Below are 115,343 nucleotides of genomic sequence, written 5' to 3'. Positions count from 1 at the left end.
TTATTGAATCACTATTGATTGGAATACCAATACCAGAAGTTTTTCTGGTTATTTCTGGTGAAAATGATGCTCAAATTAGACATGTAATGGACGGACAACACCGTTTAAATGCGATTTTTAGATATATAAACAATAAATTTCCATTGAAAAATCTGGAGATAATAGGGGAAAATCCAGCATATGATAATAAAAAATTTTCTGAGTTAGATAAAAAAGATAAAATTAAAATCTTAGGGAGTCATTTATCAATTCTAGAATTTGAAAGCTTTGAAGATCCAGAAGTAGAGATAGAATTATTTAAAAGATATAATAGAAACACAAAACCTTTAGAAATACAAGAAATTGAAATGGCAACTTACTTTTCAGAAACGAGTAAATTTATAAGTAACTTTATTAATTCTTTGATTGAGGATAGTGAGGATAATCTATTTCATTTCGATAATTTAAGAGAGATGAAATTACTGAAACTTTATAATATTACGAAAGGTAGGAACGATAAGCAAAAAAATCACCAAGAAATATGTATAATATTTAGTGTTTTAGAAAAGGGGTTACAAGAAAATATAAGGGATGGAATTACTGCTTCGAAAGTCTTTTTAGAGAGAAAATCCAAATTGTTCAAAAGAAATGAAGATGAAAACTTAATAGAAATGAGAGAAATATTTGATGATTTTAATGAACTAATTATAAAGATATCAAATGAAGTAGAATTTCCATTTTCAATGAGTATGGTTTCAGATAAAAAAGAAAGACAGAGTAAATTTATAGTAGGAGTATCTATTATACTAGCAGCAATATATTATTATTTTGAAATTAATCTTAATGATAAAAAGCTTGTAGACGATATAAAAACAATAATTTCTTGTTCCCCTATAGCTGACATAGAATATAAAGCCTCATCAACTAATATGAAGAATATAATGAAATATTTATTTATAGATAATAAGATACAAAAAAGAGAGTTTTCTTCATTAATTTTAAAACAAAGCAAAAAAACAGAAATTGAGAATTTTATTAGAAGTAATATTGAAAAGAATATTAAATAGAAAAATGTAAGTCTTATTAATTCTAATGGCAATTGTTGCGCTTAAAAGTCTACTTATAAAATTTATAAGTAGACTTTTTTGTAATCATCCATAATAATTATACGCTTGAATAAAAAATTAGGATTGCATGTAAAAGCGTATCAAAATAGCGAAATCTACAAGACAAAAGCGATATTGAAAAGCAAACTTCTGAATATCTCAACTTAAAAAAAGAACAACAAGAAGCCCTCGCCAACCGTCCTTGGTATGAAAAAGCACTCGATTATGGCGGAAACATCGTGAATGAACTGACCGGCGTGAACGATGCAAAACGTGCCGCAACAGGCGTTGATCCAATCACGGGCGAGGAACTCACCGCAGGCCAGCGAGTGATAAGCAATTTCTAATTTAAATGTATTTCTAGAGATTTTCCACCAAGGTTTTTTAATAACCTCATTTAAAGGCATCACGGTGAGCCTTATCATAAGTTAGTGAGGGGTGAGAAGGCTAAATTTAGCTGTACAAGCAGCAAAAAAGTGCTCTAATCCTTTTCCATCAAACATCTCCATTGCACCAGGATAGAAGATATAACCACCCCGCAAAAAAACGCGATTAAGCCTAAAGCTGCGGGAATGACCTAGTAAAATAGAAATTTTTAAGGAATCTCAAACAACACATGTTGACATATCGTTATTTATCGATATAATGGTTTGTATGGAGCCAATAGAAGTTTTCAAAGCCTTATCCAATGAATCAAGACTGCAAATTTTACAATGGTTAAAGGAACCTGATCGTCATTTTACACCCCATGAAGGGATTGATATGAATACTACAGGGGTATGTGTTAGTCAAATAACAGATAAATTGAAAATGACGCAATCAACAGCATCTCAATACCTTTCAATTTTACTTCGAGCTGGATTAATTACGACAGAGCGTATAGGTAAATACACGTATTATAAAAGAGATGAAAATGCCATAAAACAAATTGCTGAGATTCTAGAAAAAAATATTTAATAAATGAACTGAATTCATACATCAGAATTCAGTTTCATTTATTAAATACAAATCGACTTATCGTAATATGTTTTTTTGTCCATACATATTAACAATTCTAGATATGTAAATGCATTATATTTAAGGAGTGATCTACATTGTCAAACACTGTAAATATTTACATTTTAGCTATTGTAAGTTTTTTAGTTGGTACATCAGAGTATATCATCTCTGGTATTTTGGATAATATTTCTGAATCATTAGGAATTACAATAGCTGCAGCTGGCCAGTTAATTACGATTTTTTCTCTTGTGTATGCCATCTTCACCCCAGTATTAATGGCTTTAACATCGGGAATGAATAAACGCAAGTTAATGTTATTTTCACTTAGCGTTTTTATTCTAGGTAATATTCTTGCATTCGTCCTCCCTGGGTATCAATTATTTATTGTGTCAAGAATTATTATGGCTCTTGGAGCGGGGATGGTCGTAGTTACTGCATTAACAATTGCTGAAAAAATTGCACCAAAAGGTAAGCAAGGTACCGCTATTGCTACTGTAGTAATGGGATTTACAGCATCATTGATCATTGGAGTCCCACTGGGCAGAATGACTAGTGATTTCTTCGGTTGGAAAGCTGTATTTGGAGGAATAGCCTTACTCGGATTATTAGCCATGGTGATCATTTCTCTTACGATTCCAAAAATCCAAGGGGATAAACCTGTACCTTTAATTCAACAACTTGCTCTTTTTAAAAAACCAAAAGTAGTGTTAGGATTAGCCATCACCTTTTTCTGGCTCGGTGGTTATTCAATTGCCTATACCTATCTATCCCCTTACCTTTTAAATATATCGGGTGTAAGCAGCAAATTGCTGAGTGGAGTTCTCCTCGTATTCGGGATTGCTAGTCTAGTTGGGTCAAAGTTTGGTGGATTTAGTACCGATCGATGGGGTGTGAATTTTACTCTGATTAGTGGAATGACATTACATGTCATCATGCTCATATTGCTCTCACTAGTTACTCATTCTTATGTTGGAGTATTACTCATTTTAATATTATGGTCATTTGCTGCATGGTCTTCTGGTCCGACTCAACAATATCACTTAGCTACAATGGAGCCAGAGTCATCAGGTATACTATTAGGTCTCAATCAGTCAATGATGCAATTGGCTATGGCTGCAGGTGCAGCTATTGGAGGTATCTTTGTAGAGAGGGTTTCTCTATCTTCCGTTACTTGGGCAGGTGCTTTAGGCGTTGCAATCGCGATCATTGTAACAATATTGGCTTCGCGTGCTACTTCGAGTAATGAAATTCGATATACTTAAACAGTAGAACGATGGGAAAAAACGTGATTCAATTTAAAAAATAATGACAGAAAGTAGGAAGCACCTTTGCACTCAATTAAAAAAATAGGTCAGAGTTTTTGGTACATCACACCAGTATCACTTACCGACCGCCCCATCCTAGGCATGGTCGCAGGCAATAACAAAACATTAATGATCGATGCCGGCAACTCAGAAGATCATGCGAATTATTTCATCCAAAAAACTTTAAAGCATGAGAACGTTTCGCCCGATCTCGTTGTCCTCACGCATTGGCACTGGGATCATATTTTTGGTCTGCCAGCGCTGCCTGATACGGTTTCAATTGCTTCTGCACAGACAAGAAAGGAAATAGAGGAGCTTGTTCCGTTTTCGTGGTCAGATGAGGCAATTGATGAGCGGGTGAGGGAAGGAACGGAGATTGAGTTTTGCGCGAAGGCGATAAAAGAAGAATATCAGGAACATCGAGATATTCAGGTGGTTTTACCGGATGTGACCTTTGACCGTCGGATAGAGATTGATCTTGGCGGAGTCACTTGCATCGTGCAGCATGTTGGAGGCGATCATGCGGCAGATTCAGTGATCGTGTATGTGAAAGAAGAGAAAATCCTTTTTCTTGGTGATTGCATTTATCCGAAAATGTATGCCGAAAAAGTCCATTATACGGTGAAAGAAATATTACGTCTTTTAGATGAGTTAAATGCTTTTGATGTCGATACGTATATTCCTTCACACCAAAGACCGTGGACAAAAGAGGAGTTTCGTCAGGAAACAGACAAACTTAGGATAATTGCGAAATTCACTGATCGATGTGGTGGAGATCGGCAGAGAATCATGAGTGAATATCAAGCACATGTGAACAGAGAACTGAAAGAAGATGAGTTAGAAACCATTGCTTACTTTGTAAATGGGTATTAAATCATAACTAAAAAAAGTCTCATTTGAGTGATTTCCCTCAAACGAGACTTTTTTTGCATCACGTATTGTGACAGACTTATTTTGAGCATTGATAATAAAAACAATCCCCAAGTAGGCTTGAGTTTTCCTTATTAGGAGGTAAAAAACAGATGGACAAAATAACTGACCCATACGACACTTTCAAAACCAAAATATCCAAATATCCAATTGAACAAAATCATTGGCAAGCCTTCAAAGATGGAACAACGATTAAACAATTAAAAGCGGGTACATGCATGGTCAAGGCTGGCGATCCTGTGAAGCACGCTTATTTCTGCATAACGGGGCTCTTCCGTCTCTTCTATTTGTTACCGGATGGAAGGGAGTACAACGTGGCTTTTACGTTGGAAGATGATTTTGCTACTTCTTATGCAAGTATGATCAACGGGCAGCCTTCTCCTTATTCGATTGAAGCGATGGAGGATTCTATTGTGATTGAAATTCCGTATGATCTGCTTCAAATGTTGATGGATAGAAGTCATATGTGGGAGCGGTTTGTTCGGGTTAGTGTAGAGAGGCTGTATACGAGAAAGGAAGAGCGTGAGAGGGAACTGCTATATTTGCCGGCAATTGAGCGATATCAGGCGTTTTTATTGAAATATCCCGGGTTACATCAACGTATCGCTCAATATCATATTGCCTCATATATTGGTATTTCTCCGGTTTCGCTGAGCAGGCTTCTTCATCCTGCTGAACATTAACCTATGTTAATGCACAATCTCTAGATCTGACGTACAATCATCACATCATAGAAGAATCGGGGGTATGATGATGAAATATATGATGGTTGTTTTATTAGAGTTCTACCCATCTTGGCTTGCTTTACCACGAGAGGAGCGCAGAACCCATGCGGCTTCGCTGCAAGAGTTGATGCAGAAATATGAGGAACATGTGACGGTGCGCTTTTTTGATGCTGAAGCTCTTCCAGGTAAAGATTACACAGATTTTGTGATGTGTGAAACGGAAGACCTGAAGTTCTATCATTTTATGTGGGAAGAGATTAGGGATTCTATTCCTTACACAAGTGGTTATGTCAAAATTAAAGAAGTCATCATGGGAATGGAAAATGCTTTTCAAACATATGAAAAAGAGTCTCTGAAAATGGATCAGTAATCGAAAACCACCTGCTATCAGGTGGTTTTTTGTACATTCTATTTTTTGGTATAATCAGAGGTAATGTAAGAACGGATAAATTTTTGAACTGAATCGGAGGTACATATGAAACAGCTTTACATGAAGCAGAAAGTATTTAGCCTGAGCGGCAGATTTACGGTAAAGGATCAGCAGGAGGACGATGTGTATGTGGTCGAAGGCAGCTTTATGAAGATGCCAAAGACGTTTACCATTTTGAATACAGAACGAGATGAAATCGCTGTGATTACGAAGAAAATGTTTACCTTTTTACCGAAGTTTTTAGTAGAAGTTGATGGTCAAGAGGTATTGACGATTAAAAAAGAGTTTACGTTTTTTAAAGCAAAATATTCAATTGATGCTGCTGGGATTGAAGTACAAGGTAACTGGTGGGATATGAATTTCCAGGTGCTCCAGAACGGCGAAGTGATCGGTCAGGTGAAGAAGGAATGGTTTACTTGGGGTGACAGCTATAAGGTTGATATTTTGAAAGAAGAAATGGAGCCTGTGATGATTGCGCTCGTTGTTGCGATTGATTGTGTGAAAGCTGATGAAGCAGCGTCTAGGTCTTCGTCGTCGGCCACGACGAATTAATAAGTGAGGTGAGCACACTGATCACATTCCAATACAAAGTATTTCTAACAGTCGTCGAATGCGGCAGTTTTACAAAAGCCGGGGAGAAGCTTGGGCTGACGCAGTCTGGGGTGAGTCATAATATTGCAAAGCTTGAGTCGGAACTCGGGATTGTGCTGCTTCGGTGGAATCGAAACGGGCTGTCATTGACAGACGCAGGTGAGCGGGTGATGCCTCATATCCGGCAAATCTTGCATCATGCGGCATTGCTTGAGCAGGAGGCGGCGCTAATTCAAGGGATGGAAGTGGGGAGCATCAAGATTGGGACATTTCCTAGTTTTTCTTCAAATGTTCTACCACGCCTTATTCACCGTTTTACGCAATGCTATCCGCATATCAAGCTGGAGTTATATGAAGGTGGTTATGAGGAGATTGAGGAATGGATTGCTTCAGGGACGGTTGATGTTGGTTTTTTAACGCAGTCATCGAGGGAATTTGAGACCGTACCACTTTTTCAGGATGAATTGGTGGTGCTCATACAAGAGAATCATCGCTTTCATACGAAGAAAGTGATCGAAGTTGACTCGTTACATGATGAAGCCTTTATCATGCCGAAAGCGGGCTGTAACATACTCGTTAAGAAGCTGTTAAAAGAAAGAGGCAGCGTGAAGCCTCATGTTTTGTTTGAAATTGAAGACAACAATACGCTCATTTCTATGGTTCAAGAAGGATTAGGGGTCACAATCATTCCAAAATTAATTTTGCCGCCGCACATACCTCATACGAAAGTCATTCCATTGGAGACGAACGTCTATCGTGAGGTCAACCTGGCGTTCAAATCGTTCAAGGCAGCTTCCCCATCGGCGAAAAGATGGATTGAAACGGTCAAAAGTCATTTTAAATAGAATCAGCTTGAACAGGAGGTCTCCCATTCAAGCTGGTGTTTTATAAAGTCAACACGCCTCGGATCGTGATGACAGCTGCGCCTGCCACTTTGATCACCGGCTTTGATTCATTTGGAATGACTGTGATACGAAGCAAGCCAGGCCTGCCGATGGCATCCCCTTGGGCAATATTCAGGTGAGTGATTTCTTGCTGAGAAATGATGCCCTCCAAATAAAGATATCCAGCCAATGCCCCGTTTGCTGCCCCCGTCACAGGATCTTCGGGTATACCAATCCCAGGTGCAAAATCTCTCGTATAAAGATCGCATTCTTTTGAGGTGTGGAACGTATAAAGGTGGGTTGTCGAGATGCCATGCTCTTTATTCATTCTAGCTAAAGCCGCTAAGTTTGGTGCTGCTTGATCAATGTCCTGTTGGTCCTTCATCGGAACAAGAAGATGCCAGTTACCGGTGTTTGCTAATTTGATAGGAAAGGATGGATCAATGCGGTCAATGCTCACACCAAGCATGTCACTAAGCTCTTCTAAATCAATGACAAAATCTCGCGTCTTCGGTGTCACCTGAGTCATTTCCACATCAACGACCTTGCCATTTTCTTCGTGCCATACGACAGGAACCTTGCCGATCTTTGTTTCTAACACGACCCCTGATCTCTCTTTAGCCAGCCCTAGCTCCGTCGCCAGAAGCCAAGTCAAACCAACAGTTGCATGCCCGCAGAAATTGACCTCTTCTGTCGGCGTGAAGTATTTGACCCGATAATCGGCTTCCTTATCATGGGCAGGCAGCAAGAAGACGGATTCCGGTAAATTCAACTCCTTGGCGATGCTCTGCATGTCATCTTCTGTTAAAAACTCACCATCCAACACCACCCCAGCGGCATTTCCTCCAAATTTCTCAGTTGTAAACGCATCAACATGATACACTCTAATGTCTCTCATCTGACGAACCCTCCTATACATTTTTGTTACGTTTATCATAAGTTTGTTTGATGCATTCGTAAAATGAATCTTTTTGATGTTTTAAATCGGAGATGTTCATGTAAGAGAGGAGGTTCACTGTACCTATTAAATTGGTAGTTTGATAAGTCTTTAGTCATGTTATTAACTCTTGTATCTATACTAGATGAAATGTATAATATTTGTATATAAAAACATTAATAGGAAAAGTGAGGATATATTTATGAAAATGGTCCTGAAATTAGTAGCTTCTATTCTATGTGTGATGATGTTGAGTTTTCATATACAAAAAAGTGTGAGTGCCACAGAGGGTGGAACGAAAACAACGGTTGATCGTTATCAATATGGTGATAATTATCTGACAGGTAAAACAGCGCCAAACGCAATCGTTGCATTCGTAGATTGGGGTGTTCCGAGTAACTGGAAATCTAAATATATGCACTACGCAAAAGCAGATAGTAATGGAAACTTTAAGTTGTTTTCTTGGAACATTAGTTCAGGTCAAACGGCGGAGTTAGATACGTATGACCAAAATGGGACAATGCTTTCTTCAAACAAAGTGTATGTTTTCAAGGAATCTTTTAGCTCATTAGATCCGATATATGATACTTCTCAGGAGTTAACTGGGAAAACTGTGAAGAACACAAAAGTAGAGGTCGTGAAAGATGGCAAAGTAATTGCCTCAGGCACATTCAATGATGCCATTCATTTGAAGCTGCCTGCCCTAAGTGCAGGGACATTCCTAACAGTGAAAATGACGACTGGCAGCAATATCGACGTTTACAAAAAAATTGTGAATCCTAAGAAAATCTCACTTATTCCTACGACAAAATGGTCTAAATCAGTGAAAGGCCAAACGGGAATTCCTTATGCAAAGATCGTCTTTAAAAATCAAAAATCAAGTGACATCATTCAATCGATGACTGCAGATGGTGATGGCAACTTTGAGTTGAATTTAGACAAAAACACAATAAAGTCATTAAATCAAAGTAAATTTCAAGTGTTGGAACCTTCTTATGATAATGCTTTGTATGAGACCACTTTCCAACTGAGATCAACCGCTCCGACTATTGATCCTTTTACTCAGCTTTCAACTTCAGTGGGCGGAACTGCAACTCCTGAAAGTATGATCAATATTTTAGATGGAGAGGGAAGAGTCATTGGGGAAGGTCAGACAGACTCTAATGGCGTCTATGATGTTCCTGTTTCAAAGTTAATCGGTGGTGACTTCATTACAGTCAAGTCGTTCATGGCTGATAATCCGAGTGAAACGGATCAATCTCAGGAAGATGTACAGAAAGTTTTTGTGGAAGAAATCGATGATTCAAGTGAGACCATTAATGGCATGAGTACGTTTGGCGATCAAGCTATTGTAGAGGTGCAATCTGATTCAACGAATAACACAATAAAAGCAATGTCGAAACTCAGCGCTAGCACAACGAAAAAGAAATTTGGACCATTCAACATTACGCCGGGCAAAGATTTTAAATTGAAAACGGGAAAATTACAACAAGGATCTAAAGTAACAATCACGTTGCAGAGTGGAAAGAGAAAGGTCGCCTTGCCAGCCTTCACCGTCAAAAAAGTCGTCACATCTCCACTTGCATCATCCCAAGTGAAGGTGACGAACAATAAAGGGAAAAATGATACGGTGACGATAAAAGGAATCAAAAAGCAATCAGTCATCAAAGTTTTTAAACAATCTTCTGGTGGAAAAGCGATTGCCCAACAGGCTGCATCTAGCTCGAACCTGACAATTTCCTTGAAGCAATTGGGTCAAACAAGTGGAACGCTTTATATCAGTATAAAAGAGCCTGGTTTAAAAGAGGGAAATCGAGTACCAATTCGTTATCAGGGTGAAAAGTCAGATGCTTTAAAAGCCAGCCAAGTCAAAATCAATAATCTTAAAAATAAAAATGACATCATTACAGTGAGTAAATTGAAGAAAAAAGATGTAATTAAAGTCTACTCAACAAGCGGGAAATTACTAGCTGCATCAAAACCAGCTACCAGCTCGTCCATCAAATTGTACGTTAAACAAGTTGGGACTAAGAGCGGTAAAGTGTATATCACGCGTATCAGCGATAAGATGCTGGAAAGCGGAAAGCAAACCATTTCTTTTAAAGGTGAGCCGTCTGCTTCGTTAAAAAGCAACCAAATCAACATCGTGAACAACAAAAAGAAAAAAGACGTGGTTACGGTCAGTAAACTCACCAATCAAGATGTTGTCAAAATCTATCATTCTTCGGGAAAGCTTATTGGGAAGTCAACAGCTACTAAAGGCAAAGTTGTAAAAGTCACTTTCAAACAACTAGGCGCTAAGGGAGGAAAACTCTACTTCACCGTCACTGGGAAAGGCATGTCGGAAAGTAGTAAAACGGTAAAGGCGTTTAAAGCTGAAAAGTAGAGTTTAATGATCATTTAAAAAAAATCGTCATTCATTTCTATGGTGACGATTTTATTTTTAAAAGCCAAACGATATAAATTCCAATGATAGGAGAGTGTTTATATTGAAAAAATTGCAGTATTTTATCCTAATGGCTGTCATCTTTTGCTGCAGTATGTGGTCCGTGACTGTTCAGGCACAATCCGGATATTTCAACACATATACAACGTATTCTGCAATGTCCGGTTCTGGGTTCTACACTTCTATGCAAGGGATGGCTGTAGATCGTAATAATAATATGATTTATGCTGCAAAAATAAATACGTCAAATCACTTGACGCAATTGTACGCTATTAAAATGAACAGCTCTTCAAGCAATAGAATTGTTAAGCTCCTTAAAAACTCTGACACCAACAGTACTAGTAATGACTTAGGACATGCTAATGACTTAGCTGTGAAAGCTCAAAAAGGTGATGAGCAAGTTAGCTTATATGTAGCGCCTATGGCCGATGGTGCAAAGTATGTAAAAAAGATAGTGAAGTTAAGTGTGAACACGAAGAAAAATACGTACAAAGTGGCTAAATCCTATGTCCTTCAGTACCAAGGGGCGAATTTATCAATTAGCGGCATCACATATTCTGTTGGAGCGGACAAGTTTATTGTCAGGTCTGGCAATCGCTTTTTTATTGGGAATTTTAATGACCAAAAAGGACAATTTGAATATGAGGCAACATTTACATTAAATTATACGAAAGCGATTGTAAATCAATCAGTGGTGGATGTTTCTAAGTACATTCTTCAAGGCATTTCTTTCTATCAAGGAACATTATATGTACCATTATCTAAGCCAGACTCCAATGGAGGGGCTTCTAATGTGAGTGTCATTCTCACATATCCATTAAATATCAATCAAATCCTGAAAGAGCAAAAGGAAACACCTGCAAAAGATTTTTCAAAAGAGTTGTTTACTAGAAAAGACCTTTCATTTCGAATTACGAGCAGTGCATTTACTCTTTTTGAAATAGAAGCTGTTGATTTTGATGACGGAACGTTATATTTTAATACAAATCGCGGGAAGAAAGGCACACAAGAAGATATGATCGCGACGTTCAATGATTATAACTATTACAAGTGATAGGTTATTTGCAAAAAGCCCCTCAGTTTATGAGGGGCTTTTTCCGTCCATCACCCATAATAATTATTGGCTTGAATAAAAAATTGGGATTGTGTGTAGTTATATGTGATTTTCGAAAAGTCGAAGGGCTGGCCGTTTGTGAGGTGAAAGACCGTCTCGACGCGGAGGGCGGGATCGTCTTGTTTGAGGCCGAGGTGCGTCGCTTCGGTTTCATTCAATTTGCCTACTTGTAAGTACATATCGGAGAAACCGACTTTGAGCCCCAAACCTTCACTGACGAATTTAAAAACAGAATCGGCGGCAATTTCTGTGTTGAGATAAGGAATAATCGTTTTTCGGTAATAGGATTCTTCTAAACATAAGGTTTGTCCGTTGATGTAACGAATGCGTTTAAGGTAAAAAACATCTTCATCTTGTTCAATGTTCAAATTAAGTGCAGCTTCTTCGGACGGTTTGATGGTGTCTAGCATTAAAACCTCTGATGTCAGTTGAAATTCCTCTAAGTCTTTTTTAAACCCTTGGTTGGATAAAAGGCTGATGTATCCCTTGCGCCGGTGTCTTCGAACAAAGATGCCGCTGCCCCTCACTTGATAGATAATTCCTTTTTTTTCGAGTAATTCTAACGATTTGATAATGGTACTTTTGCTCACAGCAAATTGACTCATGAGTGTTTCGAGTACAGGGAGCTTATCTCCTTGTTGCATCTCATGGGTGACAATATATTTTTCAATATCGCTCGCAATTTGTTGATACTTTAACATGGCTATTCCTCTTTGTTTTCACGATTTATTGTCTTTGTATTATAGCACATACCTAATTTCCTTTGATATGCTATCTAAAATTATATATGTATTGATAAATTGTACCGGTATAATTATAATGTACATATACTAGTAGTGATAAAGGGGGGTTTTATATGTCAAAAGTGAGGGACTATCAAAAGCTTGCAGAAGACATCTTAGAGGCAGTTGGCGGAGAAGAAAATGTGGTGAGTGCTGCAAGATGCGCCACGCGGCTGCGTTTGGTCTTGAAACGTTCGAATCCAAAGGCAAAGGAAGCAGTCAATGCGATGCCTGGCGTCATTACCGTGGTGGAAAATGGCGGTCAATTTCAGGTCGTTATCGGTCAGCATGTTGGTGAGGTATATGAGCATTTTTCAAGCCTTGTTCAGCTGCAGCCGTCTGATGATGATCAGCCAAATGAAAACAAGGGAACGGTGCTGAACCGTGTCATCGCGACCATGTCTGCTGTGTTTGCGCCATTTGTGTATATTTTGGCAGCAGCAGGTATTTTACAAGGTGCACTTATCCTCATTAATTTATTATTTCCAAGCTTCTCGAAAACGGGAACGTATGAAGTCTTTAGCTTTATTTCATGGGCGCCGTTTACGTTTTTGCCTATCTTTATCGCCATCACAGCAGCCAAGCATTTTAAAACGAATATGTATATCGCCGTAGCGTGTACAGCAGCGCTTGTCAGTCCAGCTTGGACGGAGATTGCTGGACGCGTGGCATCAGGGGAAGGCGTTACTTTTTTAGGCATAGCGTTATCTGAAACGGTTTATACGTCATCTGTTTTGCCGCCGCTATTCTTGGTATGGATCCTTTCATATGTAGAGAGATTTTTAAACAAACGCATTCACGAGGTGGTCAAACCGTTATTTGTCCCATTTATCTGCATGGTTGTCATGGTTCCGTTAACGATTCTATTAATTGGTCCTCTTTCGACAGCCGGTGCAAATGGGATTGCAAACGGATACAATGTTTTAGCGGAAAATGTCCCAGCTTTAGCAGGTGCTATTATCGGAGGATTCTGGCAAGTGCTTGTCATTTTCGGTGTTCATTGGGGCATCACACCAATGGTGCTCGCCAACTTTGAACAATATGGACGTGACTCCTTCCAGGCATATCAAACCATCGCTGTTATCGCTCAGGTCGGCGCAGTGTTAGGGGTTATTTTAAAAGCAAGAAACCGCGAAACACGAAAAGTCGGGGTTTCAGCGGGAATCACGGGTCTCTTTGGAATTACTGAGCCTGCGATTTATGGGGTTACCCTGCGTTTCAAAAAACCATTTATTTTCGGATGTATATCTGGAGCGGTCGGTGCCATTGCTGCCAGCTTCTTTACGCCTTATTACTTTGCGTATGCAGGGTTGCCTGGTCCACTGACGATTGTAAACGGAATTAGTTCAGATTATCCAACATCGATCATCGGCATATTGATTGGTGTCGCAATTGCGCTGATCTTACCAGTTGTGCTTATTCAAATGTTTGGTTATGGGGAAGATACAGTGGAACAGACAGCCGGTGCAACGTCTGATAAAGAGCAAGTTGGAGAAAAAATGAATGGTTCGATGAATAATGAAGAGACCATTCCTGCACCGCTTGCAGGGAAAGTGATCCCGTTATCTGAAGTGCCAGATGCCGTATTTAGCTCGGGGGCGATGGGCAAAGGGTTTGCGATTGAACCGACAGACAACAAGCTGTATGCACCGTTTGACGGCAGTGTCGTCATGCTTGCGCCAACAAAGCATGCGATTGGACTGCGTTCAGAATTCGGGGTGGAGTTACTAGTTCATGTAGGAATTGATACGGTTTCCCTAGATGGCTCAGCATTTACTCTGCATATCAAAGAAGGCAGCAAGGTGAAGAAGGGTGACTTGTTGATGACATTTGATCAAGAAGCCATTGAAAGCAAAGGATTAAAAACAATCACACCAGTCATCATCACCAATACACAAGCGTACGAAGATGTGATTGTAGAGAAACGTGAGACATGTCAGCCAACAGACGTCATGATCACAATTGTGAAATAGGAGGAATGAATAATGACATTACCAAAAGATTTTCTATGGGGCGGAGCATTAGCTGCACATCAATTTGAAGGTGGATGGAATGAAGCAGGAAAAGGCCCAAGTGTTGTAGATGTGATGACAGCAGGTGCTCATGGAGTACCGAGACAAATAACTGAAACGATAGAAGAAGATAAATTTTATCCGAACCATGAAGCGATCGATTTCTACCATCGTTATAAGGAAGATATCGCAATGTTTGCCGAAATGGGTTTAAAATGTTTACGTACATCGATTGGCTGGAGCCGGATTTTCCCTAAGGGAGACGAAGCAGAACCGAATGAAGCAGGTTTACAATTCTATGATGATGTATTTGATGAACTGCTCAAGCATGGCATCGAGCCTGTGATTACGTTGTCTCACTTTGAGATGCCGCTCCATTTAGCAAGAGAGTACGGCGGGTTCCGCAGCCGAAAAGTCGCTGAGTATTTCGCGAAATTCGCAGAAGTATGCTTTAATCGATACAAAGACAAGGTCACATACTGGATGACATTTAATGAAATCAATAACAAAATGGATGTCAACAACCCACTATTCCTTTGGACAAATTCAGGGGTATCAGTCAAAGAAGGCGAAAATGCCAAAGAAGTCATGTATCAAGCAGGACACCATGAATTACTTGCAAGTGCATGGGCAGTAGCCAAAGGAAAAGAAATCAATCCTGCTTTCCAAATTGGAGCGATGGTGTCTCACGTGCCAATCTATCCATATTCCTCAAACCCTGAGGATGTCATGCTGGCAGAGGAATATATGAGACAGCGCTATTTCTTCCCAGATGTACAGGTGCGCGGCTACTATCCGAGCTATGCATTAAAAGAATTCGAACGCGAAGGCTATCACATTCCATTTGAAGAAGGCGATGAAGAAAGCTTAAGAAAAGGAAAAGTGGATTATCTAGGCTTTAGCTACTACATGTCGACAACGGTTAAAAGTGATACGGTGTCTGATCACAACGGAGACATTGTCAACGGAGCCCTGCCGCATGGTGTAGATAACCCTTATATCAAATCAAGTGACTGGGGCTGGTCCATTGACCCGACAGGCTTAAGATATACATTGAATCGTTTTTACGATCGCTATCAAATCCCGTTATTCATCGTAGAGAATGGATTTGGTGCAATAGATCAAGTGGAAGAAGACGGTTCTATTCACGATCCAGAAAGAATTCAATATCTCGCTTCTCATATCGAAGCACTGAAAAAAGCCATTGAATACGACGGTGTCGACCTTATTGGCTACACACCTTGGGGCATCATTGATATCGTGTCATTCACAACAGGCGAAATGAAAAAACGCTACGGCATGATCTACGTTGACCGCGACAACGAAGGAAACGGCTCAATGAAGCGCCTCAAAAAAGATTCGTTTACTTGGTATCAAAACGTCATCGCAACGAATGGTGAAGAAGTGTAATAAAGGAAAATAGAAGCCCGGACGAGCGTGGTATATGCTTGTTCGGGTTTTTCATTGTTTATGTTTTATTAATGCCTGAATACAAAGAAAAAAGAGAGTAATAGCGACAAAATAGTTCATTGGATTGTGAAAGATCTTAATGTTCAAGGAAATTTGAAGAAGAATTCAAAAACCGAATATCACCATAACAGCAGGAATGATTTTTTTATACACATTGATTCTCCTTTCGAGAGTAGTTTGTTTTTAATTGGCATTGTCTCATATCATGGCAGAGATTGAAATGAGATAAAGATATTAATAGGCTCTACTAAACCATTTGGTATAATTGATCTATAAAAGCGATAAATGGTAGATATAGAATAGGAGTTGTTGAAATGAATCAAACTCTGCAAATGGGTGCCAATACCGTACTAAACTCTCCAAAGGGACAAGTATCCATCAGTTATGAAGTATCATCTGCAATTGATATTTCTTTAACAGCGTTTCTCTTAACAGATTCAGATCTAGTTCAAGGAGATCATGGCATTATTTTTTACAATCAGCCGGAGAGTGCCACGGGTGTCGCGACACTTTTACCAGCAGAGATATCAGGTCAGTTGAAAAGACATCAATTGAATTTTGATATGAGCAAAGTGCCTACTGGAATCACAAAGGTGGCGATTACACTAACAGAGGATCAAGGAATTGGTTTTTCTCAAGTGAAGAATCTGCAAGCAGAAATTCAAACAGGCGATGAGGTACTATACCTTACACCAGTAAGCTTTACAAATGAAAAGGGTATTGTCGTAGTAGAGCTATATATCAGAAATGGTGAAACGAAAGCACGATCCATCTGGCGTGGCTTCGATTCTGGATTAGAAGGGTTATGTCAGCTTTTTGGGGTAGAGGTTGAACCTGATGAACAGGGTGTTTCTATACCTCCTCAAATGACTTCTGAAAAATTAATTGATGAGCCTGCTCCTCCAATGAAGCCAGCTGCTAAAGAGAAAGTCGCTGCACCAATTAGCTTAGAGAAAGTTCAAGGTAAAATTAGTCTAGACAAAGGTCATAAACCGATCATCATTGAAAAAACGCCTGAGATTACAGCTACAGTATCCTGGGAGTCTGGAACCGATTATGATATTTATGCATTGGTCTATACGAAGTCAGGAAAACAAATAGATGTGGCCATGTTTGGCGCAAAAGGTGTTCTTGCTCTTAAAAGTTACGGAAACGGAGCTGTAGAGCATATGGGAGATGTCGGTAGAGACCGTGAATCGATGAAAACAGAAGTCATTAAATTACGGTTAAATGACGATATCCTTGCTATCGTTCCGGTTGTTTATTCTGCACAATCAAACGGAACAGGTTCCTTTTATAGATATAGGGTATCTATGAGTATCGATAATCACCAAGGAACGTCTGTGACAATTCATGCCAAACATGCGAATGATAATGATCGAATTTATTCTTGTGTGCCGGGTATGCTTCAAAATACAAATGATGGTGTGATCATCCGTCCGCTAGAGCTTTACAGCAAACCAAATTCCGAGCACAGACCTAAATTAAAAATGAAGTCTTCTAATGAAATTGATGTTTTGATGGATAAAGGACCAATCAATGATTATAAATAAAACGAATGTATGGCTAGACAGAGCAAAGTGCATTGTCTAGCTTATTTTATTTGACCTTTAAATTGAAAACGTCATTTAGCCTATTTTTCCGTTTTGAAAGCCACCATAAAATAGACTTTATGATCAATAATGGAGGTGTTTCTGGGACACTGGATGATACAAACTTTGGCGGCGATACCTTTGTAGAAGAACACTTTTTAGATAACGCAGTACATATGGGCATCAAAAATGCCAAAAGCATTGTAAAGGATCAAAAAAAGGCACTCAAAACGATTTTTCAAGACATTGATGATCTCATTTCTCTAGAAGTATTTGATAGTCAAACCTTTGATGAGAAAATAGAAGATGCGGAAGATGAACGAAAAAAGACGGTCAAAGACCTAAGAGAGCTTGATCAAAATTTAAAAGATGAATATGCTCTGTCAGAAAGTGATACGGTGTCTGATCACAACGGAGACATTGTCAACGGAGCCCTGCCGCATGGTGTAGATAACCCTTATATCAAATCAAGTGACTGGGGCTGGTCCATTGACCCGACAGGCTTAAGGTATACATTGAATCGTTTTTACGATCGCTATCAAATCCCGCTATTCATCGTCGAGAATGGATTTGGTGCCATTGATCAAGTGGAAGAAGACGGTTCTATTCACGATCCAGAACGAATTCAATATCTCGCTTCTCATATCGAGGCGCTGAAAAAGGCAATAGAATACGACGGTGTTGACCTCATCGGCTACACACCTTGGGGGATCATTGATATCGTGTCATTCACAACAGGCGAAATGAAAAAACGCTACGGCATGATCTACGTTGACCGTTATAACGAAGGGAACGGCTCAATGAAGCGTCTCAAAAAAGATTCGTTTACTTGGTATCAAAACGTCATCGCAACGAATGGTGAAGAAGTGTAAAGATAGGTAATAGAGAGCCGAATGAGCATGGTATCGCTTGTTCGGTTTTTTTTGTATGGAGTCACCCAGACTCCTCTATACTGAATAGTCGGTGTAGTTGCTCTGTTCCTCAAAAAACTTCAAAAACTCTTTTGTCGAAGCTGATAAGTAGCTATTTGATCTCCAAACTAATGAAGGATCTGAAATCCATGGATGATCTTGAATGGAGATCTTTTTAAATTCTTTCGTAAGTGGATGGTTGACCATGGATAAAGGTAAGATTGTCGCCCCAAATCCTTTTCTTACTAAACTGAATAACATAGCAGAGTCGTGACATTCACATAAAATATTAGGCGTTAATTCCAACTGTTGAAATGTATCTACAATTTGATCAAATAATCCTACTCCTTCTGTTGGACGGAGTAATACAAGCGGAATGTCAGATAGTGTTTGTATGCTGATTTCTTTTTCATCTATCTTATATTCTTTAGGGACAACTAATACACAAGGATCTGTATACAAACTTTTCACTTTCATATCTTTTTTAGGAAAAGGTCCTCCTGTAATCGCAACATCAATTTGCCGATTATTCAATAATGTCATTAAGTGAGCAGAGTTTCCTTCCCAAATATTAAATTTAACATGCGAATGCTTTTTCCTAAATTCGGTAAGAGCTGAAAGTAAAATCGGTGCACAATAAATAGTAGAACCAATTGAAAGAGTCCCGCTTATTTCCTCACTAAATTCTTTAATTTGATGAATAGCATCCTCCATGCTATAAACTATTTCTCTAGCCTTTTTTAAAAATAGTTCTCCCTGAGCGGTTAGAGTGACTTTCTTCTTTTTATTCCTTTCAAATAAAACAACACCTAATTCATCTTCCATCATTTTTAATTGCCTGCTAAGTGGCGGCTGAGCCATATGCAGGGATTCTGCAGCTTTAGAGATTGTACCTTGTTCTGCAATGGCTATAAAATATCGCAGTTGTCGAATATCCATATGTCTTCTCCTGTCTTTTTATACTTTGTAAGTATTATATATAAACAATATGAATATTATCAATATATTAAACTGGAGAGTATACTTTATTTAGAGATATGAATCATTAATATTAAAGAAGGTGAAGCGTATATGAAGATTATTGTTGGAATGTCTGGTGCTACAGGAGCCATTTTTGGTATTCGTCTTCTAGAAATTCTCAAACACACAGATATTGAAACTCATTTGGTCATGTCTTCATGGGCAGCCGCAACCATAAATGTTGAGACATCTTACACAGTAAAGGATGTTGAAGAATTAGCTGATTTCACATATTCATATAAGGATTTAGGTGCGAAAATTTCAAGCGGATCTTTTAGAGTAGATGGAATGATTGTGGCACCTTGTAGTATGAAAACTCTTGCATCAATTCGAATGGGGCTGGCAGACAATCTTGTTACGCGAGCTGCTGATGTCATTTTAAAAGAGAGAAAAAAATTGTTATTGATGACCCGTGAAACACCTCTTAATGATATTCATCTTGAAAATATGTTGGCTTTATCAAGAATGGGATCTATCATTTTCCCTCCAATGCCTGCTTTTTATAATCATCCTCAACAGATTGATGATATTGTTAACCACATTGTTTACAGAGCCTTAGATCAGTTTGGTATTCAATTATCAGATGCTAAGAGATGGGAAGGTATACAAAAAGCGAAGTAAGCTGATCAAAAGATGATTTGAGAGGCTTTTTCAATCAGGTTCGTCCTTTTAGGACGAACCTTTTGTATTTGATTTTCATGTTGAACTTCATTTTAGTTAAAAAGCATACTTTTAAGGTATAATTTAAATATTTAATAGATATTTTTAATATCCTAAAATGGGGCGTACAATGGTGATGTAAGGGAAAACACATCACATAAAAATTGCTGAATAGGAGGATTTCCCATGTCCTATAGAGATTTAAGAGAGTTTCTAGATTTACTAGAATCAGAAAATCAACTAGTACGTATTAAGGATGAAGTCATGCCTGAACCAGATTTAAGCGCAATTGGCCGTTCTGCCCCGGATATGGAGAATGCACCAGCTGTTCTTGTAGAAAAAGTGAAAGGATATAAAACACCTGTTGTCCTAAATGTACACGGTTCATGGCAAAACCATGCCTTGATGCTTAACATGGACAAGAACACACCGGTTAAAGAACAGTTTTTCGAACTAGAAAGAATTTGGGATAGATATCCGATTAAACCTGTTTGGGTAGATAAAAAAGATGCACCAGTGAAAGAAGTTGTAATTGAGGAAGATATCAATTTATTTGATGTGCTGCCACTGTTTCGTATTAATGAATTCGATGCGGGCTTTTATCTTTCTAAAGCTCTTGTGGTTAGTAAGGATCCAAATAAGCCTGAAAGCTATGAGGAACAAAATGCCGGAACTTACCGTATTCAAGTAAAGGGTAAAGATAAAGTAGGAATTCAGCCACTTCCATTTCACGATATAGCGGTTCATTTAAAACATGCAGAAGAAAAAAATGAACCTTTACCAATTGCCATTTGCTTAGGTAACGATCCTGTCTTGAGCTTTATGGCGAGTACACCGATAGAATATGCTCAATCCGAATATGATTTTGCCGGAGCCTTAAAAGGAGAAGCAATTGAATTAACGAAAAGTGAGCAAGGTCAATTAGATATTCCAGCGAGAAGTGAGGTTGTTCTAGAGGGATACATTATGCCTCGTGAAAGAGAGATAGAAGGCCCATTTGGCGAATTTCCTGGAAGTTATTCAGGAGCACGTTTGCAGCCGATTGTAAAAATTACTAAAATCACTCACCGTCAAAATCCAATTTTTGAAAACTTATACTTAGGTATGCCATGGACGGAAATTGATTATTTAATGGCTTTAAATACAAGTTTACCATTGTATAAACAGTTAAAGCGTGACTTCCCAGAAGTTGAGGCAGTAAACGCAATGTATACACACGGTATAGGAACGATTGTATCGACAAAATCTCGGTTAGGTGGATACGGTAAGGCGGTTGCGATGAGGCTATTATCCACTCCTCATGGAATGCCTTATACGAAAATAGCGATTATCGTAGATGAATTCGTTGATCCGTTTAATTTAGAACAAGTGATGTGGGCATTAACAACTCGGGTACGTCCAGACAAAGATGTGTTCAAAATTCCATATGCGCCTGGAATGCCATTAGATCCATCTTCTGACCCTGCTGGTATGCACACAAAGCTAGTCATTGATGCGACAACTCCGATTGCACCTGATATTGCACGAGATACTGAACTTTTGGCTACGCCAGAAAAAGCAGAAGAATGGTCTGCCATTCTCCGTGATTTAATAAAAAAGGGAGGAAATAAATAATGAAGTGTCCGAGATGTGAATCTGAAAAAGTAAGCTTATTAACAAAATCTCCTGTTAAGGATGCTTGGGAAGTATATATTTGCGATACTTGTACCCTATCTTGGAGAAATACAGAAGGTCCTAATATCACAGACCCCGAAAAATATGATAAACGTTTCAAGTTGGATGCAACTAAATTTAAAGAGTTAGATCAAATTCCTCCAATCCCAAAGTTAATAGATTAATGTAAAAATAAGAAGATCTCTATATACCGCTTAGAGATCTTCTTATTTAGTAAAAAAAGTAACGATAGATTGTCTAATGAATCTTGGCTCAGTATCGTCTAATAGGTGAAGGTAAGGTGGTGTTAGCATGTGTAAAACGGAATTGTCTCCTGAGGTATTTGAATTCTTGAATGGAAAAAAGCTGTCAGATAAACAGCATGAAGCGATGATGTTAATGACTGTAGGAGAGGATGGCTGGCCACATAATGCGATGATTAGTGTGGGGGAAATTGTTGCATTAAACTGCCAAGAATTAAGAATTGGTTTATGGCCAAATACAACGACTACATCCAATATCATTCGTACACAGAAAGCGACTTTGGTAATGGTATGTCAAGGAAAGGTTCACTATATTAGACTGTTTTTGAAAAGGCTAGATAAGACGCCTGACAGCCATTATGTAAGAGAAAGATTCTCTGCTCAGGTTGTTTTAGCTAGGGAAGATGTAGCAAAATATGCACAAATAATCTCCGGCATCAACATCGACTTATTCAATGAGAAAGAAGTCATTGAACGCTGGGAACAAACAGTGAAAGAAATGAAAGAATAAGTAAAAGGGATGGCTTAGTTAAGCCCATCCCTTTTTTCTCTTAGAAAGGATATTTTCTTGGTTGATTTTGTACAGAAACCCATTGGATTCGGGTGAATTCTTCTAGAGCCCATTGGCCTCCAAAGCGACCAATTCCAGAAGCCTTTTCCCCGCCAAATGGCGCCAGGCTATCATCATTTACGCTTTGATCGTTCACATGAGCCATTCCGCTTTCAATGCGTCTTGCTAATGTAATCCCTTTTTCAATATTCTCTGTAAAGATACCTGCACTTAAACCATATTCACTGTCGTTTGCGAAATGGATGGCTTCTTCCTCATTGTCAAAAGGAATGATAGAAACAACTGGACCAAATATCTCACTGCGTGCAATCTTCATGTCGTTATTGACATCTGCAAATACAAACGGTGTGATCAGATTTCCTTCTCTTTTTCCTTCTAACACTAATTTAGCACCTTCATTTTTTCCTTCTTCAATGATCGACATGACATGATCAGCTTGTTTCTCATTAATGAGAGGCCCAATCACTACAGAAGGGTCTACTGGGTTCCCACATTTTAATGAAGCTGCTCTTGCAGTGTACTTTTCAATAAAGGTATCATAAAGATTACGATGAACGAGAATGCGGTTAATAATCATACAAATTTGCCCTTGGTGTAAAAATTTACCGAAAATTGCAGCGTTTATCGCTTGGTCAATGTCTGCATCTTCCAATACAATAAACGGATTGTTTCCACCAAGCTCTAAGGCTGTTCGTTTCAGGTTTTTCCCCGCAATTGAACCAATATGACGCCCAACGCCAGTTGAACCTGTAAAAGAGATGATTTTTGGAATGGGATGTTCGATAAATGAGTCTCCAATTTCTTTTGTATTGGTCAGGATTAAGTTGAAAACCCCTTTTGGCAAACCAGCATCTTCAAACGCTTTTGCAATGACGACACCACCTGATAATGCTGTTTGCATGTCTGGTTTGTGTACAACTGAATTTCCTGTAGCAATTGCAACAGCAATAGAGCGCATAGATAAGTGAAGAGGAAAATTAAATGAACTGATAATACCAGCTACCCCTATAGGTGCTCGATAGACATAATTTGTTTTGTTTTCTATTAAAGCAGGAAGCTCTGATCTCTCTTCTAGTTGGTGTGGATAATCCATTGATTGTTTCAAAACATTCATGGTAGCTTCGAGTTCGATATTGGCTTTCACGAAGGAACTCCCTGCTTCTTTACAGAGCGTTTCTAGTATGTCATCCTTATGTTTTTCAAAGAACTGATATGCTTTTTCAAGCACGCTCACCTTTTTAGAAGCTGATACTTTTCCCCAATGTTCTTGAGCTTCTTTTGCAGCTTGATAGGCTGCGTGAATATCCTCTTCTGAAGCTATATTTACTTCAGCAATGACCTCTGAAGTATAAGGGTTATAAACTTTCTGAATTTTATTTGATGAACCTTTTCTCCATTGTCCATCAATATATTGATTTATTTTTTTTGCGAATACATCCACAATGATTCCCCCTTGTGTCTATCAATTTCAGCCATTATTTAATTATAATGATGATATATTAAGAGGGGAAATATCCATTTTGTATAAAGAAAATACCTATTAAGTATCTTATTCCTCGAACTTTAATAGGCTAGGATGAACAAAAGAACCTTCCAGAGTGGAAGGTTCTTGATTGTCATGTTCAGCTAATTTTCACAATCGGTTTTAAAACGGCACCAGATTTCGAATCAGCAAAGGCTTGGTTGATATCTTCGAATTCATAAAATTTCACTAGCTTATCAAATGGGAACAACCCTTTTTTATAGAAATCAATAAGTTTCGGAATGAATAACTTAGGAACTGCATCGCCTTCAATCACACCCATTAATGTCTTACCTTCAGCCATGATATCGTTATGGACATCAAACTCCATTTTTGGTGTGACTCCAACAACTGCGGACACACCTAGCGGCTTTAGAGCATGTAATGATTGACGAACAACAGGTGGTACACCCGTTGTTTCAACAGCATAATTAGTTCCACCGTTTGTTATTTTTTTAATTTCTTGTACAGCATCTACTTTTGCTCCATTAAAGACATCTGTAGCACCTAATTCCTTGGCAAGTGCTAATCGGTTTTCATGTACATCTATCGCAATGATTTGTTTACAGCCTGCAATTTTCGCAGCCATAATGGCACTTAATCCGACTGCTCCACAGCCATATACAGCAATTGTCGAACCAAATTCAGGTTTTAATTTATTTAAAACGGTTCCACTTCCTGTTTGGATTCCACAACCTAATGGTCCAAGAAGAGCCAAATCAACATCTTTCTCTACTTGAACGACATTTCGTTCGTTAACAACTGCATATGTGGCAAATGAAGATTGTCCAAAGAAAGTAGAAACTGCATGATTGTGTTTGTGTATTCTGTTTGTATGATCTTCCATCTTGCCATCAAAATTTAGTTCATTGAACCGCATACAGCTAGTAGGATGTGCAGCTAAACAGTTTTCACATTCTCCACAAGAAGCAAATGATAAGACAACATGATCTCCTTTTTTAACGGACTTGACACCATCTCCGACAGCTTCTACAATTCCAGCTCCTTCGTGGCCTAAAACCACAGGGAAGGGTGATAATCCCATATCGCGAGCGACAGCATCTGTATGACAAACTCCAGTTGCTACCACTTTAATTAATACTTCATTACTTTTTGGGTTTTCTAGCTTTAGTTGTTCAAATACAAAATCTTCACCTTGTTTTTCAATGACAGCCGCCTTAATTTCCATCATAAAGCCCCCTTTTATGAACTCTTCTTAATGTGAATTAAGAAATCAGAGAAATTATATGCTGTAACTGTTTAGATTACAAGTGATTGATTTCCGGTTAATTGACAAGAAGAGGGTTACGATGAAAGCGTGGTAAGGGTTGTACCCGTTTGAGAAAAAAGTCCTAATTTGAACAAATGGATTGTTTTATTAGATAATTCTTGTGATGATAGTATAAAAAAACAAGGATTGTTAAGTTGATTTTTATGAATAACAACAGAAAAACAAAAATCGAAACCTTAAAAAGAAAAAGCAGAAGAAAGCACTTAATGAACGAATTGAGCTACATGACACTTCCAGAACACCCCTTTTTAGATATCGAAGAAAATCAATTGTTTTGTCAGAAGGTGTTTGCTTTCCTTTATGCAAGAGAAAATAAGATTCAAATACATGGGGATAACTATCGAGAACATATAAAAAAATCTACACAAATGTTAAAGGAATTGGTCAAGAATGCAGAACGTTATCCCAAAGAAGCTAGAATCATGTTTTTTCGAGAGCATGAAATTGAAGCTCTTTTAGTAAACGTGAACGAAGTGTTTAGCCATTTAAACCAGCTTCTTGAGCAAACGAAATTTTCAATTGGATATGGAGATTTTATGTTAGTCACAGAGGATCTTCATTTTGGATTATGCATTGAACGGACGGAATATTTTTATGAGTTAAGTACTTGGGGACTTTAAGTTTAGACGGTCTTTATTAGAAAGAGCATGACAATACCATTCATTTTCAATAGGTACGATTAGATGATATAACAGTGCTCTTTGATCTATATTTAATCAATTTATTATTGTTTTTCGAGAAAAAACATTGCTTTTGTGAAGATAATTAATTACTATAAAGATATTAACATGTTAAAAGCGGTTTCATGAAACGATAAAAATTTAAAAATAGAATAATGCGTACATTCAATAAGGCGTGTTACTGTTCGGCAGGCAAGACCTAGATTGGATGGGATATCTGTATTTGTATATTCCCACCCAATCCAGGTCTTTTTTTGTTCCCTGAGCGCCTATAATCAAAAATGAAAGCGGTGACTTTAATGAATCATAAAGACTTAGCTCAAGACATTCTAAAACATATTGGCGGAAGCGAAAATGTTCAAAATGCCATCCACTGTATGACGAGATTAAGGCTGACTTTAAAAGATTCTTCACGCGCAAACTCTGAAGAAATTAGCCGTCTTGATGGCGTCATTCAAGTAGCAGATACAGCAGGTCAGTATCAAATTATTATTGGAAATGATGTGGGTTATGTTTATAAAGAGTTTGCAAAACTGATTGATCAAAATCCGGAAGCAAGCGGACAGATTGTACAGAATAAAGATCATAGCTTGAAAGGATATTTCAATCGTTTTGCCAATTTGATCACTGGCATTTTTGCACCGATCATCCCTGCGATCGCTGGTGCAGGAATGTTGAAGGCTCTATTAATTTTATTGCCGATGCTGAACTTGATGAAAGAAGACAGCCAAACCTATTTGGTATTGAAAATCATCTCAGATGCAGCGTTTTTCTTCTTGCCAATTTTGTTAGCCTATACAAGCTCACAAAAATTTGGCACAAACCCTATGGTATCAATGGCTTTGGCTGGAGTTTTGTTACATCCGAACTTAACAGCCCTGTTTAGCAGTGGTGATCCAGTTGTCTTTGCGGGCATCCCACTAAAAGCTGTTTCTTATGGTGCATCGGTTATTCCGATCATACTCATTGTTTGGCTGATGTCATATGTAGAAAAGCTGGCAGATAAATTATCACCGGGACCTGTCAAAATCTTTATGGTTCCTTTAATTACGATGATTATTGTCGCTCCGATTGGTTTACTGTTTTTAGGGCCGCTCGGTATGTATCTTGGTGCAGGCTTAGCCGCAGGGGTCTTATGGATCCAGCAAACTGCGGGATGGGCAGCTGTTGCGATTTTAGCCGTTTTCTTACCTTTTATCGTCATGTTTGGGATGCAGAAGGTGTTCTATCCAGTTGTTATCGCGTCCCTTGCTTCACCAGGATACGATGCTCTCATTGGGGTCGCTATGCTAGCAGCGAACTTTGCGCAAGGTGGAGGTGCTTTGGCTGTTTCATTTAAAACCAAAGATCCTAAGTTAAAACAAATTGCGATGTCCGGAGGAATTTCTGCTTTATTTGGTATAACAGAACCTGCATTATACGGCGTTCATTTAAAACTTAAGAAAACATTACTCGCATGTATGATTGGAGCAGGGGTTTCAGGTATTTTTGTTGGATTGATTAAGCTAAAGGCGTTTGTCATGGTTTCACCTGGTATCGCAACAATGCCGATTTTCATTGAAAAAGGGACTTCAAACTTTACGTTTGCCATTATTGGTGCAGTCGTTTCAGCGGTCGTTGCGTTTATTGCTGTTTACATCATCGGCTTTAAAGATGCAGAAACTGAAAACATCGAGAAGAAAAATGAGCCTGTTTCCACATCAGAAAGCACAAGAAATCGTGAAGTCATTTATGCACCAATTAAAGGAGACATCATTCCTTTAGCAAAAGTGAATGATAAAGTATTCTCTGAAGAAGTGATGGGGAAAGGGGCAGCGATTCAACCTACTGAAGGGAAAGTATTTGCTCCTTTTGATGGACAAGTAGAAATGATTTTCCATACAAATCATGCCATTGGTTTAAAATCCAACCTTGGTGTGGAAGTTCTGATTCATATTGGTATTGATACTGTAAACTTAAATGGACAATATTTTACTTCACATGTTCAAAAAGGTGATACAGTGAAACAAGGTCAACTTCTGATTGAATTTGATCAACAGAATATACAAAAGGCTGGCTATGATACAACAACACCAGTCATTATTACAAATACAGCTGATTATTTAGAAATTTTACCCCAAGAGGGAAAAACGAATCCTGTTTCTGGTCATCAGCAGCCACTTTTAACGGTCTTATAAATCGATTTTGAATGTATCCAGGAAGGTGATATGGTATGGAAATTATAAAAGTGCTGAATACCAGTGTGGTTCTCGCTAAAAGAGATGACGGTAAGGAAATCATCGTAATGGGTAAGGCGATTGGATTTAAAAATAAGCCAGGCAGTCTTATTCAAGAGTCTGATATTCAAAAAATCTATGTGTTAGAAGATCAAAGTACGTCTAATGATTTAGCTGAGCTTATGAGGGAGACCCCAGAGGAATTTTTAATCATGACAGATGAGATTATATCCTATGCGAAGCGCCGTTTATCTACACACCTAAATGAGCATCTTTATATTTCTTTAACCGATCACCTTTTCATGGCTACGAAGCGCTTTAAGGAAAATTTAACGATACAAAATCGCCTGCTGTGGGAAGTGAAGAAATTTTATCCCGAGGAATTTAGCATTGGTCTGCATGCACTAGAGCTGATTGAAAAACAGTTAGGCATTCAGCTGCCTGAAGAAGAAGCGGCGAATATTGCATTTCATCTAGTAAATGCGCAGCAGACCAAAGATAATTTAAATCAAATCGTGATGATGACCAATATGGTCAAAGACATTTTAAATATTATCAAAATGCATTATAAGATTGACATTCCGACAGATACGATTAATTACTCCAGGTTTTTAACACATTTACAGTTCTTTGTTCAACGTTTACTTGAGAACAAAATGCTTGAAACAGATGATCACGATCTAATTGATCAAATCATGAGGAAGTATCCTGAAGAAGTAAAATGTGTGGAGAAAATCGAGAAATATATTAAAACAAATGTGGATTACACGATATCCAGTGACGAAAAAATGTATTTAATTATTCACGTTAATCGAGTGGTTCAAAGAAATAACGCATAGTCTTGAGGAGGAAGAAACATGTCTAATCAAATCAGGAAATTTCCAGAAGGATTTTTATGGGGAGGCGCCATCGCGGCAAACCAAGCAGAAGGCGCATGGAATGTAGACGGAAAAGGGCTATCGACTGCTGATGTGGCGATCTTTAAAAAAGGTCTCAGTAAGTCTGATTATAAAAAGCACAACAAAGTGGATGAAGAACAAATTCAGCAAGCGATGCGTGCAGATACCACTGAAGGTTATCCGAAACGAAGAGGTGTAGACTTTTATCATCGTTATCCTGAAGATATGGCGCTGTTCAAAGAAATGGGATTGAAGACGTTACGTGTCTCGATTGCATGGACACGTATTTTTCCAAACGGTGATGAAGAAGAGCCAAATGAAGCGGGATTATTATTTTACGACCGCCTATTCGATGAGATGAAAAAGCATGATATTGAACCACTCGTTACGTTATCTCATTATGAAATGCCGCTATACTTAGTGAATCAATATGGAGGATGGTCTCATCGCATTGTCGTTGATTTCTTTGTGAAATTTAGTCGAGTTGTATTTGATCGATATAAAGATAAAGTCAAGTATTGGCTGACTTTCAATGAAATTGATAGTATTGTCCGACATCCATTTACAAGTGGTGGAATCGTTTCAGAGCGCTTTGACAATGTAGAACAGGCAGTTTATCAAGCATTGCATCATCAATTTGTTGCAAGTGCTTTGGCCGTTAAATATTGTCATGAAATGATCCCAGGGGCAAAAATAGGGTGTATGCTGACGAAATTAACAACATATCCGTATTCTTGTAATCCAAAGGATGTTCTGAAGGCATCAAAGAACAATCAGTTCAATATGTTTTTTACAGATGTACAGGTGCGTGGTGAGTATCCGCGTTTTATCAATCGACTGTTTAAAGAAAAAAACATTCACATTGAGAAACAGCTGGGAGATGACGAATTATTAAAGGTGCATACTGTTGATTTTATTTCATTCAGTTACTACAATTCCTTGGTTGCTACTGAAAATAGTGAAGGCATGGAAACTGTCAGCGGCAATACAATAGGTGGAGTGAAAAACCCATATTTAGAAGTGAGTGAATGGGGCTGGCAGATCGACCCGATTGGAATTCGTATCTCTTTAAATGACTTATACGATCGCTATCAACTACCACTATTTATAGTTGAGAATGGATTAGGTGCATACGACAAGGTGGAAGATGGAAAGATAAATGATGATTATCGGATTAGCTATCATGAGCAGCATTTCCAGCAGATGCTGGAAGCCATTGAGGATGGAGTCGAATTAATAGGTTACACCAGCTGGGGAATTCTTGATTTAATTAGTTACTCGTCATCTGAAATGGAAAAGCGATATGGGTTTATCCATGTTGATCAAGATAACGATGGAAACGGAACGTTAAATCGAACACCTAAAAAAAGCTTTTACTGGTATCAAGAAGTCATTCGTCAAAATGGGTTGAAAATGAACGATGAACAGAAATGAGACATCAGTTAAGGAGTGGCAGCTAACCACTCCTTTTTTCTATCGATGGTGTCATACGCTTGATCGATGAATTCCCCTCAAATTTAAGCAATTCACTATCTTTACCTTTCTCATTCATATAAAATAAGAGCAGTGAAAAATTGAAGAAATGCTTGATACATGAAGGGCGTGTAAGCTGTGAGCTGCATGACATGATGAGATGTATGAACGTGAAGGCTGCAAAGCTGTTCTTCCTCACATATGAGATCTTGTAAGCGTAACCATTATTTGTCACTTCATTGCGATGGTGTTGAGGGGTGTGTCAGGATGAGGAATCCGTATGTGAGAACGGCTTCTAGTCTGTATATTAATTACTTTTTATTAGGTATGGTCAATATTATTTTGGCTTCAAATATGCCATTTTTAATCAAACAATTAGATACCAATAGTGCGGGAATTAGTTATATGATTTCGGCGCTTGGCATTGGCAGGGTGCTCACGTATGGTTTATCAGGCGTACTGTCAGATCGTTTTGGGCGGAAGCCGGTCATTTTGGTTTCTGGTGTGCTGATGGCGGTGTTCCTCATTGGAATCCCATTGTCTCCGAATTATCAAATCGCGTTTGCGTTTGCGATTTTGGCAGGGGTCGCGAATTCGGCAATGGATGCAGGAACGTATCCTGCGTTAATGGAGGCTTTTCCGCAAAACTCGGGATCTGCGAATGTGATGGTGAAGGCCTTTATCTCCATTGGGGCAACCATTTTGCCACTGGCGATTTACTTTTTAGCAGAGCATGATTTGTTTTATGGAATTTCATTTTTTGTTCCTGCTCTGATCTATCTTGTGAATGTCTTGATGCTGTGGACCTTGCCATTTCCGAATCATCGCAAGGTGGAGCAAGTCCAGGTAACGGAGCATGATGGACTTCCGCGCTTCTCGACAGAGCCTACATTTTGGAGGGAAGGGATCGCACTCATTTTAATCAGCTTTACATCAAATGGGCTGTATGCGCTGCCGCAAATTTGGCTTCCTACGTACGGTGAGGCCATCTTGGGGATGGCATCGGGCAGTGCTGTGAAACTGCTCAGTTACTATAGCATGGGCGGGCTGCTGTCTGTTGTGATGCTTGCGTTTCTGTTGCGCCGTTTTGTCCGTCCGGTCACTGTGCTGTTGATCTATCCAATCATTACACTTGTTTCTATTTGTGTGCTCTTGGTCGTGAAATCCCCAGTGATAGGAACCGTCAATGCTTTTGTATTAGGGTTTTCAACAGCAGGAGTTTTTCAGCTAACGTTAACTGTGATGGCTGAATTCTTCTGGAAAAACAAAGGGACGATGACTGGGATTATCTCCACAGCGGGCGGCGTGTCGGCTATCGTCATCCCGGTCGTAACAGGGTTAATTCAGAGTCACGCGTCCATTTTACAAATCTTTATGTTCGATGCAGTGGTGGCTGTTGCAGCCATTATCGGCGCACTGTATATCCTGTATCGCTACCGTCAAGTTATGGTACATGATTAAAAAAAGACGACCTCCGCTTAGGAAGTCGTCTTTCTTTTGTTTTAGAAACGGTCATTTTCAAAAAGGATTTGTTTTACTTGATCAACTGGCATATCTTCACCAGTAAAGAGTTTGTAAGCAAGTGCACCTTGCCATAACATCATTCCAAGACCGTTAATCGTTTTGGCGCCAGCTTCCTGTGCTTGTGCAAGAAGCTTTGTTTTTTGCGGGTTGTATACGACATCTGTCACGATCAAATCTTTACGAAGTACATCAAGTGTATCATCGATAATGCTGAGCTGATCTAGTGGTTTCATGCCAAGGCTTGTCCCGTTTGCCAGGATCGCACTTTCTGCTACTTCACGACGGAACGCGTCTTTGTCTTCAAGTGGGAAAATGTTTGCTTTGACACCGAAAGATTTCATTTCGTTGTTGATGTAATTTACATTTTCTTCTGCTTGAACGAAGTATTGGTCATTACGAGCAAAAATACTAATTTCACGAATGCCGGACTGTGCAAGCTGAATCGCAATCGGAGTTGCCGCGCCGCCAGAGCCAACAAGTGTGACTTTTTTGCCGGCTAATTCAACGCCATGCTCAATCAAGTTTCTCACATATCCAAGACCATCTGTGTTGTAGCCGATGAGCTTACCATCTTTGTTTACTACAGTGTTACTTGCACGTGTATATCTTGCAGAATCATCTAGTTCGTCTAAGTAATCTAGTACTTTCATTTTGTTCGGCATAGAGACGTTAAATCCAGCTGCACCCATTGCTTTCATACCGTTTACGGCTGCTTCTAGTTCATCATTCCCTACTTCAAATGCGAGGTAAGCATAGTTGATACCTGTTAGTGTATAGCCAAGGTTATGCATACGTGGTGAAAGGCTGTGTCCGATTGGTGTAGCAAGAAGACCGACTAATTTTGTTTTTCCATCAATATTTCGTTCATGTATGTTTGTCATGATTGACATCTCCTTTAGTTATCTAAATAATTTTTTCATGCGTCCAAGAACAAAGACCGCTAGTAATACGCTAATAACCGCAATGATCATATCGAAGAATAACGTCATTTTAATATCGTACGTGCTGACCAGCCCACTTGTAATGAGCGGCACGAGAATAAACGCTGAGCTTGCCGCAATGTTGACATAGGATGAAGCCGTTGCTTTGTTTGTCGGGAACAATTTCATCATGATACTCATCGCAAGCTGGAAGATTCCTGCTGTAAATAGCCCTAAGAAGAAGGTGCTGACAATGACAATGCTGTACGTTTCGATTTGGAAAAGTGAAAGCATTGCAAGGAACGCCCCAATTGGATAAATGATTGCCACCATAATCGGTGAAATGAATTTATCTAAGACGATCGAAAGCAAGAGAACAGATACGAGTGCTCCAATACTAAAATAAGATAGAAGCTGTGTAGCTTGTTCTGTACCAAGTCCGATTAATTTTAACCCGAGCTGTGGAAGCCATGTCTGCCATACGACAAACAATGCAGTCGACGTGAATCCCATAAGTACAACAGCTAAGCCTTCGCCAAGCATTTTTGGTTCTTCCTTCAGCTGGTCTTGTACTGGAAGAGCAGCTTGTGAAGAAACTTGCTTATGGTTCGGGAATGGCATAAAGATTAAGTAAATTCCTACAAGTAAATAAAGAAGCCCTAGTCCAAAGAACGCCCAGCCCCAGAAGATGTCATGTGCCACTAGGTACGCCAAGATAAATGGAAGAACAGTCGCCCCAATGGATACAGACGCTTTTACTAAAACAGAAGCCGAACTTGCCTTTTTCGGAAATGACTCTGTCAAAGCAGGGTAGGTTCCTGAATCAAGCAGTGAGTTGGCAATACCTGCTGAAATCGCAAAGATAAATGCCAGTGTATAACTCGTTGTCGTTGGAATACCGATTAAGAATAATAAGTAAAGAAAATTTCCTGTAATAATGACAGGCTTACGTCCCCAGCTATCGGCTAACCGACCTGAGAAAAAGAGAGCAATGAGTTTACCAATTCCGATCGCCGATACAAGCAAGCTGATTTTCGGAATATCTACATGGTAGCGTTCAGATAAGCTGTCCATGTTGGAAGCTACAATAATATTGATCATGCCAAGCATGAAGTAGTTTAAATACATGCCAAGTGACGATTTAATATAAGGATTTTTCATGTTCCCACTCCTATATTTGAAACCCCTTTAAGGTCAAATTCGTTGTATACCCTTTGTTATTGTTTCCTTCAAAATGAATAATATGAAGCCCATCACAACACCCCTTATTGATGAAAAAATAATGAATATTCATCTGTTCTTCAATCAAGTACATCGTTCTACTAAAATGTAAAAAATAATAACAGCCTTGATTAGGAAGTGAAACTTCATGATTTGATCAGAATCATAAAAAATCACTTTTAACTGTTTTTTGATAGAAATAACGATAGGACTAAATAGGTATAACGATATACTAAAAGAAGCAACGAAATAAATATACTCCTGCATTTTAAATGTGTCAAGTTTATGACTTTGTGATTTAAAAAAAGAAAAATGAAACAAAGAAATAGTTGACTTGTTCAATAAAAAAAGAGAATTGCTGCACACAATTCTCTTTTCATCATGATGGAGAGGTTTCTCTAATATGAAGTTGAGGCTTTAAAATCAATCTCTGCAGCTCTTCATCCTGATCGTTCATTTTATGATATAAAAGGTTCGCTGCTTTTGCCCCGATGGATCGGGGGAATGAAGAAACAGTGGTGAGCGGCGGATGGTACATCTCCGCTTCAGGAACATTATCGAATCCAACCACATCAATATCTTCACCTGGCTGGATGCCCCGTGCTGACAGTGCTTGCATGACTCCAAATGCAACTAAGTCACTAAAACAAAAAATAGCGGTAGGAGGCTCGGGTTGATCCATCACTTGAGCGAGTGCTTCTTTCCCGCCTTCACGAGTAGGTACGATATCAATAATAAGGGAATCATCAATCGTCAGGTTTTCATCGTCATGAGCTCTTTTGAAACCTTTCATCCGCTCAATCCAAGTCGATGAGGTCTTGATGCCGCCTAAGAAGGCGATACGTCGATGCCCCTTCTGAAGAAGATGATGAATGGCCATCCAAGTGCCTTGTTCATAATCAACACCGACATAATCACATTGCACATCTGATAACTCACGATTTGCAAGTACTTTTGGGGTGCGAATTTGATTTAATTGTTTGACGGTTCGAGCAGAGCTTTTCGAAGCTGGGTTTAAAATAATTCCGCCCACTCGGTGCTCTACCATGGTGGAAATGAGCCGCTCCTGTTTGTCGACACTGTCAAAGGTTGTACCAAGTAAAACGGTATAGCCTAGTGATTCAAGCGTGGTTTGCACGCCGATTAAAAATTCCGAAATAAAGGTGTTAGAAATATCTGTGACAATCACACCAACGATATTTGAGCTTTTTGACCGCATGTTGGCAGCTACGCGGTCATATACGTACCCTAAGTCTTCCATGGATTGAAGCACTTTGTTTCGAGTGGCTTCAGAAATTCTAGGATTATTTCGAACAACGAGTGATGCCGTTGAAGTCGAGACACCGGCATGCTTGGCGACTTCCTGTAATGTGACACGCTGTTTGTTCATTTTTTTCATTTATCTTCACCAACTTCAATGGATTGCCTAACTTTGTTCATGATCAAGAGGGATTTCTCCATCAGACGAGCCGAACATCTTTTGGTTTATTATACATGAATTAGGGGGGATTGATGAAGTGAAGACATATGGGTATCACCGTAAATCATAAAAGATTACCATTGACAGCTTTCTGATTGAGGCGTAAAATATAAAATTATTCAGAAATAGCAACATTTTAATTAAATAACGAAGGCTATGATTGCTGTGGGTCACACTATAGCAGGAGCAGCTTCTGGAGAGACCGCATGTATGTGCGGCGCCGAAGGGTTCACAATCTCAGGCAAAAGGACAGAAGAGTACGAAATATTGTATTTGTGATGCATGGATGATGCCGTGTATTACTTTTCTCTATTTTGCTATTCTTTTATGACCGTGAGATTGGAGCGCATCCAATCTCTTTTTTTATGGACTTTTTAAAGAGTTCATTATTTCAGTATAAGATCGTGTCGTAGGAGGGTGTTAGCATTGGCACAACAAGAATTAAAACGAGATTTATCAAACCGTCATGTGCAATTGATTGCCATTGGCGGAACCATTGGAACAGGGCTGTTTTTAGGCTCTGGAAAAGCCATTCAATTGGCAGGTCCATCAATCATTTTTGCTTATTTAATTGTCGGAATGGCCATCTTTTTTGTCATGAGGGCACTTGGAGAATTGCTTTTATCGAAGGCGGGCTATCAGTCATTAACCGATATTGCAGAGGACTATCTCGGCCCGTGGGCATCTTTTGTGACAGGGTGGACATATTGGTTTTGCTGGATTATGACAGCGATGGCGGATGTCATTGCGGTCGGAGTGTATGTGCAGTATTGGTTTGATATCCCGCAATGGATTCCTGCTATCATTTGTTTGTTGATTTTACTAGGATTGAATCTATTAACGGTGAAGCTTTTCGGAGAAATGGAATTTTGGTTTGCACTCATTAAAGTGATTACGATTCTATTACTGATCGGTGTTGGAATTGTTCTTTTAATCATTGGTTTTCAAACCGATGCCGGACCGGTGACAGTAACGAATTTATGGTCTCATGGCGGGTTATTCCCGAATGGTGTCACAGGCTTCTTGCTGTCATTCCAGATGGTGATTTTTGCGTATGTGGGAGTTGAACTGGTTGGCGTATCCGCAGCAGAAACAGCTAATCCGCAAAAAAACATTCCCTCTGCGATTAATAAGATTCCATTAAGAATTCTATTTTTCTATGTGGGTGCGATCTTTGTTTTACTATGTATCAACCCATGGTCTGAGCTCAGTGCATCAGAAAGTCCTTTTGTGAAAACCTTTGGGCTCATTGGGATACCAGTAGCAGCGGGGCTTATCAATTTTGTTGTGTTGACGTCTGCGGCATCAGCTTGTAATAGCGGCATGTTCTCGACAAGCCGTATTCTGTATAATCTCAGTCATCAAAAGCAGGGGCCAGCTTCCTTTGGACGTTTGAACAAGCACGCTGTCCCGAGTAATGCGCTATTTGTTTCAACGATTGTAGTATCGGTCGGTGCACTTTTAAGCAAGCTGATTCCCGAACAAGCCTTTGGGATTGTTACCACGATCAGTGCCATTTGTTTCATTTGGGTATGGAGTATTATTTTAATTTGTCATTTGAAATATAAAAAAACACGGCCTGAACTGCATGCAGCATCTACCTTTAAAGCACCGTTCACACCTTTTGTGAATATTTGCGTTCTTGCGCTCTTTGCAGCCATTCTCGTGATCATGCTCTTCGCAGATGCAACACGTCCTGCGTTGCTATTGACACCGGTATGGTTTGGTTTCTTATTTTTGATTTATACACGAAAGAAACGCCGTGCATCGTAACGGACGGAAAAAGCACAGCCTTTTGACAGAGCTGTGCTTTTTATCATTTAACGATTTCTAATCTTCAACACATAATTTGCATTCAAAATGATCAAAACAATTCCAATCACCATGATCGAGAACAGTTGAGAGTGATTGGCTCCAAGGGAATACACAATCAAAATAAACATGGCACTAGTCAATAGAATATTCATCATTTGATACGTGTGAAACAGTCCGCCAAGCATGACATGCTTTTCCCCTTCGTCTGAAATGGCGAGCAGCTTTTTACTATAATCTTTGTCGGACGGACTTGGCAGATTGCGATTAGGATAGACAAGTGTAAGAACGGATATCGCTACATAAGAACTGATAATGGTGACGATAAATAAAGCAGCATTGACCAGAATCAACCAGAGGGGCTGCTCGGTGACGATGGTTATACCGATGGCAATAATGGACAAAATCGTACTCACCGTATTGGCTAATGTCGAATCAGTAAAGGTCCGATATTGCTTTGCCTCCAGTTCATCTTCCTCATCTCCAGAGACCGAAAGAGACACTCTTTTTTTCATACGTGAAATCCCTGAAAAACAATAAATAATCAATAAAATTGTCACTCCACTGATAACAAGAGTCGCTTCAAATGCAATATCAATAAGTGTCATCTCAAATTCGGCTGCCAGCAGACAGTAAGCACCGAGAAAGCCAAGGAGAGCACCTAAGAGCATTTTGTATACAGTTTTCATGATAGTTCATCCTCCTCGAATAGAAAAATACGTTCAATGGGTTCCTGAAAAATTCGTGAAAGCTTAACAGCGAGCAAGAGAGACGGCATTAATTCATCACGTTCCATTAAGCTGATGGTTTGACGAGAGACCTTTGCACGTTTCGCAAGCTCAGTTTGGTTTAAACCATCACGCGCACGAAGCTCTTTTAACCGATTTTTCATTCTGTCACCTCAAGTTTTAATTGAAATCTTTCCTTGATTGTAAAGCATTATATTCAATTTGACAAGTAAAGTTGTCAAATTGATAAAAATAATTGTCAGAAAGATCATCTTTATTGAAAAGGTGAACCATGATACGCTAAAGGAAAGAGAAACAGAAAACAGGTGATGGCCGTGTTCATTGATCAATTAAAAAATGACTTACATCAATCACAACCGTTGTTCATTGGAGAAGAGACAGCGTTCAAAGCAGCAGTCCTGATCCCTTTAGTACAAGTAAATGGAGAATGGCATATATTATTTGAGGTACGATCGCTCACCATGAGAAAACAGCCGGGTGATATTAGTTTTCCTGGGGGCAAGCTCGACGGCAGCGAAACAGCACAGGAGGCTGCACTGCGAGAAACACATGAAGAGCTGGGCATTCCGCCAGAATCGGTCGATATCCTTGGACAGCTCAGTCCTTATATCGCTTCTCCATCCTTCGTCGTATACCCATATGTCGGTATCATTGATGAGCAAAAAGTGAAACACTCCTATAATCAAGAAGAAGTAGAAGAGACCTTTACCGTGCCTCTATCATGGCTCAGCCAATATGAGCCGTACCTACATCATGTATCCGTTCAGCCAACACCAGGAGAGGACTTCCCTTATGAAAAAATCATGAATGGTGAAAAATACAGCTGGGGGAGCCGGTCGATTGAGGAATGGTTTTATGATTATGAAAACTACACCATATGGGGATTAACAGCCCGCATATTAAAGCATTTTGTATCTGTTGCAAAAAGAAATTCCTAGAGAATCGCTCTCTAGGAATTTGTTGTATTCAGCCGTTCCTTCGCTGTTTGTTTTCCTTTATCAATTGGAATAGGCGCTCTCGCTTGGCTCAGTCCGTAGGAAGGCATGTTCACGTAGATGGATTCATACGAGCCGGCTTGAATTTGGTATGTTTCATGATAGATGCCCACCGCATCATTATTTCGTGCCATTTGGTTAAATCTTTTCCAAGCAGCCAAATGCTTCTCCATCTTGGCATAGGCAAGGAGGTCATCTGTTGATTTCCAATATTGAATCATCGCTGTCGTGCGTAATCCAAAGTAATTTTCTGTCCCAAGAAACCCTAGCTCCTCTTGATGGGTATACAGCTCCTTGATCATGCCAGGCATCGACATGAACACAGGCATCCATTGATGAATGGCCCAGCGTTTGTTGATCCTCATTCCGATAATGAACACCACAATCGAATCAGAATTGTCCGTTGTAAATCTGCCAGCACGTATGTCTTTTTTCATTCATTTACCCTTCCTTCTTCATCGAATGGAATGTCTCCACGCACCAATCAATTCCAGCTTGAGCCACTCTTTTCCCATAATCTAAAGTAAACAGCCAATACTTTGCATCCGCTTCATCTGGGTAAAGCTCTTGAATGTTTTGTTCAATCGCAACATATGTCTCATAACGAATACGGAGCTGCCTCTCATAATCCTGTAAAAGCGCTAGTTTTTTCTCAAACGAAAGATATTGACCGAAGAATAACTTTAATAACACCTCATTACGCTCTGTTGGTAACTGATCGAGCGGCTGCGCCAGCCATTCTCTTAACGTGTCCAGTCCTTTTTCAGTCAAATGATATTCCCGCTTGTCTGAGCGACCAGAGCTAGCAGCAGGTGAAACCTCCGCAAGGCCTTCCTCGACTATTAACTTTAAAGCTGGATAAATTTGTCCATAACTGATTTTCCAAAAATGATGCAAACTCCTATCAATTAATTGCTTCACTTCGTATCCTGACTTACAATCTGTCGTTAAAATACCTAAAATCGCATACGTCGTATCATTGTATTTTTTCATATCAACACACCTATCTAAAAGATATATCATTTAGATATATAATAAATGATGTGAAGTGGCAGATACAAGGGGTTGTTGAAAAATAAATTCGATAAAGGAGGTGACTCACTCATATATTGATAGAAAAAATGAAATTCTGTCGGTGGAGGTATGTATGAATAGATCGAAAATCTGGATCGTGGCAATTCTAGCGGTACTAATCATGGGTGCTGTCAGCTGGATAGCATATCAAACAAATACAAAAAAGAGTGTATTGAATCAATCTTACGCCTTTGCATATAAGACCAAGAATCATGTGAACTGGTTCAAAGTAACGGAGAAAAAAGGGAAAGTAACAGGTCATCTGAATGAAACCATTTTGGAGGAAAACCCAAAAAGGCATTTTGATCCTAATCTATTTATCAACAAATATAAATTAACCGGCAAAACGATTGAAAACGGTTACGAATTTCAAGTAAAGCAAGGGAAAGAGACGGTCACATATGAAGTTCACCTTGCTGAAAAAGATCTTTCTGTGAAAAAACAAGGTGAAAAACAAAGCATCACATACAAAGCAGTTGATCAAACAAAACTACGTGCTGTTCAAAAGGACATTCATGACCGATATGAAGAACTGATGGAGGACACTGAAAATAGATTTCATGATTATGTAAGAAACTTCATTAAGAAAGTAACGGGCGCTTATGGTTATCTGTATACGGCAGAGGATGGTTCATACCAGCTATTTCTAAAAGTAAAACGAATGTATATGCAGTCTGAATGGGCAGGTTCTTTTCTGATGAGAACGGTCCCAGGAGATGGTGGAGCACCTTATAAAGAAACGAAACATACAGCCGGCGGTGTTTCAGATGGGATAATGTTTGATTTGAGTACTTATCCTGCAATTGAAAAGGGTTTTATTTTAGGGGAAACTGACCGAGACGCAACATCAATTAGATTTCCCTTTAAAATGGCAGGCGGTACAATAGAATTTAAAGCTGTCACGAAAGAGGAATATCAAGAGCAAACGGAAGCATTTAAAAAGCAGGCTGAAGAAAAGAAAAAATAGATCGTATTGGACCAGGTGAATAAGGGTTAATAACATATCTGAATTCTCCATGAAAAAAGGATATTATTTGCATAGATGTAATATATTATTAAGAAAATACTTATCTAAATTTTCTAGAATCTATTTTTAAGTGAATAAGAATTTAGTTGAATATATGGTAAAATATTGTTGATGTTGATTTCTCAAATTAAATATTAGAGGAGGTAAGTATGTGCAAATTGAAAATCTGGGTCGTGTCTATCCTAGCCATACTCATCTTGGGTGGAGGCGGCTGGACAGCATATCAAGCAATCGCACAAAAAAATTCATTGAATCATTCCTATGCATTTGCGTATAAAACTAAGGATAGACTGAACTGGTTCGAGATATCTGAGAATAAAGGCAAAGTAACAGGTCATTTGAATGAAAGCTATATAGAAGAAATTTGGTGGGACCCTCAATTATATAAAAAACAATATGTCATAACCGGCCATTCAAAAGAAAATGGGTATGAATTTCAAATGAAAAAAGGAAAAGAAACGATCATATACGAAGTTCATTTTTCGGGGAAAAACCTTTCTGTGAAAAAACAAGGCGAGAAGCAAAGCACGATTTATAAAGCAATCAATCAAAAAAAGCTAGATACGTATCAAAAAAAGATTCAAAATCGACATCAAAATCTAGTTGATTCATCAGAAACTAGATATTATGAAAATATGAGACACTTCAGGGATAAAGTGGCGAAAGTATATGGTTTTCTATATACGGCAGAGGATAAACAACTATTTTTACAAGTGGAAAGCATGCATGTTGAGATTGGATGGAACGGCTCGTTTCTAATAACAACTGTTTCTGAAGAAGGTTGTAAGCCCTATAAAGAAATGAAATTAGAGGTCGGAGGCTATACTGATGGGGGAGAATATTTTGACATGAGTTATGATCCTATAATTGAAAAAGGTGTCATTATAGGTTCGACTGATCGAGATGCAAAATCAGTAAAGCTGCCAATTAAAAAGACAGACGGTACAGTAGAGTTAAAAGTTTTCACGGATAAGGAATATAAAGAAATTCCTAAACCATATATCATGACAGGCGATTCAGTAGAGTTAAAAGCTGTCACGAAAAAGGAGTATGAAAAACAAGCGAAAGCATTTAAAAAGAGGGCAGAAGAAAAGAAAAAATAGATGAATTTAAACCAGATGAGTGAATCAACTTATCTGGTTTTTTGTAGAGAAAAATATTGTTGATTGATGATAGAAGGAACAAAAGAGTAGAAGGTTTCCTATAAGTGAATAGAGAAAAGTATTTTAGGTATATAGACCCTAATGATTTTTAGAAAAATAAATGTTGACGCTTTCATATAATGCATATATACTAAAAACAAATCCAATATGAATAAATTAGACATGTGACTGGTCATGCAGGCAGGATCTAAAAACGATGAATTTTTCTTTTATTTGTCGTTTTAGGTCCTTTTTTTATTGCCAAAATATAGGTCTCGTGTATGAGAAAAGGGGGAGAAAAAATGAATTACACACAAGTTGCCAAAGACGTTTTACAGCATGTAGGTGGCAAAGAAAACATTGCGCACCTTGAGCATTGTTCAACAAGACTTCGCTTCACACTCATTGATCAGAAAAAAGCAGATGTACCAGCACTGGAAAAAACACCGGGTGTCATAGCTGTCAGAATGACAGGACAATGCCAAGTAGTCATTGGGAATGACGTCATTGAAGTGTATCAAAAGGTAACAAATTTAATAGGCAGCAGCTCATCAAGCCAAGACGTGCCATCCAATCAGCCAAAAGAAAAAAGAAAAGCAGGCACAGTTCTGTTAGATTTCATTGTCGGTGTCTTTCAGCCGCTTGTACCAGCTATCGCAGGCGGAGGAATTTTAAAATCATTTCTTCTCCTTTTCTCTTTATTAGGCTGGATGGATGCAAAGGGACAAACCTATCAAATACTGAACATGGTAGGTGACGCACCACTTTACTTTCTGCCTTTACTAGTTGCTGTAACGACGGCGAATAAACTAAAAGTAAACCCACTGGTCGCACTATCAGCAGTCGGTGCGCTTCTTCTGCCGAACATGACGGCGATGCTTACAGAAGGTGCACAATTACTGTCATTCGATGTGAAAAATATAGCTTATGCGTATCAAGTGTTTCCGGCAATCCTTTCTGTATTGCTTTACGCGCAAATGGAAAAATTCTTTACACGGTTTTCACCAAAACCAATTCGGATTTTCTTCGTTCCGATGATGTCATTGGTCATTACTGTACCAGTTACGCTACTTCTGTTAGGACCGATTGGTTTTACAGCGGGGCAAGGTTTTTCATCTATTATTCTTTCGATGTTTAATACGGTAGGCTGGGTAGCTGTCGCCATTTTAGCAGCGGTCCTCCCATTCATGGTGGCATCAGGCATGCATAAAGCAATGGTTCCTTATGCAGTCACAACGATGGGAACCCTTGGGAAAGAAGCACTTTATTTGCCGGCATCACTTGCGCATAATATTGCGGAAAGTGGAGCGTGTTTCGCTGTGGCACTTCGAACAAAAGACAAGGTACTTAGATCAACAGCCATTTCGGCAGGGATATCAGCCTTTTTTGGCATCACAGAGCCAGCGTTGTATGGTGTGACACTGCAAAATAAGCGAGTTCTAGGAAGTGTCATGATTGGTTCGTTTGTTGGCGGAATTTTCATTGGATTAGTTGGTATACAAGCCTTTGTGCTTGTTGGCCCTGGTTTAGCAAGCATGTCGATGTTTATATCAGATGAGCTACCGCGAAATCTGATGTTTGCTATCATTGGAGCGGTCATTTCGTTTATTGTAGCCTTTATCGCTGCTTTTGTATTAGGTAAAGATCGAACAGTAGAAGAAAAGACAAAGGACCAAGCTGGGTTTGCTGAAAAAATTGGAGCAGGAGAAACATTCAAGAGCCCTGTGATTGGCCAAATGATCTCTCTATCTGAAGTGAAAGATGATATTTTCTCTTCAAAGGTCATGGGAGAAGGAATTGCCATTGTACCTTCAAAAGGAGCACTTTATGCACCTGTAGATGGAGAGGTAACCTTGCTGTTCGAAACAAACCATGCACTTGGTATGAAAACGGACCATGGAGTTGAAGTATTATTCCACATCGGCATTGACACCGTTCAGTTGGAAGGGCAGTATTTCCATCCAAAAGTACAGGCTGGAGATCGTGTTCAAGCGGGTGATTTATTGATTGAATTTGATCTAGAAAAAATCATGGAAGCAGGATATGATCCAGTAACACTTGCTGTAGTCACAAATACAGATCAATATGATATTAAGGTACAGCCATTACAAGAGGTCAATCGTCAAGATACATTGATGGTTGTTACACAATTAGGAGGCTAATCATATGACAAAAATCAAAGGTTTTCCAAAAGGATTTTTATGGGGCGGCGCCATTGCTGCTAACCAGGCAGAAGGCGCCTGGAATATAGATGGAAAGGGGCCGTCTGTTGCAGATATTGCAATGTACCGTTCCAACTTGAGTGTAGAAGATTATGAAGGCCATCTTGCAGTTACCACTGAAAATATAGATCGTGCGATGAAAGATCCAGACGATAAAAAATACCCAAAACGCAGAGGTGTCGATTTCTATCATCACTATAAAGAGGATTTGGCTCTCTTTGCTGAAATGGGATTTCAAACACTTCGAATTTCTATTGCATGGAGTCGTATCTTCCCTACTGGAGAAGAAGCGGAACCGAATGAAAAAGGGCTGCAATTTTACGATCGTGTCTTTGCAGAAATGAAAAAACACAACATAGAACCGATCGTGACTCTCTCTCATTATGAAATGCCTTTAGCCCTTAGTGTGAAATATAACGGCTGGGTTGAAAGAAAAGTAATTGACCTCTTTGTGAAATTCGCCAATGTTTGTTTCGAACGTTATAAAGATGATGTGAAATATTGGCTTACCTTTAATGAAATTGATAGTATTCACCGCCACTCTTTCATTACAGCGGGAATTATTCCTGATCGCTGCCCAGAAGGAAAAGTAGAAGAGACGGTGTACCAAGCACTTCATCATCAATTTGTCGCATCTGCTCTCGTAACAGCAGATTGCCATCGTATCATCCCAGGCAGTCAGGTAGGATGTATGCTGACAAAATTGACAACGTATCCGCATACGTGCCACCCCAATGATGTAGAACAAGCTTTGAAACAAAACTTAGAAAACTATTTCTATGCAGATGTTCAGGTGTTTGGCGAGTATCCGCCACTTATCAAGCGTATGCTTGAGAGAAAAGATATTCATATTCATATGGAAGCAGATGATCTTACCATTTTAAAAGAAAACACAGTAGATTTTATCTCATTTAGCTACTATATGTCTTTAACGGAATCAGCCCAAGAAGGATTAGAAGAGACAGAAGGGAATACCATTCGTGGAGTCAAAAACCCTTATCTTCCTTCAACTGATTGGGGCTGGCAAATTGATCCGGTTGGTCTGAAAATTTCTTTGATCGAATTGTATGATCGCTATCAAAAACCTCTTATCATTGTCGAGAACGGCATGGGTGCAAAGGATGTAGTTGAAAGTGATGGCTCAATCCATGACGACTATCGTATTAACTATTTCAAGGAGCATTTCCGTCAAATGAGAGAAGCCATTGAAGAGGGCGTCGACCTCTTTGGATATACGAGCTGGGGCTCGATTGATATTATTAGTGCAGGTACATCGCAAATGTCAAAACGGTACGGCTTCATTCACGTAGATCAAGATGATGACGGGAACGGGACATTAAAACGATCTCGAAAAGATTCATTTTATTGGTACCAAAAAGTCATTGAGACAAATGGTGAATCGCTTGATTGAACACCACAATCATGAAAACAGGTGATGACGATGTTTAAAATCAAAAAAGTTTTAAACTCGAGCGTGGTCCTGGCTGAAGATCAGAACCAACAGGAGATGGTTTTGTTCGGCCGAGGAATTGGCTATGGCCAGAAACCAGGTCAAATGATAGAAGAGAAAAAAGCGGACCAAGTCTTTATGTCAGTCGATAACATGAGAGCAAAAGAATTTCTTCAATTGTTAGATTCAATGGCTCAGGAGTTTATCGATTTAACTCAGCAAATCGTCCAATATGCAGAAAAACGTTTAAACTCAACTTTAAATTCAGGTGTTTATTTTACCTTAATGGATCATTTGAATTTTGCAGTGGAACGTCATAAAAAGAATATTAATATTACGAATCGTGTGTATTGGGAAATCAAAAATTACTATACAGAAGAATTTGAAGTAGGGAATTACGCACTTGAGTTAGTCAATGACACATTGGGCATACAATTACCAAAAGAAGAAGCTGCCAATATCGCCTTCCACTTGATTAATGCATTAGGTGAAGAGTCCGAGTCGAAAGATGGTATGAAATACGCCAAGATGATCGGAAGTATTGTTAATCTTGTGCGCTATACGTTGAATATGAAAATGGATCAAGAGAATATTCATTATAGTCGTTTCATTACACATGTGAAATTCTTTGTAGAAAGGTTTTATGCTGATAAATTATTATCAGATCAAGAAAATGAGTTATTTGAACAAATTGCACATTTATATCCTCAAGCGATGGATGTTGCATTTAAGATCAAAGACTATATTAAACAGGTGCATAGTATCATCATTCCTAATGATGAGCTTACTTATCTTGCGGTACATATACACCGCCTCATATCCTATCAGCAACTAAAATAAATGTGGAACCACTTGCCTTGATGAGGCGAGTGGTTCTTTATTTGGCAAATGTTTATATTAAGTTCCGATAGGTCGTTCTGTTGTACCATTTTCATCATTTAATGAATTGAAAGTCCCTGTTTGTCCTAAAACAACGATGGTCAAAGTGATAATCAATAAACTCATTTTTTTCATTAGAATTCCCCCAGTCAATGATAGGATGTTTCATGTGATCAGCTTCCTTCAAAAAGAGATAGGCTAGATGAATTGCTCCCAGCTCTTCAAAGTGTTTTGCTGCTAATGCACTTAATTCACAGACTCCTTCAGCATCTTTTAATTTTTTAAGAATGCTGATTTCATCGAAACAGGCTTGAGCTTTTTGAGCCATATCTTCAGTGAAATATAGATGGTAAAGCAAATTCATTTTTGCTGTATAGATGGGGCATTTCTCTGATTCATGTTTTTGGTTAACCAATTCGAAGTAATAGAGAGCTTGTGTCCTTTCATCGATAGAAAGCAGCTCTTTCATTAACATGTACATGGAGTGATGGAAGTAACACGATGAGAGATAGTCTTCGTCACTAAGAGCCTTTTCTAGGGCATCGATACATTTTTTTGATTCGCCAGCTTCGGCGTACAAAATACTGATATTATGATAAAGCTGTGATGTTAGAAAATGATCATTGAGACTGTCTGCGATGTGTAATGCTTTTTTGTAGTAATTTTCTGCCCTTATAAAGTCGCCAATGTCCATATAATTAGCAGCGGCGATGACAAAGGCTGCAGCTAGTCTTCTTTCATATCCTTCATGGCTTTTGAAAATATCAATAGCATTCTGAATGTAGTGTAGAGAAATTAGGCTTTGACGAAGCAGCATATATAAGTTAGCGATTTTCGTATGGAATTCTGCTACTTCTATTTCATCAGGAATGTGTTGTAGTTTTTTCTCGGCAATTTTAAACAGTCCAATGGCTGATGCATAGTCTCTTTTATATGACGCGTAAAGAGCTTTGTATAGGTAAAAATAGTATTCAATTAAGTCGTTTGTTTTAGAGGGGCAATCCGGCTCTGGCTGTTCTTTCAGTTTCGTACCTCTTCGTTCATATAACATGAGCTTATACTTGCCTTCTAGCAATGAGTAATAGGTCAAGACCTCCTGATTCTCTTCCATTTTTTGAAGTAATTCCTTTAATTCTGTATACATTGCTTTTGCACTGTGTACATCATGCTTGCGAATTGCAATTCTCCAATCATTTAAACGATTCCCCACCTGTTCAGCAGAAATGATAGCCATGGAAATTTCACCTCTTTAAGATCCTTTCACCTGTTTCATAAAAAACGATATCACAATTTTTGGTAAAATATAATCGTTTCGGTGAGGTGATTGACAAGAGGTAATAAAAAGGACCTAAGGTCATGCGATGTACGATATTGTAAGGGTGATTGCTTGTTAACACAAATGAATAAGATCTCTTTTTGGAAATCTAAAAAAGGGATTTATACAATGGATTTTATGATAATGATCGAAAATAACACTCGTATATTTGGAAAAAAGAAATTTTAGCTATTTCAGAGGGAAAATGGAAGGTCGATCTAGGAAAGAAAATCAGGTATGATGTTGCTAGATCATGAGATAAGGAACTGATAGATGACGACAAAAGTAAGTATTAAACACAAACTCCGACCTTTTAGAAAGGATGTTGAAATGAAAAAAAGATTTCAAAGCTTAAACAGACAAATCACAGTCATTATCACGACTCTTTTACTTGTTTTAGTGACTCTATATATGTCAAAGAGATACTTCTATAGCAAAGAAATTGAGCTGCTGACAGAATCTTGTCAACAAGCTGGCGGCAAAATCATCTTAGAAACAAATAGTTTGTCTATGGATTACTCGTTTGAGTGCCAGAAAAAGTAGAACAGGCAGTTTCCTGCCTGATTTTACTCAAATTAAAAACCTAAATTTTGCAGCCATTGATTTAATCTCATTTCTCGGTTCTCGGCAGTTGAACGATCATATCTTCCTAATTGTAAACTGTCTGCCATTTCTCCGTCATTCATAAACATGATTCTTTCAGAACGAAGAGCCACCTTGGGGTCATGTGTAACAAGCAGCAGTGTTGCTCCTTCAGAGTGGATTCTTGAAAAAATATTCATCACTTCCTTTGTTGTACTGGAATTAAGAGCACCTGTGGGTTCATCAGCGAAAAGTATGTCTGGTTCATTCATGAGCGCTCGGCAGATAGCGGCTCTTTGAAGCTGTCCTCCCGATACTTCTGTCAAATATCTATTTGCCAAATGATCAATTTCAAGTTTTTCCATTAAATATTGAGCTCGTTCATTCACTTTTTGTCTTGGCTTTTTCTTTGCTAAATAAGCTGCTGCAATGATGTTGTCAAATAGATTAAGATTTTTTAATAAGTGGCTGTGCTGAAAGACAAATCCCATCTCAGTTAAGCGCAGAGCACTTAACTGTTTTTCTGTCATTTCTGATAGTGTTCGGCCTTTATATTTGATCTCTCCTGTTGAAGCTGTTTCTATGCCGCTAAGCTGATAAAGTAAGGATGTTTTTCCACATCCAGAAGGTCCCATAATGGTCACGAATTCCCCGCGCTTTATCGATAAATGAATATCCTTAAGAATCGTTTGTTTCTGTCCTTTTAATGAATTGATATGCAATGACAATCGCTTCGTTTCAATCAAGTGTTCCATGTGAAACAACTCCTTATTAAAGTGTATGCCTTGTCGTTTGGCTAGAAAAAAACGTCTTCAATAACCAGGCGATCAAAGCTAAATTGACAATAAATAGTATGAGTGGATACACAACCGACACCCATTGCGATGACAGCCACTGAAGGCTCGACGCCCCTAATGAAGCTCCACCGACACTCATCAAAGCAGGACCAATTGTATTGACCGCGATTGTTCCAATAAAGGCACCAGAAGAGAGAACAACGATAAAACTTGTTATATATTGTGCTGTTATATCTGTTATAGAAAACCCAATTGTTCTTAACATGTTGTTCCGGCTTGAATCTTTAGCTTTTAACATGTGCAAGAACATGAACAGCATTAAGCTGGCGGTCCCAAAAGCAGCTAATGTAGCAAAAAATGCAACGACTTTTACGATAGCTGCTGTGCTGCCGATCGTTTGATGAACGTATTCTTTCATATCTGTCACTTTTGCAGGAGATACCTTTTTTTCAAATATCGCCTTTTTCTCTGCAATATTTACTCCTGGTTTTAGTTGGATTTGAATGGTTTTCCAAAGAGCTGATTGAGGAAATGGCTGTGATATTGCTTTTGCTGTTTTGCCTCCATTGGTGACGTCCTGATAAATACCTGTCACCGTTCTTTGGGTTTCATGCCCGTTAGTTACGAGAGTGATTCTTTCTCCTATCTTTTTCTGAAGTGAATCTGCATTTAACACGGATAAGGCAATTTCATCATTCTTTAAAGGCTGCCGGCCTTGTAAATAGGTGAGGGGAAATGCTGAGAGCTCACCTGTTTCTAAATAGAGCGTTTCTAATGAATTCTCCTTTGATTTCGCCTGAAGAGAAGCAGTCTCATAGATGGCTGCTGTTTGAATGCTCCTATCTTCACGAATCATTGATTCTATTTCGTTTATATTTTTCGTTAGTTGATTTCCTTGGCGTATATCAATTCGAAGGTCACTTTTACCCGAGCCAAGGTAGGTGATGAAATTCGGTGATTGTAAGGTATGCCATAGCTGAATAGGCATCAGCATTAAAAATGTACAAAGTGCAATAATACAAGTAATCGTTGTGTACAACTTCTTTCGTGATATCAGGTCTTTTAAACCAAGCCAAATGTGGATCGGTAAGAACCTGCTTTTCTTGAGGTGCATAGGTATTTTTTTCTTATGATTCGATGAATGGATACCACCTTGAAGGGCTTGAGCAGCTGATATTTGACCAAACTTTCTTAGGACAGCATAGCTGCAAGAGATGACGATCATTGCTGTCACAATAGAAACAAAAAGCGGGATTAACAAATGATCAAAAGAAGGCTGATTCCCCATGTATTGCTGAATATTGGCCGTAAACATATCACCAAATATAAGTGTTAACACATAGCCTGCTATACATCCTGCACAAGCAAGCACGGCATACTTTCCAACGTATAATTGCTTAATTTTTGTTAAAGGAATCCCAAGTACCTTCAGTATGCCAATTTCACGTTCATCTTCTTCTATAGAAGCCGTCATAGCAAGATGGAGTGAGAGAAGGGCTATACTAATGAGCAGCAGGCAAACAAGCAAAAGAATGGCAATCACCATTCCATCTGTCAATGCGTTCAGCATGCGCAGCAAAGGCAGTGTGACAGCTGGGCCTTGTTGTGGCATCTGTGATGATTGATAGATTGCTTGAAAAGCATCTGTCTGCGCGGCATCATGCAGTAAAAATTCGATTAAGTACTCTTTTTGTTGAAACACTTGATTTATTGCGTCCCAATCCTCGTTATGAAGAAGAAATCTTTTTGAACTGACTAGACTGGGGTTCATTTGTGCATCTCGCAAGAACGCTTTAATGCGAAAGGTGAATTGATTAGCTCCTTTCTCAATCAGTAATGTTTCACCTATGTTGAGATGATACTTTTGTTGAAAATAAATTGGGACAGCCACTTCACCTTTATTGACAATGAGCTTCTCGTTTTGTTGATTTAAAAGAAAATCAAAATTGCGATTTTGCTTCACAAATAAATGATCCATCACACCTGCTTTGGCAGGCTCATGTCCGAACCTGATGTTTGCATGTTCAATTGGTATCATAGGGACGATTTGATGAGCTTTTACCATGGACTGCTTACTTGAAAATGCTTCAATGTCTTTTTCATTTAGGTCGCCGTCATGCATTTGGACAAAGTCTGGCGCTTTAGCAGAATGGAGCAGGCCAGAAATGGATCCATTCAGCTGTACTGTCATTTGAGCGGCACTTGCTGCGAGAAATGAAGTCATCATGATGCAAATAGTTAAACCAATTGAAATAAGACGGTGGCGGGTTAAGTCTTTCTTTATAAAGGCGAATCTCATGAGGCTGATTCCCCTTCATGTTGAAGCATATTTTTTGTTAGGTAGGCTAGGGCAAACATGAAAACACTGACGATTAACACAGTCACATACATGTTGGCTGAAAACGTATTAAACAAGAACCCATACATCATTTGACCAAGCGGAACTGCACATTGAGAAACCATTGTTAGATTGGCCATCACTTTTCCTAATTGCTGATTTGGAGTTTTCTTTTGAATATGTGATATCACAACGACCGAGATCATTGTAAGCAGCATAGCAATTGGAAGACATCCTGCTAAAAAGAGAAAATAAGCTGGATAAGTGCCAAATTGTAGAGCCATAGTCGATGTTGAGAACGCCACAGGCAGTAGGATGATGGCGATGACAAGCATCCAGCGATATAAAGTAGGAATGCGCCAATGCTTCGCTACGAGTCCAACTAGCAGAGCACCTGCGATGACAGCGAACTCAATCAAGCCCATTCCTACTCCATACATGATGTCACTGGTTTTCATTGTAACCCTTAAAATGATTGGGCCACCTACGATAAAAAATGGTGTAAGGATGAAATTTAACATTGCAGCAAGCAGCATGGTTCTTTTTAGAAACGGCTGGCTGCCGATATAAGAAAATCCTTGTTTCATATCTTTTATGAGCACTTTGCCCATAGAATCTGTCAGCGGACTAGAGGAGAAGGGTATTTTTAATCGTAAGAGCATGCACGCAGATAGGAAAAATACGATGGCACTGGCACCTATAATGAATTGACTTCCAATCATTCCGTATAGAACACCACCGATAACAGGTGCGAGAACACCTGAAAGTGCCTGAACGCCATTGACGATGCCGTTCGCTTGTTCTAATTGATCTTCTTTCACTAGCTGTGGAATGCTGGACATCACAGTAGGTGCATAGAACGTACTCATCACACCAAGAAGTATCATGACAGCTCCTATCATGTAGAGTGAATCATTTCCAGATAATAACCAGAAATAAAAAGCAAGAATCATGATGCCGGCGAGGACGTCAAATAAAATCATCAAGTTCCTTCTGTTAAACCGGTCAGCGATTGCACCAGCTAATGGGGAGAGAAGGAACGGGATATTGGATAAAGCGAAAAGTAAGGCAAATAAATCAACTCGTTGTGTCATATCCAGCACATGTAAAGATAGAACAAATCGAATGAGAGAAGATCCGAAAACGGAAATAATCTGTCCGAGAACGAGGTAGATAAAGTGAGATGAATCTCTTTTGAATAATCCATTCATAAATATCACTCTCCTTTTAGACCGACCGTCAGTCTATAATGTATGCAGGATTGGTATTGAAGTGACCAATCACTGATTATTTTCATCCTGCTCACCAGATAATCGCTTCAGCAAGAAGGAAAAGCTACCCTTTTCTGCATGCAATGAGGATTCAAGTATATCGATAAAAGCTAAAGCGCGTTGTATACTTTCTTCGGCTGTCCATTGGAACAGGCCATCATCAAATATGACCTGTGCAGAAGCGAGAAGGAATTCAACCGTCTCTTGCGGATACTTCGTTTTGAATGTCCCTTCCTCTACACCTTGCTGAATGACATCTGCCAACACTGGTGATAGTTCTTTAATGGCTTTAATTAAGCTTTTTTGATGCATTTCTGCATTAGAAGGCTGATGGAACTGATCGATCATCCCCTGTTTATGGCTTCCTTGCTGAGGTGATTGCGCCATGATGATACGAAATAGTTTGTCAACGACTGGAAGGTCTGGATCAGCCGCAATACGCTTTGCCACGATGATATCTTCTTTGATGATCCTGTCAATAATGGCATCCATTACTTCTTCTTTGGATGCAAAGTAGTAATAAAAGGTGCCTTTTGCAATGCCAACGGCTTTTAATATGTCAATAATCGTTGTTTTCTGATAGCCTTTGGTTGAAAAAAGCGCTTCTGCTGCGTTTAATATGTCATTTTTACGTTCCTCAGGATGTTTAACGGTTCTCATAAGGGCATCCTTTCTTTTAACTAGACTGTCGGTCGGTCTTTGATTTGATTAAACACTTTTTAGGGTGTCTTTGTCAATGGCTGGTTTTAAACACTTTGCATTTATTGTTCAAAGACACTATGATACATTGAATGAAAACACCTTCAGGAGAGATGACTCATGCAATTTTTAACCAGAGAATTGGCTCAAGAAATGGTTGAACGTACGATGCATATTTTACATAAAAACATCAATGTGATGAATGCAGATGGTGTCATTATTGGTTCTGGTGAAAGAAACAGGATTGGCCAGAAACATGATGGTGCACGACTTGTTCTGACAAGCGGGAACAGTGTGGAAATTAACCAGGAGACCTCCTTGCGCTTAGAAGGAGTGAGACCCGGGATCAACCTGCCTATTTGCTTTCATGAACAAATAGTTGGTGTGATTGGGATTACTGGTGAGCCAGAGGACATTCGGCATCATGCCGAGCTGGTGAAGATGGCAGCTGAACTGGTGTTAGAGCAATCTTTTCTGCTCGAACGGGTTCAATGGCGTCATCGAATAGAAAGTGAAATTGTCAATCAGTTGATTTCATATTCTGATGTTGGGGATCATCAGCTGAAAAATCGAGCTGCTTGGCTGGGAATGGATTTAGACAAGCGCCGAAGGGCTGTTGTTTTTCAGCCAGTTCCATCCTCAGAGGATGCTGTTCATAAATTGATGCATGCGATTCAATATGATAAGAAGGCGGATGATTTACTTGGTATGACCTTTTGTCATGAATTGATTCTTTTAAGTCATTCCATACCTGAACATCAATTAAAGCAGATGGCAGGCCATCTGCAAAGAACAATGCAAAGAGCAATAGGAGGCAAGGTGCTATTGGGGATAGGGACAGTCGCTGACGACATCAGCCAGCTGCCAATTTCTTTTCAGCATGCGAGAGAAGCTCTGAAATTAGGGAAGGTTCTTGATCCGGAAGAAAGTATGTATTTCTTTGAGTCTTATCAGCTGGAAAGCTTATTCATGATTGCGGGAATTGCTGAAAAGAAAAGTCGATGGACTGACTTTTACAAGCCGCTGACACAAGAAGCAGAGCTCGCCCATACATTAAGGGTTTACATTGAAGAGGGCGGTGATTTGCAGAGCATTGTTGATCGTTTATTTATTCATCGGAATACATTGCGTTATCGTTTAGACAAAATTCAAGAATTGACTGGAAAAGACCCTCGTCATGTAAAACAGTTAATCGAGCTTTATATGGCGCAGCTAATGAATCAATTATCTTGATTGTGCAAATGCACAATTGAGTAGAGTGATAGATGAAAAAAGTTCATCCAGATTCACAACACAATCCCTTTGGGTAAACGCTTACAATTGGAGAAAGATATTTTTAGGGGGATTGAGGATGAGTGGAGATGTAACGGTAAGTACTTTGGGAGCTATGGCGGCGCTTGTGATCGCAATTGTTCTCATTCTAAAAAAAGTATCACCTGCTTATGGCATGCTGGCAGGTGCATTTATAGGCGGCTTGGTTGGCGGTGTAGATATTGTTCAGACCGTCAACGTCATGATGGAAGGTGCTAAGGACATGATTCCAGCTGTCCTTAGAATTATGGCGGCAGGTGTACTGGCTGGTGTTCTCATTGAGTCGGGTGCAGCGTTATCGATCGCTGAGGCCATCGTGAGAAGGCTTGGTGAGGCGAGGGCACTATTAGCACTCGCACTTGCAACGATGATTTTAACAGCAGTGGGCGTGTTTGTAGATGTTGCGGTTATTACGGTAGCGCCCATCGCACTAGCCATTGCTAAACGCGCAAAGCTCTCAAAAACGGGAATTCTCCTTGCTATGATTGGAGGCGGGAAGGCAGGAAATATCATGTCACCGAATCCGAATGCCATTGCCGCTTCAGATGCTTTTGGTGTACCTCTGACTTCAATGATGGCTGCAGGTGTCATTCCGGCTGTGTTCGGGCTGGCGGTTACATATGTATTAGCTAAAAAGCTTGCAAACAAAGGGACACCTGTTCTTGAGGAGGAAACCGGACAAAGTAAAGTTCAAATACCTGCTTTTTTTCAAGCACTGGCTGGTCCACTGGTTACCATTTTATTGTTGGCTTTAAGGCCGCTTTTTCAAATCAATATAGATCCAATGATCGCCTTACCAATTGGAGGGATTGTAGGCGCTCTTTTCATGAAAAAAGGGAAATTTCTCAATGATTATGCGATGTCGGGGCTTCATAAAATGTCAGGTGTCGCGATTATGTTATTAGGGACAGGTACATTAGCAGGAATCGTATCGAATTCTTCCTTAAAAGATGTGTTTATTCAGGCACTTGATGCATCGGGTTTACCTCCATATTTACTTGCACCAACTTCAGGGATATTTATGTCAGCCGCTACTGCTTCGACAACAGCTGGCACGGCGGTAGCGAGTGGTGTGTTTAGCGGAACACTGATTGGGCTTGGTGTATCTGCTCTTTCAGGGGCAGCCATGATTCATGCTGGCGCAACAGTGCTTGACCATATGCCGCACGGGAGCTTTTTCCATGCAACAGCAGGAAGTGTTCAAATGGATATTAAAGAGCGTTTAAAGCTCATGCCTTTTGAATCGTTAATCGGTTTGACATTAACCGTTGTATCGACCATTATTTTTGGCGTTTTCCACCTGTTTGGCTAAAGGACATGATAAGAAATGAGGGGCTGATAGGATGAAAATTGTGATCGCACCAGATTCATTTAAAGAAAGTTTGTCTGCTTATGAGACAGCATGTGCCATTGAACGAGGATTTCGTTCTATTTTACCAAACGCAGAGTATATCAAACTGCCAATGGCAGATGGAGGAGAGGGAACTGTTCAATCGTTGGTTGATGCGACGGGTGGGCATATTGTTCATCAAGTGGTCACGGGCCCGCTTGGTGAGCCTGTGGATGCTTTTTTTGGCATGTTAGGAGACAGTCAGACTGCTGTCATAGAGATGGCTGCAGCCTCTGGATTACACCTTGTTCCGCGAGAAAAACGTAATCCGTTATGGACGACATCGAGAGGAACTGGTGAATTAATACTTACAGCGCTGGATAATGGAGCGAAGCATGTGATCATTGGGCTTGGCGGAAGTGCAACAAATGATGGCGGTGTTGGAATGATGCAAGGATTAGGTGCAGCTTTCCTTGATAAAACAGGACATGCACTGACGTCAGGCGGCGGGGCACTTCATCAATTAGCTTCAATTGATTTATCTGGACTCGATCCAAGGCTGCAATCTGTCCGGCTGGAGGCGGCTTGTGATGTGGATAATCCTTTAACAGGTGAGAGAGGAGCGTCTGCCGTTTTCGGCCCTCAAAAGGGAGCAGATGAAGAAATGGTTCAAGTGTTAGACAAGAACCTAGCTCATTTTGCACGAGTAGCTGAAAAGCAGTTCAATATATCCTTTGAAGATGCAGCAGGGGCAGGAGCTGCAGGGGGACTTGGTGCGAGTTTATTAGGCTTTTTAAAAGCCGATTTGCAAAGAGGAATCGATATTGTGCTGAAAGCTGTTCATTTTGATGACATCATCAAGGAGGCAGACCTTGTCATTACGGGAGAAGGCCGAATTGACCGGCAGACCATTTATGGAAAAACGCCAATCGGCGTAGCCAAAGCAGCGAAGCAGTATAATCTACCCGTGATTGCCATCGCAGGCTCTCTCTCAAAAGACAGTGCAGTCGTACATGATCATGGAATTGATGCACTTTTTAGTATTGTTCCAGGTATTACCTCTCTTTCTGAGGCGATACACGATGCGAATCTCCATGTAGAGAGAACAGCTCGGAATATCGCGGCTGTGTTAGAATTTGGAATAAAAAAGTAAACGATGAAAAATGTTTCCTTTTCTATCACATTCCTTCTATAGAAATGTGGTAAAATCGATATAAATGATGTAGAAAGTTGGAGGAAACAAAAATGTCTAATCTACCGAATTGTCCTTCGTGCAGCTCACCTTATACTTACGAGGACGGCAGTCTGTTGGTTTGTCCTGAGTGTGCGCATGAATGGTCACTTGAACAAGAACAAGCGGCAGAGGAACAGCTTGTTGTCAAAGATGCGAATGGGAACCTGTTAAGTGATGGGGACACGGTCTCTGTCATTAAAGACCTAAAAGTAAAAGGTTCATCATCCGTTTTGAAAATAGGAACGAAGGTCAAAGGCATTCGTTTAGTGGAAGGCGATCATAACATTGATTGTAAAATTCCTAGCTTCGGCGCAATGAAATTAAAATCAGAGTTTGTGAAGAAGATATAAACAAAAAAAGTTATACTATTAGAAATTGCCGATGAAGGCTAAATCTGAGCAAGAAATAAGTATAAGAGTACAAAAAACACCTAAATTGTTAAAGGAAACATATCCCTTAATAAATTAGGTGTTTTATATTTTTATACAGTTTTTAAAATGATGAGGAACTATTCAAAGGAATATCCGTATATATTATTGGAATAATTTAAGCTTATCATTTCATAAATTAATTGAGTCTAAAAATAAATGGGAGATAAAAATGGAGTTTGGATATTTTAAGAAGCCTGTGATCAAAAAAACGACCAAATGTATACCAATTAGTAATAAAGAAGAAATCACCATTGGATTTATAAAAAGATTTTATACAAACAAAGTTGAAAAGTTGATTGATCACATATTTGATGAGTTTTATGTGAATGTTGAAGTAATGGATTCGAATTCTAATATGATTGTAAAGGCTATTGAAAATAAATCTCTCCAATCAATGTTACGTTCAAATTGGGTGATAGAATGTAAAGATAAAGGAAGGTTATTATTAGAAGATAGAATTAAAATTAAAATAAATCCAACTATGAAATTAATAATAAATGAAACTATATACTATCTAAAGAAAGATTTTTCCAATAAACGTGTTAGATTAGAAAACTCAGAGCAGACGATAGCTGAAATTACATACGATAAAATAATACCTCCTGTAACAGTTAATATTGAAAAAAAGCAGGGTGACTTATCTTTACATCTTATCGCATGCCTCTATTATATATTTATGTTAAGAGAGTAAGCGGGGATCCTATAAGTGCATCATCATTTTGAATCCCACATTCTATAAACAGTATTTTAAATCATTACCTTAACCCTACCTTAAAAAAGGCAGATGATTCGCTAAATTTTGGCTAATCCCCTTCACAACTTTTGGGCATTGCTGTACCATATGGAAGTGTATTTCTATTTTTGACGGATCATGGTGTTTATCAGGAAATAGAATGATAGATGATACTTAGACAAAGAAGGAGAGGTAACGTGACGAACGTTTTAGAACTGCATAATGTATCTAGGCATATTCGCGGGAAAAAGATTGTTCAAGACTTGAGCTTTTCTGTCCAAGCGGGCGAAGTCTTTGGCTTCTTAGGACCAAATGGTGCAGGGAAAACAACAACCATTCGTATGATGGTCGGTCTTTCTCCCATTACATCTGGTGACATTCTGATTAATGGTCATAGTATTCAAACCTCCTATCAGCATGCCATCCAAGATGTCGGTGCCATTATTGAAAACCCAGAAATGTATAATCACTTAACGGCAAGACAAAATCTTGTTCACTTTGCCAGAATGAATGGGAAAGTGGATGAAGCGCGCATTGATGAGCTGTTAGAGCTAGTCAGCTTACAGCATGTGAAACATAAACGTGTGAGTACATTTTCATTAGGAATGAAACAGCGATTGGGCATTGCGCAGGCACTCATACATAGACCGAAACTGCTAATCTTAGATGAACCAACCAATGGACTTGATCCTGAGGGGATTCGAATGATACGAGATTACTTGAGAAGGCTTGCAAAGGAAGAAGGGCTTGCTGTTATTGTTTCAAGTCACCTCATGTCAGAGATGGAATTGATGTGTGATCGCTTTGCAATTATCCAAACAGGAAAGCTAGTTGCCATTGAGGATCAACGTGCTGAGACGAAGCAGGATGATTTGGTTAATTATCGAATGAAGGTAGCAGCCGGGGAGCTTGAAGAAGCACAGAAACTAATTGGTGCATTTGAGGAAGGCATCACTGTAAGAGAAGAAGAGCAGTACTTATTTTTCTCTATGCTAGAAGAAAAAATGCCAGAATTAATTCGTCATTTGAGCAGCGCGTCTATTCATTTGTACGAAATCAAAATCGAAAAACAAACCTTAGAAGATAAGTTCTTAAGCTTAACAGGTAAAAAGGAGGCAGACGTATGATTCGCCTCATTCAAAACGAGTGGATGAAGATCAGTTATCGTATTGGTACTTGGATTATGGTTGGGCTTCTTGTATTAGGTATGGTTGCCACGCTGATCTTTGCAGTGAAAACAAATGACAAAGATCAAGCTTCAGGTGATTGGAAGACTGAACTGCAAGCGATCAATAAAGCAAACAAGGGAGAATTGAAAGAGGATAATATAGGATTTTATAAGAGATCCCTTGAAAGCGAAATAGCAATCAATGAGTATCGAATCAAGCATAATTTACCTCCTGTAGATCAATTCGGTAAAAATGCATGGGCTTATGTGAAGATCAATGCTGATTTGCTTCAGCTGGTCGGTGTATTTGTGATTATCATTGCAGCGACGATTGTCTCGGCTGAATATAAGCATGGTACAATTAAATTATTACTCATCCGTCCACCATCAAGAATGAAAATTCTTTTATCTAAATACTTTACCGTTCAACTTTACTCTCTCTTTCTGATCGCGGTCCTATTTATCCTGTCATTTATTCTAGGTGCGATCTTCTTTGGACTTAATCATGATTATGTGTACTTGTCCTATCAAAATGGTAAAGTCATTGAACAATCTCAGCTTATAAATATGGTGTCATATTATTTGGCACATTGTGCTATGTTTGTTGTACTAGGAACACTTTCTTTTGCCATTTCAACGGTATTTAGAAGTGAGGCCCTTTCTATTGCGATTAGTGTGTTAGCTTATATTGTTGGAGCATCCATCACAAGCATTTTGATGTTCTTCTTTGATTGGGCGAAATACTTATTGTTTGCCAACGATCCTGCACAATATTTCGCGGACACACCTACTTTTATCGAAGGTATGTCTCTAGGATTCTCATTAATCGTCCTAGTCATCTATTGGGCTATTTTCTTAGCCATTGCCTTAATTGTCTTCCAAAAGCGTGAAGTGAAAACAGGTTAATTTAACTTTTTAGGAGGTTTACACATGATGAAACGTAAAGGTGAAAAAATTATGGGGATTATTAGTATTGTCCTCAATGCCATTGGTGTTGGGTTTGGGGCATTAATCCTTTCTGTAGGTCCATCTTTTTATGATGAAATCAATGAAGTGTTAAAAGAGGAAGGAGAAACATTGCCGATCGAAACGCTTCAGGCTTCGGTTCATGCATTTGGTACTCAGTTCATGGTCGTTTCCGCAATTGCGGCTGTGCTGTCGATTGTCGGTGTGATTTTCTTGAAAACTGACCGTCGTGCCGTGCTATCAGGTATTCTTTTCTTGGTTTCTGCTGTGACTCTTTTAATTGGAACAGTTGGCCTTGCATTCGTTCCAATGGTTCTATTGTTTATCATTGGATTAATGTCTCTTATTAGAAAGCCGAATACAGACATTCACACAAGTGAATATCCTTCATAATGATAGAAAAGACATGCGCATATCCGCGCATGTCTTTCTTTTTAAATGATGCCAATCAGCATCGCCACGAACAGAAGGATAATACTGAATCCCCACATCCAAAAGAAAGAGTAGCGGATGTGTTTCCCCATATCAACCCCTGCAAGACCTACAGCGAGCCAAACAGCGGGAGCAAGCGGGCTGACAAAGGTTCCGATGATGTTCCCAATCATCATGGCATATGCCGCAGAAGTGCCTGGTACGCCAACTTCAGATGTAATGGATTCAACAATTGGCAGAAGGGCGTAATAATAGGCATCTGTACTTGTCAGCATATCCAGCGGCACCCCAAGCAGCCCAACAATGATATGTAAAAATGGCAGCAAGAAGGCTGGTAAAATGTGAATACTGTCCACAGCAATGGCTTTCAGCATCCCCGTGCCTTCAAGAATTCCTAAAAATGACCCTGCGGAGAAAATGACAGCCGCCATCATCAGCGCACTAGGTGCGTGTGCCTTAATTCTTTCCATTTGCAGATTCACATTCGGAAAGTTAATCAATAGTGCCAGTGACAGGCCAATCATAAACATAAAACTAGCAGGAATCACGTTCAACACGAGAAGCACGACAACAGATACAAATAGGATGAGGTTGACCCAGATGAGATGATAACGCTTTAAAGAGGCGTCTCCCGTTTCACTAATAGACTGAATGGCACGATCCCAATCTGCACCTTCTAGTTGAACCGCAGCTATTTCATTTGCAGCAATTTTCACCCGAATTCGTTTTTCTTCCCTTTTTCCTAAAATGAATGCCATCCCTAATACGAGCACAACGCCAATGAGCTGAATTGGAATGAGTGGCACCCACAGTTCAGAGGGATCCATATTTAGGACACTTGCTGCCCGTCCAGTCGGTCCGGCCCATGGAATCATATTGGTTAATCCGGCACTCGTCCCGATTAATAACAGTAGCAAATAAGGACTCATATGTAATTTTTTATAAAGCGGAAGCAGTGCAGGTACAGTTAATAAAAAGGTCGTAGCCCCTGCTCCGTCTAAGTGTGCGATAACCCCAATTAAAGCAGTTCCCATTGCAACTGTGACAACATTTCCTTTTGTCAGCTTGATTAAAGCTTTAATTACAGGTTCAAAGAACCCTGTATCTTGCAAAATGCCAAAAAATAAAATGGCGAAGATAAACATGGTCGCCACCGGCAATACTTTGATAATCCCTTCCTCAAAGAAGGTTTGAATGTCATTGATCCCAAATCCCGCGATGAGTGCCCCTATTAAAGGCACCATGACCATGGCGACAATTGGACTTGCTTTCCCCCAAATCAGCAGCACAACAATCGTTAAAATAATCAACAATCCAACAAACGTTAACATAAGCCCCTCCCCCTGCAAATAAACCGTTTACATTTATCTATTCTTTTCATCCAATGCACTCCCATAGGTGCATTGAAAAAAAAGATTATCAAATTTATGAGTATGAAGCAACCGCTTTCATACCTATACAATGGTAAAAAAGGATGGAGAGACCAGTCGTAATGCGGCATCAAATATTGCAAAAAAATTTAGATAAAAAATAACTAATAAATTCACAGCGATAAATATGGGTATATATACTCATTAAAATCAAAAAGCGCCCAATAAATGGACGCTTCTTTCAATTATTTTTTCAGGATGACGTACTCGTAAGGATCAAGTTGAAGCTGCTCAGGCACTTGTTGGCCAGTCAGTATATTCTCATAGCTTGCCTCTGAATCTAGTGACATGTTCTGCTGCTCTTCTGAAAAATTCATCAAAAACACATAGTCCTGCGTACCGTCTGTTCGTTTTTGTACACTGACTCCTTCTGGAATTGCAGTGGATAGGACGGGCTGTATGCCAATGCCTGCGATAAGGTCTTCGTAAAACTCATCATAAAAAGCCTGTTCATTTTCTGAGGCCATATAGTATGCCTTCCCTTTTTCTAATGAACGGACAGTCAGGGCTGGCTGTCCTTCGTAGCAGCCATTCTCAAAATGCCCTAGCACAGAGGCCGTTTCAGGATGTATGGATTCGCAATATTGTCCGACATGATAGGTGCGTCCATTTCCTGTCGTCATTAACACATGTTCATCTGGCATCAATGTGTTGATTTCCTCTGCCCAAATGCCAAGTACATGGCGGAGAGGACCAGGGAAACCGCCGAGGAAACAGAGATCATTTTCATCGACCATGCCGCTCCAGTAAGTCGCGATAAAAATGCCGCCCTCTTTGACAAAGGCTTCAATTTTTTCTGCAACGCCTGGTTTGATCATGTAGAGCATTGGCCCAATGAGCACACGATAGGATGAGAAATCCTTTTCCATCCCGACAATGTCAACAGGGATGCCTTTTTTCCAAAAGCTTCGATAGTGAGTTTGACAAGCCTCTACATATCGTTTGTTTGTATTATTTAAGCCTTGCGCATCATCAATGGCCCAGTGGTTTTCCCAATCGTAAATGATGGCAACCTCTGGCTGAACGGATGTGCCCGCAATTGGCTGCAACTGCTCCAGTTGTTTTCCTAGATCAGCTACCTCTTGAAACACGCGCGTATGTTCATGGCCAGAATGATCGACAACGGCACCGTGGAATTTCTCAGAGGCGCCTCGACCTTGCCGCCACTGGAAATAAAGCACGGAGTCTGATCCGTGGGCAATTGCCTGCATGGCAGAAAGGTGTGCCATGCCTTTATGTTTGACCTTGTTGACTTCATGCCAGTTCACAAGGCTCGGCGTACTCTCCATGACGAGAAACGGCTGTCCGTCCTTTAATGAACGATACAAATCATGTACAAAGGCGACGTTTGATGCTAATTCGGCCGTTGTTTCTCTGCCGCTATGCCAAGCAGGATAGCTATCCCATGAGATCACATCGACCTCTTTAGCAAATTGATGATAATCCAGCCCAAGGAATGGACGCATATGTGGATAGTCACCCATAAAGTTCGTGGTTACTGGGATATGAGGCGTCAATTCCCGCAGCGGTTCAATTTCATTTTGATAAAAATTAATCGTTTGCGCTGTGACAAAGCGTTTCCAATCCAGGTTCATGCCGTGAATCATGTGCTCCCCGTGTGGTGCGGGAGACTCGATTTGTGACCAATCACTATACGTGTGGCTCCAAAATCCTGTCCACCATGCTTGATTCAAAGCCTCAAGATCATGATTGTATTTGTCCTTCAAATAGTCTCGAAATGCTTCCTGGCAAAGATCGCAATGACACTCGCCGCCGTACTCATTTGAAATGTGCCACATGATCAGTGCTGGATGATCCTTGTAGCGTTCCGCAAGCAGCCGGTTGAGTGTGTTCGTTTTCTCTCGATAAACCGGAGAGGTGAAGCAATGATTATGGCGCAGTCCATGTAAGTTACGCTGACGATTCGCTTCGACGCGCAATACTTCTGGATATGTTTGCGACAGCCAAGCAGGTCTTGCCCCGCTTGGCGTAGCGAGAATGGCGTGTGCCCCCTGCGCTGCCAAGCGGTCCATAATGTCATCCAGCCAAGCAAAGTCATATTGACCTTCTTTTGGCTCTAGCTTACTCCATGCGAATATGTTGATGGAGAATGTTTGACAGTGTGCAAGCTTCATTAATCGAAAATCTTCGTCAATGATCTCTGGCATATGGAGCCATTGATCTGGATTGTAATCGCCACCATGCAAAAAGCCTTTCACATTTGGGTGAACGAGTGGGTAACGCTTTCCCATTTTGTCACGTCCTATCCTTTTAGTTACGGTGTCATTTGTTTAAATACATCAAGAGAAGGTAGTGCTTTTCCGTTGAAATCAAACATCGCTTGATTTTCCCACGCATTTCCGACAGTACCGGTGGTTTGAATATAAGCGAGCCCGTATTGACTAGACCACGGAGCACCTTTCGCTGGAATCCAAAGCGGCTCCCAATAAAAGAATCCTTTTCCGCGGTTGTTGTTTACTTTTGAAATCTTTTCGGATAGATCTCGTATAAAAGATGCCTGGCCTTGAGGTGAGGCTGGATAGCCGGCTGTGTTGACAGAGTCTTGATTAAATGAGTTATCTAGGTTGTCACCGTTTGCTGTCGTAAAGCCGTAAGCAGTTTCCACCACGATGACGTCTTTGTTATAGCGGGCACTAATATCATTCATATTGGACGTAAGACCGCTAAAGCCGCCGTCCCAATACGGGTAATAAGATAAACCGATTGTATCGAATGAGACGCCTCGTTTTGTGATTTCATCAAACCACCAGCGGGATGCACCATTGTCTCCGCCATGTGCAAGGTGAAGCATGATTTTGATGTTTGAATCGACAGAGCGGACGGCATTTGTGCCAGCTTTTAGCAAAGCAGCGAGCCGATCAAATTCACCACCGCCTTCACCCCAGCTTTTTCCGTTTGGCCACAGCATACCTGAGTTCAACTCATTCCCGACCTGAACCATATTCGGCAAGGCATTTTGCGCTCTCATCGCTTTGAGCACATCGCCTGTGTAAGTGCCGACTGCTTTTTCTAAATCACTTTGTGAGAGGGACGCCCACGCTTTCGGTTTGAATTGTTTACCCGGATCCGTCCAGAAATCACTGTAGTGAAAATCAAGCAGCACTTTCATATTTTGTGCTTTTGCACGTTTCGATAAAGCGATGGCTGTATTGAGATCATTTGTCCCGCCGTTATAAGCACGGCCTTGATTGTCATATGGATGGTTCCACAGTCTGATACGCACATAGTTGACGCCTTTATCCTTTAATAGCTTGAGCGGATCAACCTGCTGTCCGTTCTGGTTGTAGTATCTGCCACCGCTTTTCTCTACTTCTGCAAGCATAGAGATATCGGCTCCTTTGATGAAATCACCTTGCAATCCATTGATCGGCTGAACAGAAATCGCATCTGCCTTAGCTTCAGGCAAAACACCTAACCCTATCAGAAAGAAAAAGGCAACAGTGACAAGCAACCATTTCTTCATCAAATCTCCCCTTATCCTTTTGTCCCGCCTTGTGTGAGGCCGGACACAAATTGTTTTTGTAAAACAAGGAACAATAAAGCGACTGGAATCGCAATGAGTAAAGCCCCGGCTGCAAAGGTCGTGTAGCTGGCACCCATTTTATCTGACACAAGATTGTACAGACCGATTGGGAGCGTATACATTTCGGGTGAGCGGACAATGACACTGGAAATGATGAAATCACCCAGTGGACCTGTAAATGAGTTGATCGCGACAACGGCTAAGATGGGCTTAGCGAGCGGCATAATAATTTGGATGAAAATCCGGAAATGCCCTGCGCCATCCATTCTGGCTGATTCATCGAGATCCTTCGGAATCGCATCAAGATAGCCTTTCATTAAATACGTATTCATCGGAATTTGTCCACCTGCATAAATCAAAATCAGGGCAAGGTGGCTATTAATGAGTCCAAGCATTTGAGCAAGAACAAAAATCGCAATCAGCGCTGAAAATTGAGGAATCATTTGCAGCAGCAAAAAGAGCATCAGCCCATTTTTACGTCCTTTGAAGCGGAATCTGGAAAAGGCATAGCCTGTAAAACTAACAAGAATCAGCGTTAAAACCATAGTGGCAATACTGATCTTCATTGAGTTCCAATACCATTTTGCATAAAGTGCCCCCTGACCGAAGAACAGCTCGGTGAAATGGCTGAACGTTGGATCCTTCGGAAACATACTGGTACTCATCAGGCTGTTCCCAGGATTAAAGGAAGCACCGATCGTCCAAAGCAGTGGATATAGAATACAAATGGAGGCAATGAAAAGGATAAAATAAGTGATACTCAGGCGAATGAGCTTATTTTGTTTTGATCCCATATCACATCATGTCCTCCTCTTTGAATGAATTCGTTCTCTTAAATTGCCAGAGTGCAATGGCGATGACAAAGATTGAAAGTAAGATCGTGACTGCGGCAGCAAGTGCATATTGAGAAGACTGCATCGTGAGTTTGTAAATCCAAGAAACCAAGATGTCCGTTCCCCCGGCAGTTGAGCCAGCCACAGGTGGTCCTCCGCCATTAAATAAATAGATGATATTAAAGTTGTTAAAGTTAAACGTATATTGCGTGATTAATATAGGCGCAATGGAATAAAGGACAAGCGGTAACGTGATGGACCGGAATTTCTGAAAGAAGTTTGCCCCATCAATGGTCGCAGCTTCGTATAGATCCTCTGGAATCGCCTGTAAAACACCGGTTGTCATAATGAAAACAAAAGGGAATCCAAGCCAAGTCTGCATCGCAATGAGGGCGATTTTGCTCCAAAATGGATCTGTCAGCCATGGTTTTGGATCAATCCCAATCGATGCAAAAAGTGTGTTGTTAATGGCTCCAAATGTATCGTTGAACAGTCCGGCAAACACCAAAATGGTCACAAAACCTGGAACAGCCCAAGGAAGAATCAAAATCGTTCTAAAAAACCGTTTTCCCTTTAAATCCTTCTGGTTGAGCAGAACCGCTAGAAAGATGCCAATGGCACATTGAAGGGTCGACGCAGCCAACGTCCATACGACGGTCCAGCCAAGTACATCAATGAAAGTGTCTCTCCAAATATCAATTGAAAAGATATTTTGAAAGTTCTTGATCCCTACCCAATCAATCAGATTTGCAGGAGGCGAGTGGTATAGATCGTAGTTCGTAAAAGCCAGCGCAAAGCTGAACATAATAGGAAAGACAACAGAGAATAGAAGTAAAAAGAAAGCAGGAGTGCTCATTAAGTAAGGAAAGCCTTGGTCGATAAGCTGATGATATTGAGCTCGAATGGAATGGAGCGGAACCCCTTGATCACGTTTTTTTCCGTTTATAAAAGCGTCACGCATCATGAGTACGTAAAAGCCGATACCAAAACCAGCTGTTAACAGTGCAATAATCCCTTTTGCCAAAAGGAAAACAGAGTTGTCACGAGGCAGCATCGTACCTAGTGTGAACAGCCCCCAGAAGCCAATATTAAATAAATCATAAAATACGATGATAAAAGAGACGCCGAATAGGAAAAAAAGTGCCCCTTTGCCGTACTGTTTATTGTATATCTGCCCCATCCCGGGTATAAGGGAGAACATTAGCGCCCGTCTCCGGTGTGTCTTTGATTCCACTATGTGTGTGCGGTCTAGTTCAAGGTTACCCGTCACGTCTAACACCTACTTCACATGAAATTAGATCAAATACGGGCAGCTTGATAGACTTAAAGGCTACCCGTGTTTGATAATTATTTGGAGTGATTTGCTTTAATTTGAGAGTCGATTTGATTGACCGCATCATCAAATGCCTTTTTCACATCTGTTCGTCCGGTTGCAATGAGGCCTAATGCGCTGTCAATCGGCTTCCACACCTCTGCCATTTCAGGGGTATTCGGTGTCAGTGTGGCATATTTCGTTTGTTTTGAAACAGCATCCGCATTGACGTTTTCAGTAATAATTGGATCCTTCATCAGCTTTTTCACTGGTGGAATTTCCTCTGTTACTTCAAATCGCTTCTTCGAATTTTTTTCATTCGTGATAAACTCAACAAATTTCTCAGCAAGGTCTTTATTTTTAGAATAAGAGGAGACGTTGTAGCTCTTTACACCTAAGAATGAACTCATATGCTTTCCGTTCGGGAGTGTTGGCAGCTCTGTTACGCCATAGTCAATTCCAGCTTCTTTATATGGACCAAATGACCATGGACCAGAAATGACAGCTGCCGCCTTTTTCTCTGTGAATAAGGAGTTGAGGACATTGATTCCTTGTTCACCAATGATACCTTTCGGGAAAAGTCCTTCGCTAAAGAATTTTTGAATGTATTTTCCGCCTTCGATGGCGCCATTGTTGTTCAGGCCAATATCATTCACATCATAGGAGCCATCGCTTTTCTGTTTGAAAATATAGCCCCCTGATCCGCCTAACACACTTTGTGCATAGTAAATTTCATCCCATTTCGCAACAAAACCGTATTTCCCGTCTTTTGTCAGCTTTTTCGAAAGGTCATACCAGTCATCAAGTGTAGTTGGTGCCTTTTTGACAAGGTCTTTGTTATAGAAAAGCACAGTCGTTTCAACGGATTTCGGAAGGCCATACAGCTTGCCGTCTACCGTTTGTGATTGAATGGATTCGTCTGTAAAGGAATCGATTACTTTTTGATCAGGCTTGATTTCCTGTAACAGCCCCTCAGTGACAGCTGATCCAATTTGATCGTGAGGCATTGTGATGACGTCTGGGCCTGTCCCGGCTGCTCCATCAAGGCGGAGAGCTTCGATTTGGTCAGCATACGCTTTTTCGACCACTTTGATTTTCACATCGTTTTGTTTTTCGAATTCTTTTACAGCGTCTTGAATCCCATCAGACTTTTTGACATCCTCCCATACTAGCAAGGTCTTTGTACCTGTAGATGCTGGCTGACTCCCGCTTGAATTGTCATCTCCTGGCCCGCATGCTGAAAGCAGAAGCACAGCAGTACCAACGACTGCTGATAATGTCGCCCATTTTCCCTTTTTCATTGGTAATCCCCTCTCGTTCTTTTTTCACAGATGATAAGAAAACGCTTTCTTAATGTGAGAATATCAACTTAAGTAAAAAAAGTAAACATATTTTATTAAATTTATTAAGTAAAATTTTTTACTCATATAGAGAGAAAAGAAGCCCTCCATATTAGGAGGGGCTTCCAGTTGATTATATGGTGCTTTTTCGAAAAACAGGCTCTGAGGCAATCAGAACAGTTTTAGGCAATGTTCTGCCGTCCACAAGTCTTTCTAAAAGTAAATCGATCGCTGTCTCACAAAGTAATGACGTATGGATATGATACGTGGTGAGCGGCGGCGACACATATTGAGATACATGAATATCGTTGATACTAAAAACGCTGACGCGATTCGGCAGAGAAAATCCGCGCTCATTTAATGCTTGTAAGCAGCCAATGGCAAGAGGGTCACTAGCGACACAAAAAGCGGTGGGCAGATCATCACCAAGCTCATCAATCGCCTTCATCATGAGCGCATAGCCTTCATCGACTGAGAAATGGTGGCCGATATAGACCAATCGCTCATCAAGCATATGGCGGGCAAGCATGTATTCACGGAAAGTCGTTTCACGAATATCTGGAATGTGCACATTCGTATTGAGATCAAGATCTGTGCCGCCAATGAATCCAATGGATGAGTGTTCTTTTTCGATAAAAGAATCGACGATCTTTTCAACAATTCGTTTCAGGTTCGGCTTTACAGAATCAAAACGATCTTCATCCGGTGTCGTATCAATAAAGACAATGTGCGGAGTGACCGCATATAATTGGTCAAGCTCTGACGTTTTAAATCGGCCGATGGCGATGATCCCTTCTGTAGCAGGATCAATGGAATGAAGCCCATCAGAAGGATTGTAAGCGGTGACATTTAAGCTCCGAGTATTGGTGAGTTCCTCAATGCCGAGTCGAATGGATTTAAAATAAATATCTTCAAGCTCTTCCTTTTCGGTCATCCAATAGAGAAAGGCGATTTTTTTTAATGAATGTTTGAATGTCTTCTTTTGGTAGGACAAAGCTTCTGCGGCGGCATATACTTTTTCGCGTGTTTGATCGGTGACAGATAGGTTGGGATCTTGGTTCAGTACGCGAGATACCGTTGCAATGGATAAGCCTGCTTTTTCTGCAATGTCCTTTATTTTAGCTGCCAAATCAGCACCTCCTATAGAAAATATCTCCTCTTAGTATAGAGTCTTTAAAAAAATTAGTAAATATTTTTATTAAATTGTTTTCGTTTAGGCGGTTCTTTACGTGCTGGAAAGGAATTAGTAAGATATATATATGTAAGGTGTTGGATTAAGATTTCTGATAGGAGAGGGACCGATGTATTACGATGCACTGAAGACATTTGTAACAGTGGTGGAGGAGAAGAACTTTACAAAAGCAGCCCAAAAGCTGCGGATTTCTCAGCCGAGTGTTAGTCTTCATATTAAGAACTTGGAGCAGGAATTCCAGACCGTTCTGCTGAATCGTTCGCCAAAGCAATTAACCGTTACACCAACTGGGGATATGCTGTACCATCGATCAAAACAAATCATTCGTCTCTATGAACAGGCGAAGCAGGACATTTATGAGCATCATCATTTGGCAAGAGGAAAGCTGACCATCGGGGCGAGCTTCACAATTGGTGAGTATGTGCTGCCGCAAATATTGGCGGAGTTTCATCAGCTCTATCCGCATGTTGATATTGAGGTGGTCATTGATAATACAGAGGCGATCGCCGGACACGTCCGTTTATTCCATGTCGATATCGGTTTGATCGAAGGACAAACCAATGACAAAGAGCTTTCTGTAGAAACTTTTCTAGAGGACGAGCTGTATATTGTGGCGCCATTAGATCATCCTTTTGCCAAGAAAAAAGATGTCACCATTGATCAATTACAAAACGAAACATGGATCACGAGAGAAGAGGGATCAGGGACAGGAGAATATTTACAGCATGTCCTGAAATCAAATGGACTGAAAGCACGAACCTTTGTGACCTTTAGCAGCAATCAAGCCATTAAAGAAGCTGTGATCCACGGAATGGGTCTTTCTGTTTTATCTAAATATGTCCTCCAGCGAGGCAGCATTGGCGGTGAATTGGCTGTTATTTCTGTGAGAGGCATGGATTTCAAACGAAAATTCTCCTATGTCGAGTCACCGATGACTGGGGGAAATAAAAATAAGGAATTGCTCGTTGAATTGTTAAGGAAAGAGAAAAAAGGAGCTTCTCCACAATAGGAGAAGCTTCTTTTTTTATAACCCTTTGATTTTAATTTCATCGACTGGAAGGAAGATTTCACCTGTATCTGTATATTTCATGGTGACCTGATCGCCCTCTTTTAAATAGATGACGAGAGGTTCTTTTTCAGATGACATAGTGTAGCTTTTTCCATCGTCTAGCAGGAAGGTGACGGTTGTATAATCACCGGTCTTTTCTTTGTAGACTCGTTTGACCTTCCCTGCTGCTTCTTTCTTTTCTTGCTTAGAGGAACTGTTAACGGTACCGCCGCCTTTTTGCAGAGCTGTTTTATAGGCTCTCAGTGCTTCGTTTGGTGTAGAAGCGTACGCAGCGATTTCTGGATTGGCTGCAGAAACGATAAAGTAGTTTTGCAGGAATCCATTTGAATCGAGAACCGGTGTGAGCCAGCTGGCTTCACCATAGAAATTATAGAGAATCGGCATGCGCCCTTTCCATTTCTTCTCGATGAATCGTTTCTCAATAATTTGCAGAGCGCCCTGAGAATCCATATAGGATTCTTCAAGATTTCCGGTATAATAAGTCGCTTTTCCTGTCCGGGCATTTGTGAGGGCATATCCGAGCATGGAATCAACGCCCTCTTTCGGACTTGTGAAATCTGTGAAGTAATACATATCTCCTTTTGAATCAAACACTGGGCTCACATTGGCTTCCGTTCCTTCATCGGAAGGCAGCTTTACATCTGACTTCCCAAACATACTGTTCCAGAACCCGTGAATATAGTTTCCGAAATAGCTGTTTTGCAGGCTGACCGCCTCTGGTGAAACAGCACCGTCGATAAAGGCAGGTACTTGATCTAGAGCATATTTCTTCGTGGCACCCGTTTTGGCATCAACAACGACCACACCGGAAGCTTTAAAGCCGTTTCGTGCAGAGATGAAATCGCCATACGTTTGAATGTAATAAGGCTTGCCGTCATCATTGATTTCCAGCTGTGTATCGCCGTAGAAAATCAAATCTGGGTACTGGAGACGGATATGCCGCTCAATTTCTTTGTTGAAATAGGAGGAAGGCGTATAAACCATCTCCGTCTTCACGAACTTTGGATTAGCAGATGAGTCAGTCGCGCTTAATGTAAAGTAACCCGGCGTGCTGCCTGCACGAATCCATTTAAAGAAGTCCGAGAATTCCACCGGAGCGATGTAAACATACTCACCGTTGACCTTCTGAATTTGCAAGCTGCCAAGCTCATAGTAGCTTGTATTTGGAACCTGTCCGAACGATTTCTTCATTTTATTACGAGCAAATTGAGGCGGTACACTCGCAGGTGTTTCTGTCTCTTCAAACGCTTTGATTTCTACTTTTTGCTCCATTTTGGAGACATCGAATTTCTCATTCGCATTGAATAGAAAAGCTGTCGCCATGTAAACACCGAGCAGTAATAGAATAAGGAACAGCACGCCTTTGATTTTACGCTCCAATCCAACTGACAAAAAGGCGCCTGCTGCTGTCACAACAAGACCAATCAGCCATAGGGAGGAAGGGTTCCGATCTAAATTGGTGATGTAATAGAAAACAAAAATACCGATCATAAACAGTAAAGCAAGGCCAGCAATCCACATGAACGGCACCTGCTGTTCTGTTCCTTTCTTTCTTATAATCAACCTAATTGGTGTGAGCAAAAGGGTCAGGACAAGACCGATCACAACCGAAAATAACAGAATATATCCCACAAACAGATCTCCTTTCAAATCAATCACTCTTTTAGTATATACGAGTGAGGCGGGGAAAAGATTCATCGGATGGAAGGTTCATCTAAATGCCAATCGAGTTGATGGCGGAACGAACATCTTCTTTCAGTTCGTAAAACTTGAGTCTTTGTTCAATTTTTTCTATTAAGGCATCAATGGCTTGACCTGACATATGTGTTTGGATGCGATTTTGATGTGTATACACTTTGATCTGAAGTTCATCGATTAGATCTAAAATTTTTTCCGCTTCTTGACGGTCATCTGCAAACTCATTTTGAAGCTGATGTCGGATGGCTCTGATAAGTGCTGTTTTCTGTTCTTCTTTGATCTTTGCTTTCAAAGCTGCCAGCTCTGCTGGTGTCATGTCTTCCGTGTCAAAGTTTGCTTTTGAGAAGATGGAGCTTGATGTATGCGTATCTGTCATTCTTTGCAAAAAACGATCTGCATCTGTTGGTTGTTTCTTTGAAAATTCCATTTATCGTACTCCTTAAGAAATACCCATGTTCTTCGCCAGGGCTATATCTGCATCGTGGTATTGTTTTCCAAGATCGCTCATATCATCTGATAGTGAGTCCATCCACCTTTTCATATTCATAGCGCTATCAATCGCTGTATCATACTTTTTGACCGAATAGAACTCATTTTCAAGACCCTCTGTTTTTAAGTGGCGAATCACGGCATCTACATCTGAAGCCGTCAGCTGATCATACGAACCGAAACCGACAATTTGTTTGTATCTCGAACGAACTCGTTCTACCGATTGATCTACTTTGTCATCGAGTTTCTCAATTTTGCGAATGATTTGCTGCATATGGTGATCGGCATATGTCGAGAATTTACGCCCTGTGTTCATGAGAACGTGGGACTTAATTAAAATCGCCACTACACTATGCGGATCAACATTAGATTGACCCAACTGTTGTAACATGGCCGTAGTAAGAGAAGGATTTTTTTTCAACATATCATCAATGGTTTGAACGGAGCCATCTGGCGAAAAGGTATAACGATCTAATCCATGGCTGCCAGCGAGGGCTTCAAGAAATAAATTCGCATCCAGTGAAGGATTCACACTCATTGCCCGATTGAGGAGGTCTTTTATGAATTGGACGGCTTTTGAGGAGTCCTCGGAGTAATCGACGCCTTCAGGGAGAGCGGCATCATACATCACTTTCACTCGACCGATTTCTGTCGTATGCCGATTTAAAAGAGAAAGCCCGTCATTGAGATTGATATATTCTGTTAATCTACTGCGGTAATCACCTTTTAATGCTTTAGCTTGTAGACCATCCGATAGATTTGGGTAAATATTCGGATTCTCAAAGGTGACCCCGCCTTGAATAAAATCATTTTTGACAAGAACATAGGAAGCATTTGACCCGCCAAGCGAATGCCCTGTCACATACATCTTCGCATTCGGCATTTTCTTATGGATTTCTTTCGCATACCGATCCGCTTGAACCATTTGATTCTCTGCACCATGCTCAAATGGGATATTTTTAATCAGATACTTTGTATCCGAAACCATCCAATCTTGAACAATTTCATTTGTATAGGCGGTTGTGCCTGTTGTCAACTTAGTCGTCACTTCCTGTGAACCCTTCGACCGACTAAAAGGAGGCAGCTTCGTCAAAATGGTAGAAAGAAGATCATCTGACTCTTTTTTTCCATGTTTTTTAATGGTATCTTTATATTGGTCTGCACCAATAGGTTCTGAGCCACGGTAGGCGATGACTGCGTTTTTGATTTTGGTGAGGTCTTTGCCGCCATTAGAACGATCAAAATCTTCTTCGGAAACGATAGTTAGTGTATTAAGTCCTTTATTTGTTTCTTTATAATCAACCACATACATAGTCTTATTTTTACTAATTTCTATCTCACTAGAAATTCTATAGTAATCTATATTATAAGATGCGTTTGAAATAAGATTATAGTCTTTGGCGGAAAGTTCTTTTCGAGATGGGCTTTTAGGCAAAATTGTCACTCCTGTAATATTTATCTTATTTATTATAATATATAGTATGAATGATATCTATAAAAAGAGGATTTAAATCCTCAAGATTAATAAAGGTGGATTATCGAATGAAAAACACAATAAAAGTTGTGCTTATATTGTTTACTATCGTTATTATTTTAATAATTTCTCTTATTCTCCAACAAGATAAGAAAGAAAAATCGAATAATTCAGGGGGGGAAACTGTTGTGAAAGAGAAAAGCGATCAAGAAAAAGCAGAAGAATTCGCAGAGAAAATGAAACCAAAAATAGAAGAAAGATTACATAAAAAAGATATCCATCATTTTATAGAGAAAATTACATTCAAAAAAAAGGTAGTCATAAGTCCAATGGGATATGTAACAGTTGATGGTTATATAAATGATGATGCTGAAAAATTTTATTTCTCAGCATCATTAATACATAAATCTAACGAAATTGGTTCAATGAGCTATTCTCCAGAGTTGTCTTATAGGTTTAAAGACTGGGATAAGTATAAAGATGAGCCTGATATAAAAGAAAACTACCTTAATAGACTTTCTGAAAAAGAACGAGAGCAATATCTAAAGGATATTGGAGAAAAAGAGTAAAACAGGTACTAGCTTACCTGTTTTTATTTTGTCAAATTCAATAGTCGGCTGATTAATGTTCATTAAGGAGTTTTGTGTTTTATGAGAAATATTATGAAACTTACTATTATAATTGTGGCCGTCATTATCTCAGTAACTGCGTTCATTGTAGAGTACATTAATAAGAGTCTATCAGATGAAGTAGTGGAAGAGAAAAGCGACCAAGAAAGAGCAGAAGAGTATGCAAAGAAGATGAAGCCAAAAATTGAAGAGGATTTACGTGAGTCTGATATTCACGGATTTATAAAAAAAATCACCTTCAAAAATCAAGTAACGATCAATCCGATGGGGCACATCATTATTAGAGGATATATCAATGATGAACCCGAGAGATTTAGTTTCGAAGCATTGTTGAGATATGAATCTGGTAAGGTTGATTCAATGAGTTATGACCCTGATTTATCAGACCGCTTTATAGATTGGGAAGAATATAAAGATGAGCCGGAAGTGAAAGAAAATTACCTTAAAAGTTTTACTAAGGAGGAACGTGAACAGTATCTGAGAGACATTGGAGAAAAAAAGTAAAACAGGTATTTATGTACCTGTTTTTTTTATGTTTCATTCATAAAAAAGGTGGAAGTGCTAGATATGAAAAATACAATAAAACTTGTTGCTGTATTAGTTGTGATCATTCTTGTCTCAGTGATTTCGTTAATCGTTCAGCACAATAAGCAAAGTCAAACAAATGTAAATGTAGAGGTAAAAGAAAAAAGCGACCAAGAAAAAGCAGAAGAGCTTGCAGAGGAGATGAAACCTAAGATTGAAGAGCATTTACATAAAAGAGACATTCATCACTTTATTAAAACCATAACGTTTGAAAAAGATGTGACCATTAACCCCATGGGAGATATTAATATTGATGGATATGTGAATGATGAGCCGGAGAAGTACGATTTTTCAGCATCCTTACAGTATAGAGCTAAAAAAATAGGTTCGATGAGTTATTCTTACGAGTTATCAATTCGCTTCAGGGACTGGGAAAAATATAAAGATGAACCGGAATTAAAAGAAGATTTTTTAAAGAGTCTATCCAAAAAAGAACGCGAACAATATCTTAAAGACATTGGAGAAAAAGAGTAATAACAAGTAAGTAATTTCCGATTAACCCTAAATAATTGACAAGGCATATGCTATCATTCACCTAACAACACTTACAAACAAGGGAGAGATTTCACCGATGGCAAATACAAAGAAATTGATCATAGATGTAGATACTGGAATCGATGATGCGATTGGGATTTTGCTGGCAGTGAAAAGTAAGCAGTTTGATATGTTGGGGATTACAACGGTGTGCGGGAATGTGTCTGTCGATACCGCTACTTTGAATACGTGTAAAGTGCTTGAGCTGGTTGAGGCAGATAACATTCCTGTCATCAAAGGTTCAGCAACCCCTCTTTTAAGAGCACCTCATTATGAACATCGGGTACACGGTGAGGATGGAATTGGCGGCGCTTTAAAGGACGCCCGGCCTAAGAAGACCGCAGATGTTGGTTTTGCGCCTGATTTTATCATTGAACAAGTGCTGCAGTATTCGAAGCAGGTCACGCTTGTGTTGACAGGGCCCTTAACGAATTTAGCCCTTGCGGTAAAAAAATGCCCTGAGCTGATTCATCATGTGAAAGAGGTCATTTTTATGGGGGGAGTCGTGCAGGGGCAGGGGAATGTCACACCGGTTGCGGAATTTAATACATATGCAGATCCAGAAGCGGCAAAATTGGTGCTGGAGGCTGGATTCCCTTCATTGACTCAAGTAGGGCTGGATGTCACGAGACAGGTCTTGTTAACGGATGAGAGAATCGATGCCATTCAAAATGAAACGTTGGCAGCTTACATCAGAGAGAGTACAAGCATTTACCGCCAGCGCTATTTTGAGCGCAATGGTGTGTGGGCGTGTGCCATGCATGATCCGCTTGCTGTAAGTCTTGCCATTAACAAGGAGCTTGTAAGCACACAGGCTTTTCATGTAGAAGTGGAGACGAAGAGTGAGTTTTGTGACGGTCAAATGATCTGTGATTTTCAGCACCAATGGGAAAAAGAGCGCAATGTCCAAGTGTGTATGGATGTAGATGCTGAAGCTTTTTTTGATTTATTGATCAAAACGATGAATTCATAAAAAAGAAGTCTGTGCAAACAGGCTTCTTTTTTATAAGATGGGAACATGAGGAAATGTATGCGCTCACATTAAAAGGAAGGAGTGAAGTCAATTGGCTTCTGTCAGTTTAAGTAGTATTGAAAAAATACGAGCAGCAAGCAGAGGATTGCCGCCAAAGTTGAAAGGAATAGCAGAACATATTACGAGTGAACCTGGCGACATTATTCATTTATCTATTGTCGAGCTTGCCAAAAAGACAGCGAGCTCAGAGGCAACGATTTTTCGTCTTTGTAAAAGGCTTGGATTTGAGGGCTTTCAAGATTTGAAGATTGCAATTGCCCAGGAAATAGATCAAACAAAGCCTGATTATGTAGACGAAGAAATGAGTCTTGATGATGATACGGCCGTTTTTATGCAAAAGGTTTTTCAGGCGAATATATCCGCATTAAAGGATAGCTTTCAATTGTTGAATCCAGAAGATGTAGAAAAAGCCATACAACTCATTCATGAAGCAAAGCGCTTAGAGTTTTATGGGAGTGGCGGGTCTGGCCTCATTGCAACAGACGCTTTTCATAAATTTATGAGGACAGGCATCAACTGTATTGTTCACACCGATTCTCATTTTCAAGCGATGTCTGCCGGTCTTCTCGACCAGCACAGTACAGTGATCGGTATATCTCATTCTGGCCGGAATAAAGATTTACTCGATGCTATGAAAACAGCAAAGGAAAAAGGCGCGAAAACCATCGGTATTACAAGCTATCAGCGCTCTCCATTAAGCCAGCTTGCTGATGTTACATTGTATACATCGACGCAGGAAACGGCCTTTCGAACAGAGGCGATGTCTGCAAGACTTGCTCAGCTCACTGTCATTGACGTACTATACTTTGCACTTGCTCACTTAAGGCAGCAGGAAACTTTATCGAATTTAAAACAAATGAGAGAAACCATTTCACAAAAAAGGGTGTAATGGTTTCAAAAATAAATTTTTCTATTAATGAAAAATGCTGTTGTGGTAACGATTGTGAGCTTTTAAGTGAAAAAAATTTTCTTTTCAGTCGTTGAATGTCGAAAAAATTATTCCTATAATGGGATTTAACAGGTATATCAAAACAATAAATATGATTTCAAATCAATGATTGGGCGTGATACAGATGAAGGGAAACCAGGCGGTAATTGGTTTGGATATTGGAACAACAAGTACAAAGGCGGTTCTATTTGGACCACAGGGGAAATTGATAGCAAAGCATTCGGTTCCTTACGATCTGATTCAGCCCCAGCCAGCATGGGTTGAACAGGACCCTGAACATATATTAGAAGCTGTCATTGCAAGTGTAAGAGGTGTGTTGACGAAAGCAGCATTTGATGCAAAACGTCTCATAGGCATCGGAATTAGTACAGCGATGCATTCCTTGATTGTGATGGATAAGGATGGCAAGGCGTTAACGAACAGTATCATTTGGGCAGATAACAGAAGTGCAGAACAAGCGAAGCGAATCATTTCGGACATGGATGGCTTCCAAGTGTATAAAAGAACCGGTACACCGATCCATCCAATGTCACCGCTTTCAAAAATAAGGTGGTTCAAGGAAATGGCACCTGATGTCTTCAAGAAGGCAGCGAAATTTATTTCCATCAAAGAATATATTCTTTATCATTTCTTTGGCCAGTATGTGGTCGATTATTCAATTGCTTCAGCAACAGGGCTGTTCCGATTGGAAACGCTTCAATGGGATGAAGAGGCGCTTCGTATTACTGGAATTAAAGCCAATCAATTGTCTGAACTTGTTCCGACGACGCATCAGCTGAGAGGTCTTCAGTCAGAGATCGCCCTGCGAATGGGTATTGCGGAAGATACACCCTTTGTGGTTGGTGCGAATGATGGGGTTCTCGCGAATTTAGGTGTGGGGGCAATTGGAAAAGGTGAGGTGGCTGTCACGATTGGGACAAGCGGTGCAGTCCGTACGGTCGTGGACAAACCAATCACAGATGAACAATCAAGAACGTTCTGCTATGCGCTGACTGATAAGCATTGGGTGGTTGGAGGACCGACGAATAATGGCGGAATCATGCTGAGATGGCTGAAGGATGAATTTGGATCCTCGGAGGTGGAGGTAGCAAAGCGCCTTGGAGTGGATCCTTATGACCTGATGATTGATATTGCGAAAAAAGTTCCAGCCGGCTCAGAGGGGCTGCTGTTTCTGCCATTTTTAACAGGTGAACGTGCACCTTATTGGAATCCAAATGCGAGAGGTACTTTCTTTGGGATCGGTCTTCAGCATAAGCGGGAGCATTTTATAAGAGCTGTGTTAGAAGGCGTCATTATGAGTGTTTTCTCAATCGGTGTTGCCTTAAGGGATTTAACCGGTTCTGCAAAGGATGTCAGGGCGTCGGGCGGATTTGCGCGATCTCCGCTGTGGCGGCAAATTTTAGCGGATACAATGGGCAGGGAAGTACTTGTCCCAGAAAGCTACGAGGCATCAGCACTTGGGGCGGCTGTCCTCGCACTTCATAGTTTAGGTTATATGGAAGAGATAGAAGAGGTTCAAGATTGGATTCGAATCTCTGCCCGTCATGAACCAAATATGGAGAACAATGAAACATACATAGAATTGTTTTACTTATATGAGCGCCTCTATGACAAACTGAAGGATGAATTTGATGTCATCAGTGCGCTGCAATTAAAACAAAATCATTAAACATCAGGGAAAAGGTGGGAGAGCATGCTTTTATTCATCGTGATTGCAGCAATTGTCCTTTTACTCATCCTCATAACAGTTGCTAAGTTGAATCCGTTTGTGAGTTTAATTATTACTTCTATGTTAGTCGGCTTTGCCACAGGGATGGACCTGCAGGAAATCATTCAATCCATTAAAACGGGGTTAGGCAATACGTTATCATTATTGGCCATAGTTCTAGCGCTTGGCACCATGCTTGGGAAAATGATGGCTGAATCAGGTGGAGCTGAGAGGATTGCTCACACATTAATCGGCCGGTTTGGGACAAAAAATGTGCATTGGGCAATGATGTTTGTTGCCTTTATTGTGGGGATACCTGTCTTTTTCCAGGTCGGATTCGTTCTTCTCATTCCTTTATTGTTTACGATTGCGATTGAAACGGGCATCTCGCTCGTGACAATTGGGATTTCGCTCATTGCTGGCTTGTCTGTCGTTCATGGTCTTGTGCCGCCTCATCCAGCTGCCATGGCGGCTGTCGGCATCTATCATGCCAACGTGGGGAAAACCATTTTCTTTTCCATTATTGTCGGTTTACCGACAGCTATTATTGCTGGGCCGCTGTATGGAAAGTGGATTGGAAAACGGATTCATAAACCAGTTCCGGAGCTGCTGAGAAAGCAATTTACTGAACGCAATGAAGATCGAAAACTTCCCGGCTTTGCAAATACGATGTTTACGATTTTGGTGCCAGTGATTCTAATGCTTCTTGCCACACTGGCAGATATTATTTTACCAGAGGACAGTTTATGGTTTCAGATATTCAAGTACATTGGAGATCCAATTACAGCACTGCTGATTGCAACCGTGTATTCTTTCTTCAGTCTTGGCTTTGTGCAAGGGATGAGCCGTGACCGGGTGCTTTCCTTTAGTAATGAGTGCTTAGGTCCAATCGCTTCCATTCTGCTTGTCATTGGAGCAGGCGGGGCTTTCAATAATGTGCTCATCGATTCAGGTGTCGGTGATTATATTGCAGATTTAGCCAAACATTCGCCGATCTCGCCAATTTTGCTTAGCTGGCTGATTGCTGCGGTTATTCGTGTGGCAACAGGATCTGCTACGGTCTCCATGATGACCGCAGCTGGTATTGTCGCACCGATTGCTGCATCTATGCCGGATGTGAGCAGAGAGCTTCTAGTGTTAGCTACAGGGGCGGGTTCGTTGATTTTGTCTCACGTCAATGATTCTGGTTTTTGGCTGATTAAAGAGTATTTTGGTATGACCATTAAAGAAACGTTTTTGACATGGACGGCTATGGAGACGATCATTTCTGTTAGTGCTATTACATTTATTATGATCATTAATATGTTTATATAGCGAAACGCAACAGCCTGATTCTTCGGAATTGGGCTGTTTTTGCTTTTAGCCATACCACCTTTTTCAGATTGGGGTAAAATGAAGATATTGAGATGTGGGAGGCGGACAAGATTGAACCATTAAAACACGTTTATCATGAATTATTTATTGCAGAATTAGCCGACAAACTTGCACAAGCGTCGACTGGATTTAATGCTGAGGAATTCCAACGGCTTGTGTTTCAAAAGGATTGGCAGCAGCTGGAGTTAAAAGGCAGAATGAGAAGAGTCACTGAATCAATGCATGCCTGTTTGCCTAAGGATTATAAGCAGGCAATTGAGGTGCTGCGTCAGACAGCCCCGCATTTTTCAGGACTTAGTGCGCTTGTATTTCCAGACTACGTCGAAACGTACGGTCTAACACATTGGGATATCTCGATCAAGGCGCTCGAATTCTTTACGCCCTTTTCCACTTCTGAATTTGCTGTTCGGCCTTTTCTAATTCAGGATCAAGACAAAATGCTGGCGCAAATGCTCGTATGGTCACAGAATCAAAATGAGCATATTCGGCGGCTTGCTAGTGAAGGATGCAGACCACGTTTGCCATGGGGATTAACTGTTCCTGCACTTAAAAAGAATCCTTCGGTTACGCTGCCTATATTAGAAAACTTGAAGTCGGACCCAGCGCGCTATGTGCAAAAAAGTGTAGCGAACCACTTAAATGACATTTCTGCGATACAGCCTGATCTGATGAAGAAGACGGCTAAAAGCTGGTATGGAACGAATGAACATACGAATTGGATCATCAAACATGCATCCCGTACCTTACTAAAAAAAGGCGATCCAGATATCATGGCTTTGTTTGGTTATGGGGACGATCCATCTGTTCAAGTAACGGATTTGAAGGTAGTGCAAAATCCAATTCGTATTGGAGAGAAAATGACCTTTCAATTTACACTTCAAGCTGCTAAGTCACTAAAGCTGCGTGTAGAGTATGCCATAGACTATGTCAAAGCTCGGGGTACCCGCAATCAAAAGGTATTTAAAATCACAGAGTTTGAAACAAGTGCAGCGTTACATAGAGAATTCGTCAGGTCACAGTCCTTTCAAAATATGACGACTAGAAAGCACTATGAGGGAATCCATACTTTAACGATTATCATCAACGGCATTCCAAAAGCGTCGGTTGATTTTGAAGTTACAGAAGATAGCAGCTCATGAAAAAACCCGCCATTTCGGCGGGTTTTGGCGTTTAAGCCTTCTTTTTCATTAAGAATGAAGCGATGATGGCAGCGACTAAGAAGCCGATGCTAATAATGGAGCTAGGCAGGTTTTCTTGTCTGAATAGGAACAAAACAAAGCTCAAGCTGAGTACAAGACCTGCAAATAAAGTCAAATACGGAAACAGCCACACTTTGAAATACGGCTCCTGTGGATATTTTGGACGCAGCTTTAGATGTGCCATACAAATGCTGATCCAAATGAGTGAAACCGCAAAACCAGGAATAGCCAGCATATAGCTGAAAATTTGGTCCGGATATAAGTAAGCAAAGAATGTTCCAATGAGAAGAAATAGAACGGTCACCCATAAACTCAAAATGGGTACGCCTCTTTTGTTGACCTGTGCCAGCTTTTTCGGACCGCCATCTGATTTAGAAAGAGAATGAATCATTCTCGTCGTTCCATAAATTCCAGAATTGGCCGCAGATAGAACGGCTGTAATCAAGACGAAATTAATGAAGTGAGAGGCGCCTTGCATACCAGCAGCAGAGAAGACTTGGACAAAAGGACTGTTATTTGGGTCAATTTGATTCCAAGGAATGAGTCCGCAGATGATCAAAATCGGCAATGTGTAAAATAAGATAATCCGCCACATCATACTTTTGACTACTCCAGGCAAGACCTTCTCCGCATCCTTTGTTTCAGTAATGGTCAGCCCGATCAATTCAGAGCCTCCATAAGAGAAAATAACCACTAAAAGTGATGCAAAGATCGCACCCCATCCGTTCGGGACGAAGTTTTGATAGTTGGTAAGCGCTGGTGTGCTTTGTTCGTTTGGAATGATCCCAAATAATAATGCTGCACCGAGAATAATAAAGACAATAATAACGAAAATCTTCATTCCAGCGAACCAAAATTCAATTTCACCAAAGTATTTTACATTATTTAAGTTAATTCCGATGACTAAGAGTGAGCAAAGTAAACATAGTGACCATAGCGGTACGTTCGGCAGCCAGTATTGAAGCAGACTGCCAGCTGCAATAATCTCAATGACACATACAGTGAGCCACATAAAACAGTAAACCCAGCCGACGACAAATGAAAAACGTTGACCAAGCGCAATTTGTATAAGGTCGCGTAGATTATTTCCCGGGTACACAATGGCCATTTCGGCTAATGCTGCCATCACAATGAGGAGCAGCAATCCGGCAAATACATAGGAAAAGATCACCCCAGGACCTGCTAAACCAATTGTATCGGCACTACCTTTAAAGATTCCTGTACCAATGACCCCGCCCATCGCAATCATGCGAATGTGACGCGGTGATAAAAGCTTTTTTAATTCTTGTTGCTCCTGATTCGCGCTCATGACGTTCTCCTTTTTTAAAAATGCTTATGTTCCATTTTCTTTTTTCAGGACGTCAGTGTCAATATAAAAAAAGAGATTTTTCAGACAAAAACAGCGGTTGATTCTATCAAAACATATATTTATATCCATAATTACCTTATTTCATCCATATTCTAAAAATGAAACTTCAAATAAATGAAGATTTGCCTTATTTATGACATAAACAATTTTCAGTTTTTGTCGATATATCATTTGTATTACTAAAGTCCTAATAAAGAATTATTTATAACTGTAAAATATTTCAAAAACGTTAGAGTTGAAAGGAGTTATGAAAGATGTTTAAGAGAAAAGGAAATGATTCATCGGCTGGAATCCTTCTGAGTGAAAGCAGCCAATTAATAGAAAAAATCGAAAAAGGAGACCTTTCAGCAAGACTAGACACTGCTGCATTCTCTTCAAGCCAAACGATAGAAGCGGTAGCGCAAATTAATGAAGCTTTGCAAAAGATGCAAGAAGCAAATGAAAATATTCAAATGAGGGTGGAATTAGTGACAAAAGCCATTAAAGTTGGCTTATGGGATATGGTCGTCATCGCTGGAGACCCGGTCAATCCAAAAAATGAATTTACATGGACGGATGAATTCCGCAAAATGCTCGGCTTTCAAAATGAGCACGATTTTCCAAATCTATTAGACAGCTGGGCATCTCGAATTCATCCGGATGAACAAGAATATACATTAGATGCATTTGCTTCGCATTTATTGGACCATTCGGGGCGTACGCCGTATGATATCGAATATCGCTTAAAGTTAAAAAACGGAGATTATCGCTGGTTCAAAGCAACTGGAACGACCGTTCGTGATCGAAATGGTGTCCCTCTTCGTGTGGCGGGAGCTCTTTTTGATATTCATGATCAGAAATTGAAAGAAGAAGAGCTGCAAGCATTCGTCACAAGATATGACTTAATCAACCGTGCGCTTGTTGAAGCTCCTTGGGACATGGTGGTAGAGGCCGGTGATCCAGTCAATCCAAATAACGAATTCTGGTGGTCTCCGCAGTTCAGATCAACTCTTGGCTTTAAGGATGAAAAAGATTTCCCGAATGTTCTGAGCAGCTGGAGCGATCGTCTGCATCCTGAGGATCAAGAAATGGCACTCCAAGCTTTTGCAGATCATTTAAATGACCACTCTGGCCGTACACCATTCGACATTGATTACAGATTACAGAGTAAAAATGGTGAGTACCGCTGGTATCATGCGGGTGGTGAAACCATTCGTGATGAAAAAGGTGTTCCTCTTCGTGTGGCAGGAACTATTCGTGACATCACGTTAGAAAAAAACAAAGAGAAAACAGCGGATGAAATGGCTTCACAAGTAGAACAGCTTTCAAGTTCTATTAGCGAGATGGTATCGGGCATTAGCTCTGTGACAAATCAAGCACAGGAGCTTGCTGTTGCTCAAGAGCAGTCAACGTCTGCCGCCCACTTAGCAAAAAATAGTGCAGATGAGACGAAAAATATTTCTGACTTAATCAAAGAAGTGGCGAACCAAACGAACCTGCTTGGTCTAAATGCTGCGATTGAAGCAGCTAGAGCTGGTGAACAAGGCCGCGGATTCTCTGTCGTTGCAGATGAAGTACGAAAGCTGGCGCTGCATAGTGCCAATGCAACGGAAAATATCGAATCTAGTTTAACGGATATGAAAACACAAATTGATGAAATTCTTGAAAATATCTCGAATATGACAGCTCTTACGCAAACTCAGGCTGCTTTAACAGAGCAGGTGAACGCTGCAGTCGATGAAGTGAATCACATGTCTCAGCGTCTTGTGGCGTATTCAAAGAGTATTTAATCGTCAAAAACCGCCCTCTCGTCGAAGGCGGTTTTTTCATTAAAATTGATCTGCTGGGAAAACAATACCTGCATCTTTTCTTGCAGCGTCAAGGACTTTCATCACGGAGAGACTTTCATCAAGCCATGCATAGCATTGTTCGTGATTTTCTGTTTCAATAATATGCTGGAAAGCTTCAGCCTCATAAAACAGACGGTTTGGATTCGTTTGTGCATTGAGTGAGACGACCCTGTCATCAACATGCAGCAGCACTTCCTCACATCCATTCGCCCCATTTTTCACATGAATGAAGCCTTTTTCTCCTTGAATCAATGCAAAGTTCATGCTGCTTGTATCCTTACTGCCCACACTTGTCGCAATAAAATCATTGTAAGTGAACGTCAAAACACCAGATGTGTCAATACCGTTTGGATGGCGGTTTGCCTGATATCGGACCTGCTCTGGTGATCCAAAGAGGTTCATGATGAAATGGACATTATAGATATTAATATCCATCAGCGCTCCTCCAGAGAACGCAGGGTTAAAGACATTTGGCGTTTCGCCGGCTAGCAGCTGATTATATTTGCTTGAATATTGACTATAGTTGCATTGTACCAGTTTGATTTTACCTAATTGATGAAGATGCTTTTTGATTAAATGATAGTTTGGCATATGAACGGTCGTAATGGCTTCAAATAGGAGAAGCTGCTTTTCCTTTGCGAGAGCGATTAAGGCTTCCAGCTCTTTAACATTTGAGGTGAAAGGCTTTTCGCATATCACATGTTTTCCGTGTTTCAATGCAGCCGTTGCATGCTCGCTATGTAAACGATTCGGTGACGCGATATAAACGGCTTCTACATGAGGATCTTCTAGCATAGCGGTTAGATCCGTATAAGTTGTCTGCACCCCAAATTGGTCTGCAAGCTTCTTTGCCGTTTCTTCCTTTCTTGAATAGACAGCGCGACAAGAAGCACCTTCGAGCTGGTCAATCGCTTGCAGGAAGCCTTCCACAATGATACCTGTTCCAATGGTTGCGATGTTCATTCTCCAAAACCCCTTCCACTCGTTTAAGCTGTCTCTAGTATAACCGATGTTTTCATTGGACGTGTAATGAGATACCTGAGCGAAGGTGTGCCAGTGACCAAGACCGGCACACCTTTGGCAGCCCTTACAATCAGCTGATGTTTGCTAATGTTTGCTTTGTTAACAATTGAATAGCTGCCTTCCTTTTTTTTAACTCTAGAATAGAGTGTTGAATATCTTCGACTTTTTGCTCGAGCAGCTGTTCAGCTTCTGTTTTTGACTGTTTTTCGAAAAGTGATTTGATAATTTCACGAATTTCTTTAAGGGAAAAATCTAGCTTTCTCGCTTCGGTGATAAATGATAGCATGAGTACATATTTTTTATCATATAGACGATAGCCGTTATGCGCTCTTTTGGGCTCTGGGAGCACTCCTTCATTTTCGTAAAAACGAATGGTTTCAATATGTACTCCAGACATTTTTGACAATTTACCTCTCGTAAACGTAATCATTCCCTGCACCTCCTTTCTTTGCTATCCATCATACAATTAGATTTGCTAGTTTCAAAACATTCTATAGTGGTAAACAATTGTTCTATTTTACTTGTTGTAAATGGGGGATCAGCACGATGAATAGAATACGTTATAATAGAGTAGACTCATGTGATATTTGTTACATATGTGAACAAGTAGACAGCGTGAAGAAAAAACGATAGGCTAAAATAGGTAAATAGTAATGAAATAACCTGTCATCATGGGAATGGTGGCTCAAAATAGTGACAGCACGTTTTTGCTGAGAAAAGGGGACCAGTGAATGTATAAATTAGTCGCAATTGATATGGATGGTACGTTATTAAATGATCAACATATGGTGCCGGATGAAGTGTTTGAAGCCATTCAACAGGCAAAGGCAGAAGGAATTAAAATTGTTTTATGTACAGGCCGGCCAATTGGCGGGGTAAATCGCTATTTAGCTGATCTTCAGCTTGATCAAGAGGGAGATTATGTGATCGCCTATAATGGAGCACTTGTTCAAAACAGCCATACAAATGAAGTGGTGTCAGAGCTGACATTATCCTATGATGACTTAACTTCTTTATATGAATTGAGCCGTCAGCTGGATACACCGATGCATTATTTCGATTCAGCCAATTTGTACACACCGAATCGCGATATTAGTGAATACACAGTGCATGAAGCCTATTTAACAAAACTGCCGCTTAAATATATGCCTGTTGAAGAGGCAGATTCATCGATGAGACTTCCGAAGATGATGTATATTGATCAGCCAGAACGGTTGGAAAAAACGATACAAGCCATCCCGTCTGAAGTGAAGGAAAAGTATATGATGGTGAAAAGTACAGATTTCTTCCTTGAAATCCTGCATCCTGATGTGAGTAAGGGAAATGCTGTGAAGCTTCTAGCGAAGGAGCTGGGAATTTCTCGTGAAGAAGTCATGGCCATTGGTGACAACGGGAACGACATATCAATGGTAGAGTTTGCAGGCTGCGGCGTCGCTATGGGAAATGCCATTGATGATGTCAAAGCTGTTGCAGATGTTGTAACAAAATCTAATAATGAAGCCGGAGTAGCACATGTGCTGCATGAGCTGGTTTTAGGAAAATAAAAAGAGAGAGCGGTCTACCAGTGCGGTAGCCGCTTTTTTATATATTGGAGAAAAAGTAAACAAGCATACGTCTGCTACTTAAATTCGTCTTTTGCAGCATCGCTTTCACATGATCATGAACGGTATGGGGTGAAATAAATAACGTGCTCGCAATTTCCTTTGTCGACTGGCCCTTTAATAAGCAGTCGAGGACGTTCATTTCTCTTTCTGTCAGTCTGTACGTTTTCGCCGCATAAGGAAGAATATCATTTGTTTGGGCTCGTTTGATGTGAATCATGACAGCCTCCTCCTGTGTGTCTGCCTGCGCTAATCGAAAGGCTTGAAGGGAGAGGAACAACCCCGTAGGCAATCTCGTCATGCTTGCCGTTGTTTGCTCAATACCGCCGTATAAAAGTTTTGCCCCTAATGCTCTAAACGGGCGTGGCATGATCGCCTTGTCATGGATTTGTTCAAAGACTTGAAACGTCTGAAGCCAATGAAGACCTGTCTCATTTCCATAAAGAAGCTTGTAGTCGTGCGAAAGAATAAGGAATCCTTGTTGCTCCGCCGCCGCGTCTTCTTCAGTATCTCTTTTCTTGAAAAGTTCATCTCTTAGCTTGGCTGCGAGTCTGGGCGTTTGTTCGATGACCGCTTGGATATCATTTTCTTGAAAAGGTTCCTTGTCCTTTAGACGATAGAGGCTGGCCATCCCCCAGCATTCCCCTTGAATCACAAGAGCTGCCCGCAATTCATCAGACCATCCTTTAGGTAACAAAATATTTTGGTAGCGCTCACTGCTAAGGTATTCTCCGCTTTGGACTAGGCTCGCAGCATGAACAGGACCTTTGGCTAGAAACTCATGCTGATGTACGTCCCTTTTTAAAAACTCATTTTGAAACAGCTGGTCATGAATTTCTTCAATCGGTTCATCTGTGAAGGAACCTGTCGAGAGGAGAGTGGCTGGATCAATGGTCGTGATACAGGCGGCATCAAAATCAAGGACGGCAGCAAGTTCGTCCCGAATGTGTTGTCTCAGCTGCTGAAAATGAGTGGCTGGATTGGTCACATGATCTCCTCCTCAAAAATCCCCACTTTTAGGGATCGTGTTTTCTGGTGTCTCTTTTTACAATAAAGATGTCATATCGTTAGTGTACAGGAAACGATGGAAAGCGGAAAGGAACTGGAGGAGAAGGACATGAAAGAAAACCAGCATTGGCACGATCCAGTTGCTGAGTCATATGCAGCGACGATTTCACATAAAGTACCCGGCTATCACCTTTTGCATGAGTTAACAGTAGATGTATTAGAAACTGAATTAAAGAAAGCGGGGTCTCGTATTCTAACTGTCGGAGCGGGTGGGGGCGAAGAGATCATCAACATGTTACAAAGAAAAGAAGACTGGCTCATCACAGGGGTCGATCCTTCACCTTCTATGCTGGACATGGCGAAACAACGAGTTGCACAGCTAGAAATGGAGGCGCGTGTCACATGGCATGAGGCCTCATTAGATAAGGTTTCAGCTGAACCTGTTTACGATGCAGCAGTGAGCTTGCTTGTCATTCATTTTATAGAAAAGCGCCAGCTCTTTTTAGACGAGGTTGCCCGCAGGCTTCAACCAGAAGCACCGTTTATGTTGGCATTTATACAAGGCGAGATGAAGTCCCATGCATTTCAACAGGAGCTTCACATGCTTTCTCTTTTCATGCAGCGGCAAGGCCTACAAAAAGAGGTGTTTACGTCCTTTAAAAACAGGCTGAGACAGATGACACACCCTGTTCCCGAGGAAGAAATAAAAGCGCAATTAATCAAAGCAGGATTTGAAGACATCAGACCTTATTTTCAGGCAGGAATGATCAAAGGGCTTGTTTGCAAACGGAATCGTAGAGAGGCGGATGAGAAATGAGAACACAGGTGATGGTGATAGGCGGCTATGGACATGTTGGACAGCAAATATGTCTTCAGCTAAGTGAAGTGTATCCCGGTCAAATTGTTGCAGCAGGCAGAAGCTATGAGAAGGCAGAGAAATTTTCACGCCAGACAAAAGGGAAGGTTCTTCCCTATCAACTTGATGTCAGTGAGCCGTTATTTTCGGACTGGGTGGATCACACAAAGCTGGTGATCATGTGTCTCGATCAAGAAGACACGTCATTTGCTGAAACAGTTCTGCGGTCAGGTATTGATTATATAGATATCTCTGCGAAAGGGGCGTACATGGAACAGGTGGCAAAGCTGGATCAGCAGTACATCGGTGCAACGGCTTTACTCAGTGTTGGGCTTGCGCCTGGCCTTACGAATTTATTGGCAGCGAAAGCATCATCTATGCTCTCATCAGTGAATCAAATAGATATAGGGATTATGCTTGGATTGGGTGATCAGCATGGAAAAGCCGCCATTGAATGGACGCTTGACAATGTCCATACTGACTATGTGCTTACTGAGCATCATCAACGTAAAAGAGTCAAAAGCTTTACTGGAGGCAAGCGTATAGATTTTGGGGTGAAACTTGGAAAGAGGAAAGCCTATCAGTTCCCCTTCTCTGATCAGCAGACATTGCCTTTGACACTCAGCGTGCCTTCTGTGACGACAAGGCTTTGTTTTGATTCTCGCGCGGCAACGCGGGCATTTGCTTTCACAAGGAGTCTTGGAATGACGTCACTTCTCACTGTTCCGAAAATCAAGGAAAGAGCCATTTCCATGATACAATCGGCTAAAATGGGAACAGATCAATATGCAGTGAAAGTGGAGGCGACAGGAATGGAGAGGAACAAGATTCATCAAGCAGCGCTTGGGATAAAAGGGCATGATGAGTCTCAAGCCACAGCTCAAGTCGCCTCTGCTGCAGCACTACATTTATTGAGCAGGCGGTTTCAGACAGGTGTGTTTCATATCGAACAATTATTTTCATTAGCGTATGAGAATGGAGAATTTGCGTTGGTGGATCAAAAAACGAAGGGAAAGCGTGTGTTAGCGCTGAAAGCCAGCCTTTTAACGGCATAAAAGAATACGAACATAGGGTGATTCAAATGGAGGGTTGTAGACGGGTTTGATAAAAAGGTTACGTTTTGCAAATAAATTTCAAGTGGGTGTTTACAAGTGTTAAATACAGAACAAGATATCATTAAGAATTATATAGATTCACCCCAAAAATTGAAAAAATTATATAAACGAGTATTGTTCGTTGTTAGTCTATCGCAAATATTTGGAGGGGCTGGACTAGCCGCAGGGATTACGGTAGGTGCCCTTTTAGCTCAACAAATGCTTGGAACTGAAGCCTATGCAGGAGTTCCAATGGCTTTATTTACTTTGGGGTCGGCTTTGGCAGCTTTCATTGTAGGAAAACTTTCACAACGTTATGGACGACGCATCGGTTTATCGACAGGTTTTGTTGTTGGAGGGATCGGAGCAATTGGCGTTGTGATTGCAGCTATGATGAATAGTGTCATTTTATTATTTGCATCGCTCTTCATTTACGGTGCGGGAACATCTACAAATTTACAAGCTCGTTATGCTGGGACTGACTTAGCGAACTCTAAACAGCGTGCAACGGCCATTAGTATGACAATGGTCATGACAACATTTGGGGCTGTAGCAGGTCCGAATTTAGTTGAAATGATGGGTAAATTCGCCGTATCAATTGGTGTTCCATCACTTGCGGGTCCCTTTATTTTATCAGCCGCAGCATTTATTGTAGCAGGTCTTGTCCTTTTTATTCTGCTGCGTCCTGATCCGTTAGTTATTGCTCAAAGAATAGCAGCGTACAAAGCAAAACATGAGCATGGAAATCAACCAGATGCTGTTGATAAAACAATAGATAAAAAAGGGATTACAGTAGGTGCCACGGTTATGATCTTAACTCAAATTGTCATGGTTGCACTCATGACCATGACACCTGTACATATGCAGCATCATGGTTATGGATTAGCCGAAGTGGGAATTGTTATTGGTTTTCATATAGGTGCAATGTATCTTCCTTCACCTATCACGGGGATACTTGTAGATAAATTAGGACGAACAACTATGAGCATAGCGTCGGGCATAACATTGTTACTTGCTGGCTTAATAGCAGCATTCGCACCAAGTGATTCAATGATTCTATTAATCATTGCTCTGTCTTTACTTGGATTGGGATGGAACTTTGGTTTAATTAGTGGTACTGCTCAAATAGTTGATTCTGCAGAACCATCAACCCGGGCCAAAACCCAAGGAACACTCGATGTTTTTATTGCGTTAGCAGGTGCTGCTGGCGGTGCTCTTTCAGGAATGGTAGCTGCGAATACGAGTTATGCTACATTATCTTTAAGCGGAGGAATTTTATCTTTATTTCTCATACCTGTAATAGTTTGGTCCTTTAAAAGTAAAACATAATGCAGCTCCGTGCCCCATCACAAAAAAAGACATGACGCCCCATCATGGGAGAGCATGTCTTTTTTCATCTTCCATAAAAATACGTTTTGCTTCATAGTAGAGCACCTGCACAAATTTCTTCACATTGACAAGCTGGATGCTTGTTTTTTTATGATGATGTCGACACATCCCCTTTTTTCTTGATGCTCGCTGTGATGAGCTGTGTCAATGTGTCAGAACCTTTTTTTGAAAGATGGACACCATCGGGCTGGAAATAGGATGGCTGTCCACTAGCAGCTGAATGCCAATCAACCAAGGTGACATTTTGATCTTGATCGGCCACTCGCTGAATTACCGCATTCACATCATTTTCCCATGACCTCGGGACCCTCGTGTTCACTAGGAAAATATGTGCCTTTGAAAAGTTTTGAATGAATGCTTTCAACGTGTCCTCAGTAAAATAACCATTTGTGCCAAGTTCAATGATAACAGCGGCATCAGATTGATTAAATGATTTGTATTGAGGGGCGATGCTGATGGCTTCGTTCATCTGTCTGCCAACTTTCCCATCGATGGTGATCTGTTTATATGCTTTTTCAAGATTCGGCGCAATGTCTAACATGACAGAATCACCAATGGCAAGAATTTGGTGAAATTGTTTTTGATCAGCTGCTTTTTTCTTGTGCTTTTCTTTCTTTTTTTTCGCTTTTGATTCAGAAGGTTCGGCTGTTTTTTTCGGTGCTGTCTTAATTTGCGTCACTTCCTTCACATGTGGGGAGGAAGTGGACGAGTTAGACATGCCAATGATAAATAAGATCAAAAGAGCTGCGGTGATTCCCAGGAACACCTTATTAGATGTAGACCATTGTTTGATGCCTTTTTTCCAAATAGACCAAGAGGCAAAATATTGTCTGAAGCCATGCTGGCGGATTGGCTGTTCGATGAAGCGATAGGAAGCCTCAGCAACTAGTAAAATGGCGATGAGCTGCAATGTGACACGCGCGATGGAAGGCTGTCCAATTTCAATGACCGGTGTGGTCAGTACGATAATGGGATAATGCCATAGGTAAATACCATAAGACCGCTTACCAAGCCAGACGAGCGGCTGAAAGGACAGCCATTTCCCGATAAGACTTGCAGGGTGGCAGACGCACGCAATTAAGATGGCCGCATTCAGACAGAATAAAAGCATGCCGCCCTGATAGAGAAAGGCATCGAAATCGTCCACTGCATAAATACAAAGTAGGAAAATCGCAAACGAACCGAACCCGGCAATATGTAAAATACGTCTGCCAACAGGAAGTAATTTCTTGCTGGATAGTCTTTGCATAGGCCACACAAATGCCAGACTGCACCCAATCAGGAGCGCAAATGCACGAGTATCTGTTCCATAATAAACCCTGCTTGGATCGGTATCTGGTGAATAAAGAATGGCCATCCATAGGGCGGAGACAAGTGCTAGGCCAAAGGTGATCATAGGCAGGTGAGATCTGTTTTTTACCCATTTCAGCCCTGCAATCAACAGGACCGGCCAAATGATATAAAATTGCTCTTCAATTGCCAAAGACCACAAATTTTTCAGTGGAGATAGGGCATTGAAGCTATCAAAATATGAAAGCTCGTGAAAAATATACCACCAGTTACTGACATAAAAAAAGGACGATATGGCATCGCCACGAATGGACAATAATGCGTTTGAACCAGCAATCGCGCACCAGCTGACGGTAATAAAAATCATGATGTAAGCAGCTGGAAGAAGCCTCCTGATCCGTCCCATCCAAAATGGCAAAAGCTCTTGATAGCCTAAATCCTGCTTATGTAACAAGATCGTTGTAATCAAGTAACCAGAAATGACAAAAAATAAATCAACGCCAAGAAACCCGCCGCTTGCGGGTCCGATATGTAAGTGATAAGCAATGACTGCCAATACAGCAACGGCTCTTAGTCCATCTAATCCTAAAATATAACGAAAACGATTTTCCTTGCTGTTCATGAAAATGAATCCCCCATCAATGTCAAACGCTTCTTTTTGTTGTTCATTCAAAAGAGCAACGATTCTTTTATTTTATATAAGATTAGACGAATCAGCATTACATTTTGTTGGCGAATTTCTGTCTTTTTTTAAATTTTTTTCATACGAAAAAAGAATTGGTGGGTGAAGAGATGTCGAATTTGATACTCAAAACCAAAATCCCTGTCATAATAAAAGAAGAAGGAAAGGGGATGTGTTGAATGAGAACGATCGAAAATGATCAGTTATTGGTTCAGATTCATGAAAAGGGAGCGGAAGTCAGGGAGGTGCTTGACAAGAAAAGCGGGCGTCACTATATGTGGTCTGGTGATCCAGCTTATTGGGGCAGGGTGTCGCCTGTCTTGTTTCCGATTGTTGGGCGATTAATGAATGATCAATACAAGATTGACGATCAAACCTTCGAGCTCACGCAGCATGGATTTTTGCGTGATGTCAATTTTGATTTATATGAAGAAACGGCGCATACGGTGGCCTTTCAATATGAATCAAGAGGCCGGCACGTGAAGCAATACCCGTATGAATTTACAGCACGTATTCGTTATGAACTATTGGAAAATGGACTGAAGATTTCCTGGGAAATTGATCATGACGGAGATGATACGATGTATTTCTCCATTGGAGGGCACCCAGCATTTCGTGTTCCTCTTGTTGAAGGTGAGCAAGCAGTAGATTATTCACTCACATTGACACCTTCGACTGAACATCTCCCTGTGCAATATGAACTGCGGAATTCACTTGTCAGAGAGAAAGGAAAAGGCATTGAGATTGAGCCGATCCAGCTTCGGCCAGAGCTTTTTCAGCATGATGCGATGATCTTTAGCCATATCAATCGAGTGTCTTTGACTTCTAGGGCAGGTCACGGAGTTGAGGTCGATCTCACTGGTTTTCCGTTCGTGGGCATTTGGTCGCCTTATGATCAAGAAAAAGGAACGATGGCTCCTTTTGTTTGTATTGAGCCGTGGTATGGCATCGCCGATATGGAAGGGACGAATGGGGAGTATAAAGAGAAGTTTGGCATTCAAACGTTAGAAATGAATGAGACCTTTCATGCAACGTATACCGTTTTCTTCAAATGAACAATTGTGCATGAAGAGGTGAACAATTTGTTATGATAGAAGAAAAAAGGGGGCGTATGAATGGATCGAGAGAAACAACAGCTGAGTATTGAAGCGGCAAGGCTTTACTATTTGTCTGATTACAGCCAGCAGGAAATTGCCAAGCAGCTCAACTTGTCGAGACCGACTGTATCTCGGCTGCTTCAATATGCGAAAGAAAAGGGATACGTCCAAATTACGGTGATGGATCCGTTCGAGGATTTAAACGAGCTTTCTTCATTGCTCAAGGAAAAATATGACCTACTCGAAGCTCATGTGGTGTTTTCGCCAAAGGACGACTATCCAACCATCACCGATTATTTGAGCCGATTTGGTGCAGATTACTTGCAAGAAACGGTGAAAGACGGTGATATCGTTGGCGTGAGCTGGGGAACGACTATGTATCAAATTGCACAAAAGATGCAACCTAAACAGGTAAAAGGTGTAGAGGTTGTCCAGCTCAAGGGCGGAATCAGCCATTCTCATGTGAATACATATTCTGCGGAAACCATTCAGTTGTTTGCGGAGGCCTTTCAAACAGCACCGCGCTATTTGCCGCTTCCTGTTGTATTTGATAGTGCTGCTGTCAAGGAAATGGTGGAGCAGGACAGACATATTCAGCGAATTATTGAAATGGGCAAGCAGGCAAATATCGCTGTGTTTACTGTTGGAACGGTAAGAGATGAGGCACTTTTGTTCAGACTAGGTTATTTCCGTGAAGAAGAAAAAGCGCTCCTCAAGGCATCCAGTGTCGGAGACATTTGCTCGCGTTTTTATGATCAAGATGGACGCATTTGCAGTAAAGCCATTAACAATCGCACAATTGGTGTGGAGCTAGATGATTTAAGGAAAAAAGAACGATCCATTCTTGTCGCTGGCGGTCATCGAAAGGTGGCTTCTATACACGGCGCACTAAGAGGAAAATATGCGAATGTATTGATCATCGATCAGCACACAGCGAGGGCTCTTTTAAATGTCACAAAATAGATGAACAAAATTTCATAACCATGTTTACAATTGTTCATCCGTCATATATGATGAAAGTATCATAATTAAAAGGAAGTGTGAAGCATGACGATAGCAAAGCTCATTGATCATACAGCACTAAAACCAGATACATCTAGAGCTGCAATTATGCAGTTACTTGAAGAAGCAAAGACTCATCAATTTGCATCTGTTTGCGTGAACCCAACTTGGGTATCTCTTGCGTCGAAAGAACTAGCAGGAACAGGTGTTGATGTATGTACAGTCATCGGTTTCCCGTTAGGCGCAAACACAACAGCGGTGAAAGCATTCGAAACAAAGGATGCGATTGAAAACGGTGCAACAGAAGTGGACATGGTCATCAATGTTGCCGCATTGAAAGACGGCGAATATGATGTGGTTGAACAAGATATTCGTGCAGTTGTAGACGCAGCAAAAGGCAAAGCATTAGTGAAAGTTATCATTGAAACATGTTTACTTACTGATGAAGAAAAAGTCAAAGCTTGTGAGCTTTCAGTGAAAGCGGGCGCTGATTTTGTGAAAACATCGACTGGATTTAGTACAGGCGGTGCAACAGCTGAGGACATCGCATTAATGCGTAAAACAGTAGGACCTGACATCGGTGTGAAAGCATCAGGCGGCGTGAGAACAAAAGAAGACGTTGAGGCAATGACAGCTGCAGGTGCTACCCGTATTGGCGCGAGTGCAGGCGTTTCCATTATCAAAGGGGATCAATCATCTCCTTCGAAAGACTATTAATTCATACGATCCTATGGTAGGATAACATTCATGACTCATAAATGATGAAAAAGTCATATGCGGAAGGACCTCTCTTCTGGGAATTTCTTCCGCGTTTTGTTTACGAAATAGGGTTTGTTCCATACAAGCGCATTAATGTAAACGAATTCATTCAAGGAGGAAAAACATGAAATACGTGATTGGTATCATCGGTTTGCTAGTGATTCTGGCCATTGCATGGCTGGCTAGTAATGGGAAAAAACGAGTGAAATTCCGTCCAGTAATTGTCATGATTGTACTGCAATTTATTTTAGGTTATATTCTGCTCAATACAGGTGTTGGAAACTTCCTAGTCGGAGGCTTTGCAAAAGGATTCCAAATGCTTCTAGGCTATGCCGGCGAAGGAATCAACTTTGTATTTGGCGGGTTAATGAATGATAAAGCGTCTACGTTCTTCATCAATGTTTTACTGCCGATCGTTTTTATCTCAGCGTTAATCGGTATCCTGCAGCATTGGCGTATTCTTCCGCTTATCGTACGTGGAATCGGATATTTGCTTAGTAAAGTAAACGGTATGGGAAAACTAGAATCTTACAACGCAGTAGCGTCTGCGATTTTAGGTCAATCAGAAGTCTTTATTTCTATTAAGAAACAACTTGGATTATTACCACAGCAGCGTCTTTATACATTATGTGCATCTGCAATGTCGACAGTATCGATGTCGATTGTTGGTGCGTACATGCAAATGATTAAACCAGAGTACGTGGTTACAGCACTTGTGCTGAACCTATTTGGTGGATTTATTATCGCATCGATCATCAATCCATATGAAGTGTCTAAGGACGAAGACATGCTTGAAGTCGTTGAGGAAGAACGACAATCCTTCTTCGAAATGCTTGGCGAATATATTATGGATGGTTTCAAAGTAGCGATTGTTGTTGCTGCAATGTTGATTGGATTCGTTGCATTAATTGCGATGATTAACGGTATCTTTACAGCTGCCATCGGTGTTTCTTTCCAAGATGTACTTGGATATGTCTTTGCTCCATTTGCGTTCATTGTTGGTGTTCCTTGGAGCGAAGCGGTACAAGCAGGAAGCATTATGGCGACCAAAATGGTATCTAACGAATTTGTGGCAATGCAAATTCTATCCGGTGATGCTTTCCAATTCAGTGCTCGTACAGAAGCGATCATTTCTGTATTCCTTGTATCATTCGCTAACTTCTCTTCTATCGGTATCATTGCAGGAGCAGTCAAAGGCTTAAACGAAAAGCAAGGGAACGTTGTCGCACGCTTTGGATTAAAGCTGTTATTCGGTGCAACTCTTGTCAGCTTCTTAACAGCAGGCGTTGTTGGTTTAATTTTCTAATTTTAAAAAAGGAATGGTGAAAACAATGAGAATGGTAGATATCATTGCGAAAAAACGTGACGGAAAAGAATTATCTTCAGAGGAAATTTCTTTCTTTGTCAAAGGTTATACGGACGGAACAATTCCTGACTACCAAGCAAGTGCCTTGGCTATGGCAATTTTCTTCCAAGATATGACGGATCAAGAACGTGCAGACTTAACACTCGCTATGGCGAACTCAGGAGATACAATTGACCTGTCTGCTATTGAGGGTATTAAAGTAGACAAGCACTCAACAGGTGGTGTAGGTGATACAACTACGCTTGTACTCGCTCCTCTTGTTGCGGCACTAGATGTACCTGTTGCGAAAATGTCTGGGCGCGGCCTTGGGCATACAGGCGGTACAGTGGACAAGCTTGAAGCGGTCAAAGGCTTCCATGTAGAAATTACAAAAGACGAATTCATCGAGCTCGTGAACCGTCATAAAGTAGCGGTTATTGGTCAATCAGGCAACCTGACACCAGCTGATAAAAAGCTGTATGCTCTTCGTGATGTGACAGGAACTGTTAACTCAATTCCGCTTATTGCAAGCTCCATTATGAGTAAGAAAATTGCTGCTGGTGCAGATGCGATTGTACTTGATGTGAAAACAGGCGCAGGTGCTTTCATGAAAACACCAGAAGACTCAGAGAAGCTTGCAAAAGCCATGGTGCGCATCGGAAACAACGTTGGCAGACAAACGATGGCGGTCATCTCTGACATGTCTCAGCCGCTAGGATTAGCGATTGGAAATTCCCTTGAAGTGAAAGAAGCAATTGATACGCTTCGAGGCGAAGGTCCTGAAGACTTAAACGAGCTTGTGCTCACATTAGGAAGTCAAATGGTCGTTCTTGCGAAAAAAGCAGACACACTTGATGAAGCAAGAGAAAAGCTGATTGAAGTGATGAAAAACGGCAAAGCACTTGAGAAATTCAAGGAATTCTTAGAAAACCAAGGTGGAGACAGCTCAATTGTGGATCAGCCTGAAAAACTGCCGCAAGCACCTTACAAAATCGAAGTACCTGCAAAAGAATCAGGTGTCGTAGCTGAAATCGTCGCGGACGAAATCGGTGTTGCAGCGATGATTCTTGGAGCAGGACGCGCAACAAAAGAGGACGATATCGACTTATCTGTCGGCATCATGCTGAACAAAAAAGTGGGCGATCGTGTTGAAAAAGGAGATTCACTTGTGACACTGCATGCGAATCGAGAAGATGTTGCAAATGTGATGGAGAAAATTTATGACAACATCCGCATCGCTGATCATGCCGATGCACCAACTTTGATCCACACGGTCATTACTGAATAAAGAAAAAGGACAAAAGTGATTCGTCGCTTTTGTCTTTTTTTATGCTCGTCATTTTCTATTGAAATAAAAAAATTCACTTTATGAAACAAACCTCTTGCAATCATCAAACAATGGGTGTATATTAATTGACGAGTCAATGATTGATATATCAAGTAATTGATTTCCGAATAGAAAAGAGGGGATGGCATTGACTGCATTTTGCTCTGAAGAGGCAGAGGTATTATATCGTTTGCAGTGCGTGAACCGTATGATGGGCGTGAAGTTCGAAGCATGCACGGGCATCAGCCAATCAAGACTTGAGTTGTTATCGCTGTTATTCCAAGCCGATGAAATCAGCCAATCAGATTTGCAGAAAAAAGTAAATATTGATAGTGCAGCTGTGACGCGTCACTTGAAACAGTTAGAAACAAAAGGAATGGTCACACGCAGAAGAAAACCAGAAGACAATCGAGTCACACTTGTTCGCTTAACAGACGAAGGCAGAACAAGAATCGAAGCTTCTAAAATAGAAAAAGAACGATTTATCTCAGAAATGCTTGAAAACGTAAGTGAAGAAGAACGAAGGCTTCTCACTGATGTGCTCATCCGTATACAACAAAACATCGAAAAGATTCAAACAACCTAAAGGAGTGTTACACATGGCTACAACATTAAAAACAAACGATTTTATGGAAATTATGAAAGGGCGCCGCTCTATTCGTAACTATGATCCATCTGTGAAAATCAGCAAAGAAGAAATGACAGAGATTTTAGAAGAAGCAACAACTGCACCATCATCAGTGAATGCACAGCCTTGGCGCTTCATGGTGATTGACAGCCCAGAAGGAAAAGAAAAGCTTGCACCACTTGCAAAATTCAACCAAACACAAGTGTCAACATCAGCAGCTGTCATTGCAGTTTTTGCAGATATGAAAAGCGATGAATACTTAGAAGAAATTTATTCAAAAGCAGTAGAGCATGGCTACATGCCGCAAGAAGTGAAAGAAAGACAAATTGCTGCATTAACTGCACACTTTGAGGTTCTTCCAGAGCAAGTGAACCGCGAAACAATTTTAATTGACGGTGGGATTGTGTCTATGCAGCTTATGCTTGCTGCACGTGCACACGGTTATGATACAAATCCAATTGGCGGATATGATAAAGAAGTCATTGCTGAAACATTTGGCTGGGATAAAGAACGTTATGTACCAGTCATGCTGCTATCAATTGGGAAAGCAGCTGACGAAGGCTATGCATCTTACCGTTTACCGGTTGATCGTATTGCTGAGTGGAAATAATATCTTTTCAAAAGGAGACGATCAAATGATTATTATTCATGCAGGGATGACCATTCATCCAGAAAAAGAAAACGTATTTTTAGAAGAAATCAACGAATTAATGAAAGCTTCACAGGCTGAAGAAGGCAATGTTTCCTACAAGCTGTTCAAGGATACAGATAAGGAAAATACCTTTTTAATGGTAGAAGTGTGGAAAGATGACGCTGCGGTTCAAAGCCATAATGCAAGTGCTCATTTCCAGGCTTTCGTAGCGAAGGCAAAAGAATTCTTAGCCGCTCCACTTGACGTGGTTGCCTTTCAAGGCCAGCAGCTTTCATAGAAAAACAACAAACACCCTAGGCGATTATCGCCTAGGGTTCTTTTATTTCGGAATATGGTTTCACCCATTTCATTTACGTATTGTGCATTTTCCACAAAATTTCTGAAAATAAAATGTTTTTCGACTTAACTATATTGGAATATGCTAGAATTAGATATTATTTATTACCAAAATAGGGAGGAACCAATATGAAACAAGGGAAATGGACGAAAATTGCACTAACCGCTGTGCTAAGTTTAGGCACATTGACAGCTTTCAGCACCCCTCTATCTGCCCACACCACAGAAAAATCAACATCCTCTGACGGCGGTCACTATTCAGGTATTCCATTTGACTCAAGCGTCGTAAATGAAGACCGTCTCGTCAAAGCCTTGAAAAAACAAGGAAAGATCAAAAAGAATGCTAATGAGGCAGAAACCCAAAAAGCATTAAAGAACTATCTAAAGAAAAAAGAAGAATCGGCAATGAAACAAAGTGCCAGCACTTTAACAGAAGAGCCTGAATTCCTCAAAGAATACAAACAAGAGGTACATAACAAACTTGCCAAAAAGAAAAAGTTAAAGAAGCATAAAGGAAAAGAAGGCAATCAAGTAAAACCGGTCAAAAAGGAAAAGTATAAAGGTGACGTCCGCAATGATAAGGTATTGGTTTTATTAGTAGATTTTAAAGATTATAAGCATAATAGTATCAAAAAAGAAGAGACTGATATGTATTATGACAAGTTTGATCAACAGCATTATCAAGATATGCTTTTCGGAAAAAATGGCTACATCGGTCCAGATGGGAAACGAAAAGTATCCATGAAGCAATATTATGAAAAGCAATCCGGCGGCAGTTACACAGTCAGTGGAACAGTTGCAGGATGGTATACAGCGAAGCATGAAGCAGCATATTACGGCGGGAACGTACCTGACGATTCAGGCAGTGACGGCAGACCGCGCGAATTGGTAAAAGAAGCACTCGAAGCAGCAGCCAAAGATCCGAATGTTGATCTCGGCGAGTATGATCAATGGGACCGCTATGATATTGATGGCGACGGTGTTTATAACGAGCCAGACGGCATCATTGACCATCTGATGGTCGTTCACGCGGGTGTAGGTGAAGAAGCAGGCGGCGGACAACTTGGCGCTGATGCGATTTGGTCACACCGCTGGTCACTTGGTGATGTATTTGAAATTCCGGATACTGAATCTGAAGTCGGGCAAGGCGGGAAAATAGGCGCATTGGATTACACCATTGAGCCTGAAGATGGCGCAGCAGGTGTGTTTACACATGAATTCGGACATGATCTTGGTCTTCCTGACGAGTACGATACACAGTACACAGGCAACGGAGAGCCCGTTTCTTATTGGTCGATCATGTCAAGCGGAAGCTGGGCAGGTAAAGTTCCTGGTACGGAACCAACAGGCTTTAGCCCATATGCGAAAGAAATGCTTCAAAATCTGCATGGGGGCAACTGGCTTTCTGGACAAACCATCGATGGTAAAACATTAAAGAAAAGCAAAACCGTCTTAATTGATGAAGCAGCAACAAAAGGAACGAACCATGATGCCGTTCGAGTAGATTTACCAGATAAAGAGATTGTCGTCACGACACCTGCTCAAGGAAAATATTCGTACTTCAGCGGAACGGGTGACAATTTGAATGCAACCATGACGACAACAGGTATTGATTTATCAAAAGGAAGCAAAGCAGAGCTGACATTTAAAGCGTGGTACGATATTGAAGAAGATTATGATTATGCGTATGTCGAAGTGCGTGAAACAGGGACTGATCAATGGAAGACCATCGCGGGTAACATCACGAATGATCGAAATGAAGCAGGTGCAAACGAAGGCAATGGCATCGATGGAAAATCAGACGGCTGGGTAGATGCATCCTTTGACCTGTCTGCTTATGCAGGGAAGAAAATCGACCTGCAATTCCGTTACACAACCGATGCAGGCTATTCACTTCCAGGTTTATTCGTAGATGATCTGAACGTCAAAGCAGACGGAACGAACGTATGGTCAGATGATGCCGAGGGTACATCTACTTTTACCTTTAATGGATTCTCAAAATCTAATGGAAAACAATATGCAGCACAATACTATTTACTAGAGTGGCGCTCTTATGCTGATGTCGATAAAGGCTTAAAGCATATTAAACGCGGTGCAAGTCTGATGAGCTATAATAACGGTTTGGTCGTGTGGTTAGTCGATCAATCATACAGTGATAACTGGGTTGGAAAGCATCCGGGGAACGGCTTCCTTGGCGTAGTAGATGCAGATCAGCAAGTATTAAAATGGAGTGACGGTTCCATTGCCGCCACAGGCTTCCAAGTACATGATGCAGCATTCTCTTTGAATCCAAGTACAAAGCTGAATATCGATTATACAGCAACAACGGGCTTAACTTTGCAAGATCGCTACATTCGCCCGACTCGTACATTTAGTGATAAAAAGAACTATGTGAATCCAAACAACCCAGATGCAGGACGCGATGTACCGAACTATGGATTATCCTTTAAAGTCGTTGGACAAAGTAAGGATCGTTCTGTTGGAAAGGTGTTAATTTCGAAAAGTAACTAAATAGAAAGCCGGATTCTACTATTGAATCCGGCTTTTTGATATGTGAGGAAAGGATAATAAGGACACTATAATAAGGACACGATTTGGTTTTTAATCGAATGTCTGTTCTTTTTTATTTTGATATCCGATTGAAACCATTATATAATAGAGCCTGGAAGGTTTTTCTTTCAACCATGATTCTTTTAGCTGTTAAAACAAAGGAAAGGATGAGCGTTACCAATGAGTTATGTCACTGCCAAGCAATTAAAGGTGATTCGAGGGACGATGCAGACTTTTTGCAGCCATTTGGAGTATGATGGTCATGGTAAGCTTCATATCAATACCATCATGGCTTTTATTAAAAAGGAATTCGGCGTGAGAAAAATGAAAGACATTCCACAAAGTCGCTTTACAGAAGCCCTAGAATTAATACAAGACTTTGATTTATACACGGATAAAATAGAAATTCGTGAACGTCTATCAGAAAGGAATTAACTAAATTGAATATTTTAGCAATGATTTTAGTAGGAATTGTCGCATTAGAACACATTGTCATCATGTTATTAGAAATGTTTTTTATGGAATCAAAGATGGCGAAGAGATCTTTTAAGCTGCCAGAACACTTGCAAAAAGATTCAAATGTCAAAGTGATGTTTGCTAATCAGGGGCTTTATAACGGGTTTTTAGCAGCAGGACTCATTTGGGGACTCATTCTTGGATCGAATACCGTTGGATATATGATTCAGCTATTTTTCATTCTTTGTGTGATCATCGCAGCAGTATTTGGCGGTGTAACATCCAATAAATCAATTATCATCAAACAAGGAGTACCAGCGCTTCTTGCATTAATTGCACTGATGCTGGCGATCTAATCTTAAATAAAGCCGCCCCTAGAAAAGGGCGGCTTTTATCTTTTTCGAAGTCCCATCAAACGAATAATGGATGTCAGACAAAGGGCAACAGCAACGGCCAAAATGATTTTTCCGTACATGACCCCTGTTAGGTTCATCAAAAAGACGGCCAATATAATACAGAGCGTGATGATGATCATCACAATCGAATAGGTTTTCATCTCTTTTTCCACTCCTTTAAAAATCTCCTCATGTGACACGAGAGATCTGTCAATCTTTCCTCATATTATATCACTCAATGACAATTTTACATGAAATTCCCTACCAATAGAATGTGACATATTGATTAGATTTTGAGTCATACCATATTTTTTAGAAAATCGGGTATAACATAAAGAACTGACCTAAAGTCATATTGCTTGATATTTAATTGTGCAAAATATAAAATAACCACAGGATAAATCGAAAGGATGATCAAGATGAGTAAGAAAGTGTTATTAGTATCGACAAGCAGCCCAGAAATGAATGGACATCCAACAGGCTTATGGTTAGAAGAGTTAGCAGAGCCATTTCATATTTTTAAAGAAAATGAACTAGAAGTACAAATTGTCTCTATTCAAGGCGGTACTGTACCAATTGACAAAAATTCAATTCCTGAAGGTGTCCCAGCGCAATATCAAGATGTGTATGAACTACTTCAAGACACAAAGGCGCTTACAGATGTGAATCCAGCTGATTATGACGGCATTTTCTTTGCTGGGGGACACGGCCCTATGATCGACTTTGCGTCTAATCAATTGGTAGCGGATGCGATCTTAGCGGTTTCAGATAAAAATGGTGCGATCGGAGCCGTTTGTCATGGTGTTTCAGCATTCGTTGATGTGAAGGACGAAAATGGCAAATCATTTATCGAAGGCAAAAAAATCACAGGCTTCACCAACGAAGAAGAGGAAGCCGTGCAGCTGACACCAAAGGTTCCATTTTTATTGGAAACAAAACTTCGTGAGCAGGGGGCAGCGTTTGAAAAAGGAGATGCCTTTGCGCCATTTGCTGTCGTTGACGGACAAATCATTACTGGACAAAACCCAGGATCAAGTGCAGAAACAGCACGTTTGTTTGTTAAAACTATTGCATAAAACGATCAAAAACCAGCCGTTACATGCGGCTGGTTTTTTTTTTATAAAAATGTCCCAAAAAAGACCAAAACAATGATTGGAATAATGGTAAAATTATCACAGGGTAAAAAACCCAAAAGAGGAAAAGGGGATGTTCCTGTGAGAGCATTTTATGTCAAAATCACTGCAGCTTTACAGTCTGTTTTACTCATCGCAACAGGTTTGTTTTCACCAGCATTAAAAGCAGAAGAAGCACCAAAATCAAGTGGGAAACAATCACTACTGACAGAAAAAGCGATTCAGCAAGTGCAAGAGTCGTTTTTGAAGCAGGACGAAGGAACCGCTATCCAACAGAAGCAAGTGAAAAAATCATTTAAAGTGAATAAGAAGAAAGGAATCAGTATCAAACGAAAAGCTGCTAAAGATGGCAAAATGCGCACGTCTGCCGTTCGCTCCATTGATGGACTAGCCATAAATCAATCGGCTGTCTTAACAGAGGAAGACCCAGTTGATTTATGGTTTTTAAGCACATCTTCACCTCAGGCACTCATCAGCCGGATTACTTCTTCAAACCCTGATTATTTCGTTCAATTGTTTGTTGTTGATTATGAAACAGGACAAGCCTACCCAACGGATCTTATTCAACCGGCAGGCAGTCTGCTTGCGTTAAGCAATTTACCAGCGGGTGATTATGCGTTTGGTATTACCAGTGGTGGAGACTTTGGAGACTCATATACATTACAGGTAAATGCCAAAAACCCACCAAATTTCACAGGTGCTGAATCCCTGTCATCAACATTGCAATACTTTGTCGCTACGTATGCCAATGGGGATGTTTTCGCAAATGGTACAAAAGTGTATAACAAACAATCTAAGACCGCCGATTATAAATGGGAGCGTGTATTTTACTTCTCATATGATGGAAAATATGAACAGAGAACTCATTCTGTTGACAGTGTGAAGGTGAAAAGTATTTCGGCACCAGTGTCGTACTCTGCTCCATACGCAAGTTCCTCAGAGGCCATTCTCGTCTACTTAGATGTGGAGACTTTATTTATGTATCATGAATCATCGTTTGCTAGCGGGCAGTACTACCATAGTAGCTTTGTTGATACACTTGGGAAGACAACACCAAGACGCTTAGATATTGATGATATGACAAATTACGGTGATCATATTTTAGCTGTAGATTTAAAAACAGGAAAGCCAATTGATTTCTTCAGTGTGTTGAATTTCTACTATGCTGCAGGAATCGAGAAACTGCCAACAATCAGAACGTTGAATTAAGAAAGGCGGTTGACATCAAATCGCCACATGTGTAGAGTAAAGATAATTAAATGACAAAAGTCCACTAGGGGAGTCATGTATGACTGAGACAAGAGAAAATCTTGGACCCTTTGAACCTGATCTAGTTCGTACTAGCGGAGGGAAGTGGAGCTGGACCTTGTCTTATTCATGATTGAATCGATAAGAAGGCCGCTCCATTTGGGGTGGCTTTTTCATTTATTCAACTGAAGAAGAGGAGGCTTTTTTTATGACATTTTCTACGCAATTAAGGAAAGAAGCAGAACCGTTATTTGAAGCCATTTATCAGCATCCGTTCGTTAGAGGCCTGGCAGCAGGAAAGCTGGAAAAGGAACAGATCATTCATTATGTCAAACAGGATGCAGAATACTTACAAGCATTCATTAAAATTTATGCAGCAGCGCTCAGCAGATGTACAGACAGAGAGGATATTGCGTTTTTTCATCAGCAGATTGCGTTTGTACTAGATAGTGAAACGCACCCTCATCAAAACCTTTGCCGAGTGGCAGGAGTAGCGTATGATGAGCTCCAAGGTGCTTCTTTGGCTCCGAGTGCTCATCACTATATTCATCACATGCTGCAAGTCGCACAGGAAGGTACGCTTGGTGAAATCATCGCTGTCCTGCTTCCATGTCCTTGGACATATTGGGAAATAGGGAAACGAATGCTCACAGATGTGCAGCCAGACCTGTCACATCCGTTTTATGAATGGATCACGTTTTATGGAGGGTTAACCGATTCTGTCACAGGTGAGCTTTGCAAACGGCTCGATCAATTGGCAGAAGCAGCAAGTGAGAAGGAAAAGGAAAAAATGAAACAGCATTTTATCTTAAGCTGCCAGCTCGAGTACAAGTTTTGGGAAATGGCCTTTACTGTTGAAGAGTGGCCAGTTCAACTGGAGGTGCATACATCATGACATGGAAGATGAAAGAAGTCGTCCTTGCCGTGATTTTATCCGTTGCGTGCGGTGTGATCTATTTAGGATGGTCCACACTTTACTTACCGATTACAGCACTTGTTGGCCCAGCAGGAGGCAATATCATGTTTGGAATATGGGTCATTGCCAGTCCAATCGTTGCGTATATCATTCAAAAGCCGGGGGCTGCCCTGATTGCGGAAACAGCTGCCGCGGCTGTGGAATTATTGACAGGCAGCCACTTCGGACTTTCAGCTCTGCTGATTGGTGTATGCCAAGGGCTTGGGGCAGAAATCGCCTTCGCTCTTTTTGGGTATAAACGATACCGCATGTGGACACTGATGCTGTCTGGTGCCTTTGCCGCTATCGGAGCGATGGCGTACAGTCTCGTGGCAAATGGCTTCGGATATTATACGCCTCAAGTTTTACTTATGACGCTTGTGACTCAAATCATTAGTGGAATGATACTTGGCGGATGCCTTGCGAAAGTGGTGGTGGAGGCACTATCCAAAACTGGTGTACTCAATCAATATGCCATCATGAAAGAAAAACGAAATAAAGGTGAACAGCATGAATTCATTTCTCGCGTGCAATGATCTGACTGTCCGTTTTTATGAACAGCCTAAGCCAGTTTTGCATCAAATCTCTCTTACGATTCAAAAAGGGGAAAAGGTGCTTATTTTAGGACCGAGCGGAAGCGGGAAATCCACGCTCATTTCGGTTCTGGCTGGAATCATTCCAGAGCATGTGGAAGCTGACATGCAGGGCGAAGTGGTGTTACAAAGACATACAGGCGTCATGTTTCAAGATCCAGACTCTCAGTTTTGTATGCACCGCGTCAATGAAGAAATTGCCTTTAGCTTAGAGAATCGTTCCGTCCCACGTGAAGAGATGGATGACATCATTCAGCAGCTCATGCAAAAAGTCCAACTGAATGTCGATCCGCATACAGAGATTCACACTTTATCTGGCGGCATGAAGCAGCGATTGGCACTTGCTTGTTTACTAGCATTACAGCCGGATGTTCTATTCTTTGATGAACCAACCGCACAGCTTGACCCGGCAGGTAGAATGGACATATTTCAACTGCTGCAGCAGCTTGCAGCCGATCAGCAGCAAACCATGATTTTTGTAGAGCATGTGCTTGACGGAGTCATCGAATGGATGGATCGGGTGATTTTATTAGATGATCAAGGCAGCATTTTAGCAGATGGAGCTCCAAAAGATGTGCTCGTGACATATGAGGAAGAAATGAAAGAGGCAGGAATTTGGCGGCCAAAATTATTTCCCGAGAAATGGTCCACGATTATTCAAGATCCATTTCATCCACTGAGTCAAACCTTTATGCAAACCTATGAAGCAAGAAAAGCGCAGCATGAAAAAGTGCCGTCAATCGAACGAGAGACAATGATTCGTACAGAAAATCTTCAATTAAGCTACGGGAAAAAAAGGATTATGAGTAACCTTCAGCTTGATATCAAAGCAGGAGATTGGGTGGCGATTATTGGAGAAAATGGGAGCGGAAAAAGTACGTTTCTCAAACATTTGATCCGCTTAGAGCCAGCTAAAAAAGGTCATATTTTCTTAAAAGAAACAAACCTTAAAAAATGGTCTGACCGACTACTCTATGAAAAAGCAGGATTTGTGTTTCAAAATCCGGAGCTTCAATTTATACAAGACACAGTATTCGATGAAATTGCCTTTGGCGGCAGACAGCGAAACTGGCCAGAATCAGTCGTACAAGAAAAAACGGCCCAGCTACTGAAAGAGTTCGGTTTAGAGAAGCATGCAAAAGCACATCCCTTCACCTTAAGTTTAGGGCAAAAAAGAAGATTGAGTGTTGCCACGATGCTCCTTTTTGATCAAGATGTATTGCTGTTAGATGAACCGACTTTCGGGCAGGATGAAAAAACGGCGAAGGAATTAATGAGGCGTTTAAAAGAACGGCAGCGCCAAGGCACGACCATTGTGATGGTTACACATGATATGGAGCTTGTCGATGAATGTGCCGATCAAGTGCTTCTTTTTCATCAAGGCAAGCATGTATATGATGGTCCCCCTTATGATTTATTTTCAAATCAGGAACTTGTCGATGCTTATCAGCTGAGAGCTCCTTTACATTATCGCTATGTGGCAGAAAGAAAGGATGTGCTGACGATTGCAAAGTAATCATTCCTTTCTTTCTACTGTGAATCCAGTCATGAAATTACTCGCTCACCTGCTTGCGATGGGCTGCCTCATGGCGATATCTGATCCTAAAACAACCTTTATCATCTGGCTGTTTGCTCTTGGCATTGGACTTGTTTTAGGTGGATGGAATATGAAGTATCTCATCACAAGGCTTGTCCCTTATCTGCTCTTTTTTATTCTCGTGTTCTGGATGATGGCGGCCTTCGGCAAGGGGGATCATACTGTTTGGAAGTGGGCGTGGTTTCATATCACGGAGGAGAGTTTAAGAAATGGTCTCACCATCGCTTTCAGAATGCTTGGATTTGTAACATTTGGCCTCCTTTTTACGTCCACAACAGATTTGACGGCATTTATGATGAGTTTGATTCATCAATGCCGAATGTCCCCAAAATGGGCGTATGGAATGCTTGCCGGTTTCCGGTTTATTCCGTTATTTCAAAGTGAATTAAAACAAATGAAAGCTGCACATAAAATCAGAGGCTACAAGCAAAAAAACAGTTGGAAGGCCTTTATGCGTTATGCATTACCTCTTTTTACGCAGGGCGTACGAAAATCAGAACGCTTAGCGATTGCAATGGAAGCCAGGGGCTTCACAGGGACGAGAGAGCGAACGTATTATCACATCATCAGCACCTCATGGATTGACTATATATATCTTTTTCTCATCGGTATTAGTGTCTTCATGTGCATTTACCTTGTTTAAAAAACAACCACATTCTCTTGATAGAATGTGGGCTTTTTATATGTCTTAGGTCATTTGATTGATATTAGTACACATTACAGGCTGTAATAGATCATATAACGAACCGATAAAGAAGGTGTACTGAGAAAAAGAGAGGATGAACGTAAGCGAATGTCACAGAGAATTGATAACATTATAGACGCTTTACCAATCATTGGACTTGCTATGAGAGAACAGCTAACCTTTTCTGTTATAGGGAAAGAGAAGGTTCTTTATTATCAGCAACATGGGAATATTGATTTAGGATTTAAAGCTGGTGATAAAGTAGATCCTGGATTCCAAAACTTTGCGATGCTGAAAAATGGGAGAGAACCATCGTTTATCCAAATTCCGAAAGAAGTATACGGGATTCCAATGGATATCGTAGCCGTTCCAATTACTGATGAATTAGGTCAAGTAGTTGCTGCCTTCTGTGTGGCCTATGACCAAACCAATCAACAACGATTAGAGCACATCATGACGGAGAGCAACGAAGCTTCGGAAAAACTAGTCGCAATGGTACAGCAGGTTGCCGCACATTCAGAGGAACTACAAGCGACAAGTGAACAAATTCTTCAAAATACGAAAACCACTGTCGAAAATTCCTCTAAAATCAATCAAGTGTCCAATCTCATTAAAGGTATCTCTGATCAAACGAACTTACTTGGACTTAACGCATCAATTGAAGCTGCAAGAGTGGGAGAAGCAGGAGCAGGCTTTGGAGTGGTCGCAACAGAAGTGAGAAAGCTGTCAACTCACGCGAAACAGGCGACAACTGATATTGAAACAGCCCTAAAAGATGTGCAGGGGTCAATCAAAGGAATGGAAGAAGAAATTGCGCAAATTGTCGCTTCCTCTGAGCATCAGGCAGAACTTGTAGGCACTTTTACAAAAATTATTGAAGGCCTTCATGAAACAAACGAAACGATGAAAGCATTAGCAAACGACTTAGTGAACTATCAAGTGAAATAAAAAAACGATAAAACCTCCAGCTGAATTGGAGGTTTTTTATCATTTCAAGGTGAGAAACTTGTTAGGATTATGACCGTTTTATCGCTGACAGGCAGGATACACTTCTGTATGATAGAAAAAGAGAGACTAGTTTTGTCATTAGACCTATTCATAAGGAGGAAGATCATCGTGACACAATCAGCAAAGCTGCAAGAAATACTTGCACCCTACCGTCCGTTGTTAGATGAAACGGAAAAACCAATGATACAATTGCAGATGAAACAAGGAAAAACAGGACCATACGACAGCAAAATAGCTGGTGATCCTTACTTCCCCAAAAACGACGAATATCCTGTTGACGGCGAAGGACATCCTATGAAACTTTTGGCGCAAATTAATTTCGGCCAGCTGCCAAAGCTGAAGGATTATCCAGAAACAGGGATTTTGCAAGTCTTTATTTCTGTGCATGATGATCTTTATGGAATGAATATTGACCATAAAACAGAGCAAAAAGATTTTCGCATCAAATTCATTGAGGAACCTTTCTTGGCAGAAGAAGAGTTATTGACTGATTTTTCTTTTGTGAAAATTCCTGATGATTTTTATTTTCCTGTGACGAAGGAAGGCGCGATTACAGGTGAATTAGCAAGCGAAACGATCAGTGTAGGAGATTTCCGCTTTGAAAAAGTCACAGGAAAGAACAGCTGGGACCTATTCGAAGATGCAGATGGTGTTAATGGCGATGAAGCAGATGCCCTGCTGGATGAATTTTATGAAACAGCGAGTGGCTTTGGTCACAAATTGGGCGGATATCCAGGGTTTACACAAGAAGACCCGCGTACCTATGTAGATCAAGAACATACCGTTCTGTTATTACAAATTGACTCAGATGACGAAGTAGATTTGATGTGGGGGGATTGCGGTATTGCCAACTTCTTTATCAAATCAGAAGACCTCAAACGAAAAAATTTCGAGAATGTTGTCTATAATTGGGACTGCTCTTGATTTTGTAAAAACACTCTTTATAGAGTGTTTTTTTGTGTATGTTTTTAGACTTTTTTGTCCCTATTTCGTCATTTCTAAGAGGCAATATGTCATTCTTACTAGTTGACCGGATCAAAAAAAAATGTAAAATCATCTTAAAGTCCTCTTTTTTGAAAATAATAATAAAATGACATATCAATCAACGATAAAATGCTCGAAAAAGCGGAATGTACTGGGGGGTATCAATTGATCATTTCGAAAGTAATCAATAATAATGTTGTCAGTGCGTATGATGACGAGCAGCATGAGCTGGTCATTATGGGCAGAGGGATCGCGTTTCAAAAGAAAAGCGGAGACCCGATTGACGAAGAACGAATCGAGAAGGTATTTTCTATTCAAAATAAAGATATATCAGAAAAATTCAAAACCCTGCTTTATGATATTCCAATCGAGTATATGCAAGTGTGCGAGGCGATTATTGAGCATGCGAGAACGACTCTTAACAAAAATCTAAATGACAGCATCTATGTGACGCTGACGGATCATATCACCTTTGCCATAGAACGTCATCAAAAAGGA

The 115,343-nt window shown here is 40.4% G+C and carries 106 protein-coding genes, 1 pseudogene and 2 riboswitches (2 of these 109 cut by a window edge); of the genes and pseudogenes, 74 read left to right on the top strand and 33 right to left on the bottom strand.

Going from position 1 to position 115,343, the window contains the following annotated elements; genetic code table 11:
* The 9 genes and pseudogenes from AC20OE_RS04375 to AC20OE_RS04335 form a co-directional block, all read left to right on the top strand.
* A protein-coding gene (locus tag AC20OE_RS04375) for a DUF262 domain-containing protein (protein ID WP_231730851.1) crosses the window boundary here: on the top strand, nt 1-1,046 show its 3' portion. The gene continues 217 nt to the left of window position 1, outside the view; 1,046 of the gene's 1,263 nt are visible here — the last part of the coding sequence; its start codon lies beyond the left edge, outside the window; it ends in the stop codon at nt 1,044-1,046.
* 132 nt (nt 1,047-1,178) lie between these two features.
* Nucleotides 1,179-1,417: pseudogene (locus AC20OE_RS04370) on the top strand (pre-toxin TG domain-containing protein); the annotation flags it as partial.
* A gap of 322 nt (nt 1,418-1,739) precedes the next feature.
* Entirely contained in the window at nt 1,740-2,042 is a 303-nt protein-coding gene (locus AC20OE_RS04365; protein WP_039182804.1) for an ArsR/SmtB family transcription factor, read from the top strand.
* 137 nt (nt 2,043-2,179) lie between these two features.
* Complete coding sequence (locus tag AC20OE_RS04360; RefSeq protein WP_099663859.1) at nt 2,180-3,346, top strand: MFS transporter; 1,167 nt, start codon at nt 2,180-2,182, stop codon at nt 3,344-3,346.
* A gap of 66 nt (nt 3,347-3,412) precedes the next feature.
* Nucleotides 3,413-4,261 (top strand): MBL fold metallo-hydrolase, encoded by an 849-nt coding sequence (locus tag AC20OE_RS04355; protein ID WP_059375762.1) that lies wholly within the window; start codon nt 3,413-3,415, stop codon nt 4,259-4,261.
* 149 nt (nt 4,262-4,410) lie between these two features.
* Nucleotides 4,411-5,001 carry a Crp/Fnr family transcriptional regulator gene (locus AC20OE_RS04350; RefSeq protein WP_059375764.1) on the top strand — a complete coding sequence of 197 codons (591 nt, stop codon included), beginning with the start codon at nt 4,411-4,413 and terminating at the stop codon, nt 4,999-5,001.
* 70 nt (nt 5,002-5,071) lie between these two features.
* Complete coding sequence (locus AC20OE_RS04345) at nt 5,072-5,413, top strand: darcynin family protein (RefSeq protein ID WP_039183409.1); 342 nt, start codon at nt 5,072-5,074, stop codon at nt 5,411-5,413.
* Between the two features lie 105 nt (nt 5,414-5,518).
* Nucleotides 5,519-6,025 (top strand): LURP-one-related/scramblase family protein, encoded by a 507-nt coding sequence (locus tag AC20OE_RS04340; protein WP_487268502.1) that lies wholly within the window; start codon nt 5,519-5,521, stop codon nt 6,023-6,025.
* Nucleotides 6,026-6,033: 8 nt separating this feature from the next.
* Nucleotides 6,034-6,909, top strand: a complete 876-nt coding sequence (locus AC20OE_RS04335) for a LysR family transcriptional regulator (RefSeq protein ID WP_487268500.1) — start codon at nt 6,034-6,036, stop codon at nt 6,907-6,909.
* A gap of 40 nt (nt 6,910-6,949) precedes the next feature.
* Here AC20OE_RS04335 and AC20OE_RS04330 read toward each other — a convergent pair whose 3' ends face one another.
* Nucleotides 6,950-7,846, bottom strand: a complete 897-nt coding sequence (locus tag AC20OE_RS04330; RefSeq protein ID WP_099663858.1) for a PhzF family phenazine biosynthesis protein — start codon at nt 7,844-7,846, stop codon at nt 6,950-6,952.
* Nucleotides 7,847-8,087: 241 nt separating this feature from the next.
* On the opposite strand from AC20OE_RS04330, the gene AC20OE_RS04325 reads away from it, so the two are divergent.
* Together AC20OE_RS04325 and AC20OE_RS04320 are read left to right on the top strand one after the other, a co-directional pair.
* A complete protein-coding gene (locus AC20OE_RS04325; protein ID WP_099663857.1) occupies nt 8,088-10,271 on the top strand; it encodes a hypothetical protein in 2,184 nt (727 codons plus the stop codon).
* A 130-nt stretch (nt 10,272-10,401) separates the two neighbouring features.
* Complete coding sequence (locus AC20OE_RS04320; RefSeq protein ID WP_372555844.1) at nt 10,402-11,385, top strand: hypothetical protein; 984 nt, start codon at nt 10,402-10,404, stop codon at nt 11,383-11,385.
* 50 nt (nt 11,386-11,435) lie between these two features.
* Here AC20OE_RS04320 and AC20OE_RS04315 read toward each other — a convergent pair whose 3' ends face one another.
* Nucleotides 11,436-12,146 carry a GntR family transcriptional regulator gene (locus AC20OE_RS04315; RefSeq protein WP_039182781.1) on the bottom strand — a complete coding sequence of 237 codons (711 nt, stop codon included), beginning with the start codon at nt 12,144-12,146 and terminating at the stop codon, nt 11,436-11,438.
* Nucleotides 12,147-12,301: 155 nt separating this feature from the next.
* On the opposite strand from AC20OE_RS04315, the gene AC20OE_RS04310 reads away from it, so the two are divergent.
* The 4 genes from AC20OE_RS04310 to AC20OE_RS04295 all read left to right on the top strand — a co-directional run bounded on the left by AC20OE_RS04310 (nt 12,302) and on the right by AC20OE_RS04295 (nt 18,173).
* Nucleotides 12,302-14,200, top strand: a complete 1,899-nt coding sequence (locus AC20OE_RS04310) for a beta-glucoside-specific PTS transporter subunit IIABC (protein WP_487268497.1) — start codon at nt 12,302-12,304, stop codon at nt 14,198-14,200.
* A gap of 9 nt (nt 14,201-14,209) precedes the next feature.
* Complete coding sequence (gene bglA / locus AC20OE_RS04305; protein WP_099663856.1) at nt 14,210-15,649, top strand: 6-phospho-beta-glucosidase BglA; 1,440 nt, start codon at nt 14,210-14,212, stop codon at nt 15,647-15,649.
* 374 nt (nt 15,650-16,023) lie between these two features.
* Nucleotides 16,024-17,262, top strand: coding sequence for a TerD family protein (locus AC20OE_RS04300; RefSeq protein ID WP_099663855.1), 1,239 nt, complete (start codon nt 16,024-16,026; stop codon nt 17,260-17,262).
* 119 nt (nt 17,263-17,381) lie between these two features.
* Nucleotides 17,382-18,173 (top strand): family 1 glycosylhydrolase, encoded by a 792-nt coding sequence (locus AC20OE_RS04295; RefSeq protein ID WP_257218435.1) that lies wholly within the window; start codon nt 17,382-17,384, stop codon nt 18,171-18,173.
* Nucleotides 18,174-18,248: 75 nt separating this feature from the next.
* Here AC20OE_RS04295 and AC20OE_RS04290 read toward each other — a convergent pair whose 3' ends face one another.
* On the bottom strand, nt 18,249-19,151 hold the full coding sequence (locus AC20OE_RS04290; RefSeq protein ID WP_099663854.1) for a LysR family transcriptional regulator: 903 nt from the start codon (nt 19,149-19,151) through the stop codon (nt 18,249-18,251).
* 132 nt (nt 19,152-19,283) lie between these two features.
* Here AC20OE_RS04290 and AC20OE_RS04285 point away from each other — a divergent pair, with 132 nt between their 5' ends.
* The 4 genes from AC20OE_RS04285 (at nt 19,284) to AC20OE_RS04270 (ending at nt 22,319) form a co-directional block, all read left to right on the top strand.
* Nucleotides 19,284-19,853, top strand: coding sequence for a non-oxidative hydroxyarylic acid decarboxylases subunit B (locus AC20OE_RS04285; protein WP_099663853.1), 570 nt, complete (start codon nt 19,284-19,286; stop codon nt 19,851-19,853).
* Nucleotides 19,854-20,078: 225 nt separating this feature from the next.
* Nucleotides 20,079-21,506, top strand: coding sequence for a non-oxidative hydroxyarylic acid decarboxylases subunit C (locus AC20OE_RS04280; protein WP_047202078.1), 1,428 nt, complete (start codon nt 20,079-20,081; stop codon nt 21,504-21,506).
* Nucleotides 21,506-21,730: a non-oxidative hydroxyarylic acid decarboxylases subunit D gene (locus AC20OE_RS04275; protein WP_047202077.1), complete on the top strand. Its 225-nt coding sequence runs from the start codon at nt 21,506-21,508 to the stop codon at nt 21,728-21,730. Before AC20OE_RS04280 ends, AC20OE_RS04275 begins: the two co-directional genes overlap by 1 nt.
* Before the next feature lie 127 nt (nt 21,731-21,857).
* Nucleotides 21,858-22,319, top strand: a complete 462-nt coding sequence (locus AC20OE_RS04270; protein ID WP_099663852.1) for a pyridoxamine 5'-phosphate oxidase family protein — start codon at nt 21,858-21,860, stop codon at nt 22,317-22,319.
* A gap of 40 nt (nt 22,320-22,359) precedes the next feature.
* Here the strand turns inward: AC20OE_RS04270 and AC20OE_RS04265 are convergent, their stop codons facing one another.
* On the bottom strand, nt 22,360-23,820 hold the full coding sequence (locus AC20OE_RS04265) for an aldehyde dehydrogenase family protein (RefSeq protein WP_099663851.1): 1,461 nt from the start codon (nt 23,818-23,820) through the stop codon (nt 22,360-22,362).
* A gap of 181 nt (nt 23,821-24,001) precedes the next feature.
* Nucleotides 24,002-25,090: an NAD(P)-dependent alcohol dehydrogenase gene (locus AC20OE_RS04260; RefSeq protein ID WP_099663850.1), complete on the bottom strand. Its 1,089-nt coding sequence runs from the start codon at nt 25,088-25,090 to the stop codon at nt 24,002-24,004.
* Nucleotides 25,091-25,335: 245 nt separating this feature from the next.
* Here AC20OE_RS04260 and AC20OE_RS04255 point away from each other — a divergent pair, with 245 nt between their 5' ends.
* The 5 genes from AC20OE_RS04255 (at nt 25,336) to AC20OE_RS04235 (ending at nt 31,921) form a co-directional block, all read left to right on the top strand.
* Nucleotides 25,336-25,812: a YxiF family protein gene (locus tag AC20OE_RS04255; protein WP_099663862.1), complete on the top strand. Its 477-nt coding sequence runs from the start codon at nt 25,336-25,338 to the stop codon at nt 25,810-25,812.
* Between the two features lie 359 nt (nt 25,813-26,171).
* Nucleotides 26,172-28,049 carry a beta-glucoside-specific PTS transporter subunit IIABC gene (locus AC20OE_RS04250; RefSeq protein ID WP_487268492.1) on the top strand — a complete coding sequence of 626 codons (1,878 nt, stop codon included), beginning with the start codon at nt 26,172-26,174 and terminating at the stop codon, nt 28,047-28,049.
* Between the two features lie 35 nt (nt 28,050-28,084).
* Entirely contained in the window at nt 28,085-28,927 is an 843-nt protein-coding gene (gene licT, locus AC20OE_RS04245) for a BglG family transcription antiterminator LicT (protein ID WP_048237973.1), read from the top strand.
* Nucleotides 28,928-28,945: 18 nt separating this feature from the next.
* Complete coding sequence (locus AC20OE_RS04240) at nt 28,946-30,421, top strand: glycoside hydrolase family 1 protein (protein ID WP_487268490.1); 1,476 nt, start codon at nt 28,946-28,948, stop codon at nt 30,419-30,421.
* Between the two features lie 306 nt (nt 30,422-30,727).
* On the top strand, nt 30,728-31,921 hold the full coding sequence (locus AC20OE_RS04235; RefSeq protein WP_099663848.1) for an MFS transporter: 1,194 nt from the start codon (nt 30,728-30,730) through the stop codon (nt 31,919-31,921).
* A 41-nt stretch (nt 31,922-31,962) separates the two neighbouring features.
* Here the strand turns inward: AC20OE_RS04235 and AC20OE_RS04230 are convergent, their stop codons facing one another.
* The 3 genes from AC20OE_RS04230 to AC20OE_RS04220 form a co-directional block, all read right to left on the bottom strand.
* Complete coding sequence (locus AC20OE_RS04230) at nt 31,963-32,865, bottom strand: shikimate dehydrogenase (RefSeq protein WP_058838381.1); 903 nt, start codon at nt 32,863-32,865, stop codon at nt 31,963-31,965.
* 18 nt (nt 32,866-32,883) lie between these two features.
* A complete protein-coding gene (locus AC20OE_RS04225; RefSeq protein WP_058838382.1) occupies nt 32,884-34,065 on the bottom strand; it encodes an MFS transporter in 1,182 nt (393 codons plus the stop codon).
* Nucleotides 34,066-34,504: 439 nt separating this feature from the next.
* A complete protein-coding gene (locus AC20OE_RS04220) occupies nt 34,505-35,524 on the bottom strand; it encodes a LacI family DNA-binding transcriptional regulator (protein WP_039182756.1) in 1,020 nt (339 codons plus the stop codon).
* Between the two features lie 264 nt (nt 35,525-35,788).
* Nucleotides 35,789-35,868: riboswitch (glycine riboswitch) on the top strand.
* A gap of 163 nt (nt 35,869-36,031) precedes the next feature.
* Between AC20OE_RS04220 and AC20OE_RS04215 the strand changes: the two genes are divergently transcribed.
* On the top strand, nt 36,032-37,378 hold the full coding sequence (locus AC20OE_RS04215; RefSeq protein WP_099663847.1) for an amino acid permease: 1,347 nt from the start codon (nt 36,032-36,034) through the stop codon (nt 37,376-37,378).
* A 47-nt stretch (nt 37,379-37,425) separates the two neighbouring features.
* Here AC20OE_RS04215 and AC20OE_RS04210 read toward each other — a convergent pair whose 3' ends face one another.
* Nucleotides 37,426-38,106, bottom strand: a complete 681-nt coding sequence (locus tag AC20OE_RS04210) for a DUF3169 family protein (protein WP_099663846.1) — start codon at nt 38,104-38,106, stop codon at nt 37,426-37,428.
* The gene (locus tag AC20OE_RS04205) at nt 38,103-38,309 is read right to left on the bottom strand and encodes a helix-turn-helix transcriptional regulator (protein ID WP_003215336.1); all 207 of its coding nucleotides are present in this window, start codon (nt 38,307-38,309) and stop codon (nt 38,103-38,105) included. Before AC20OE_RS04205 ends, AC20OE_RS04210 begins: the two co-directional genes overlap by 4 nt.
* 171 nt (nt 38,310-38,480) lie before the next feature.
* On the opposite strand from AC20OE_RS04205, the gene AC20OE_RS04200 reads away from it, so the two are divergent.
* Nucleotides 38,481-39,104: an NUDIX hydrolase gene (locus AC20OE_RS04200; RefSeq protein WP_099663861.1), complete on the top strand. Its 624-nt coding sequence runs from the start codon at nt 38,481-38,483 to the stop codon at nt 39,102-39,104.
* Nucleotides 39,105-39,115: 11 nt separating this feature from the next.
* Here the strand turns inward: AC20OE_RS04200 and AC20OE_RS04195 are convergent, their stop codons facing one another.
* Both AC20OE_RS04195 and AC20OE_RS04190 read right to left on the bottom strand, forming a co-directional pair.
* A complete protein-coding gene (locus AC20OE_RS04195) occupies nt 39,116-39,598 on the bottom strand; it encodes a DUF4188 domain-containing protein (protein WP_058838386.1) in 483 nt (160 codons plus the stop codon).
* Between the two features lie 4 nt (nt 39,599-39,602).
* Nucleotides 39,603-40,154 (bottom strand): PadR family transcriptional regulator, encoded by a 552-nt coding sequence (locus tag AC20OE_RS04190; RefSeq protein WP_047203745.1) that lies wholly within the window; start codon nt 40,152-40,154, stop codon nt 39,603-39,605.
* A 154-nt stretch (nt 40,155-40,308) separates the two neighbouring features.
* Between AC20OE_RS04190 and AC20OE_RS04185 the strand changes: the two genes are divergently transcribed.
* The 5 genes from AC20OE_RS04185 to AC20OE_RS04165 all read left to right on the top strand — a co-directional run bounded on the left by AC20OE_RS04185 (nt 40,309) and on the right by AC20OE_RS04165 (nt 46,916).
* Nucleotides 40,309-41,202 (top strand): hypothetical protein, encoded by an 894-nt coding sequence (locus AC20OE_RS04185; RefSeq protein WP_099663845.1) that lies wholly within the window; start codon nt 40,309-40,311, stop codon nt 41,200-41,202.
* Nucleotides 41,203-41,411: 209 nt separating this feature from the next.
* Nucleotides 41,412-42,365: a hypothetical protein gene (locus tag AC20OE_RS04180; protein WP_099663844.1), complete on the top strand. Its 954-nt coding sequence runs from the start codon at nt 41,412-41,414 to the stop codon at nt 42,363-42,365.
* 341 nt (nt 42,366-42,706) lie between these two features.
* The gene (locus AC20OE_RS04175; RefSeq protein WP_039182734.1) at nt 42,707-44,566 is read left to right on the top strand and encodes a beta-glucoside-specific PTS transporter subunit IIABC; all 1,860 of its coding nucleotides are present in this window, start codon (nt 42,707-42,709) and stop codon (nt 44,564-44,566) included.
* A 4-nt stretch (nt 44,567-44,570) separates the two neighbouring features.
* Entirely contained in the window at nt 44,571-46,037 is a 1,467-nt protein-coding gene (locus tag AC20OE_RS04170) for a glycoside hydrolase family 1 protein (protein WP_059377333.1), read from the top strand.
* 30 nt (nt 46,038-46,067) lie between these two features.
* Nucleotides 46,068-46,916 (top strand): PRD domain-containing protein, encoded by an 849-nt coding sequence (locus AC20OE_RS04165; RefSeq protein ID WP_039182729.1) that lies wholly within the window; start codon nt 46,068-46,070, stop codon nt 46,914-46,916.
* Nucleotides 46,917-47,010: 94 nt separating this feature from the next.
* Here AC20OE_RS04165 and AC20OE_RS04160 read toward each other — a convergent pair whose 3' ends face one another.
* Entirely contained in the window at nt 47,011-48,189 is a 1,179-nt protein-coding gene (locus AC20OE_RS04160) for a Rap family tetratricopeptide repeat protein (RefSeq protein WP_212044498.1), read from the bottom strand.
* A gap of 411 nt (nt 48,190-48,600) precedes the next feature.
* Between AC20OE_RS04160 and AC20OE_RS04155 the strand changes: the two genes are divergently transcribed.
* Entirely contained in the window at nt 48,601-48,813 is a 213-nt protein-coding gene (locus AC20OE_RS04155; protein ID WP_058838595.1) for a hypothetical protein, read from the top strand.
* Between the two features lie 32 nt (nt 48,814-48,845).
* On the opposite strand, the gene AC20OE_RS04150 is transcribed toward AC20OE_RS04155, so the two are convergent.
* The 4 genes from AC20OE_RS04150 to AC20OE_RS04135 form a co-directional block, all read right to left on the bottom strand.
* Nucleotides 48,846-49,607 (bottom strand): ABC transporter ATP-binding protein, encoded by a 762-nt coding sequence (locus tag AC20OE_RS04150; protein ID WP_059377326.1) that lies wholly within the window; start codon nt 49,605-49,607, stop codon nt 48,846-48,848.
* Between the two features lie 16 nt (nt 49,608-49,623).
* Nucleotides 49,624-51,948, bottom strand: a complete 2,325-nt coding sequence (locus AC20OE_RS04145) for an FtsX-like permease family protein (RefSeq protein ID WP_487268482.1) — start codon at nt 51,946-51,948, stop codon at nt 49,624-49,626.
* Nucleotides 51,945-53,198, bottom strand: coding sequence for an MFS transporter (locus AC20OE_RS04140; protein WP_058838394.1), 1,254 nt, complete (start codon nt 53,196-53,198; stop codon nt 51,945-51,947). The genes AC20OE_RS04145 and AC20OE_RS04140 overlap by 4 nt, the downstream gene beginning before the upstream one ends.
* A gap of 69 nt (nt 53,199-53,267) precedes the next feature.
* A complete protein-coding gene (locus tag AC20OE_RS04135) occupies nt 53,268-53,918 on the bottom strand; it encodes a TetR/AcrR family transcriptional regulator (protein ID WP_058838395.1) in 651 nt (216 codons plus the stop codon).
* 159 nt (nt 53,919-54,077) lie between these two features.
* Here AC20OE_RS04135 and AC20OE_RS04130 point away from each other — a divergent pair, with 159 nt between their 5' ends.
* The 8 genes from AC20OE_RS04130 to AC20OE_RS04095 all read left to right on the top strand — a co-directional run bounded on the left by AC20OE_RS04130 (nt 54,078) and on the right by AC20OE_RS04095 (nt 61,523).
* The gene (locus tag AC20OE_RS04130; RefSeq protein ID WP_487268479.1) at nt 54,078-55,190 is read left to right on the top strand and encodes a CdaR family transcriptional regulator; all 1,113 of its coding nucleotides are present in this window, start codon (nt 54,078-54,080) and stop codon (nt 55,188-55,190) included.
* 118 nt (nt 55,191-55,308) lie between these two features.
* Nucleotides 55,309-56,580, top strand: coding sequence for a GntP family permease (locus AC20OE_RS04125; RefSeq protein ID WP_059377314.1), 1,272 nt, complete (start codon nt 55,309-55,311; stop codon nt 56,578-56,580).
* Between the two features lie 31 nt (nt 56,581-56,611).
* On the top strand, nt 56,612-57,751 hold the full coding sequence (locus tag AC20OE_RS04120) for a glycerate kinase (RefSeq protein WP_059377312.1): 1,140 nt from the start codon (nt 56,612-56,614) through the stop codon (nt 57,749-57,751).
* Between the two features lie 92 nt (nt 57,752-57,843).
* A complete protein-coding gene (locus AC20OE_RS04115; protein WP_024423969.1) occupies nt 57,844-58,182 on the top strand; it encodes a zinc ribbon domain-containing protein YjdM in 339 nt (112 codons plus the stop codon).
* Nucleotides 58,183-58,432: 250 nt separating this feature from the next.
* A complete protein-coding gene (locus AC20OE_RS04110) occupies nt 58,433-58,954 on the top strand; it encodes a tubby C-terminal domain-like protein (RefSeq protein WP_487268476.1) in 522 nt (173 codons plus the stop codon).
* A 239-nt stretch (nt 58,955-59,193) separates the two neighbouring features.
* On the top strand, nt 59,194-60,123 hold the full coding sequence (locus AC20OE_RS04105) for an ABC transporter ATP-binding protein (RefSeq protein WP_082700869.1): 930 nt from the start codon (nt 59,194-59,196) through the stop codon (nt 60,121-60,123).
* Entirely contained in the window at nt 60,120-61,070 is a 951-nt protein-coding gene (locus AC20OE_RS04100) for a DUF2705 family protein (RefSeq protein ID WP_487268474.1), read from the top strand. The genes AC20OE_RS04105 and AC20OE_RS04100 overlap by 4 nt, the downstream gene beginning before the upstream one ends.
* Nucleotides 61,071-61,094: 24 nt before the next feature.
* On the top strand, nt 61,095-61,523 hold the full coding sequence (locus AC20OE_RS04095; protein ID WP_039182706.1) for a DUF4064 domain-containing protein: 429 nt from the start codon (nt 61,095-61,097) through the stop codon (nt 61,521-61,523).
* A gap of 41 nt (nt 61,524-61,564) precedes the next feature.
* Here AC20OE_RS04095 and AC20OE_RS04090 read toward each other — a convergent pair whose 3' ends face one another.
* From AC20OE_RS04090 to AC20OE_RS04060, 7 genes are all read right to left on the bottom strand, one after another.
* Nucleotides 61,565-62,893 carry a CitMHS family transporter gene (locus AC20OE_RS04090; protein ID WP_058838401.1) on the bottom strand — a complete coding sequence of 443 codons (1,329 nt, stop codon included), beginning with the start codon at nt 62,891-62,893 and terminating at the stop codon, nt 61,565-61,567.
* Nucleotides 62,894-63,177: 284 nt separating this feature from the next.
* Nucleotides 63,178-65,244, bottom strand: coding sequence for a beta-galactosidase (locus tag AC20OE_RS04085; protein WP_059377304.1), 2,067 nt, complete (start codon nt 65,242-65,244; stop codon nt 63,178-63,180).
* Nucleotides 65,245-65,267: 23 nt separating this feature from the next.
* Nucleotides 65,268-66,476, bottom strand: a complete 1,209-nt coding sequence (locus tag AC20OE_RS04080; protein WP_039182699.1) for a glycoside hydrolase family 53 protein — start codon at nt 66,474-66,476, stop codon at nt 65,268-65,270.
* A gap of 11 nt (nt 66,477-66,487) precedes the next feature.
* Nucleotides 66,488-67,330: a sugar ABC transporter permease gene (locus AC20OE_RS04075; protein ID WP_039182698.1), complete on the bottom strand. Its 843-nt coding sequence runs from the start codon at nt 67,328-67,330 to the stop codon at nt 66,488-66,490.
* 1 nt (nt 67,331) lies between these two features.
* Nucleotides 67,332-68,570: a carbohydrate ABC transporter permease gene (locus tag AC20OE_RS04070; RefSeq protein WP_047203725.1), complete on the bottom strand. Its 1,239-nt coding sequence runs from the start codon at nt 68,568-68,570 to the stop codon at nt 67,332-67,334.
* A 146-nt stretch (nt 68,571-68,716) separates the two neighbouring features.
* A complete protein-coding gene (ganS, locus tag AC20OE_RS04065) occupies nt 68,717-69,982 on the bottom strand; it encodes a galactooligosaccharide ABC transporter substrate-binding protein GanS (protein ID WP_039182694.1) in 1,266 nt (421 codons plus the stop codon).
* Nucleotides 69,983-70,154: 172 nt separating this feature from the next.
* Nucleotides 70,155-71,150, bottom strand: a complete 996-nt coding sequence (locus AC20OE_RS04060; protein WP_039182692.1) for a LacI family DNA-binding transcriptional regulator — start codon at nt 71,148-71,150, stop codon at nt 70,155-70,157.
* 172 nt (nt 71,151-71,322) lie between these two features.
* Between AC20OE_RS04060 and AC20OE_RS04055 the strand changes: the two genes are divergently transcribed.
* Nucleotides 71,323-72,222 (top strand): LysR family transcriptional regulator, encoded by a 900-nt coding sequence (locus tag AC20OE_RS04055; protein ID WP_041087486.1) that lies wholly within the window; start codon nt 71,323-71,325, stop codon nt 72,220-72,222.
* A 15-nt stretch (nt 72,223-72,237) separates the two neighbouring features.
* Here AC20OE_RS04055 and AC20OE_RS04050 read toward each other — a convergent pair whose 3' ends face one another.
* The 3 genes from AC20OE_RS04050 to AC20OE_RS04040 form a co-directional block, all read right to left on the bottom strand.
* Nucleotides 72,238-73,914, bottom strand: coding sequence for a hypothetical protein (locus AC20OE_RS04050; RefSeq protein ID WP_039182688.1), 1,677 nt, complete (start codon nt 73,912-73,914; stop codon nt 72,238-72,240).
* Nucleotides 73,915-73,996: 82 nt separating this feature from the next.
* A complete protein-coding gene (locus AC20OE_RS04045) occupies nt 73,997-74,407 on the bottom strand; it encodes a hypothetical protein (protein ID WP_041087490.1) in 411 nt (136 codons plus the stop codon).
* A gap of 12 nt (nt 74,408-74,419) precedes the next feature.
* The gene (locus AC20OE_RS04040) at nt 74,420-75,913 is read right to left on the bottom strand and encodes a lipase family protein (RefSeq protein ID WP_411801716.1); all 1,494 of its coding nucleotides are present in this window, start codon (nt 75,911-75,913) and stop codon (nt 74,420-74,422) included.
* 98 nt (nt 75,914-76,011) lie between these two features.
* On the opposite strand from AC20OE_RS04040, the gene AC20OE_RS04035 reads away from it, so the two are divergent.
* The 8 genes from AC20OE_RS04035 to AC20OE_RS04000 all read left to right on the top strand — a co-directional run bounded on the left by AC20OE_RS04035 (nt 76,012) and on the right by AC20OE_RS04000 (nt 83,894).
* Complete coding sequence (locus AC20OE_RS04035) at nt 76,012-76,512, top strand: DUF1433 domain-containing protein (RefSeq protein WP_058838407.1); 501 nt, start codon at nt 76,012-76,014, stop codon at nt 76,510-76,512.
* A gap of 81 nt (nt 76,513-76,593) precedes the next feature.
* Entirely contained in the window at nt 76,594-77,076 is a 483-nt protein-coding gene (locus AC20OE_RS04030) for a DUF1433 domain-containing protein (RefSeq protein WP_058838408.1), read from the top strand.
* Between the two features lie 63 nt (nt 77,077-77,139).
* Nucleotides 77,140-77,631, top strand: coding sequence for a DUF1433 domain-containing protein (locus AC20OE_RS04025; protein ID WP_058838409.1), 492 nt, complete (start codon nt 77,140-77,142; stop codon nt 77,629-77,631).
* Between the two features lie 97 nt (nt 77,632-77,728).
* Nucleotides 77,729-78,664: a nucleoside hydrolase gene (locus AC20OE_RS04020; protein WP_059377501.1), complete on the top strand. Its 936-nt coding sequence runs from the start codon at nt 77,729-77,731 to the stop codon at nt 78,662-78,664.
* Nucleotides 78,665-78,755: 91 nt separating this feature from the next.
* Complete coding sequence (locus AC20OE_RS04015; RefSeq protein WP_039182677.1) at nt 78,756-79,613, top strand: MurR/RpiR family transcriptional regulator; 858 nt, start codon at nt 78,756-78,758, stop codon at nt 79,611-79,613.
* A gap of 184 nt (nt 79,614-79,797) precedes the next feature.
* On the top strand, nt 79,798-81,342 hold the full coding sequence (gene gntK, locus AC20OE_RS04010; RefSeq protein WP_058838411.1) for a gluconokinase: 1,545 nt from the start codon (nt 79,798-79,800) through the stop codon (nt 81,340-81,342).
* Between the two features lie 24 nt (nt 81,343-81,366).
* Entirely contained in the window at nt 81,367-82,695 is a 1,329-nt protein-coding gene (locus AC20OE_RS04005; RefSeq protein WP_059377497.1) for a GntP family permease, read from the top strand.
* A 110-nt stretch (nt 82,696-82,805) separates the two neighbouring features.
* Nucleotides 82,806-83,894 carry a DNA alkylation repair protein gene (locus AC20OE_RS04000; protein ID WP_371412194.1) on the top strand — a complete coding sequence of 363 codons (1,089 nt, stop codon included), beginning with the start codon at nt 82,806-82,808 and terminating at the stop codon, nt 83,892-83,894.
* A 31-nt stretch (nt 83,895-83,925) separates the two neighbouring features.
* On the opposite strand, the gene AC20OE_RS03995 is transcribed toward AC20OE_RS04000, so the two are convergent.
* Nucleotides 83,926-85,263, bottom strand: a complete 1,338-nt coding sequence (locus AC20OE_RS03995) for an amino acid permease (RefSeq protein WP_024423951.1) — start codon at nt 85,261-85,263, stop codon at nt 83,926-83,928.
* A 314-nt stretch (nt 85,264-85,577) separates the two neighbouring features.
* Between AC20OE_RS03995 and AC20OE_RS03990 the strand changes: the two genes are divergently transcribed.
* Nucleotides 85,578-87,092 carry a methyl-accepting chemotaxis protein gene (locus AC20OE_RS03990; RefSeq protein ID WP_059377485.1) on the top strand — a complete coding sequence of 505 codons (1,515 nt, stop codon included), beginning with the start codon at nt 85,578-85,580 and terminating at the stop codon, nt 87,090-87,092.
* Nucleotides 87,093-87,131: 39 nt separating this feature from the next.
* On the opposite strand, the gene AC20OE_RS03985 is transcribed toward AC20OE_RS03990, so the two are convergent.
* Together AC20OE_RS03985 and AC20OE_RS03980 are read right to left on the bottom strand one after the other, a co-directional pair.
* Entirely contained in the window at nt 87,132-88,115 is a 984-nt protein-coding gene (locus AC20OE_RS03985; protein ID WP_059377475.1) for a Gfo/Idh/MocA family protein, read from the bottom strand.
* A gap of 130 nt (nt 88,116-88,245) precedes the next feature.
* A complete protein-coding gene (locus tag AC20OE_RS03980; RefSeq protein ID WP_047203566.1) occupies nt 88,246-88,605 on the bottom strand; it encodes a MerR family transcriptional regulator in 360 nt (119 codons plus the stop codon).
* A gap of 301 nt (nt 88,606-88,906) precedes the next feature.
* On the opposite strand from AC20OE_RS03980, the gene yidA reads away from it, so the two are divergent.
* On the top strand, nt 88,907-89,719 hold the full coding sequence (yidA, locus tag AC20OE_RS03975) for a sugar-phosphatase (RefSeq protein ID WP_059377472.1): 813 nt from the start codon (nt 88,907-88,909) through the stop codon (nt 89,717-89,719).
* A gap of 37 nt (nt 89,720-89,756) precedes the next feature.
* Here the strand turns inward: yidA and AC20OE_RS03970 are convergent, their stop codons facing one another.
* A complete protein-coding gene (locus AC20OE_RS03970) occupies nt 89,757-90,764 on the bottom strand; it encodes a helix-turn-helix transcriptional regulator (RefSeq protein ID WP_059377469.1) in 1,008 nt (335 codons plus the stop codon).
* Between the two features lie 129 nt (nt 90,765-90,893).
* Between AC20OE_RS03970 and AC20OE_RS03965 the strand changes: the two genes are divergently transcribed.
* The 3 genes from AC20OE_RS03965 to AC20OE_RS03955 all read left to right on the top strand — a co-directional run bounded on the left by AC20OE_RS03965 (nt 90,894) and on the right by AC20OE_RS03955 (nt 94,063).
* The gene (locus tag AC20OE_RS03965) at nt 90,894-91,601 is read left to right on the top strand and encodes a class I SAM-dependent methyltransferase (protein ID WP_487268463.1); all 708 of its coding nucleotides are present in this window, start codon (nt 90,894-90,896) and stop codon (nt 91,599-91,601) included.
* Entirely contained in the window at nt 91,598-92,695 is a 1,098-nt protein-coding gene (locus AC20OE_RS03960; RefSeq protein ID WP_059377464.1) for a saccharopine dehydrogenase family protein, read from the top strand. Before AC20OE_RS03965 ends, AC20OE_RS03960 begins: the two co-directional genes overlap by 4 nt.
* A gap of 96 nt (nt 92,696-92,791) precedes the next feature.
* On the top strand, nt 92,792-94,063 hold the full coding sequence (locus AC20OE_RS03955) for an MFS transporter (RefSeq protein ID WP_059377462.1): 1,272 nt from the start codon (nt 92,792-92,794) through the stop codon (nt 94,061-94,063).
* A gap of 148 nt (nt 94,064-94,211) precedes the next feature.
* On the opposite strand, the gene AC20OE_RS03950 is transcribed toward AC20OE_RS03955, so the two are convergent.
* Nucleotides 94,212-96,035, bottom strand: a complete 1,824-nt coding sequence (locus AC20OE_RS03950; protein ID WP_059377520.1) for an acyltransferase family protein — start codon at nt 96,033-96,035, stop codon at nt 94,212-94,214.
* A 239-nt stretch (nt 96,036-96,274) separates the two neighbouring features.
* On the opposite strand from AC20OE_RS03950, the gene AC20OE_RS03945 reads away from it, so the two are divergent.
* The 11 genes from AC20OE_RS03945 (at nt 96,275) to AC20OE_RS03895 (ending at nt 106,603) form a co-directional block, all read left to right on the top strand.
* Nucleotides 96,275-97,150 (top strand): aldose 1-epimerase family protein, encoded by an 876-nt coding sequence (locus AC20OE_RS03945; protein WP_059377458.1) that lies wholly within the window; start codon nt 96,275-96,277, stop codon nt 97,148-97,150.
* Between the two features lie 60 nt (nt 97,151-97,210).
* Nucleotides 97,211-98,155, top strand: a complete 945-nt coding sequence (gene deoR / locus AC20OE_RS03940; protein WP_059377448.1) for a DNA-binding transcriptional repressor DeoR — start codon at nt 97,211-97,213, stop codon at nt 98,153-98,155.
* 84 nt (nt 98,156-98,239) lie between these two features.
* Nucleotides 98,240-98,911 (top strand): deoxyribose-phosphate aldolase, encoded by a 672-nt coding sequence (gene deoC / locus AC20OE_RS03935; RefSeq protein ID WP_039182640.1) that lies wholly within the window; start codon nt 98,240-98,242, stop codon nt 98,909-98,911.
* 166 nt (nt 98,912-99,077) lie between these two features.
* Nucleotides 99,078-100,259, top strand: a complete 1,182-nt coding sequence (locus tag AC20OE_RS03930; protein WP_039182637.1) for a NupC/NupG family nucleoside CNT transporter — start codon at nt 99,078-99,080, stop codon at nt 100,257-100,259.
* A 25-nt stretch (nt 100,260-100,284) separates the two neighbouring features.
* A complete protein-coding gene (locus AC20OE_RS03925; RefSeq protein WP_039182634.1) occupies nt 100,285-101,586 on the top strand; it encodes a pyrimidine-nucleoside phosphorylase in 1,302 nt (433 codons plus the stop codon).
* Between the two features lie 181 nt (nt 101,587-101,767).
* Nucleotides 101,768-102,211, top strand: coding sequence for a MarR family winged helix-turn-helix transcriptional regulator (locus AC20OE_RS03920; protein ID WP_080772274.1), 444 nt, complete (start codon nt 101,768-101,770; stop codon nt 102,209-102,211).
* Between the two features lie 13 nt (nt 102,212-102,224).
* Complete coding sequence (locus AC20OE_RS03915) at nt 102,225-102,863, top strand: nitroreductase family protein (RefSeq protein ID WP_039182629.1); 639 nt, start codon at nt 102,225-102,227, stop codon at nt 102,861-102,863.
* A 25-nt stretch (nt 102,864-102,888) separates the two neighbouring features.
* Nucleotides 102,889-103,182 (top strand): putative quinol monooxygenase, encoded by a 294-nt coding sequence (locus tag AC20OE_RS03910; protein ID WP_039182626.1) that lies wholly within the window; start codon nt 102,889-102,891, stop codon nt 103,180-103,182.
* Nucleotides 103,183-103,370: 188 nt separating this feature from the next.
* The gene (locus AC20OE_RS03905) at nt 103,371-105,752 is read left to right on the top strand and encodes an immune inhibitor A domain-containing protein (RefSeq protein ID WP_059377443.1); all 2,382 of its coding nucleotides are present in this window, start codon (nt 103,371-103,373) and stop codon (nt 105,750-105,752) included.
* 219 nt (nt 105,753-105,971) lie between these two features.
* Entirely contained in the window at nt 105,972-106,226 is a 255-nt protein-coding gene (locus AC20OE_RS03900) for an ORF6C domain-containing protein (protein WP_047203551.1), read from the top strand.
* Nucleotides 106,227-106,231: 5 nt separating this feature from the next.
* On the top strand, nt 106,232-106,603 hold the full coding sequence (locus AC20OE_RS03895) for a DUF1304 domain-containing protein (protein ID WP_059377440.1): 372 nt from the start codon (nt 106,232-106,234) through the stop codon (nt 106,601-106,603).
* Between the two features lie 35 nt (nt 106,604-106,638).
* On the opposite strand, the gene AC20OE_RS03890 is transcribed toward AC20OE_RS03895, so the two are convergent.
* Nucleotides 106,639-106,803 (bottom strand): hypothetical protein, encoded by a 165-nt coding sequence (locus tag AC20OE_RS03890; RefSeq protein ID WP_003214630.1) that lies wholly within the window; start codon nt 106,801-106,803, stop codon nt 106,639-106,641.
* Between the two features lie 258 nt (nt 106,804-107,061).
* Here AC20OE_RS03890 and AC20OE_RS03885 point away from each other — a divergent pair, with 258 nt between their 5' ends.
* The 9 genes from AC20OE_RS03885 to licT (AC20OE_RS03845) form a co-directional block, all read left to right on the top strand.
* Entirely contained in the window at nt 107,062-107,718 is a 657-nt protein-coding gene (locus AC20OE_RS03885) for a type 1 glutamine amidotransferase domain-containing protein (protein WP_099663832.1), read from the top strand.
* Between the two features lie 138 nt (nt 107,719-107,856).
* Nucleotides 107,857-108,984, top strand: coding sequence for a hypothetical protein (locus AC20OE_RS03880; protein WP_487268455.1), 1,128 nt, complete (start codon nt 107,857-107,859; stop codon nt 108,982-108,984).
* Between the two features lie 56 nt (nt 108,985-109,040).
* Nucleotides 109,041-109,144: riboswitch (TPP riboswitch) on the top strand.
* An 87-nt stretch (nt 109,145-109,231) separates the two neighbouring features.
* The gene (gene tenA / locus AC20OE_RS03875; RefSeq protein WP_390272471.1) at nt 109,232-109,918 is read left to right on the top strand and encodes a thiaminase II; all 687 of its coding nucleotides are present in this window, start codon (nt 109,232-109,234) and stop codon (nt 109,916-109,918) included.
* Nucleotides 109,915-110,514, top strand: coding sequence for an ECF transporter S component (locus tag AC20OE_RS03870; protein WP_059377433.1), 600 nt, complete (start codon nt 109,915-109,917; stop codon nt 110,512-110,514). Before tenA ends, AC20OE_RS03870 begins: the two co-directional genes overlap by 4 nt.
* Nucleotides 110,489-112,087 carry an ABC transporter ATP-binding protein gene (locus tag AC20OE_RS03865; protein ID WP_487268452.1) on the top strand — a complete coding sequence of 533 codons (1,599 nt, stop codon included), beginning with the start codon at nt 110,489-110,491 and terminating at the stop codon, nt 112,085-112,087. Before AC20OE_RS03870 ends, AC20OE_RS03865 begins: the two co-directional genes overlap by 26 nt.
* Nucleotides 112,077-112,811 carry an energy-coupling factor transporter transmembrane component T family protein gene (locus AC20OE_RS03860; protein WP_487268450.1) on the top strand — a complete coding sequence of 245 codons (735 nt, stop codon included), beginning with the start codon at nt 112,077-112,079 and terminating at the stop codon, nt 112,809-112,811. The genes AC20OE_RS03865 and AC20OE_RS03860 overlap by 11 nt, the downstream gene beginning before the upstream one ends.
* A gap of 150 nt (nt 112,812-112,961) precedes the next feature.
* Complete coding sequence (locus AC20OE_RS03855; RefSeq protein WP_487268448.1) at nt 112,962-113,801, top strand: methyl-accepting chemotaxis protein; 840 nt, start codon at nt 112,962-112,964, stop codon at nt 113,799-113,801.
* Nucleotides 113,802-113,969: 168 nt separating this feature from the next.
* Nucleotides 113,970-114,785 (top strand): YwqG family protein, encoded by an 816-nt coding sequence (locus AC20OE_RS03850; protein WP_487268446.1) that lies wholly within the window; start codon nt 113,970-113,972, stop codon nt 114,783-114,785.
* Nucleotides 114,786-115,010: 225 nt separating this feature from the next.
* On the top strand, nt 115,011-115,343 hold the 5' end (the start) of the coding sequence (gene licT / locus AC20OE_RS03845; RefSeq protein ID WP_024423922.1) for a BglG family transcription antiterminator LicT. The gene runs 501 nt beyond the window's last position; 333 of the gene's 834 nt are visible here — the first part of the coding sequence; its start codon is at nt 115,011-115,013; its stop codon lies beyond the right edge, outside the window.

Source organism: Bacillus sp. SRI_025, assembly GCF_057592095.1.
Note: the sequence above shows the minus strand (reverse complement) of the source record. Positions and strands in the feature narration are given on the sequence as shown.

Excerpts from the sequence above, each read along its gene's own strand:
- AC20OE_RS04030 (WP_058838408.1), top strand. The coding sequence starts at position 76,594 with ATGAGAAATATTATGAAACTTACTATTATAATTGTGGCCGTCATTATC.
- AC20OE_RS04115 (WP_024423969.1), top strand. The coding sequence starts at position 57,844 with ATGTCTAATCTACCGAATTGTCCTTCGTGCAGCTCACCTTATACTTAC.
- gntK (WP_058838411.1), top strand. The coding sequence starts at position 79,798 with ATGAAGGGAAACCAGGCGGTAATTGGTTTGGATATTGGAACAACAAGT.
- AC20OE_RS04145 (WP_487268482.1), bottom strand. The coding sequence starts at position 51,948 with ATGAGATTCGCCTTTATAAAGAAAGACTTAACCCGCCACCGTCTTATT.
- AC20OE_RS03960 (WP_059377464.1), top strand. The coding sequence starts at position 91,598 with ATGAGAACACAGGTGATGGTGATAGGCGGCTATGGACATGTTGGACAG.
- AC20OE_RS04120 (WP_059377312.1), top strand. The coding sequence starts at position 56,612 with ATGAAAATTGTGATCGCACCAGATTCATTTAAAGAAAGTTTGTCTGCT.
- AC20OE_RS04070 (WP_047203725.1), bottom strand. The coding sequence starts at position 68,570 with ATGTTCTCCCTTATACCCGGGATGGGGCAGATATACAATAAACAGTAC.
- AC20OE_RS04025 (WP_058838409.1), top strand. The coding sequence starts at position 77,140 with ATGAAAAATACAATAAAACTTGTTGCTGTATTAGTTGTGATCATTCTT.
- deoC (WP_039182640.1), top strand. The coding sequence starts at position 98,240 with ATGACGATAGCAAAGCTCATTGATCATACAGCACTAAAACCAGATACA.
- AC20OE_RS04315 (WP_039182781.1), bottom strand. The coding sequence starts at position 12,146 with ATGTTAAAGTATCAACAAATTGCGAGCGATATTGAAAAATATATTGTC.
- AC20OE_RS04185 (WP_099663845.1), top strand. The coding sequence starts at position 40,309 with ATGAATAGATCGAAAATCTGGATCGTGGCAATTCTAGCGGTACTAATC.
- AC20OE_RS03985 (WP_059377475.1), bottom strand. The coding sequence starts at position 88,115 with ATGAACATCGCAACCATTGGAACAGGTATCATTGTGGAAGGCTTCCTG.
- AC20OE_RS04080 (WP_039182699.1), bottom strand. The coding sequence starts at position 66,476 with ATGAAGAAATGGTTGCTTGTCACTGTTGCCTTTTTCTTTCTGATAGGG.
- AC20OE_RS03890 (WP_003214630.1), bottom strand. The coding sequence starts at position 106,803 with ATGAAAACCTATTCGATTGTGATGATCATCATCACGCTCTGTATTATA.
- AC20OE_RS04235 (WP_099663848.1), top strand. The coding sequence starts at position 30,728 with ATGAGGAATCCGTATGTGAGAACGGCTTCTAGTCTGTATATTAATTAC.
- AC20OE_RS04270 (WP_099663852.1), top strand. The coding sequence starts at position 21,858 with ATGTGTAAAACGGAATTGTCTCCTGAGGTATTTGAATTCTTGAATGGA.
- AC20OE_RS04165 (WP_039182729.1), top strand. The coding sequence starts at position 46,068 with ATGTTTAAAATCAAAAAAGTTTTAAACTCGAGCGTGGTCCTGGCTGAA.
- yidA (WP_059377472.1), top strand. The coding sequence starts at position 88,907 with ATGTATAAATTAGTCGCAATTGATATGGATGGTACGTTATTAAATGAT.
- AC20OE_RS04345 (WP_039183409.1), top strand. The coding sequence starts at position 5,072 with ATGAAATATATGATGGTTGTTTTATTAGAGTTCTACCCATCTTGGCTT.
- AC20OE_RS04075 (WP_039182698.1), bottom strand. The coding sequence starts at position 67,330 with ATGGGATCAAAACAAAATAAGCTCATTCGCCTGAGTATCACTTATTTT.
- AC20OE_RS04310 (WP_487268497.1), top strand. The coding sequence starts at position 12,302 with ATGTCAAAAGTGAGGGACTATCAAAAGCTTGCAGAAGACATCTTAGAG.
- AC20OE_RS04055 (WP_041087486.1), top strand. The coding sequence starts at position 71,323 with ATGTATTACGATGCACTGAAGACATTTGTAACAGTGGTGGAGGAGAAG.
- AC20OE_RS04135 (WP_058838395.1), bottom strand. The coding sequence starts at position 53,918 with ATGAGAACCGTTAAACATCCTGAGGAACGTAAAAATGACATATTAAAC.
- AC20OE_RS03950 (WP_059377520.1), bottom strand. The coding sequence starts at position 96,035 with ATGAACAGCAAGGAAAATCGTTTTCGTTATATTTTAGGATTAGATGGA.
- AC20OE_RS03990 (WP_059377485.1), top strand. The coding sequence starts at position 85,578 with ATGTTTAAGAGAAAAGGAAATGATTCATCGGCTGGAATCCTTCTGAGT.
- licT (WP_048237973.1), top strand. The coding sequence starts at position 28,085 with ATGGAAATTATAAAAGTGCTGAATACCAGTGTGGTTCTCGCTAAAAGA.
- AC20OE_RS04155 (WP_058838595.1), top strand. The coding sequence starts at position 48,601 with ATGAAAAAAAGATTTCAAAGCTTAAACAGACAAATCACAGTCATTATC.
- AC20OE_RS03885 (WP_099663832.1), top strand. The coding sequence starts at position 107,062 with ATGAGTAAGAAAGTGTTATTAGTATCGACAAGCAGCCCAGAAATGAAT.
- ganS (WP_039182694.1), bottom strand. The coding sequence starts at position 69,982 with ATGAAAAAGGGAAAATGGGCGACATTATCAGCAGTCGTTGGTACTGCT.
- AC20OE_RS04045 (WP_041087490.1), bottom strand. The coding sequence starts at position 74,407 with ATGGAATTTTCAAAGAAACAACCAACAGATGCAGATCGTTTTTTGCAA.
- AC20OE_RS03995 (WP_024423951.1), bottom strand. The coding sequence starts at position 85,263 with ATGAGCGCGAATCAGGAGCAACAAGAATTAAAAAAGCTTTTATCACCG.
- AC20OE_RS04140 (WP_058838394.1), bottom strand. The coding sequence starts at position 53,198 with ATGAATGGATTATTCAAAAGAGATTCATCTCACTTTATCTACCTCGTT.
- AC20OE_RS03865 (WP_487268452.1), top strand. The coding sequence starts at position 110,489 with ATGAATTCATTTCTCGCGTGCAATGATCTGACTGTCCGTTTTTATGAA.
- AC20OE_RS03945 (WP_059377458.1), top strand. The coding sequence starts at position 96,275 with ATGAGAACGATCGAAAATGATCAGTTATTGGTTCAGATTCATGAAAAG.
- AC20OE_RS04255 (WP_099663862.1), top strand. The coding sequence starts at position 25,336 with ATGAATAACAACAGAAAAACAAAAATCGAAACCTTAAAAAGAAAAAGC.
- AC20OE_RS03855 (WP_487268448.1), top strand. The coding sequence starts at position 112,962 with ATGTCACAGAGAATTGATAACATTATAGACGCTTTACCAATCATTGGA.
- AC20OE_RS04340 (WP_487268502.1), top strand. The coding sequence starts at position 5,519 with ATGAAACAGCTTTACATGAAGCAGAAAGTATTTAGCCTGAGCGGCAGA.
- AC20OE_RS03915 (WP_039182629.1), top strand. The coding sequence starts at position 102,225 with ATGGCTACAACATTAAAAACAAACGATTTTATGGAAATTATGAAAGGG.
- AC20OE_RS03980 (WP_047203566.1), bottom strand. The coding sequence starts at position 88,605 with ATGATTACGTTTACGAGAGGTAAATTGTCAAAAATGTCTGGAGTACAT.
- AC20OE_RS04275 (WP_047202077.1), top strand. The coding sequence starts at position 21,506 with ATGAAGTGTCCGAGATGTGAATCTGAAAAAGTAAGCTTATTAACAAAA.
- AC20OE_RS04125 (WP_059377314.1), top strand. The coding sequence starts at position 55,309 with ATGAGTGGAGATGTAACGGTAAGTACTTTGGGAGCTATGGCGGCGCTT.
- AC20OE_RS04005 (WP_059377497.1), top strand. The coding sequence starts at position 81,367 with ATGCTTTTATTCATCGTGATTGCAGCAATTGTCCTTTTACTCATCCTC.
- AC20OE_RS04295 (WP_257218435.1), top strand. The coding sequence starts at position 17,382 with ATGATCAATAATGGAGGTGTTTCTGGGACACTGGATGATACAAACTTT.
- AC20OE_RS03870 (WP_059377433.1), top strand. The coding sequence starts at position 109,915 with ATGACATGGAAGATGAAAGAAGTCGTCCTTGCCGTGATTTTATCCGTT.
- AC20OE_RS04330 (WP_099663858.1), bottom strand. The coding sequence starts at position 7,846 with ATGAGAGACATTAGAGTGTATCATGTTGATGCGTTTACAACTGAGAAA.
- AC20OE_RS04350 (WP_059375764.1), top strand. The coding sequence starts at position 4,411 with ATGGACAAAATAACTGACCCATACGACACTTTCAAAACCAAAATATCC.
- AC20OE_RS04280 (WP_047202078.1), top strand. The coding sequence starts at position 20,079 with ATGTCCTATAGAGATTTAAGAGAGTTTCTAGATTTACTAGAATCAGAA.
- tenA (WP_390272471.1), top strand. The coding sequence starts at position 109,232 with ATGACATTTTCTACGCAATTAAGGAAAGAAGCAGAACCGTTATTTGAA.
- AC20OE_RS03910 (WP_039182626.1), top strand. The coding sequence starts at position 102,889 with ATGATTATTATTCATGCAGGGATGACCATTCATCCAGAAAAAGAAAAC.
- AC20OE_RS03900 (WP_047203551.1), top strand. The coding sequence starts at position 105,972 with ATGAGTTATGTCACTGCCAAGCAATTAAAGGTGATTCGAGGGACGATG.
- AC20OE_RS04085 (WP_059377304.1), bottom strand. The coding sequence starts at position 65,244 with ATGGGAAAGCGTTACCCACTCGTTCACCCAAATGTGAAAGGCTTTTTG.
- AC20OE_RS04190 (WP_047203745.1), bottom strand. The coding sequence starts at position 40,154 with ATGAAAAAATACAATGATACGACGTATGCGATTTTAGGTATTTTAACG.
- AC20OE_RS04365 (WP_039182804.1), top strand. The coding sequence starts at position 1,740 with ATGGAGCCAATAGAAGTTTTCAAAGCCTTATCCAATGAATCAAGACTG.
- AC20OE_RS03930 (WP_039182637.1), top strand. The coding sequence starts at position 99,078 with ATGAAATACGTGATTGGTATCATCGGTTTGCTAGTGATTCTGGCCATT.
- AC20OE_RS04150 (WP_059377326.1), bottom strand. The coding sequence starts at position 49,607 with ATGGAACACTTGATTGAAACGAAGCGATTGTCATTGCATATCAATTCA.
- AC20OE_RS04250 (WP_487268492.1), top strand. The coding sequence starts at position 26,172 with ATGAATCATAAAGACTTAGCTCAAGACATTCTAAAACATATTGGCGGA.
- AC20OE_RS04160 (WP_212044498.1), bottom strand. The coding sequence starts at position 48,189 with ATGGCTATCATTTCTGCTGAACAGGTGGGGAATCGTTTAAATGATTGG.
- AC20OE_RS04220 (WP_039182756.1), bottom strand. The coding sequence starts at position 35,524 with ATGAAAAAAATGAACAAACAGCGTGTCACATTACAGGAAGTCGCCAAG.
- AC20OE_RS04100 (WP_487268474.1), top strand. The coding sequence starts at position 60,120 with ATGATTCGCCTCATTCAAAACGAGTGGATGAAGATCAGTTATCGTATT.
- AC20OE_RS04290 (WP_099663854.1), bottom strand. The coding sequence starts at position 19,151 with ATGGATATTCGACAACTGCGATATTTTATAGCCATTGCAGAACAAGGT.
- AC20OE_RS04205 (WP_003215336.1), bottom strand. The coding sequence starts at position 38,309 with ATGAAAAATCGGTTAAAAGAGCTTCGTGCGCGTGATGGTTTAAACCAA.
- AC20OE_RS03965 (WP_487268463.1), top strand. The coding sequence starts at position 90,894 with ATGAAAGAAAACCAGCATTGGCACGATCCAGTTGCTGAGTCATATGCA.
- AC20OE_RS04170 (WP_059377333.1), top strand. The coding sequence starts at position 44,571 with ATGACAAAAATCAAAGGTTTTCCAAAAGGATTTTTATGGGGCGGCGCC.
- AC20OE_RS04325 (WP_099663857.1), top strand. The coding sequence starts at position 8,088 with ATGAAAATGGTCCTGAAATTAGTAGCTTCTATTCTATGTGTGATGATG.
- AC20OE_RS04130 (WP_487268479.1), top strand. The coding sequence starts at position 54,078 with ATGCAATTTTTAACCAGAGAATTGGCTCAAGAAATGGTTGAACGTACG.
- AC20OE_RS04260 (WP_099663850.1), bottom strand. The coding sequence starts at position 25,090 with ATGGAAATTAAGGCGGCTGTCATTGAAAAACAAGGTGAAGATTTTGTA.
- AC20OE_RS04240 (WP_487268490.1), top strand. The coding sequence starts at position 28,946 with ATGTCTAATCAAATCAGGAAATTTCCAGAAGGATTTTTATGGGGAGGC.
- AC20OE_RS04035 (WP_058838407.1), top strand. The coding sequence starts at position 76,012 with ATGAAAAACACAATAAAAGTTGTGCTTATATTGTTTACTATCGTTATT.
- AC20OE_RS04175 (WP_039182734.1), top strand. The coding sequence starts at position 42,707 with ATGAATTACACACAAGTTGCCAAAGACGTTTTACAGCATGTAGGTGGC.
- AC20OE_RS04180 (WP_099663844.1), top strand. The coding sequence starts at position 41,412 with ATGTGCAAATTGAAAATCTGGGTCGTGTCTATCCTAGCCATACTCATC.
- AC20OE_RS04230 (WP_058838381.1), bottom strand. The coding sequence starts at position 32,865 with ATGACAAACATACATGAACGAAATATTGATGGAAAAACAAAATTAGTC.
- AC20OE_RS04195 (WP_058838386.1), bottom strand. The coding sequence starts at position 39,598 with ATGAAAAAAGACATACGTGCTGGCAGATTTACAACGGACAATTCTGAT.
- AC20OE_RS04020 (WP_059377501.1), top strand. The coding sequence starts at position 77,729 with ATGGCAAATACAAAGAAATTGATCATAGATGTAGATACTGGAATCGAT.
- AC20OE_RS04300 (WP_099663855.1), top strand. The coding sequence starts at position 16,024 with ATGAATCAAACTCTGCAAATGGGTGCCAATACCGTACTAAACTCTCCA.
- AC20OE_RS04320 (WP_372555844.1), top strand. The coding sequence starts at position 10,402 with ATGGCTGTCATCTTTTGCTGCAGTATGTGGTCCGTGACTGTTCAGGCA.
- AC20OE_RS03905 (WP_059377443.1), top strand. The coding sequence starts at position 103,371 with ATGAAACAAGGGAAATGGACGAAAATTGCACTAACCGCTGTGCTAAGT.
- AC20OE_RS04110 (WP_487268476.1), top strand. The coding sequence starts at position 58,433 with ATGGAGTTTGGATATTTTAAGAAGCCTGTGATCAAAAAAACGACCAAA.
- AC20OE_RS03920 (WP_080772274.1), top strand. The coding sequence starts at position 101,768 with ATGGCATTGACTGCATTTTGCTCTGAAGAGGCAGAGGTATTATATCGT.
- AC20OE_RS03925 (WP_039182634.1), top strand. The coding sequence starts at position 100,285 with ATGAGAATGGTAGATATCATTGCGAAAAAACGTGACGGAAAAGAATTA.
- AC20OE_RS04225 (WP_058838382.1), bottom strand. The coding sequence starts at position 34,065 with ATGAAAAATCCTTATATTAAATCGTCACTTGGCATGTATTTAAACTAC.
- AC20OE_RS04090 (WP_058838401.1), bottom strand. The coding sequence starts at position 62,893 with ATGTTAACGTTTGTTGGATTGTTGATTATTTTAACGATTGTTGTGCTG.
- deoR (WP_059377448.1), top strand. The coding sequence starts at position 97,211 with ATGGATCGAGAGAAACAACAGCTGAGTATTGAAGCGGCAAGGCTTTAC.
- AC20OE_RS04095 (WP_039182706.1), top strand. The coding sequence starts at position 61,095 with ATGATGAAACGTAAAGGTGAAAAAATTATGGGGATTATTAGTATTGTC.
- AC20OE_RS04285 (WP_099663853.1), top strand. The coding sequence starts at position 19,284 with ATGAAGATTATTGTTGGAATGTCTGGTGCTACAGGAGCCATTTTTGGT.
- AC20OE_RS04210 (WP_099663846.1), bottom strand. The coding sequence starts at position 38,106 with ATGAAAACTGTATACAAAATGCTCTTAGGTGCTCTCCTTGGCTTTCTC.